The sequence below is a fragment of the Streptomyces durocortorensis genome (genome assembly GCF_031760065.1).
GTDB lineage: Bacteria > Actinomycetota > Actinomycetes > Streptomycetales > Streptomycetaceae > Streptomyces.
Window position 1 is genome coordinate 571,642 of sequence record NZ_CP134500.1, and the last position, 113,620, is coordinate 685,261.

The window sequence follows — 113,620 nt, forward strand, 5'->3', positions numbered from 1 at the left end:
TGCGGGGGACGTACTGGTGGTGATCGGGACCCGCGAGGGAATCGCCGCAGTGGAACAGCTCGTCCGGGGCTGAGCGGGTGCATATCTCGGTCGCCCTGCTGCTGGAGCTGGGCATCATCCTCACCTTCCTGAGTCTGCTCGGCACGCTGGCGCGACGCTTCGCGCTGTCCCCGGTCCCGCTGTATCTCCTGGCGGGCCTGGCGCTGGGCGAGGGAGGAATCGCCCCCGTCCCAGCAGCCGGCTCCTTCGTGGAGACCGGCGCGGGCATCGGCGTCGTTCTTCTACTGCTGGTGCTCGGTCTCGATTTCACCGTGCCGGAGTTCACGGTCAGCCTGCGTCGCCACCTGCCCTCGGCATGGGTCGACCTCGTACTGAACGCGACCCCCGGCGCGGTGGCGGGATGGTTGTTCGGGCTGGACGCAGGAGGCGTCCTCGCGCTCGCCGGCGTGACCTACATCTCCTCCTCGGGCATCATCGCCCGGCTCCTGGGCGACCTGCGGAGGATGAGCAACCGCGAGACCCCGGCAGTACTGTCCGTGCTGGTGCTGGAGGATTTCGCGATGGCCGCGTACCTTCCGCTGCTCGCCGTCGTGGCCGCCGGAGGCACATGGCAGCAGGCTCTGCTCGGGGTGCTGCTGGCCCTGGGCGCGGTGGCGGCCGCGCTCACCCTGTCCTACTGGTGGGGGCATCACCTTGGACGACTGCTGTCGCACCCCGACGCGGAGCAGCTGCTGCTGCGCGTCCTGGGCGTGACACTGGTGGTCGCGGCCCTCGCGGAGGCCGTCCACGTCTCGGCGGCGGTCGGCGCCTTCCTGGTCGGGCTCTCCCTCACGGGTGAAGCGGCCGACCGGGCGCGGAAGGTACTGAGTCCGCTGCGAGACCTGTTCGCCGCCGTGTTCTTTCTCGCCATCGGCCTGTCCATTCCACCGGACTCGCTGCTGCCGGTACTTCCGGTCGCCCTGCTCCTGGCCGTGGTCACCGCCGCGACCAAGGTGGCGTCCGGTTGGTACGCGGCGCGCCGCGAAGGAGTGGGACGCCGAGGACGGTTGCGGGCAGGAACCGCGCTCATCGCCCGGGGTGAGTTCTCCATCGTCATCATCGGCCTCATGGGCACCGGGCATGACCGGCTCGGCGCCCTGGTGGCCGCCTATGTCCTCCTGCTCGCCGTGGCCGGCCCCGTCATCACCCGCTTCACGGGACCGCGCCCCTCCGATGCGAGGCGCTCACCACGCCGCAGCACACCGGTGTCCTGATCCGCCAGACGGCACCACGCCCCCATGAGGTTGGCGTCCAGCCTCGAAGTACCACCGTATGAGCCTGCGACAGCACGCGGCCCAGGGCCGGGCGCCCGGCCCTTCGGAGCAGGCCACCGCAAAGCTGAATCCCGCGCTTCTCCCTCGTCCGGCGCTGCTCCTGGGGGCGCGCGGTACAACCCGGCAGTCCAGTGAGGCCGGACGGCTCCCCAACGGGGCCGATCGGCACATCGCTCATACCCCCTGCTGGGGGCAGTCTGAGTCAAGAGTCCTCGACATAGGCGCATGCGATTCCGACCGGCAGCATGCCAAGGCCGGACAGCCGTCGGAGGAAGAAGGGAACCGGCACGATGATCACCACCATGATGACCGCGGCCCTGCCGACCGCACACCGGAACCGGCTGATGCGCACGGCCCGGGAAGCCGTTTTCGAGCCGGGCGCCCGTCTGCTTGTGGAGGGCGAGCCCGCAGACCGGTTCTGGGTGATCCGGAGCGGCACGGTCGCCCTCGACTCGCAAGCCCTCGGGCAGTCGGCCCCGACCATCGATTCTCTGGGCCATGAGGAGCTTCTCGGATGGTCCTGGCACTTTCCGCCCTACCGGTGGCAGTTGGGCGCCCAGGCTTTGAGTCAGGTGCGCGCCTGGGAGTTCGACGCGGCTACAGTACGGGCCATGTGTGCCGCGGACGCGGAGTTCGGGCGCTCGATCGCCGTCTGGGTCGGCTCGGTGGTCGCATGCCGACTCCGGGCGACACGAGAGCGGCTGCTCAACCCGAACGCTCATCGCGGCGACGAAGCCGGAGCGTGAGCACGCCCTTCGCACGCCGCCGGACGTCCCGTGCCTCGCACAAGGCGAGCAGTGAGTGGTCCGCCGGTCGACCGGCGGACCACCTCGGTCCCGGTCGATGGAGCATCTCCTGCTGAACAACCACGCCCCTACAAGGCGTCGTTGCTCACGGCATGACTGCCGACACTCCCCAGGCTCCACCTGCGCGAGCGGACGTTCCGCCCGTACCGAACAAGAGCCGACCCCCGCCTTCAGCAAGGACCGTGCACCGCCCGGACATGCACGGCGCCCCGCCGGCAAGGGCTCAGCGGCACTTCCACCGGCCCCCCGAATGCGCGTCCGGGATGGCGCAGACGCCCCGCACGCCCAGCACTTCCACATCGGGGCCAAGGGCCAGCGCCCGCCGGCCTGCGCGGCCAGGCAGCACAACGGACAGCTCAGGCTCAACACGACCGACGGCCTGCCCCTCTACGGCAGGATCGGCGCCTCGCTCACGCCACCGGCGACACCGGGGCCGACCACTCGGTCCGCACGGCCGACCGCTTCCCCAAGGGCGCCTCGTACACCTGCCACCGCACCATCACGGTCAACGACGAAACCGCCAAGAGTCTGCGGAACGAAGACGCCGTCGTCGTGGGCCACCTGGACTCACGCTCCGGCCCCGCCGCCTTCTACGGCCTGGGCGCCCTGCGCAAGGGGTCCCGGATGATGATTCTCCGCCGGGACGGGACCACCGCTCACTTCGACGTCACCGCGATGAAGGTGTGGGCCAAGGACGACTTCCCCTCCCACCGCGCCTACGGCCCGGCCATGACCCCCACACTGACGTTGATCACCTGCGCTGACTGGGACAGCGACCGCCGCACCTACCGTTCCGACCTCGTGCTGACCGCAGAGCCCGCAACGTCGGCCGCTGACCGGACCGACCGCGGTCCTTGAGCGCCCCGGGGCACCGTCCAGCGACTCCCTCACAGCCCGGCAGTCCAGCTGTCCCGTCACCGCGGGCGCTCCGGTCGTCGCTGCACCCGTGTGTCGCGGGTGAACGGGGGCACGCCACCGCCTGGCAGAAGCCGATGCACTCTCCCCGCCGTCCCGCCTCGGAACCTCCCCCTCACTCCGATTCCGGCACGACCACGACAGGGCAGCCGGAGTGGTGCAGGACCGTGTGGGCGACCCGTCCCAGACGGGGCCCCAGGCGGCCGGGGCGTCGTCGGCCGACGACGAGGAGGCCGGCGTCTCGCGAGGCGGCCAGGAGGACCCTGTGGGCGGGGCCCTCCGCTGTGCGCCGCCGCAACCGAACCTCCACGGGAGCGTCGGCGAGAGCTTCCTCCAGCTCCTTGGCCGCCTCTTCCTCGTGCAGGCGCTCGGGACCACCCGTGAGCAGAGGGTGGTCGACCGTCTCGTGCATGGGGCACCGCCACGCCCGTACCGCCTCCAACGCGACACCGCGCCGCTTCGCCTCGGCGTAGGCGAAGCGCACGGCCGCTGTCGGCGCATCGGCCACTCCGACGACGATGTGGTCCCGGCCCCCGCCGACAGCGCGGTTGCTGTGGTTGCCGCGGATCACGATCACCGGGCAGTGCGCTTGTGCGGCCACGGTCAGGCTGACGGAGCCCAGGAGCAGATCGGCGAGACCGCTGCGTCCACGGGTGCCCACGACCACGGCGGACGCGTCGCGGCCTTCGCGCACGAGGGCGTGCTCAGGCTCCTCCAGCACGTTGGCGGTCGTCACGGGCAGCTCGGCATGATGGCGCAGCGCCCGCTTGGCCGCGGGCGCGAGGATGTCCTCCGCGGCGACACGCCGGGACGTGCTGCCCACCTCCGGCGCGAGTGCGGGCCCTTCGTAACGCTCCCACAGGGAGGCGTACACGATCCGCAGAGGCACCCGGCGCAGGGCGGCCTCGTCGGCCGCCCAGTCGACGGCCCGCAGGCTGGGCTCGGAGCCGTCGACGCCGACGATCAGAGGCAGGTTCATCGCTCTCAGCCTCCCGCGCCGAGGTCGAAGACGATGCGGGCCTTGACCTTGCCGTGCAGCACCTCGTCGATCGATTCGTTCACGGCGGTGAGCGGTCGGGTCTCCTGGATGACCTTCGTCCGGCCGTCCGCGTGGAGCTGGAATACCTCAGCGAGGTCCTGGCGGGTTCCGACGATGGAGCCGATCACCGAGGTGCCGTTGAGCACGGTGTCGAAGATGGGCACCTGGATGGTGCCGTGCGCGGGCAGGGCCACCATGACGAGCTTCCCACCGCGCCGCAGACCCGAGTTCACGGCTTCGAACGCGGCCGGGCTGACCGCGAGGGCGAGGGCTGCGTGGGCGCCGCCGTGCCGCTTCAGCTCCGCCCCGACGTCCTGGGTACGGGCGTCGATGAGGATGTCGGCGCCCAGTTCCCGGGCGAGTTCGAGCTTCTCGTCGGTGACGTCGATGGCGGCGACGGTGGCGCCGGCGATCTTCGCGTACTGAACCGCCAGATGGCCGAGACCGCCCACGCCGGAGATGGCGACGAGCTGTGCGGGCCGGACGCCTGCGACCTTCAGGGCCTTGTAGGTGGTGACGCCCGCGCAGGTCAGCGGGGCGGCGTCGATGGCGCTGACGCCCTCGGGCACCAGCTGGGCGAAGTCGGCCCAGGCCAGCATCTTCTCGGCGTATCCGCCGTCGCAGCCGTAACCGGTGTTGACCTGGCTCTCGCACAGCGTCTCCCAGCCCGACAGGCAGTGCTCGCAGCGCCCGCACGCGCGGCCGAGCCACGGCACGGCGACCCGTTGGCCGACGGCGAGATGAGTGACTCCCTCGCCGAGCTTCTCGACGAGGCCGACACCTTCGTGGCCGGGCACGAACGGCGGGGTGGGTTTGACGGGCCAGTCACCGTGCGCGGCGTGAATGTCGGTGTGGCACAGCCCGGACGCTTCGACGCGGACGCGGACCTGTCCGGGACCGGGCTCGGGGTCGGAGCGCTCCTCGATGACGAGGGGCTGACCGAATTCCCGTACGACCGCTGCCTTCATGATGTCCTCGTTCTCTTGTGTACGGATGTTCGTCAGTCGTGTGCGACGACGGCGACGGGCGCGGTGGAGTGGTGGAGCACCGCGTGGGTGACGGCACCGATGTGGGTGCCGAAGGGGTTACGGCGTACGCGGCGGCCTACTACGACGAGGGAGGCGTCACGGGAGGCGTCGATCAGGAGCGCGGCGGCGCTGCCCGGGCGGGACACCTCGACGACCTCGACGTCCGGGTACTTCTGCCTCCACGGACGCAGGGTCTCGGCGAGTGCGTCGGCCCTCTGGCGGGAGAACTCCTCGTGGTGTTCGAAACCCGGCCCGACGGTGTACACGGCGTAGGGCCACGAGTCCCAGGCCCGGACCGCGTACAAGGCGGCCCCGCGACGCTTCGCCTCCTCGAAGGCGAAGGCGATGACGGCGTCGTCGGGGCTGTCGAGGCCGAGGACGACGGGGCGGAAAGCGGTGGCGGCGGACGGAATGCCGGCGGGGTCCATGACGTGCTCGTCGGCGGCCTGTTCCCCGGCGCGCACCAGGACCACGGGCACCTGGGTCCGGGCGATCACGGCCTGTCCGACGGAGCCCACGAGGAATCCGCCGAGCCCGCTCAGCGCCCGGGACCCCAGGACCAGCAGCTCAGCGTCGCGGGCGGCTTCCACGAGAACCTCGGCCGGCGTCCCGCTACGCTGCTCGGTACCCACCTCGACCCCCGGGTGGCGCAGCCTGAGCCCTTCGGCGGCCTCGCGCGGAACCCGCTCGGTCCAGTGCTGGTGGGTCTCTGCTCCCAGGAGCGGGGCCTGGGCCATCGGTTCCGGCACCGGCATCCACACGTGCATCAGCCGTACCGGCAGGTCACGCAGCTTCGCCTCGCGCGCCGCCCATTCCGCAGCGGCTCCGCTCTCGGCCGATCCGTCGAGTCCTACGGTGATCGTGCGGGCCATGATGCTCTCCTCCGGTCTGGGATGTTCTGGTTCCAGCGTCGCTGTTCGGCCGGACATCGGGGCAGGGGCCGCTGGTCCCCCGCAGGGGCCGACCGGCCCCATCGGCGCCGGTGTGCGGCGGCCCGAGGCGCCGGGTTGCTCAGCCGCAGTCATCCGTTGCTTCGGAAGGGGCCGGAAGCGGACGGCCGCAACCGCGCCGGGCCGAGCGGCACCGGACGGGTACCGCTCGGGCCCGGTGCCAGCCAGCGGTCCGCCCAGGCCGCTCCGGCCGGCGCGGGAGAGAAGGCATCTCACGCGCCTTCGTCCGCGCGGTGAGGAAATACGGGCGCGGTCCTATTTGCGGTCCTATTTGGGGGGACAGTCGTGAGGCACGACCGCCACGGGGGCTGTGGCGTGGTGCAGAACGGCGTGGGTGACCGGGCCGAGCCGTCGCAGGCCCGCCTCGTGGCTGCGCCGCCCGACGACCACGAGGCCGGCATCGGCGCTGTTGGACAGCAGGACCTCGGAGGCAGAGCCGATCTCGAACTGCTCGACGACCTCGACCTGCGGATACTTGTCCCGCCATGGCTTGAGGGCCTCGGCCAGGACCTCCCTGTTGATCTGCTCCAGACCGTTCGCCTCGTCGACCAGATACAACGAACCCGGACCCCAGGCGAGGGCCGGCGGGACGCTCCAGGCGTGTACGGCACGCAGGGTCCCTCCTCGTTCGGCCGCGGCTGAGAAAGCGAACTCCAGGACCGCGTCACCGGTCTGCCCGGGTTCCACGCCGACCACCACCTCCGGAGCCTGCTGGGGCGTGCCGGAATGCGGCTTTCCGACCATGACGACCGGCCCGGCCGCATGGCGCAGCACCTTCATCGAGACGGAACCGATCAGGTAGCCGGTCAGGGTGCCGTAACCGCGCGACCCCAGTACCAGCATGTCGGCGCGTGCGGCTTCGGCCAGGAGGGCGGGCACCGGGTCGTCGACGATCAGCTCCGTCGTGACGTCCAAGGACGGGTGCTCCCTGGCAACGCGGGCCCGGGCCTCGTCGAGCATGTTTCGCACCCAGCGCTCCTCGGCCGCCCGGTCTCCGACGTACGCCACGTCGGTGGGGCGCCAGACCCAGGCGTGCACCAGTCGCAGGGCCGATCGCCGGCGCTCCGCCTCCTGGGCCGCCCAGTCCGCCGCCACAGCAGCGTGGTCGGTCCCGTCCAGTCCTACGGTGATGATGCCGGACATGTTGCCTCCTGATGCTGCCGCTGAAGGGGGAAGACTCCAGCGAATGCGATGACGTGATGGTGTGAGCCTCACACGGGGCCGGCACCCGGCACTGGGGCCGATCGTCCCTGGTGTGGGCCTGAGTGGCCCTGATCGCGCTGTGCGACGGGGCCTCCAACCGGTCTCAGGCCGCGGCGGACGGCGCGACCTCCGGAAGGGCCGCAACGGGGAACCGATGTGTCGTGGAAGCGGAGACGGCGGTCTCTCAGCGCGCGTGGAGCCGACCGTACGCGCTCACAGGTGGGGGACCACTGCCACCGGGGCCGCGGCGTGGTGCAGCACCGCGTGCGTGACCGGCCCGACGTGCGTGACGAACGGTGCGCGGCGTATGCGCCGCCCCACCACCAGCAAGGAGGCGTTGGAGGAGGCGTCCACGAGGTGGTGAGCGGCCCTGCCGACGACACACTGTTCCGTGACCTCGACCTGCGGGAACGCGCCGCGCCACGGCCGCAGTACGTCCGTGAGCGCGCTCGCTTCGCGCAGTCCCCGGGCGACACGATGGCCGGGGTCGGCGGCTGCGGGGTCGTGGTCGAAGACGGCCGGGGCGGTCCAGCCGTGGACGACCCGCAGCCCGGCCGCGCGAGCGGTGGCGGCTTCGAAGGCGTAGGAGATCAACTCGTCACACGGCCGGGAGAGGTCGAGGCCGAGCACCACGTCGAGGTACTGGCTGGAGGCCGGGCCGCCACCGGCCCCGTCCTCGACCCGTCCGCCGGGCCGCACGACGACGACCGGGCGCTCGGCACGGGCGATGACGGGCGTGGACACCGATCCGGCCAGGAAGCCACCGAGGACACCGAGCCCTCGCGATCCCATCACCAGGACCTCCGCCTGCTCCGTCGCGGAGAGCAGCACCTCCGCGGGGCGCCCGATGACCTGATCGACGCTGACGTCGAGGTCGGGATGCCTTTCCCCCAGCCGATCGGCCGTCTCAGCAAGGACGTGCTCCGCCCCGTGGCGGGTCATGGTGGTTCCGTCGGATGCGGTGCCGATGCCCCCCGCCAGGGCGGGGCTGAAGAGCGGCGAACGGTCCTGCCGGGCATGGAGGAGGTGCAGGGGCAGACCGCGCAGGCGGGCCTCTCGGGCGGCCCACGCCGCTGCGGCGAGCGACTCGGCCGAGCCGTCCACAGCGGCGATGACGGTACGTCGGGACATGGTTCCTCCGAATACAGGGTGTGTCTGGTCGAGGAGCGGCGGCAGGACGAAGGCGAGGACAGCGCGACAGCCCGTGCGCGGTGCCTGGCGGCGGCGCGCCGGCCGTCGACCGCGAGATGTCCGGTCCCGCAAGGGGCGGCACGGTGGTGAGACGGTGCGCCTACAGGACCGGGGTGATCAGTCCGTAGTGGCCGTCGTAGCGGTGGTAGAGCACGCTGCCCCGGCCGGTGCCGGTGTCGTGGAAGAAGACGAAGGGCAGACCGGTCAGGCGCAGTCGCTGGACGGCCCCGTCCACATCGCTCTCGGGGACAGGAACCGTGCTGACGCTCAACGGTCCCTCGAAGTCCCGTTGTCGGCCGGTGGTCCCGAGCGACGCCATACGATGCCGGCCGCCGACAGCGTCCCGGTAGACCACGCTGTCGTGCCCTGAGGCCAGGTCGGTGAAGAGCCAGAAGTCGTGGTCCATGGCCTCCAGGTCGATCACGGCGTCCTGCGGTGTCTGCCGGGCCAGGCTGAACGCCTTGTGCCGGATGATGCGGCGCTCGTCGGCCGGAAGGTACTGGCGGTGCGGGCGGTGCTCATGACCCGAGCCCTCCCGCCACGTCCAGTCGTCCGGGCCGCCACCGCGCGATCCGCGCACCCTGTACCGACGTGCCCGGGCGATGCGCGCGGTCAGGCGTTCCTGCAGGAGATCGACGGCCTCGAACATGGTGGTCGCGGCGACATGGGCTCGCACGGGCCTGCCGTTGACGTCCACCACCGCCTGAGCCGTAGCCGGACGGGCCGCCGAAGCATGGGTGGCTTGCGTGAGCTTCACGCGGGCCGACAGGACCGGTTCGCTCACATGGCTGATCACCACGAGCACCTTCCTCCGGGCGTAGGCGTCCGCCTCGTCCGGCACCCTTCCTCGGTTGCGCACCTGGACGTCGACTTCTTCGCTGGTCCTGAGACCACTCATGGCAACTCCTCCTCGGTCTCCCTCATCCTGGCTCCCGCCGCTCCTTCCCGGCAGAGCCGACGGGTCCGCGCCGAGGCGCCACCCGTACCCGTAAGAGGCCCGTGCCCAAGGACCTCCGGACTGCCGGTGAGGGCCCTTCGGCCCACAGCCACCCGCGTCGCTCGGAGGGTCGGGAAGGGCGATCGGCGCGGCGCGGACCGCGCCGATCGGCGGCAGGGAGCCCGGGTCGTGGACGGCTCGTACGGACCAGGCTCGCGAACAACCGGTGCCCCAGGCAGAGATCAGAAGAGGCCGGTCGGGCCGACCGTCCCTGCTCTGCCGGAGAACGCCCTCACGTGCCGTACTCGGGCTACGTAGACGCGGCAGGCCACCTCACACCGTCACCGCGGCCGGTCGTTCGCGGCGCCGCGCGGCACGCTCGTGCCGTTGCCGAACCGGCGATCGTCGAAGCGGTGAGCAGGCCGGAACACGGCGATGCCGCCGGAGACACTCCGTAGACCGTGCTCCAGCACCATGCGGATCACCGATTCGTGGATCTCCGCGTCCGGTGCAGGAAGACCTGCGGCGTGTCGTGCCGGGCGACGATGCCGGACCGGCGCGGACAAGAGCCCGGTGGCCGTCGTGGCAGCAGGCGTGTCCGCGCGTCAGGCGTGAGCGACGACGGCGACCGGCGCGATGGCATGGTGCATGACCGCGTGGGCGACGGCACCGATGTGCGCGCCGAAAGGGCTGCGGCGCACGCGCCGACCCACGACGACGAGGGAGGCGTCGCGGGAGGCGTCGATCAGAAGGCCGGCGGGACTGCCGAGCCGAGAGACCTCGGCCACCTCCACATCCGGATACTTCTCCCGCCACGGCAGCAGCACTTCGGTGAGTGCCATGGCCTGCTCCCGGATGATGTCCTCGCGGAGGTCCACCCAGGCGGCCAGGCTGTACGCGTAGGAGGACGGGAGGTTCCAGCCCGTGGCGACGGTCAGCGTGGCATCGCGACATCTCGCCTCCTCGAACGCGAAAGTGATCATCGTGTCGTCGGGGCTGTCGGTGTCCAGGCCCAGGACCACAGGCCGCGAACCGGTAGCGGTGGACGGAAGACCGGCGGAGTCCTCGACGTGCTCGTCGGCGGTCCGTTCCCCGGCGCGCACCAGCACCACGGGCACCTCGGCCCGGGCGACCACCGACTGGCCGACCGACCCGACCAGGAAGCCCGCGAGGCCACTCAGGGCGCGGGAACCCAGTACCAGCAGTTCCGTGTCGTACGTGGCGTCGAGCAGAACCTCGGCCGGAACTCCTGTCCGCTGCTCGGTGGTCACCTCTACGCCAGGGTGACGCAGCTTCAGTTCCTGCGCGGCTTCCCGGGGAATCCGCTCGGTCCAGTGCTGATGTGTCTCGGTGCCGAGAGGCGGAGCCTCGGCCATGGCCTCCGGCACCGGCTGCCACACGTGCAGCAGCCGTACCCGCTGCTTCCGCAGCGCCGCTTCGCGGGCAGCCCACTCAGCTGCTGCCCGGCTCTCGGGCGAGCCGTCGAGTCCTACAGTGATCGAGCGGGCCATAGCCCACCTCCTGTGTCATTCGGTCTGTTCTCAGCGTGTCTTGCGGGGGCTGCACGGGGGCCGGGGCCGCTGGTTCCGGAAGAGAGCCGACAGCCCCTGTCGACGGGCTGGTGGGGCGGGCCCTTCGGCGGACCCGCCCCACCAGCCGTGTTCAGCGCAACCACCCGTGGTCACGGACGACCGGGAGCCTGGCCCACAGCCTGCCCAGACCGAACACGTCGCCGGCCGAGAGAGCCGCCAGAGCGATCAGCATCACCGCGTAGACCAGGTGATAGTCGGCGAACGGGTTCGTCGACATGCTCGCCGACCCGTCCGACAGGTGCTGCGCGGGCGGCCACTCAGCCACCCACATCAACGCCATCATCAGCGTTCCCGCGAGCGCCGTCAGACGCAGCGCCACCCCCACCGTCAGAGCCAGCCCGACCCCGAGCAGGCCCAGCATGAAGAGCCAGTCCGCCCAGGCCGCACCGGCCCATGCGTGGAACGTCGACTCCATCGGGCCGACGGCGACATGCCCGAGGAAGCCCGCGGTGGGCGAAACCCCGTCGATCCAGCCCTTGCTTGAGGCCGTCGCGTAACCGAGGCCGAACGTCTTGTCGAGGAAGGCCCACAGGAAGACGAAGCCCATCAGCACACGCGCCGGGGCGAGCACGTAAGCCTGCGCGGTACGCGTGCCGGCACCCGCCGACACGTCCGCCTCCGGTCCGGTAGCGGCCTGATTCCCGCGCAACGACGGCAGGTGGAAAGGTGAGCGGCGGTGAGTGGGCTGGTGCACGGCCATGACGGTGGTCCCTTCAGCACTGTCCGAGTGGTTTCCGACATCGCTCACTCTTCCGGCCCGCGCCACCGCGCACCCGACGCCGAAGGTCCGCAGTCCAGGGCTGAACGGCCCCTAAATGAAGGGGCGTTCAGGGCGGTTGAGCGAACAGGCCGGACCAGTCCCGCAAGGTCCGCGCGCACGCGCGGCCACGGGCCGGGGTCGGGCAGGCTTCATCCCGGGCTCCGCCGACTCGGACCTGTACACAACGGAGTGGAGTATCGAGGAGCCCCGCCACGCTCGACGTCTCGCCACGGGAGTGACCGGTCGGAGCTGCCGGGTCCTGCCGCCCCTGCACCACGTCTGCCCTGGCGTTCAGGCCGCCCTCGTGAAGGGGCGCACGATGCCCCTACCGGGACCGCCGGGGACCGACCGGCACCGCGTGCCACACAGGAAGGGGAGATCCGCGACGGAACGGACGCCGACCGGGCCGCCGAGAAGAGGGGCCGAAGGACCGCTCAGCAGCTGAGCCGCGCTTCACGAGCCCGGACGGGCACCCTCCGCCGTGCCCGAGGGCTGTTCCAGGGGAGCGTGCCACACGAGCCGTGCCCCCTTTCCTTCCGGGCTCTGCAGCTCCATGTCGCCGCCGAGCGTCCGCGCGCGTTCCGCCATGTTGGCCAAGCCGCTGCGGCGGCCTCCGGCCGGGATGCCGACGCCGTTGTCCGTGACCGTCAGGCGGACCTGCTTGCCGTCGGTGTCCAGCACCACGTCGGCGCGGTCGGCGCGGGCGTGCCGGGCGACATTGGTCAGGGCCTCGGTGAGGACGGCCATGACGTGGTCGGCGGTCTTACCGGGCACGTGCGTGTCGAGCAGGCCCTCCATACGGACGCTGGGGGCGAAGCCCAGAAGAGGAGCTGCCTCACCGATCGCGCGCACCGCGCGGGAGCGCAGGCCGGGCGCCGTGCCGTCGTCGCGGGAACGCAGGCCGAAGATCGTCGACCTGATGATCTTGATGGTTTCGTCGAGGTCGTCCACCGCCCGCAGGATGCGCTCGGAAGCCACGTCGTCCTGGACGCGCCGCCCGGCGCTCTGCAGCGTCATGCCGGTGGCGAAGAGCCGCTGGATGGCCAGGTCGTGCAGGTCGCGTGCGATCCGGTCGCGGTCCTCCAACAGCGTGATCTGCTCGGCGTCCTGACGGCGTTCCGCCAGCTCCATCGCGACGGCGGCCTGCGCGGCGAAGACCTGGAGAGACTCGGTCTCCTTGCCGGTGAACTCCCGGCCGCCCGACTGCCGGGCCAGCAGAACCACTCCCTGGGCCTCGTCGCGCGAGCCGATCGGCACAGCGACGGCCGGTCCGAGCCCGTCGGAGCGCGGCGGGCCGACCGAGAGCGGGGAGTCACGTGAAACGTCCGCGGTGCTGACAGGAGCCCGGTGAACGAACGCCTGCCCGACGAGAGTGCCTTCCACCGGCAGGACGACCCCCCGCCATACGTCGGCCTCCTGGCCTATTGCGAGTTCCACGGCGAGTGTGTCCGTCCCGCTCACCGGCATCGCCACCACGCTCAGGGCCGAAGCGGTGATCTCCCTCGCCCGGTCCGCGATCAGCGGCAGCACCCCGCCCTGGTCGGCACCGGACATCAACGTGTGGGTGATCTCCGCGTTCGCCTCCAGCCAGCGTTCCCGCAGCCGGGACTCCTCGTAGAGGCGAGCGTTGTCGATCGCCACACCTGCCGCCACGGCCAGCGTGGCGAGCACCGACTCGTCGTCCTCGTCGAACTGCTGCCCGCCGCGCTTCTCCGTCAGGTACAGGTTGCCGAAGACGTGGTCGCGCACCCGGATGGGGACACCGAGGAAGGTGTTCATCGGCGGATGGTGGGCCGGAAAGCCGTAGGAGGACGGGTGCTCGGAGAGCTTGGGCAGACGCAACGGCTCCGGGTGGCGGATGAGCTCGCCCAGGATGCCGTGGCCTTCCGGGTAGGGTCCGATCCTCGCGATCTGTTCCTCGTCCACACCCACCGTGTGGAAAGCCGACAGCCGTTTGCCGTCCGGGCCGATCACCCCGAGCGCGGCGTACTCGGCGTCGACGAGGGCCGCCGCGGCCTCCACGATACTGCGCAGCGCCTGCTCCAGGTCCAGCTCACGGCCGACCGACAGCACGGCCTCCAGCAGGCTGTGAACCCGGTCCCGGGTCCCGCGCGCCGCGTCCAGCCGGGCCTGCAGCTCCTCCAGCAACTCGTCCAGTCGCAGTTGCGGCAGTCGCACCCGTGCCTCACGGGCTCCCTCGGCGTTCTCCACCCGCTACTCCTCCAACGCCGCACCGCCTGGCCACCGTCCCGTGCACCACCACAGTATCGGCTCGAACAGGAGCAGGACGAGGGACCGTCTCAGCCGTGCGGGCCCGACCGCCGGGCCTTCGCCTTCAGCGCCCGTCGGGTCGCATACGGTCGCGGGCCTGGGTGGCGATGACCGCGGCCTGGACGCGGCGCTCCACGCCGAGCTTGGCAAGCAGGCGGGAGATGTGGTTCTTCACCGTCTTCTCCGCGAGGTACAGCCGCTGCCCGATCTGCCGGTTGGTCAGCCCTTCACCGATCAGGTCGAGGATCTCGCACTCGCGGTCGGTCAGGCCCGGCAGCATCTCCGGCTCCTCGGCCGGCTGTCCGCCGCGCAGCCGTGCCATGAGCTTGGTCGTGGCGCTCGCGTCCAGCAGCGACTGCCCACGGGCCACCGTCCGCACGGCCGTGACCAGGTCCGATCCCTGGATCTGCTTCAGGACGTACCCGGCGGCTCCCGCCATGATCGAGTCCAGCAGTGCTTCCTCGTCGTCGAAGGAGGTCAGCATCAGACAGGCCAGGTCCGGCATCGTCGAGCGCAGTTCACGGCAGACGGTCACCCCGTCGCCGTCGGGCAGACGCACGTCGAGGACGGCCACGTCGGGCCGCAGGGCGGGGACCCGCACCAATGCCTGCTCCGCCGTCGCCGCTTCCCCGATGACCGTGATGCCCGGTTCGTCCTCCAGTAGGTCGTGCACCCCTCGCCGTACCACCTCGTGGTCGTCCAGGAGGAACACCCTGATCGGGCTGCCCGTGCTGCCGTCCTGCTCGCTGTGCGCCATCGACCGCTCCTCGTGTGCCTCGTCCCGTGCTGGCATCCTCATCCTGCAGGACGGCCCAGGACCAGGGCCGGTCGGCCCCACTTTCGCCCGCGTCAATGGGCCGCGAGCCCGTGCTCGCGGAACTGACCCCGTACCCGGTCCACCAGCGCCGGGTCGGGAATCGGCGTTCCGCGCAGAGGAAAAGGGACGCCCAGTGCGTCGTACTTGGTGGTGCCGAGCTTGTGGAACGGCAGGACGTCGACCCGCTCCACGCAGCCCAGACCGGAGAGGAACGCGGCAAGCCCGTCGACGGCGGATGCGTCGTCGGTCCAGCCGGGCACCAGGACGTACCTGATCCACACACGCTTGCCCAGCCGATCGAGGCGGTTCACGAAGCTGAGGGTGGGGGCGAGTGCGCCGCCGGTCAGCTTCTTGTAGGTGGTGGTGTCGAACGACTTGACGTCGAGGAGCACCAGGTCGGTGTCGGCGAGGAGCTCGTCCGGGGCCCGGGCCCCCAGGAGTCCGGAGGTGTCGAGGGCCGTGTGCAGACCGGCCTCCTTGCAGCGGCGCAGGAGCGTCCCGGTAAAGGCCGGCTGGAGCAGGGGTTCACCGCCGGTGACGGTGAACCCGCCCCCGGCCGTGGTGATGAAGCCCCGGTACGTGCCGATCTCCGCCATCACCTCGTCGACGGTGGCCTCCCGTCCGTCGCGCATGTGCCAGGTGTCGGGATTGGCGCAGTAGAGGCAGCGCAGCGGGCAGCCGCTCACGAAGAGCACGAACCGGGTCCCGGGACCGTCCACGCCGGTGGACAGGTCCCAGGAGTGGATCCGGCCTGTCGTCCTGGTGCTCACCGTGCTCCGTGGAAGGTGCGGCTGATCACGTCGAGCTGCTGCTCGCGGGTCAGACGGACGAAGTTCACCGCGTAGCCGGAGACCCTGATGGTCAGCTCGGGGTACTTCTCCGGGTGCTCCATGGCGTCCTCCAGCACGGCCCGGCTCAGCACGTTGACGTTCATGTGGAAGCCGCCCGCGGATACGTAGGCGTCGAGGATGCCGACCAGGTGACCGGCGCGTTCCCCGGGGACGTGCCCCAGTCCCTCCGGGGTGATCGTGGTGGTCAGGGAGATGCCGTCCCGTGCGGCGTCGTAGGGCAGTTTGGCCACCGAGAGGGCGGAGGCGGCCACGCCGTGCTTGTCGCGGCCGTTCATCGGGTTGGCGCCGGGAGCGAAGGGTTGTCCGGCGCGCCGGCCGTCAGGGGTGTTACCGGTGTGCTTGCCGTACACGACGTTGGAGGTGATGGTCAGCACGGACTGGGTGTGCTCCGCGTCGCGGTAGGCGGGGTGCTCACGCACCTTCGCCATGAACGACTCCACCAGGTCGACGGCGATGCCGTCGGCACGGTCGTCGTTGTTGCCGTACACCGGGAACTCCCCCTCGGTCCGGAAGTCCACGGCCAGCCCCGTCCGGTCGCGGAAGACCTTGACACGCGCGTGCTTGACAGCGGACAGGCTGTCCACGGCGACGGACAGGCCGGCGATGCCGCAGGCCATGAAGCGGTGGACGGGGTAGTCGTGCAGCGCCATCTCGATGCGCTCGTAGGCGTACTTGTCGTGCATGTAATGGATGACGTTGAGCGCGTCGACGTACGTCTGCGCGAGCCAGTCCAGCACGCGGTCGTACGCGGCCGACAGCTCGTCGTAGTCGAGGTACTCACCGGTCAGGGGCGGCATCGCGGGGGCGATCTGATCTCCGGTCATCTCGTCCTGGCCGCCGTTGACGGCGTACAGCAGTGCCTTGGCGAGGTTGACGCGGGCTCCGAAGAACTGCATCTGCCTGCCCACCGCCATGGCGGAGACGCAGCAGGCGATCGCGGTGTCGTCGCCGGTGCGTGTCCGCATCAGGTCGTCCGACTCGTACTGGACGGCGCTGGTGTCGATGGACACCTGGGCGCAGAACTTCTTGAAGCCGTCCGGAAGTCGCGAGGACCACAGCACGGTCAGATTCGGTTCCGGGGCGGGGCCGAGGTTGTACAGGGTCTGCAGGAAGCGGAAGGAGGTGCGGGTGACCAGCGGGCGGCCGTCGGCACCGATGCCGCCGATGGACTCCGTCACCCAGGTCGGGTCGCCGGAGAACAGCGCGTCGTACTCGGGGGTGCGCAGGAAGCGGACGATGCGGAGCTTGATGACGAAGTCGTCGATCAGTTCCTGGGCACGCGTCTCGTCGAGGAGTCCGCCGTCCAGATCGCGCTGCAGGTAGACGTCCAGGAAGGTGGAGGTCCGGCCGAGCGACATCGCAGCGCCGTTCTGCTCCTTCACAGCGGCCAGGTAGCCGAGGTAGAGCCACTGCACGGCCTCGTGCGCGGTAGCCGCGGGACGGCTGACGTCACAGCCGTACGTCGCGGCCATCGCCGTCAGCTCGCCCAGCGCCCGGGCCTGTTCGGCCAGTTCCTCCCGGTCGCGGATGACGTCCGCGGTGGACGGCCTGCCGTCGAGGCCGGCGCGTTCGGCGCGCTTGGCCTCGATGAGCCGGTCGGTGCCGTAGAGGGCGACGCGCCGGTAGTCGCCGATGATCCGGCCGCGACCGTAGGCGTCCGGGAGTCCGGTGATGATGCCGACCCTGCGGGCGGCGCGCATCGCCGGGGTGTAGGCGTCGAACACGCCGGCGTTGTGGGTCTTGCGGTACGTGTCGAACACCCGCGTCACGAACGGGTCGGGCTCGTAGCCGTACGCCTTCAGCCCGTTCTCCACCATGCGCAGGCCGCCGTTGGGCATGATCGCCCGCTTCAGCGGCGCGTCGGTCTGCAGGCCGACGATCAGCTCACGGTCACGGTCGATCCAGCCGGGGGCGTGCGAGGTGATGGTGGAGGGGGTGGTGGTGTCCACGTCGAGGATGCCCTTGCGCCGCTCCTCGGGGAACAGCGCGCTGACCGTCTCCCATACCGCCCGCGTGCGGCCCGTGGCACCGGTCAGGAAGGAAGCGTCGCCCTCGTAGGGCGTGTAGTTGGCCTGGATGAAGTCACGCACGTCGATACGCGCACGCCACCCGTTCCCTGTGAACTGTCGCCAGGCGTCGGCGGTCCGGGGGGCGGCTGTCACCGTCGCGGTCATCGCAGGTCCTCTCGTCGGACGGTCTCGTCACTGCCGATACTCGTCGTGCGGGCAGGCGGCGAGGAGTGCCGGTCAGGGCACCGACGGATCCCGTGCGGCCCCGACCGGCGGGACCTTCGGCCTCCCACGGACAGATGCCTCGGCGCGTCGGTCGGTGGAAGTCTTCGCTCCGGAGCCGAATGGGCTTCCAGCGCCTGTGCCCCCGCATCGCCCGCCACCGGCGTGTTCGGCCGGGGGCCGTGGACGTCGCGCGTCGGCGGCAGCCGCTGTTCCGATGGCCCAGAGCCACGCGCTCTCGTGAGGTGGACACCGGAGTGGGCCCGCAGGGTGCGGAGCGGCCATGGCGGTGATGTGCTGTGTCCACCGGTCCGCTCACTGGGTACCCGGTAAGTGGAGGCCGCGTTCCGGTCCGAGAGAGGAGGAGGCGTGGCATTGCGACATGTCGATGAGGAAACAGTGGTCGCCTTGGTGGCCGCGGCCACGGCGGCGCCCTCCATGCACAACGCGCAGCCGTGGCGCTTCCGCTTCCTGACCGGCGAGAGCCTCCTGCTGCTGTACGCCGATGACGAGCGGGCCATGCCGCGCTCCGATCCCGGTGACCGGGCGCTGCACATCGGCTGTGGGGCTGCGCTGTTCAATCTGCGTGTCGCCGCCGCGCACGCGGGCCTCGCCCCGGACGTCCGGCTGCTGCCCGAGCCGCAGGACCCACTGCTGCTCGCCGCCGTCCATCTGGCCGAGCAGGCCGGGCGCGAGCGGGACGATGCCCTGGCGCGGCTGCACCCGGGGATCCGGCAGCGGCACACCAGCCGTCACCCCTTCGCGGAGACGGACATTCCCGAAGAGGTACGGAGCATGCTGCAGGACGCCGCCGCGCGCGAGTCCGCAGCTCTGCACTTCCCCGCTCCCTGGCACGCCGAGACGGTGCTCGACCTGGTTCGCGACGCGGAGAGCCGGGACGCCATGGACCCCGGTGCCCGCGAGGACCTCATCCGCTGGACGCGGCTCGGTCCGGAAGCGGACACGGCCGTCGACGGCGTCCCCGAGTACGCCTTCGGGCCCCGCAAACGGGACGGCAGAGCCCCCGTACGGGACTTCGCCGGACGTCGGCCGGTGGCCGACCGTGGCAGCACCACCTTCGAGTTCGCCCCGCACCTGGCCTTGCTGAGCACCTCCGGTGACGGCCCTGAGGACTGGTTGCACGCCGGGCAGGCACTGGAACGGGTACTGCTGGAGGCCACCCTGGCCGAGCTGGCGACCTCTCTGACCTCCCACGCGCTGGAGACCGCGGAGCTGCGGCTGCTGGTACGCGACCCGGGATCGGGCTTGGGGCAAGTGCAGATGGTGCTGCGTATCGGCTACGGCCCGAGAGGCCCGGCCACTCCTCGCCGACCGGTGAAGGACGTTCTGCACATCATGTGACCGGGCCTCGCTGGCATGTGAGGTCTTCCGCGCATCAGGCGCCCGCGGACGTCACGGCCAACCGGGCGAGGACGCACGGCCCGTTCCGGACGAGGGGCCGCAGGGTCTCCGCGCTCGCGCGACCCGGCCGGCGGGTCCGTCGCGCGACTCCAGTACGCCCCCGAGCCGGTTGGCCCCACAGGGAAGGCCGATCGGCCCGTCTGGCCCGGCACCAGGACCGCCAGGATGGTGAGCACAGTTCCCCTGCACACCACCTTGTCGAGGAGACCCATGCTTTCGCCCGATTCGGCCGCCGTCGTCCGCGCAACCCTGCCCGCCGTCGGCGGGGCTCTGGACGAGATCACGGCTCGGTTCTACGGCACCATGTTCGCCGAGCAGCCCGAACTGCTGGACGGGCTGTTCAACCGCGGCAACCAGGCCAGCGGTGGTCAGCGCCGTGCTCTCGCCGGTTCCATCGCCGCCTTCGCGCAGGCGCTGCTCGCCGATCCCGAGACCAGGCCGGACGCGCTGCTTTCCCGGATCGCCCACAAGCATGCCGCGCTCGGTGTGACCGAGGACCAGTACACGATCGTCCACAAGTACCTCTTCCATGCCATCGCGGAGGTGCTCGGCGAAGCGGTCACGCCGCAGGTGGCCGCCGCTTGGGACGAGGTGTACTGGCTCATGGCCGGCGCCCTGATCGCCCAGGAGGCCCGTCTCCATCAGGAGGCGCAGATCGACCCCCGTCACCCCTGGCGGCGGTGGACGGTGGTGGAACGGCGCGAGGAGACCCCCGACGTGGTCTCCTTCCTGCTGCGCCCGGCCGACGAGGATCCCGTGCCGCCCGCCCGCGCCGGCCAGTACGTCAGCGTCAGGGTGCGGATGCCCGACGGCATACACCAGGTGCGCCAGTACAGCCTGTCGGGCGCCCCCGGCGACCAGCTGCGCCGGGTCACCGTGAAACGGGTGGCGAGCCTGTCCGACGCGCCCGAGGGCGAGGTGTCCAACCAGTTGCACCGCACCGTCGAGGCCGGTGACGAACTCACCCTGTCCGCTCCGTTCGGCGATGTGGTCCTCGACGACGCAGACAACCCTCTGCTGCTGATCTCGGCCGGTATCGGCTGCACCCCGATGGTCGGCATGCTCGAACACCTCGCGGCGACCGGAGCCACCCGCCCGGTCACGGTGCTGCACGCCGATCGCTCTCCGGCAGACCATGCCTTGCTCCCGGACATCCACCGCCTGGTCGGCAGCCTGCCCGCCGCCCGGGCAGAGTTCTGGTACGAGCAGAACGCCGCTGCCGAGCCCGGCGCCCACTCCGGTCTGATGGATCTCAAAGGGCTGAACCTGTCCGCCGACACCGATGTCTACCTTTGCGGCTCACTGCCCTTCATGCGGGCCGTCAGGGCACAGCTGATCCAGTCGGGCGTCCCGGCGCGCCACATCCGCTACGAGGTCTTCGGCCCCGACCTGTGGCTGGCCCACACGGAAGCCTGAGCGCAGGCGGCGCGGGGGCCGTGGGGCCGACGATCTGATCAGCGACGGAGGCTGTACGAGCTACTGCTGCCCGCCGCGGACGATCCCGACCTGCTCGCCTCGTGCACCTGGCCGCGGGCGGCGAGGACGGGCCCCCGGCCTTGCGGCCACTGTACGAGGCCGTCGAATGGCGTCACAGCAGCCGGATGCCCTTCACCGGCCGCCCCGTGCCTGAAGCGATCGTGACGGGAGATGATCACTGCGGCGCACACGCAGGGCGCACGTCTTGAGGTCCCCGACATCGTAAGGACCAGGCGTCTGCTGCGGTTGACCCAGACGGGCGAGGTCCGCAACGCATCCCACCCCGGCCGCACTGCGGAGGCACACCGCTGGCTCACCGTCCCAGGAACCGACTCCGGGTACGGCATCCCCGTCACCGCGGTGGGAGCCCTGGACGCGTCCGGCCGGATACCGATGCGGGACTTCACCGGTCAGCTACCCGTGCCGCACCTTCCCGCCCTGCACTTCGAACGCCACGCGCAGGTAGCACTGTTGTGGACGGCCCGGGACCGGCACAAGGACTGGCTGAGGGCGGGCCAAGCGCTGCAACACGTGCTGCTCACGGCGACCTCGTACGGGCTACGCACCTCCATGCCGCACCAGGCGATGGAATGGAAGGATCTGCGGGCGGCGGTGAACGGTTCGCAGCAGCGGTGCCCGCGGTTGCTGATCCGGTTCGGGTACGAGCCCGAGGGCAGCCGCACCCCGCGCGCGGCCGCGTACGCCGCAACGCCCGGGAAGGCAGCCTCCGGTAGGAGGGCCGCCCCGCCCGGTTGACCGTGTCCGGTCAGCTATGCAGACCGGACAGGCATGCGGAAACGCCCGCGGCTTCCGCCTCAGCCGGCGGTGCGCGTATCTGCGATCTCGCGTCCCGTGACCAACTCGGAGTCGATGCGCACGAAGACACCGTCGCGTACGGGCATCCAGGAATGCGGGCCGGACTGCGAGAGCCGTTCGTGCTCGGCGGGCTCGGCCACCACGCCGGCCCGACCGGTGACGACCACGCTCCAGCCCGACCGGGTCGCCGCGCTGAACTCGTCCGCCTCGAAAGCGACCACGGCACCATCAATGGCCTGCACGAGGTCGGAGACCGCCGAGGTGTACAGCAGAACGGAGTCGTCCTCGTCCAGGAAGAAGTTGACCGGGAGGACCGCGGGCAGCGCCTGCCGGGTGTACACGACCCGGCCGAGCGGCACTTCGGCCAGCAGACGAAGGCATTCCAGCCGGTCGAGAATGCGGATGGCGTCGTTCTCGAGCATCCCGCCATTCTCCGCGTCGCGGTGTGACACCGGGTAGGGCCGGTCGGCCCCTTCTGCGGATCCCGGCAGCGGACGGCCGCATCCGCCGCTCCGACCGAGTCCTGTGGGCAATCCGGGGCGCGGGCCTGGCTGATGCTGGCCCTGGTCACCGTCGGCTTCGCCGTCAACCTCTGGGCCTTGGCGCTGCTCAGCCCGCTCGGCCCTCGGTTCAAGAACAGGCTCGACCTGTCATCGTTCGAGCAGTCGCTGCTGGTGGCGGTGCCGGTCGCCGTCGGTTCTCCGGGCCGGATCCCGGTCGGCGCACTGACCTTGTGGGCGCCCCGCGGGTCCGGGCGCTCGGCGAGATCGTCGCCGAGCGCCTCCTTGCCGGTGCCGCCTCCAGGCGGATACCCGACACTCAGCCGCTTCTCCCCACGGCCGGACTGGAATGCGTCTCCCGCTCGCCGTTCCGGGCGCCGAAGGCACGCCCGGAAGCCGGGCGTGCCGCCCCGGAGGGGACCGAGGGGAGCGGACACCAGCCGGGGCGCGGGGCTCATCGGCCCTGTGGCCAGGGCCGGGTCGCCCTCCCCACCGGGACCGGCCGCCCCTGGTACGTGACTGCGGAGCACGGCAGTCTTGACCTGTGGCGGCACGGTCACGGGCAGCTGAGCACCGGATCGCCCGGCACCTCGGTGCCCGTGAGACCTTCGCCCCCATGCGAGCGCGCCGCGACCGCTGCCGAACGGAGTCACCACGGCGGCACCTGTCTGACGAACGCGCGGTCCCCGTGGCGGGACGGCTTGCAGAAACGGGTGTCACGCGGCGCCTGCCAGGTGTGGCGGGGCGCCGGAGTCTGACATCGGTTCCGGCTCTCTTCGCCCATGCTCGTGAAGGAGGATTGATGGTGGCCCCTCGCACTGTCGGTGAGGTCATGACACGGGACGTCGTGCAGGTCGGCCCGACGACACCGTTCAAGGAGGTCGTGCGACTGCTCGACCACCACCGGATCAGCGGACTGCCGGTGGTCGACACCGACGACAAGGTCCTCGGTGTCCTCTCCGGAAGCGACCTGGTACGCGCCCAGGCGTACCGGGAAGGCTCCGCCCCGCCCCTGGCCGTGAACGCACAGGACATGATGTCCAGCCCGGCCATCACCGTGCACCCGGAGCAGTCCGTACCTGACGCCGCCCGGCTCATGGAGCGCCGCGGTGTCCAGCGGCTGCCCGTGGTGGACGAGGCCGACCGCCTGATCGGCATCGCCACCCGCCGCGACCTTCTCCGGGTCTTCCTGCGTGCGGACGAGGACATCCGCCGAGAGGTGGCCGAGGAGATCATCGGAGCCACAGAGGCGCTGCCGTCCGACGCGGTCCTCGTCTCTGTTAGCGACGGTGTCATCACTCTCGAGGGCCGGGTGGAACTGCGTTCCCGGGTACCGGAGATCGTTTACGCCGCCTGGCGCCTCGAAGGTGTGGTCGGCGTGGTGAACGGTCTGGGCTTCCGCGTCGACGACTGTGCGGAACCGGCCGGCCCCGCTCGCGTCGGGAGCGGATGAGCCAGCGGCGAACGGCCTCGCGCGGCGGCTCGGGCTACCTGGGCCGACGGTCCCTACCGAGGCGGGCCGGACGGCGTCGACGAAGGCCCTCCGGGGTCCTCCCGCAGCAGTCGGCACCAAAGGACAGTGAGGGCTAAGAGCGGGGCGGTTCACCGTCGCACTGCTTCTGGCCGGCACCGCCGTACACCACGGCGGCCCCTGACAACGGAGGCACACCACCATGACCCTGCAGGACGTACGGACCGAGGACCGCGCCAGGACCGACGCCCCGTCCGATGCCGAGGTCGCCGTGGACCTTCTGGTCGCGGCCGGTCTCAAGGCACTCGCCGACTACGAGAGCCTCACCCAGGAACAGGTCGACCACATCGTCAAGAAGGCGTCGGTCGCAGCCCTGGACCAGCACACCGCGCTGGCCCGTCTGGCGGTCGAGGAGACGGGACGCGGGGTCTTCGAGGACAAGGCCGCCAAGAACATGTTCGCCTGCGAGCACGTCACGCACAGCATGGGCCACATGAAGACCGTCGGAGTCATCGGCCGGGACGACATCGAGAACATGGTCGAGATCGCCGAACCGGTGGGCGTGGTGGCCGCGGTCACCCCTGTCACCAACCCGACCTCGACCACGATTTTCAAGGCACTGATGGCGCTGAAGACCCGTAACCCGGTGATCTTCGCGTTCCACCCCTCCGCCCAGCGGTGCAGCGCCGAAGCGGCCCGCGTCGTACGGGACGCGGCCATCGCCGCCGGTGCACCGGAGCACTGCGTGCAGTGGATCGAGGCCCCCTCCGTCGAGGCGACCAACACGCTGATGCGGCATCCCGGGGTCTCCCTGGTCCTCGCCACCGGCGGCAATGCCATGGTCAAGGCCGCCTACTCGGCCGGCAAGCCCGCACTCGGCGTCGGCGCCGGCAACGTCCCCGCATACGTCCACCGCAGCGCCAAGCTGCGCAGGGCCGTCAACGACCTGGTGCTGTCCAAGTCGTTCGACAACGGCATGATCTGCGCCTCCGAACAGGCCGTCATCCTGGACACGGCGATCTACGACGCGGCACTCGCCGAGTTCCGCACCCTGCACGCCCATCTGGCCACCCCGCAGGAGAAGGCGAAGCTGGAGACCTTTCTGTTCCCGGCCACCGGTAGTTCGGGGGGCGGCTGCGAGCCCAAGGTCAACGCCGCCGCTGTCGGCCAGAGCCCCGCGTGGATCGCCGAGCGGGCCGGGTTCTCGGTCCCGGAGAACACCTCGGTCATCCTCGTCCAAGCCGAACGCGTCGGCCCCGAAGAGCCGTTGACCCGCGAGAAGCTCTGCCCGGTGCTCGCCGTGCTGCGGGCCGAGGACGAACGTCACGGCTTCGGCCTGGCCGCCGACATGGTCGCCTTCCACGGTCAGGGCCACAGCGCCGTCATCCACACGGAAGACGCGGCCGTGGCGGAGGCGTACGGCATGCGGATGAAGACCGCACGGATCATCGTCAACTCCCCCTCTTCCCAGGGCGCGATCGGCGGCATCTACAACGGCTTGCTGCCCTCACTCACCTTGGGCTGCGGCTCCTGGGGCAGCACCTCGGTCTCCAACAACGTCTCCGCCGTCCAGCTGCTGAACGTCAAGCGAGTCTCCACCCGCCGCAACAACCTCCAGTGGTTCAAGGTCCCACCGAAGGTCTACTTCGAACCGCAGGCCATCCGCTACCTGACCTCCATGCCCGACGTCCACCGCGTCACCATCGTCACCGACGCCACCATGACCCGCCTCGGGTTCGTCGACCGCATCAGCCGCGTACTGCAGCAGCGCCGGGAACCGGTCACCCTCCAGATCATCGACAACGTCCAGCCCGAACCCAGCATCGACTCCGTCCAGCACGGCGCCGGCCTCATGCGGGACTTCCGCCCTGACACGATCATCGCGCTCGGCGGCGGCTCCCCCATGGACGCCGCCAAGGTCATGTGGCTGCTGTACGAGCAGCCCGGAATCGACTTCGCCGACATGCGACAGAAGTTCTCCGACATCCGCAAGCGCGCCTTCCGCTTCCCCACCCTGGGCAAGCTCGCCAGCCTGGTCTGCGTGCCCACCACCTCCGGCACCGGAGCCGAGGTCACTCCCTTCGCCGTCATCTCCGACCCCGCCACCGGCAAGAAGTACCCCCTGGCCGACTACGCGCTCACGCCCAGCGTGGCCATCATCGATCCCCTCCTCACCACCGTCCTGCCCCCGGCCCTCGCTGCCGACAGCGGCTTCGACGCCCTCACGCACGCCGTCGAGGCGTACGTGTCGGTCTACGCCGACGACTTCACCGACGGTCTCGCGCTGCACGCCATCCGCCTGGTCTTCGACCACCTGGAGGCAGCGGTCACCGACCGCGAGGGCGCCCCGGAAGCACGGGAGAAGATGCACAACGCCGGCACCATCGCCGGTATGGCCTTCGGCAACGCCTTTCTCGGCATCGTCCACGCCATGTCCCACACCCTCGGCGCGACCTTCCACATCGCGCACGGGCGCACCAACGCCGTACTGCTCCCCCACGTCATCCGCTACAACGGCACCATCCCGACGAAGCCGACCGGCTGGCCCAAGTACGAGGACTACCGCGCTCCCGAACGGTTCCAGGACATAGCCCGCGCCTTGGGCCTGCCCGCCACCACCCCGGCCGAGGGCGTGGAGTCCCTCGCCGCTGCCGTCGAGCGCCTGCGCGACGCCGTCGGCATCGAGCCGACGTTCAAGACGCTGGGGGTCGACGAACGAGCTTTCCTGGACGCGCTGCCGCAGCAGGCCCTCAACGCCTACGAGGACCAGTGCGCACCGGCCAACCCCCGCACGCCGATGCTGGACGACATGCGGGAGCTGATGCGCACGGCCTACTACGGCTGAACACGGGGCGGTCATCTCCGCGCGGAAGCAGCTGCCAGGGTTCCTCCGTGGGACAACGGCGACCGCCGGAGGCGGGCCGCGTGCGCTCCTCTGGTCCGGGCGCGCTCCGAGCCGGCCCAGGGCCTGCAGCGGGAGATCCGCACACGGCGCCTGGCCGGCCCTTCCGCGCGCCGGCCGTCGGGGCCGGCTCGGTCGGCCGTACCGGGATCATCAAGCCCAAGGGGGCCACCGGCCCGCTGCCGGTCGTCATCTACATCCACGGCGCCGGCTGGGTCTTCTACGACGAGAAGACGCACGACTTCGCGTCGCTCTGGTCGAGCAGTTCAAGGGAACTCGGGTACATCGCGGAAATGAGAGGAACTCACCACCAAACTCCGTCAAGTCAATCGCCAAGGTACTCGATCGCCCCCTCCACCGGCCATGTCATCAGAAGGTCGCCGCGTAAGCGGGAGCGAACACCGTTACAGGTCAGCGCGCGTACGCATCCGCTCCAAACCCTTCCTGGCTCCTGGGTCTCCGCGCGGGAGCGAGGGGCAGGCCGGCTGCCCGGTCCTCCTCGGCGCACAGGCCGACCGCACGGGCGGGCAGGCCACTGCTAGCGTGGCGAAGCGTGGATGACAGCGTGTACGTGGGCAACGCGGGCAAGGACGCGGCTCTGGACCGAGGGTGGCTACTCGGACACTTCAAGGACGTGGACGATCCGCGCCACAGCCAAGCTGTGGAGATCAAGTGGGGTGTCCACCCCCGCGGCGACGAGCGAGCACAGTGGGTCGAGGACGAGAGACGGACAGCCCTCCTGGTCCTCGTCAGTGGGCGCTTCCGGGTCGATTTCCCCGGCCACAGCGTTCTTCTGGAAGAGCAAGGTGACTACGTCGTGTGGGGACGGGATATCGGTCACTCGTGGTTCGCAGAGGAAGAGTCGGTGCTGCTGACCGTTCGCTGGCCGTCAGTGCCCGGATACGCCGTGCCGGAAGGGAAGCGGGGCCCGCTGCCGAACTAGGGCTTGTCGTCGAACTGCCGTCGCCCGGGGCGTTCCTCCCTGTGCAGCCCGTGCGGGCGACGCACGCCTCAAGCCCTGCCCGCGAGCACCGGGCAGCGGTCGCTACCGTCGCCGTTCCTCAGGAACGTGATCGAGTCGGCGGGGAACGTGTACGCGAAGTTGTCCGAGATCCCGGTCAGGGCTTCGCGGGGGGGGCGACGGGAGTCGCTGTCTCACCGTTCTCGGCGGACGGGCCGGCCGCCAGGGTCGTCACCGCCGCCCGGGAGGCCACCCTCGTTCCGGGGAGCGTCTCCTCGTCTCCGGCACCGCGTTCGACCTCCGCCGGCCACCCAGGCTCTCCGAGGCACTGGCCCGCGCCGAGCGTCGGCCCATGGCAGCGGGCATGGGGTACGACCACGACTTCGTACTGCCCCCGGACGGCGACGGCACGCTGCGCCGGGCAGCCGTCCTCCATGCGCCGGCCAGGGGCCGGTGCGTGGAGGTGTTCACCACCGAGCCCGGCCTGCACGTCTACACGGCCGGACAGTTCGGCGGAACCGTCGTCGGCAAAGGCGGAGCGCCCTACCGGGCGGGTGCCGGCATCGCGTTGGAGACCCAGCACTTCCCCGACGCCCCGAACCGACCCCGCGGCCCGTCCACGGTGCTCCGGACCGGCGACGAGTACCGGTCGATGACGGTCCTACGTTTCGGTGTCCGCGACTGACCGCGCAGGCACATGCCGTGGTGGCTGTGCCCGCCGGTCGACCATCGGCGGGGAGAGCCACCACGGGTGGAGTCAGACGCCCGCTCTGCGCCTGTTCCACACGTCGAATCCGACCGCCGCGAGCAGCACGAGGCCCTTGATGACCTGCTGCCAGTCGGTGCCCACCCCGACCAGGTTCATGCCGTTGTTGAGCACGCCGAGGACCAGGCCGCCGATGATGGCGCCGGCCACGGTCCCCACGCCACCGCTCATCGAAGCCCCGCCGATGAACGCGGCGGCGATGGCCTCCAGTTCGAAGTTCACGCCCGCCTTGGGCGAGGCCGCGTTGAAGCGGGCCGCGAACACGAGCCCGGCGAGCGCCGCGAGCATTCCCATGTTGAGGAACACCGCGAAGGTCACCTTCTTGTCCTTGACCCCGGACAGCTTCGCAGCGGGCAGGTTTCCGCCCACCGCGTACACGTGGCGGCCGATCACCGCGTTGCGCATCACGTAGCCGAAGCCGACCAGCAGGACAGCCAGGATCAGGAGTACGACAGGAGCGCCCTTGTAGCTGGCGAGCAACAGGGTCGTGACCAGTACGGCGGCGACCAGTGCCGTCACCTTCAGTGCGAAGAGGCCGGTGGGGAGCGACTCCAGTGCGAACTCCCGCCGGCGTCGACGGTCTCGCACCTCCTGGAAGACGACGAAGGCGATCAGTCCCAAGCCGAGGAGGAGAGTCAGGTTGTGGTAGTTGGTCGGCGGCCCCGCTTCCGGCAGGAAACCGTTGGCGACCTTTTGCAGCCCCTCCGGGAACGGGCCGAGTGTCTGGCCCTGGAGGAAGATCTCCGTAAGACCCCGGAACAGAAGCATGCCGGCGAGCGTCACGATGAACGACGGTATGCCCACGTACGCGATGAAGAACCCTTGGAGCGCGCCCGCGACGGCCCCCAGCAGGAGGGCGAGGATCACCGCGACGGGCCAGGAGATGTGGTGCTCGACCATGAGCACGGCCCCCACGCCACCTACCAGGGCCATCAGCGAGCCCACTGACAGGTCGATGTGCCCGGAGATGATGACCATCATCATGCCGATGGCCAGGATGAGGATGTAGCTGTTCTGCAGCACCAGGTTGGAAACGTTGCGCGGCAGCAGGAGGTCTCCTCCCGTCCACACCTGGAACAGAAGCACGATCAGGCCGAGCGCCAGGAGCATTCCGTACTGGCGCATGTTCCGCCGGACGCCGTCCAGGAGCACACGAGCCACCTGCGCCCCGGCGGGCCGGGCAGCGCCGTCCCCCGGGGGCGCCGGAGCGGTCGCCTTCGTGGTGGCGGGGGTGCTCATTCCTGATGTCCTTCGCTGGGGGTGGCGGTGCCTGCGCCGACTGCCGACGGTGTGGGGATGTCCTGCGTCATGTGCCGCATCAGTACTTCCTGGGTGGCGTCCTCGCGGGCGACTTCGCCGGTCAACCGGCCGGCCGCCATGGTGTAGACCCGGTCGCACATGCCGAGCAGTTCGGGCAGCTCGGAGGAGATGAGGAGGATGGCCTTGCCCTCGGCGGCGAGACGGTCGATCACGGTGTAGATCTCGAACTTGGCCCCCACGTCGACGCCGCGTGTGGGCTCGTCGAGGATGAGTACATCGGGTCCGGCAAGGATCCACTTGCTCAGAACGACCTTCTGCTGGTTGCCGCCGGAAAGCCGGCCGACCGGTTCGAGGACGTTCGGAGCCTTGATGCCCATGGTCCGCCGGTACCGTTCGGCGACTCTGCGCTCCTCGTGGGCGTCGACGATGCCCCGTCGGGCGAGCGTGCGGAAGGACGCGAGCGAGATGTTCCGGCTCACGGAGTCCTCCAGGTTGAGGCCGTAGCGCTTGCGGTCCTCGGTGACGTACGCGATGCCGTTGGCAACCGCTTCGGGAACCGTGCGGGTGCGCACCGCTCGGCCGTCCTTGAGAACGGTCCCCTGCTCGTAGCGGCCGTAGGAGCGGCCGAAGACGCTCATCGCGAGTTCCGTCCGGCCGGCGCCCATGAGCCCCGCGACGCCGACGATCTCGCCGCGGCGGGCCTGGAGCGAGACCCGGTCGACGACCTTGCGGCTGTGGTCCAGGGGGTGGCGTACGGTCCAGTCCCGGATCTCCAGGACCGGGTTGACGTCCGCCGGGCCCTTGTACGGGGTGCGGTCGGGAAATCGGCTGTCCAGGTTCCGCCCCACCATGCCTCGGATGATGCGGTCCTCGGTGGTGGCCGGGTCCCTGACGTCCAAGGTCTCGATGGAGTGTCCGTCGCGCAGGATGGTCACGGTGTCGGCGATCTGCGCGATCTCGTTGAGCTTGTGCGAAATGATGATGGAAGTAATGCCCTGGTCCTTCAGTTCCCGCATCAGCCGCAACAGTTTCGCGCTGTCCTCGTCGTTGAGGGCGGCGGTGGGTTCGTCGAGGATCAGCAGCCGGACGTTCTTCGCCAGCGCCTTCGCGATCTCCACAAGCTGCTGCTTGCCGACGCCGATGTCGGCCACCCGGGTCTCGGGGTGCTCGTCGAGGCCGACGCGCCGCAGCAGCTCGGCGGCACGCCGCAGTACTTCGCGCCAGTCGATGACGCCTCGCCGCGACGGCTCGTTGCCGAGGAAGATGTTCTCGGCGATGGACAGGTAGGGAACGAGTGCGAGTTCCTGATGGATGATGACGATGCCGTGCCGCTCACTGGCCCTGATGTCCTTGAAGCGGCACGGTTCGCCGTCGAAAAGAACCTCGCCCTCGTAGGTCCCGTGCGGATGCACGCCGGACAGGACCTTCATCAGCGTCGACTTGCCCGCGCCGTTCTCTCCGCACAGGGCGTGAACCTCGCCGCGCTTCACGGACAGGGTCACGTCCGACAGAGCTCTGACGCCGGGGAAGGTCTTGACGATGGCCCGCATCTCCAGCACGGGGCGGGCCGCAGGCCTGTGCGAGGACGAGGGCGAGGAGAATGCGGCGGAGCTCAACGGAGATCCTCGGCCTTGATGTAGCCGGAGTCGACCAGAACCTTCCGGTAGTTCGCCTTGTCGACGCTGACCGGGTCGAGCAGGTAGGCCGGAACCACCTTCTTGCCGTTGTCGTAGGTGCTGTCGTCATTGACCTCGGGCTTCTTGCCGTCGAGGACGGCGGTCACCATGTTCGCGGCGACCTTCGCCAGTGCGCGGGTGTCCTTGTAGACGGTCTGGGTCTGCTGATTCGCGATGATCGACTTCACGGACGCGACCTCGGCGTCCTGGCCGGTGACGATCGGCAACGGCTTGGCCGGACTTCCGTAGTCGTCGGATTTCAGGGCGGACAGGATGCCGATCGAGATGCCGTCGTAAGGGGACAGCACAGCGTCGATCCGGGCCGTGGAATAGGAGGAGGTCAACAGGTCGTCCATGCGCTTCTGCGCCGTTCCTCCGTCCCAGCGCAGCGTGGTGACCTGGGCGAGACGGGTCTGCTGGGAGCGTACGACAAGCTGCTTCCTGTCGAGATAGGGCTTCAGCACCTCCATGGCGCCGTTGAAGAAGTACTTGGTGTTGTTGTCGTCGTTGGAGCCGGCGAACAGCTCGATGTTGAAGGGGCCCTTCTTCGAACCGTCCTTCAGGCCCAGCTTCTCCACGATGTAGGTGGCTTGGAGCTTGCCGACCTCCTCGTTGTCGAAGGAGGCGTAGTAGGCGACATGCGGGGATCCCAGAATGAGCCGGTCGTAGGAGATCACCGGGATGCGGGCGTCCGCCGCCTGCTGGAGAACATTGGACAGCGCCTCACCGTTGATGGCCGCCACGACCAAGGCGTCGACACCTTGAGTAATCATGTTCTCGATCTGGGCCACCTGCTGGTCGGGGTCGTCCTCCCCGTACTGCAGGTTGGTGAGATAGCCGCTCTTCTTCAGGCCCGCGGTCATGTTGGCGCCGTCCGCGATCCACCTTTCGGAGGACTTGGTGGGCATGGAGATCCCAATGGTGAGGTCCTTCCCGTCCTTCGACTCCTGACTTCCTCCCTCGCTGTTCTGCCCGCAGGCCGTGAGGAGCAGGGCGCAGCCGGTGGTCGCGGCCAGGAGGAGGGATGCGGCTCGGAAGTTCGTCATGGGCGTTACCTGGCAATCTCGTCGTTGAGGGTGCTTCTGTCCCGAAGGGCTTCGGCGGCAGCACGTGTCCTCGCACCGCCGGGGCGTCGTCGCGGAGGCGGTCGGGGTTCGACAGCCTCGGTCGAGCTGATTGTTAGCGCTCGCATCACTGCAGTACAAGAGGAACTAGGCTTTTTCTCGCGGCGATGCACGCCCGTCGGCGCGAAGAACGGGGCAAAAGCAGGGCATCCCGCAGAGGCCGCCCACCGACACCACAGGCAGCCTGCCGCTGGACGGCGCCTCCAGCGCAGCACATTCCACTCTCGACACGCTTCAACCGATCGCGCGGCGGCGACATGCGGGGCGCAGAGCTCCGGCAGCCCCGCCGAGCCACCACGGCTCAGACAGCAGCGGGGCGACCGGGCGGCCCACGGGAGGCCCCGTGAAGAGGACTGCGGCCTTCGACGCCCGTCCGCACCAGCGGCGCGAACTCACGAACCCACCGCACGGGTTACATTCCCGGCACCCCGATGGACAGTCGCTCGGCGGTAAAGGGGCTCGGGTCTCCCGCAGCAGCCTCCTCCGCGACCATCGCGGAGGCCACCCTGGACCGACCCCTCCCGGAGTCTTCCCCGACGAGTGACGTCCACCGGCGACGAACGACCTTCGTCCGCACGGCCCGGGAAGACGCTGCCGTCTCCGCCACGGAAGCCGGGCACCCCTCCCCCACCCTGCGGTTCTCGCGACGCAGCCGCGGCTGCCGACCTCCGGTGTCGGCGTGCCCCTCTCCCCCGCCGACCACAGACGGACGATGGCCGGGTCGACATCGGATCAACACCGCGGGGGGAGGGGGAGGTGGGCACGGGGCGACTCTCGGGGCGCAGCTCATCGGCACCGACGGGATGGACGCACCCAACACCATGACCTCGGCAGGGCGAGCGCCACACGAACGCCATCCTCCGGTCGGCACGACAGGCTTCCGTAAACTCCCTCCCCCCCCAGGGCAAGAACGCGAAGAGCCGTTCGCCAAGCCGCCGACACGCACCCGATCGTGCCGACCGTCCCCGACCGACCGGTCCCGGTACGCGTTCGGCATCGCATCACCCGAGCACCGGTGTGACTCCGAAGGTCACCCGAGCGCGTAGGACTATTGCCGCATCCAGTTGTGAGCGTTAACGCTCATGGGCGCTGGGGGGGTGCCGATCGTCTTCTGCACGGGCAGCCGGTGAACTCGGCGCCGGCCTTCGCCACACTCCACCGCGTAGGCGCCCCGCGGCGGAACCGTGATCCGCCTCTCCCATGTGAGGGAGAGGCGGATCACCCTACGGTTCGGGTCACAGCCGCTGGGCTAGCCGGTGGTAGGCCTGGTTCCAGCGCAGACGGTCCGCGAAGTCATGGGCCGTCGTGGTGTCGTCGATCATCACCAGCTCAGTACCGGCCATCTGCGCGAAGTCACGCAGCACGTCCGACCCCACCGCGGTGAGGACCGTGTGGTGCGGGCCGCCGGCCATCAGCCAGCACTCGGCCGCTGTGGACAGCGAGGGCCGAGGCTCCCACACCGCCCGAGCCACCGGCAGGCACGGCAGCGGCTCATCCGGCAACACAACATCAATGTCGTTGGCCACGAGCCGGAAACGGTCGCCCATGTCGGCCAGACCGATCACCGTGGCGGGGCCGGCGGCGGCGTCGAACACCAGGCGCACGGGGTCCTCACGCCCTCCGATCGACAGGGGGTGGATCTCACAGGACGGCTGGGCGTCAGCGATCGAGGGACACACCTCCAGCATGTGCGCACCGAGGGTCCTGGGCGTGCCGGGCCCGAAGTGGTACGTGTAATCCTCCATGAACGAAGCCCGCGGGCCCATGGCCTTCGCGGCGGCGAGCAGTGCGGAGGTCTTCCAGTCGCCCTCGCCGCCGAAGCCGTAACCGTCGGCCATGAGGCGCTGGACGGCCAGGCCGGGCAGCTGCCGCAGTCCGCCGAGGTCCTCGAAGTTGGTGGTGAAGGCGCCGAAGTCGCCCCGGACGAGGAAGCGACGCAGGCCGGCCTCGATGGCGGCCGCGTAGCGCAGTGAGGAGTGACGATCGCCGTTTCGCATCAACTCCGGTGCGAGATTGTAGAGTTCGGAGTACTCGTCGACGAGATCGTCGATCTCGCCGACGGTCACGGCGTCGACGAGTTCAACAAGATCGTTGACGCCGTAGGTGTTGACGCTGACGCCGAACCGGAGCTCCGCCTCCACCTTGTCGCCCTCGGTCACGGCAACGTCGCGCATGTTGTCGCCGAAGCGCGCCAGGCGGAGATTGCGCATGCGGTGGAAGCCGATGGCCGCCCGGCCCCAGTCATCGACCCGCCTGACCACCACCGGATCGGATACATGACCCACCACGGTCTTGCGGGCCACCCCGATGCGGGTCTGTATGTAGCCGAACTCACGGTCGCCGTGGGCGGCCTGGTTGAGGTTCATGAAGTCCATGTCGATGGACGACCACGGCAGTTCCCGGTTGAGCTGGGTGTGCAGGTGCAGCAGTGGCTTGCGCAACGCGTCGAGCCCGGAGATCCACATCTTCGCGGGAGAGAAGGTGTGCATCCACGCGATCACCCCGACACAGGCCGGGTCGGTGTTGGCGGCCTCCAGTGTCCGCCTGATGGCGGAGGCCTCGGTCAGCACCGGCTTTCCCACGATGTCGGCGCCGATCCGTCCGGAAGCGGCCAGCATCTCCTGGATCCTGGCCGACTGCTCCGCGACCTGGTTCAGGGTCTCGGCACCGTACAGATGCTGACTTCCCGTCAGGAACCAGATCTGCGGCTGGGTTGTGGTGTTCATCGGTCTTCCCCTCGTGGGATCACTGGCCGTAGACGTTCTGGTAGCGCTCGTAGAGCCGGTCCACGGCGGCCGCGTCGATGGCGTCCGGGGTACCTAGCTGGTGGGCGAAATGGACGGTGCGGGCCACGTCCTCGACCATGACGGCCGCCTTCACGGCCGAACGCGCGTCGCGGCCGACGGTGAAGGGGCCGTGGCTGCGCATGAGGACGGCGGGCGAGCGGCTGTCACGGAGCGTGTCCACGATGCCGCGTCCGATGGAGTCGTCGCCGATGAGCGCGAAGGGGCCGACCGGGATCTCGCCGCCGAACTCGTCGGCGATCATGGTCAGGACACACGGGATGGGTTCGCCACGCGCGGCCCAGGCGGTGGCGTAGGGCGAGTGCGTGTGAACCACGCCGCCGACCTCGGGCATGTGCCGGTAGACGTAGGCGTGGGCGGCGGTGTCCGAGGACGGCGCCAGCTCGCCTTCCACCAGGTTGCCGTGCAGGTCGGTCACGACCATGGTGTCCGGGCTCAGGTCGTCGTAGGACACGCCGGAGGGCTTGATGACCATGAGATCCTCCCCCGGAACGCGGGCCGAGACGTTTCCGGCGGTCCAGATCACCAGCCCGTATCGCGTCAGTTCGCGGTGCAGGTCAGCGACGATCTGCCGGAGGTGCTTCACGCTGTCGACGGCGCCCATCATTTCTCCTTCGGTTCGATGGCGGAGCGGCGCATGGCCCGCAGTCTGCGCATGACGTCACTGCCGCCCCGGCCGAAGTGGTCGTGCAGGGCGACGTACTCGGCGAAGAGCCGGTCGTAGGCGGCGGCTTCCTCGGGGCGAGGCCGGTAGACGGCTCGGTCGACCGAGCCCATGGCGGCAGCGGCAGCTCGGACATCGCGGTGCGCGCCCGCGGCCACCGCCGCATGGAGCGCCGACCCGAGGGCCGGCCCCTGGGCGGAGCGGATGATCGACAGCGGCATGCCGAGGACGTCGGAGTAGAGCTGCATCAGGAACGGGTTGCGCACCAGGCCGCCGGCGATGATGAGTTCGTTGACGGGTACGCCCGCGATGGTGAAGGTCTCCACGATCGTGCGCGTGCCGAACGCGGTGGCCTCGAGCAGAGCACGGTAGACGTCCTCGGGCCGGGTGGAGAGGGTCTGCCCCAGAACCATTCCCGACAGCTCGTGGTCGACCAGCACCGAGCGATTGCCGCTGTGCCAGTCGAGGGCGATCAGACCGTGCTCACCGACCTTCTGGTTCGCGGCCAGTTCGGTGAGCAGTTCATGGACGGACAGGCCGCGTTCCCGAGCCTGTACGTGGTAGCCCTCGGGGACCTGGTGGTCGACGTACCAGGCGAAGATGTCCCCCACACCGCTCTGCCCGGCCTCGTAACCCCACAGCCCGCCGACGATGCCGCCGTCGACCACGCCGCACATGCCGGGGACCTCGCGCAAGGTGTCGCCGTTGAGGACGTGGCAGGTGGATGTGCCCATGATCGCGACCAGCTGACCGGGCTCCACGGCCCCGGCCGCCGGGGCGGTGACATGTGCGTCGACGTTTCCGACGGCGACCGCGATGCCCTCCGGCAGCCCGGTCCAGGCCGCGGCCTCGGCGCTCAGACCGCCGGCCCGGTCGCCGAGCCGACCGATGGGCTGATCCAGCTTCTCCGTCACGAAGTCGGCGAAGGCGGGGTTCAGTTCGGCGAGGAAGTCCGCGGCGGGGTACTCGCCGTCCTGGCGGATCCCCTTGTAACCGGCACTACAGGCATTGCGCACGTACGCCCCGGTGAGCCGCCAGACGATCCAGTCGGCGGCCTCCACCCACCGGTCCATGGCGGCGTACACCTCGGGCGCCTCCTCCAGCATCTGCAGCGCCTTGGCGAACTCCCACTCCGAGGAGATCAGTCCTCCGTACCGCGGCAGCCACTTCTCCCCGCGCGCCCGCGCCAGGGCATTGATCCGGTCGGCCTGCGGCTGGGCGGCGTGGTGGCGCCAGAGCTTGACGTACGCGTGCGGATTCCCGGCGAGTTCAGGCAGGTCGCACAGCGGGGTTCCGTCCCCGGTGGTCGGCACCATCGTGCAGGCGGTGAAGTCGGTCCCGATCCCGATCACACGAGCTGGATCGACCCCGGCGTCCGCGATCGCGGTCGGTACGGCGATCCGCAGAACGTCGAGATAGTCCTCGGGAACCTGCAACGCCCAGTCAGCCGGCAAGCTGAGGCCCGTCGCGGGCAGGGACCGGTCGATGACGCCGTGACGGTAGGCATGGACACCAGTGCCCAGCTCGGCACCGTCCCGGACCCGCACCACCACGGCGCGTCCGGACAGCGTGCCGTAGTCGACACCGACTACGAGGGAGTCAGGTTCGTCGGCCATGAAGCCACCTTTGATCGTTCGCCGAAGGACACTCGAAGTGTTATCGCTAACAATCTGACCGTCAAGACATCTACTGACAGGAAAGTCTCAGCATGTGAGCGTGCTCAGGTAGGGCTCAGGTACGGATGCGGGGGATCGGCCGAGGGCGTGGCTCAGCCGCGCGGAACCGCGACGCTCTCCCGCGGAATGAGCGTGGGGTTGAGTGTGCGCAGCGAAGGCCCCGACTCTCCCTCGATCCGGGCCAGCAGAAGACCGAGGGTCTCGGTGGCCACCCCGTCGAAGTCCGGACGCACCGTGGTCAACGGGGGCGAGAAGAACTCGGCCTCGGGCACGTCGTCGAAGCCGACGATGCTCACGTCACCCGGGACGCAACGACCCCGCTCGGCCATCGCACGGATGGCACCGAGGGCCAGATGGTCGTTGGCCGCGAACACCGCGGTCACATCCGGCATGCGGGCCAGCATCTGACCCGCGCGGTAGCCGGAGGACGCGCTCCAGTCCGCGGAACTGACGGGTGGGATCTCCGCACCGGCCTCCCGCAGAGCACGCTGCCATCCGCGCACCCGGCCCGCGGCGTCGAACCAGTCCGGCGGACCCGAGATGTGCCACACGGTCTGGTGCCCCGCGTCCAGCAGGTGCCGGGTGGCGGCGAAGGCTCCCGCCTCCTGGTCGACCGTGACCAGCGCTCCGCCCCGGTCGGGGTCCCCGTCGACGGCCACGAGCGGGACATCGGCCGGAATCTCCGCCAGCGCCTCGTCGGCGGACGCGGTGGGAGCGATGACCACAATGCCGGCGACCCGCTGGTCGCGGTGGTGTTCCACCGCCGCGGCGATGGAGGAGCGGTCAAGGACGCGCACCCGTCGCACGCTCACCGCGAAGCCCTGGGCCGCGGCGGCCAGCTCGAAGGCGGCCAGCATCGAGGTGGGCCCGTACAGGGTCGAGTTCTGCGCCACCACGCCGATCTGCTGGGACCGGCCGGTCACCAGGGTGCGCGCGGCGCGGTTGGGCCGGTATCCCAGCTCAGTGATCGCGGCACGCACTCTCAGCCGCGTCTGCTCCCGGACGTTGGGGTGCCCGTTGAGGACGCGGGAGACCGTCTGGTGGGAGACCCCGGCAAGCCGCGCCACATCCGTCATCGCCGGTTCGCGTACCCGGGCAGCCGCCGAGGCGTCCTCCACCTGTATCTCCTGACTCCGCCGTTTCCGCCTGCCCGACACCTGTGAGGGACCACGCAGGGACGCGCCACCTTGAACCTTAACCAGGCTGGGGGCCGACAGCCAGCGCCCCCTCCCCGCGTCCGCCGGAATCCGGATGCGAGGCGCTCCGAGCCTTTTGACCCTCAGGAGCGCTGAACAATGAGCGTTAACATACACCACCTCCCCAATCCATCTCAGGCGCGGAAGATCGCGGTGTTCGAGGGGTTGACGGGGCATATGTGAGCGCTCACTCTGATGCACCAGTGACTGCGGTCACACAAAGCTCGCCACCCTGAGTGGGCACAGTTGAGCACGGAGGAAGCAGTGTTGAAGAAGATCGCCACAGGCGTCAGCGTTCTGCTGCTCGCCACACTGACGGCGTGTGGCTCGGGCAGCACCTCGGGCAAGGACGGTGAAAGCGGCGCGGACGGCAAGATCACCATGGGCTTCGCGCAGGTCGGCGCTGAGAGCGGCTGGCGTACGGCCAACACCAAGTCCGTCCAGCAGTCCGCGAAGACCGCGGGCGTCGAGCTGAAGTTCTCCGACGCTCAGCAGAAGCAGGAGAACCAGATCAAGGCCATCCGCTCCTACATCCAGCAGAAGGTCGATGTGATCGCCTTCAGCCCGGTGGTGGAGACCGGCTGGGACGCGGTGCTACTGGAGGCCAAGCGGGCCCGCATCCCCGTGATCCTGACCGACCGCGCGGTCGACTCCGACGACGACACCCTGTACGAGACGTTCCTCGGCTCCGACTTCGTCGAGGAGGGCGAGAAGGCGGGCGAGTGGCTCGTCGAGAACACCAAAGGCCCCGTCAACGTGGTGGAACTGCAGGGCACCACCGGCGCCGCGCCCGCCATCGACCGCAAGAAGGGCTTCGAGGAGAAGATCGCCGTACGCCCCGACATCAAGATCAGGGCTTCCCAGAGCGGTGACTTCACCCGCTCCGGCGGCAAGCAGGTCATGGAGGCCTTCCTGCGCTCCAACCCCGACGTCGACGTCGTCTACGCCCACAACGACGACATGGGCCTGGGTGCCATCGAAGCCATCAAGGCCGCCGGCAAGAAGCCCGGCCAGGACATCAAGATCATCACTGTTGACGCCGTCAAGGACGGTATGCAGGCGTTGGCCGACGGGGAGATCAACTACATCGTCGAATGCAATCCGCTCCTCGGCGACCAGCTCATGGACCTCGCCAAGAAGGTCGTGGACGGCGAGAAGGTCCCCAAGCGGGTGGTCACCGAGGAGACCACCTTCACGCCCGAGCAGGCGAAGAAGGCCCTGCCCGACCGGCAGTACTGATCCAGGAGCGCCGGTTCCTGCCTTCGCGCACCTCGTGGCGGTGGCAGGGACCGTACCCACGACGAAAGCATGGGTCATGACCGATTCCTCAGCGCTCACCGGCGCCCCGGTGGTCGAGATGCGCGACATCAGCGTCGAGTTCCCCGGCGTCAAGGCTCTCTCGGGCGTCGACTTCCGCCTGCTCCCCGGTGAAGTACACGCTCTGATGGGCGAGAACGGGGCAGGCAAGTCCACCCTCATCAAGGCACTCACCGGCGTACACCCTCCGACAACAGGCGTCATCCACCTGCATGGCGAACCGGTCGCCTTCAACACGCCCGGTCAAGCTCAGGAAGCCGGGATCAGCACCGTTTACCAGGAGGTCAATCTCCTGCCCAACCTCTCGGTGGCGGAGAACATCCTGCTGGGCCGCGAGCCACGCCGACTGGGACACATCGACGGACGGACCATGCGTGCGCGGGCGAGGGAACTGCTCACCCGCGTCGGCCTGTCCATCGACCCCGCCTCTCGTCTGAGCTCCCACCCGATCGCTGTGCAGCAACTCGTGGCGATCGCAAGGGCACTCGTCGTGGACGCACGCGTCCTGGTTCTGGACGAGCCCACCTCCAGCCTTGACGCCGACGAGGTCGCCGAGCTCTTCCGCATCGTGCGCGTGCTGCGCGACGACGGAGTCGCCATCCTGTTCGTCTCCCACTTCCTCGACCAGGTCTACGAGATCGCCGACCGCATGACCGTCCTGCGAAACGGCTCACTCGTCGGCGAATACCTGCCTTCCGAGATGAACCACATCGAACTCGTCGCAGCGATGCTCGGGCGCGAACTGGGAGTGCTGGAGGAGGTGCAACGGCGCTCGGAGGCTCGGGCTCCCGGTACCGCGCCGCTGCTCAGCGCCGTCGCCCTGGGCCGCACCGGAGCGATCGCACCCGTCGACCTGGAGATCCATGCCGGGGAGGTCGTCGGTCTGGCCGGTCTGCTCGGCTCGGGCCGCACGGAACTGGCTCGTGTGCTCTTCGGCGCGGACCGCGCGCATACCGGAACTCTCACGATCAACGGCAGTGAACGCCGCCCCCGCGGCCCCCGGGCGATGATCGCCCAGGGCGTGGCTTTCTGCTCCGAAGACCGCAAGGCCGAGGGAGTCTTCGCCGATCTCAGTGTCCGCGACAACCTCGTGCTCGCCCTGCAGGCCGCCCGGGGGTGGGCACGCCCCATCCCGCGCCGCGCCTCCGACGCTCTGGTGAAGGACTACATAGCGAAGCTGGACATCCGCCCTGCCGACCCCGGCGCCATCATGAGCACCCTTTCCGGCGGAAACCAGCAGAAGGTGCTGCTCGCACGCTGGCTGGTCACCCGGCCCCGGCTGCTCATCCTCGACGAACCCACCCGGGGCATCGACGTCGGCGCCAAGGCGCACATCCAGAAGGTCGTGGCCGATCTCGCGGCGGAGGGAATGGCGGTGCTGTTCATCTCCGCCGAACTGGAGGAAGTGGTACGCGTGTCCGACCGGGTCGTCGTCCTGCGCGATCGCCACAAAGTGGCCGAACTGACCGGGCGGGACGTCTCGGTGGACAAGATCATGTCTGTTATCGCCGCTCCGGGCGACAACGACACCGCGGCGGTGGCCTCATGACGCGCTCGCGGCTGCTGTGGCCGCTCGTCGCCCTCGCCGCGCTGGTCGTCCTCAACATCGCCTTCGAGCCCTCCTTCGTGGAACTCCGGATCCAGGACGGGCACCTCTTCGGCAGCCTCGTCGACATTCTCCGCAACGGAGCGCCGACGCTCCTGATCGCCGTCGGCATGACCCTGGTCATCGCCACCCGCGGCATCGATCTGTCCGTGGGAGCCGTCGCCGCCATCGCCGGCGCGATCGCCTGCACCTCCATATCCGGCGGCGGGGACGCGGCGACCGCGGTCCTGCTGGCTCTGAGCGTGTGCATCCTGCTCGGGCTGTGGAACGGCTTCCTGGTCTCCGTCCTCGGAATCCAGCCGATCATCGCCACCCTGGTTCTGATGACGGCGGGTCGTGGTGGCGCCATGCTGCTCACCGAGGGCCAGATCATCACCGTCAAGGATCCGCTGTACCGGCAGATCGGCTCAGGCTTCCTCATCCTGCCGATCGCGATCCTGATCAGCCTCGCCGTCCTGACGGCAGTCGCCCTCATCACCCGCCGAACAGCTTTGGGCATGCTTATCGAAGCCGTGGGGATCAATCCCACGGCAGGCGAGCTCGCGGGCGTACGCTCACGCACGATCATCTGGACGGTCTACGTCTTCGCCGGCCTGTGCGCGGGTGTCGCGGGCCTGATGATCAGTTCCAACGTGAACGCCGCCGACGCCAACAGCGCCGGTCTGTGGATCGAGATGGACGCCATCCTCGCTGTCGTCATCGGAGGCACCTCGCTGGCCGGGGGCCGGTACTCCCTCGCCGGGACCATGGTGGGCGCGCTGGTGATCCAGACGCTGACCACCACCGTCTACACCATCGGCGTCCCGACCAACGTCACTCTGGTCTTCAAGGCCGTCGTGGTGATCGCCGTCTGCCTGCTCCAGTCTCCCCGCACGACGAAGACGCTCCGCGCCCGCCGCAAGACCGCAGCTCCTACGCCCCGCTCCCAGGAGGTGGCCGCCGGATGAGCGCCTTGGCTCTTTCCTCCGCACGCTTTCCCCAGCGTTTCCTGCCCGTGGTCGCCACCTTCGCGGTGTTCACGGTCACCTTCGGGGCCGGGTCGGTCCGCTACGAGAACTTCGCGTCGGGGCAGGTGGTCGCGAACCTGTTCGTCGACAACTCCTTCCTCATCGTCCTCGCGGTGGGCATGACCTTCGTCATCCTGACCGGCGGCATCGATCTCTCGGTCGGCGCGGTCGCCGCCCTCTCGACCATGATCGCCGCGGCCACCCTCAACGCGGGCTGGCCTCCGCTGCTCTCGATCATCACTGTCCTCGGATCGGGCGCCACCCTGGGCCTGCTCATGGGCCTGGTCATCCACCACTTCGAAGTCCAGCCCTTCATCGTCACCCTTGCAGGCATGTTCCTGGCCCGCGGGCTGTGCTTCCTCATCAGTGTCGAATCGGTCTCCATCACCGAACCCTCCTTCCGCGAGTTCGCGGGCGGGGCCATCACGTTGCCGGGTGACATCACCCTGACCTACAGCGTCGTGATCGCTCTGGCCGTGGTCCTGGCCGCCCTGTACGTCCTGCACCTGACGCGCTTCGGCCGGACCGTGTACGCGGTGGGCGGCAGTGAGTCCTCGGCCCGCCTGATGGGCCTGGCCACCAGCCGGGCCAAGGTCGGCGTCTATGTGGTGAGCGGCTTCTGCGCCGCGCTGGGCGGCCTGCTCTTCAGCCTCTACATGCTCTCCGGCTATGGTCTGCACGCCGTCGGCATGGAACTCGACGTCATCGCCGCTGTCGTCATCGGAGGAACCCTCCTGGCAGGCGGGACCGGATACCTGGTGGGTTCAGTGGTGGGGGTGCTGGTCCTCGGCACCGTGCAGTCGTTGATCTCCTTCGAGGGCACCCTCAGTTCCTGGTGGACGAAGATCGTCATCGGCGCTCTCCTGCTCGCCTTCATCGTGCTCCAGCGTCTGATCGTCCGCCGGCAGGCCTGAGCGTCACCAACGATGGCCGTGGGCCCAGAGGAGCGACTGGTGGCAGCACCCGGCCCGGTCGGCGGAAGACTCCTTCCCCCAGAACCGGCGCGGCGGCCCAAGGCCGAAGAGAGCGACCGCCGCTCCTCGTCCCGGCGCCGAGGTGCTACAGGGTGCCCCGTCCGCTCGGGCCCTCCGCGCGGTTCGCCTGCTCCAGACATCGACGAAGCTCCGGCGGACGGGCCTGTGCCGAGAACACCCCCGTCCCCGCGCGTTCAGACGTGCGACGTGCGGCTGGACGGATCGGTCGAGGGCGGGCGAGCACGTACGCGAAGCTCCCGGCGGCAGAAGGCTCAACCACGCCTGACGGTCCCGAGTCCGCGGCTACCTCGCCGCCTCGCTCGACTCGGCCGGGGCTTCGGCGACGCCCGGCATGTCCCGCCCGTGAACGCGTCGATCTCTCGACGGGCCACACGCGTCATGAGGATGTAGCCGCTCACCAAGTGCAGGGTGCGGGGCGAGGTGATCCGCCGCCCCCACCTGACCAGGAAGGCGAAGTGTGCGGAGTCGACCCGCAGCAGGTCGGGTTGGCGGATCTCCAGCTCGTCGAGGGCTTCGACGAGCTGCCATTCGGGCGTGGCGTCAGGTCGTGGGCCACGGACGGCACCACGGTTCTGTCCGTGAGCATCCGGTCCTCAAGGGTCGAGAGTCCTGTCGCACATTCCACGTCCGAGCAGCTCGGTGGGCGAACCGGCCTGACTTGGGCCTGCTGCCGGGACACCAGAGACCGTCGAAGCGACGGTTGACCGCGAGGGCCGTCGCCCGCCGACGCGCCGGGTCGTACGAGAGCTGGGCGCTGTTGAGACGGTCGCCGGACGTCCCGGAGCTCTGGAACCGCATGACGTGAGGCGAGTTGAGGGTGCGCCCCGGGGCCAGCGCCCCCGCGGGGAAGTTGCGCCGGTAGTCCGCCTTCGACCTCGGCAGAGTCCGCAGCAGGTCGTCCGCGTTCTGGATGTCGCCCGGGCAGAGGCCGTTGTCCTCCATGTGTTGACGAAGAGGGGCCGCATTTTCGAGGCCGTCCCTGCCGGTGCGCGCGGCGAGCTGGGGCACGACGTCGGCCACGCGGCGGCGGATCGCCGCGACCGCTTCGGCATCCGAGGCCGCCCGCGCGATCGCCGGTCCGCCAGGGACAGCGGAAGGCCGTGGGAGACGTTCGCCTACACCACCCGCAGGAACGCCATGGTGGTACCGCGCGTCCTTCTCCCGATTCGCCGGAGCGTACGGCGAATCGGCGGCCACGCCCAGGACGATCTTGATCGGCTTGATCAGCCCAGGAAGCTCAACCGCACTTGACGGTCGGCATTGTCCTTGTTGGTGTCCACCAGACACACCGACTGCCACGTCCCCAGCTCCAGCCGCCCCCCGATCACCGGCAGGGTGGCGTGGGGCGGGACGAGGGCGGGGAGTACGTGATCTCGGCCGTGGCCCGGGCTGCCGTGGCGGTGTTGCCAGCGGTCGTCCGCCGGGAGCAGGTGGTGGAGGGCGGACAGGAGGTCGTCGTCGCTGCCCGCGCCCGTCTCCAGGACGGCGATGCCCGCGGTGGCGTGGGGGACGAAGATGTTCAGCAGGCCGTCCCGACCGGCTGACGAACGGGTGAGAAAGGCCTCACAGTCCCTGGTCAGGTCCGTGACGGTCTCGGCCGTACCCGTGGTGATGTTCAGGACGGTGGTGGTGAAGGAATCGGACATGCCTCCATCTTCTCTCCCCCGAGCGAGATGACGCGTCCACGCTCCGAGACACCATTCCGTGTCCCAACCGGATGGCTGCGTTCAGCGCCATGTTCCGATCGGCTCGCTCGCCTCGCGCGGTCACATCGACCTGCCGCCGGAGGCGTCCGCCACGTGCTGCCACGGCTGCTGACGTTCTCTCAGCGCCCTTCGCGCATTCTCTGACCGAGTCTGCCGCCCGCTTCGCCTCCACGGCCGTGCCTTCCGCCTTGCGCGCCGTTGTGAGCTGCTTCTTCCTGCCGGTCTCCCGATCCGTTCGGTTCGGCGGGGCTCCTGCTGCCCGGACCTCCGGGCCAATGCGCAGCGGTCGCCGTGAGGCGCGGACGGGCACCGAGCCGTGTCACCGTCCTCGATCGCCGCCTCCGTAGGCCCTCCCTTGAAGCCTCCATGGCCGTCAGTCACGCACCATCCGGCCTGTCCGCCGCTCCCAACAAGGCCCCAGCACCCGAAAGCCCTGCGCCACCCGGTCTGGAGCCGATCGTCCCGGCATCCGAACGCCGAGCGTGGCTGCGGTCCGTGCCCCGGTGGGTGCGGCGCACCGTCCCCCGGGACAAGGGCAGGTCCATCGCCGTCGCGCAGAGCACTTCGGCCCGCTTCCGGCCGGTCGCCTCGCTCGACAAGGCGGGGATCGGGATCAAGGACGTGAAGCTGAACCACCTCCAGCACGCCGCCGCGCGCGCCGCGTGCAGCCGGTGCAAGGTCGACGCCTGGGCGATCTGGGACCCGTACACCTCGCGGATCCTGGGTACGGCGGACGCCCGGGGTGCTGACGACCGGCGAGGGCGTCGTCAACGGGCTCGGCTTCCGGGCCACTTCGCCCGCATCGCTCAAGGACCGCAAGGAGGCGCGGGCCATCGGTGGCCTGCTCGTCCGGCTGGAGCGGGCCCAGAAGTGGGTCTTCGAGCACCCGGAGGAGCGGGCGATGGCCGTACCCTCGTCGACCGGCCCGCCTACACCGACGGCGGCCTCAAGCGCGACCGGCTCACCCCGGTGAGCGGAGTGCGCGCCCCGGACATCGACTATCTGGACCAGATCGCCGAGGCCGCCGAACAGCTGGGCCTCGCGGCCGTGTTGACGCCCGCCGGCACCTGGTGCGAGGACGCCTGGCCGACCACGGTGGCGCTCGCGCAGCACACCGAGCGGCTGAAGTTCCTGGTGACCTTCCGGCCCGGGGCCATCTCACCCGTGCCCCCCCACAGATGGCCGCCACCTATCGGCGGATCACCCGGGGGCGACTGCTGCTCAACGTGGTGACCGGGGCGGCTCGACCGAGCAGCGGCGGTTCGGGGGCCGTCTCGACCACGACCGGCGTTGCGCGCGCACCACGGAGTTCCTGTCGGTGGTGCGGGGCGCGTGGAGCGGGCAGCCGTACGACTTCGACGGCGAGCACTACCGGGTGCAGGGCGGGCTGACCACACTGCCGCCGGATCCGCTGCCGGAGACCTTCTTCGGCGGTTCTTCGGCGGCCGCGGGGCCGGTGACCGCCGCGCACGCGGATGTCCATCCGCCCTGTGGCGAGCCGCCCGCCGCCGCGAAGAAGAAGATCGCATGGATTCGCGGACTGGCCGAGGAGCAGAGGTGTGCGGCAGCCCACCGTTTCGCGGGACTCCTCGCGCGAAATGGTGTGGGCCACCACCGACCGGCACGCCCGCGCTGGCGCGAAGGTGGCTGCTGTCGACCGTTCCGGCGTCGCCGCTGCTCGGCGGGGCCAGTGGCGGCTCCGAGGGGCTGTCGCCGGTTCCGGGCAGGGCGGCGCTGCTGGTCGCTGGAGGGCGTTGAGTTCCGCGGCGATGCGGGGGCGGCGGGCCTCACGAGGGTGCTGGTCGGGCGCTCGGGAAGATCCCGGGCGCCCGGCGAGTTAGTAGAAGCGTGAACAATTATGGGGTGCGCGAGCTGGACGTGGTCGTGATCGGCGCGGGTCAGGCGGGGCTGTCCGCCGCCTTTCATCTGCGCCGTGCCGGGCTGGAGCCGGACGACGGCTTCGTCGTGCTGGACCACGCGCCCCGGCCGGGGGGCGCATGGCAGTTCCGCTGGCCCTCACTGACGTACGGCAAGGTCCATGGGATGCACGCGCTGCCGGGCATGGAACTGACCGGCGCGGACCCCGACCGGCCCTCGTCGGAGGTGATCGGCGCGTACTTCGCCGCGTACGAGGAGCGCTTCGGTCTGCGGGTGCACCGGCCGGTCGAGGTGAGCGCCGTACGGGAGGGGCCCGGCGGGCGGTTGCTCGTGGAGACGTCCGAGGGGACGTACGCCCCGCGGGCCCTGATCAACGCGACCGGCACCTGGGACCGTCCGTTCTGGCCGCGCTACCCGGGCCAGGAGACCTTCCGGGGGCGGCAGTTGCACACGGTGAACTATCCGGGGCCGGAGGAGTTCGCGGGGCAGCGGGTCCTGGTGGTCGGGGGCGGCGCGTCCGGTACGCAGCATCTGATGGAGATCGCCGGGCACGCGGCCGCCACCTTCTGGGTGACCCGCAGCGAACCGGTCTTCCGCGAGGGGCCGTTCACCGAGGAGTGGGGGCGGTCGGCCGTGGCGATGGTGGAGGAGCGGGTACGCAACGGGCTACCGCCGCGCAGTGTCGTCAGCGTGACCGGGCTCCCCGTCACCGACGCGGTACGGCGCGCCCGTGAGCAGGGGGTGCTGGACCGGCTGCCGATGTTCGACCGGATCACCCCGTCCGGGGCGGAGTGGGACGACGGCCGGAGCGTCGAGGCGGACGTGATCCTGTGGGCCACCGGGTTCCGGCCCGCAGTCGACCATCTGGCGCCGCTGCGGCTGCGCGAGCCGGGCGGCGGTATCCGGGCCGAGGACACCCGTGCGGTACGCGACCGGCGCGTCCACCTGGTCGGGTACGGGCCGTCCGCCAGCACCATCGGCGCCAATCGCGCGGGGCGCACCGCCGTCCGGTCGGTCATGCGGCTGCTGGAGGAGGCCGGCCGCCGGCGGAATGCGGAGAGGGCCGGGGCGGTGGCTCCCTGACGGTCGCCGCCGTCAGCTCGTCGTGGCGGCCCGGCGGTTGGCGTTGAATTCCGCCACGTTCTTGAGCTGCTCGTCATAGCTGTCGGTGAACCGGGTGTCCCCGGGCCCGACCGTGACGAAATACAGCCAGGGGCCGGGGGTGGGACTGATGGCCGCCTTCAGGGCCTCCTCCCCCGGGTTGCCGATGGGCGTCGGCGGCAACCCCTTGCGCTCGTAGCTGTTGTACGGGCTGTCGATGCGGGTGTCGTCGGCGCTGGTGTCCAGCGTGGAGCGCTTCAGGGCGTAGTTGAGGGTGGAGTCCATCTGCAAGGGCATGTCCCTGAGCAGCCGGTTGTAGACGACCCGGGCCACCTTGCCCATGTCGGATGCGGTGTCGGCCTCGGCCTGGACGATGCTGGCGATCGTGACCGTGTCGTAGACGGAGACGTTGTTGCGCTGGGATCCGGCGGTGACCTGGTCCGCCGCGAAGTGCTTGCGGGCGGTGTCCGCCATGTAGCGCAGCAGCCCGGCGGGGGTGGTCGTGGCGTCGAGTGGATACGTAGCCGGGAAGAGGTACCCCTCGGGGTTGCCCTCGGCCTGGTCGGGGAGAGCCAGGTCGACCGTCGACGCGGCCTTCCTCGTGCTGCCGGGCTTCAGGTCGAGCGCCTGGTCGACGGCTTCGTACACCTGGGAGGCGCGACGGCCCTCGGGGATCATCAGGGTGCTCGGCCGCCGCGTCTCCTGCTGCTTCCCCTTGTCCGGTCCGATGAGGGACAGCGGGATCAGGACGGCGGCCGACACGACGAGCAGGGCCCCGAGGACGAGGACCACCCTTCCTCGGCGCGTCGGGCGGAGTCTGCGGCGGGGGCGGGGGCGGGCGTCCGGGGACTCGTTCACCATGCGGGCACGTTAACCCGGGGTGTGGGCTGCGTCCGGTAGCCCGACCACGGCGTCGGCTCGGGCGACACGAACGCCGTACGGCACAGCCAGAACAAACGAGCACCAGAACACACGAACAAGGGATCGGATGTTCGCTGGAACGCGTGATCGTCAGGGGATTCGTTGCTCTTCACTCGTCCGGGGCGCAATGATTGCAGAGCGCAGTCAACGGGCTGCAGACCGCTACTGCGCAGTCCCACCGATGCACCACGTCCAAGGAGAAAGACCAGATGAACTTCCTGACCAACCTGCTGGCCGGCGTCGTCCACTTCGTGGGTTGGCTCGTCTGACCATAGCTCCGCCCGGCGCCGTCGCTCCCCGTCCCACGGGAGCGGCGGCGCCGCTGCGTCACCGGCGGCCGGAGCCCCCGTGGAGCCGCCTACGGTGCGGGCGGTCCGGCGAAGGGCGGCAGCGCGGTGAACTCGGGCGCCACCGTCACGACCTGCGCGAGCACGTCGAGCGTCCGGCGGACCCGGGTGAGCGGGTGGTCGGGGAACTCCGCGTCCCACTGGGCGTGGTCCGCCGCGTGGAAGGGCAGGCCGCCTGCGCGGTGAAGTGGGTGAGGCGGTGCCGCAGGGACGGGCCGTCTTCGAGCGCGGCGGGCAGGTCCGGCGGCAGGTCGAAGTAGTGCAGCGACAGCACATCGCCGTGGTCGTTCAGCCAGGTGTCCGTGTCCACTGTGCGGTAGCCGGGAAGTTCCACCCCGAGGAGAGCTCTCATGCGCGGCGATCATGCCGTACTCGCGCCGCGCCGGTCACCTCAGGGGCCGCTGGGGCGCGGCGGTGTTCAGGTGACCTGTATCGGAGCCCGGTGGGCGTCGCGGCGGATCAGTTCCGCGTAGCGGCCGTCCCGCTCCAGCAGCTCCTCGTGCGTGCCCCGCTCGGCGACCCGGCCGCCGTCCAGCACCACGATCTGGTCCGCGTCGCGGACGGTGGAGAGGCGGTGCGCGATGGTGAGGGTGGTGCGTCCGGCGGACAAAGCCTCGATGGCTTCCTGCACGGCGTGTTCCGTACGGGTGTCGAGCGCGCTGGTCGCCTCGTCGAGGATCAGCACCGGCGGGTCGCGCAGGATGGTGCGGGCGATGGCCAGGCGCTGCTTCTCGCCGCCCGAGAACCGGTATCCGCGCTCACCGACCAGGGTGTCGTAGCCGTCGGGCAGGGAGGCGATGTGGTCGTGGATCTGTGCGGCGCGGGCGGCGGCCACGAGCTCCTCGTCGGTGGCGTCCGGCTTGGCGAAGCGCAGGTTGTCGGCGACGGAGGCGTGGAAGAGATACGTCTCCTGGGAGACGACGCCGACCGCCCGGGCGAGGGTGTCGAAGTCCAGGTCGCGGACGTCGACCCCGTCGAGCGTGACCCGGCCGCCGGTGACGTCGTACAGCCGGGGCACCAGATAGCTCAGGGTGGACTTGCCGGAGCCGGTGGAGCCGACGACCGCGAGGCTGCCGCCCGCGGGGACCGTCACGCCGATACCGGTGAGGGTGGGGCCGTTCTTCGCGTCGTAGCTGAAGTCGACGTCCTCGAAGGCGATCTCGCCGTGGATCTTCTCCAGGCGGACGGGGTTCTCCGGTTCGGTGATGTCGACCGTGAGGTCGAGATACTCGAAGATCCGCTGGAAGAGGGCGAGGGAGGTCTGCATCTGCACGCCGGTGGAGAGCAGGCTGACCGCCGGGCGGAACAGCCCCTGCTGGAGCGTGACGAAGGCGACGAGCGTGCCGAGGGAGACGGCGGTGGCGCCGGACTGGAGGGTGAGGCCTGCCGCCCAGTAGATGACGGCGGGCATGGCGGCCATCACGATGCCGATCGTGGACATCCGCCAGCGTCCGGCCAGATTGGCGCGCACTTCGAGGTCGACCAGGCGCTCGGACTCCTCGGCGAAGCCCTGGGTGAGGGAGTCGGAGCGACCCATGGTGCGGCCGAGGAGGATGCCGCTGACCGAGAGGGACTCGGTGACCGTGGCGGCCATCGCCGCCATCTGTTTCTGGCGCTGGGTGGTGATCTTCTTGCGCTCCCGGCCGACGCGGCGGCTGATCGCGACGAAGACGGGCAGCAGGAGCAGCGAGACGACGGTGAGCCGCCAGTCGAGCGCGAGCATGGCGACGACGGTCGCGATGACGGCCGTGAGGTTGGAGACCAGCGAGGTCGCCGTGGAGGTGACCGTCGCCTGCATGCCGCCGATGTCGTTGGCGATGCGGGACTGGACCTCGCCCGTGCGCGTGCGGGTGAAGAAGGCGAGCGGCATCCGCTGGAGCTGGGTGTAGACGGCGGTGCGCAGATCGTGCATGACGCGCTGGCCGACCGTGGTGGAGATCAGGGTCTGCAGAACGCCGAAGACGCCGTTCATCACGGCGGTGAGGATCATGCCGAGCGCCAGCAGGGTCAGCAGCCCCGTGCGCCCCTGCGGGATGGCGGTGTCCAGGATCTCGCGCAGCAGGAACGGGGAGGCGACCGACACCAGGGAGGAGGCGCCGACCAGTAGGCCGACCACGGCGAGACGGCCGCGGTAGGGACGGAAGAGGCGGAGGATGCGGCGCAGCTCGGCGGGCGGCCGGTCGGGAGCCTCGGGCGGGGGCGTCCATGTGGGTTCGTCGGGTTTCATGGGCTCCTTCGTCGGGCGTGAGGCGTGGCCGGGCAGACCGGCCCTCGCACGTGGAGAGCCTAGCTCATTGTTACCTATACTCACAATGAACAAGGTCCTGATATTGTTCCCGTATGGACGCCCCAGATTCCCCCGGTTCCGCCGACGCCTCTCCCGGCTCCTCCGGCGGCCGCCCCGACCTGCCCGGCTCTCACGACACCGACGGCATGCTCGCCGAGCAGCTGCTGCGGCTGACCCGTCGGCTGCACCGCATCCAGAGCCGCCAGCTGGAGCCGATCGGGATCACTCCGGCCCAGTTCCGGCTGCTGCGGACGGTCGCGCAGTACGACGCGGCCCCCCGGATGGCGGATCTGGCCCAGCGCCTGGACGTCGTCCCGCGTGCCGTGACGACGCTGGTCGACGCCCTGGAGGCGAGCGGCCGGGTGCGCCGGGCCCCGGATCCCGACAGCCGCCGGGTGGTCCGCGTCGAAATCACGGACGAGGGGCGCGCCACCCTGCGGTCCCTGCGCAGCGCGCGCCGGGCGGCCGCGGAGGAGATCCTGGCTCCACTGACCGCCGATCAGCGCGAGGTGCTCGGCGGACTGCTGTCCGCCCTGGTCGACGGCATGCCGTCGCGCCCCTGCTGAGCGGAGCTGCGGCCACCGGGGCCGGACCGTACGCCGAGCACCTCGCCGCGCCGCCGAGGGGATTGCCGCCATGCCGCTGCTGGAGCCCGACCCCGAAGCCCTCCGCCCCGGTACGGCACGCGAACCCGCCGTCGACCGGGTCACCGCCCGGAGCGCGACCGGCACCCCCGACCCTCTCCGCACCGAGCTGACCGCCCTGCTCGGCGCGGACAAGGTGCTCTGGCAGGTGTCCGACCTCGTGCGGTACGCCTCCGACGCCAGCCCCTACCGCTTCCTCCCCCGGGTCGTACTGGTCCCCGAGGACCTCGACGACGTCTCCGCGATCCTCTCGTACGCCCACGGCAAGGGCCGCGACGTCGTGTTCCGGGCCGCGGGCACCAGCCTCAACGGCCAGGCGCAGGGCGAGGACATCCTCGTCGACGTACGCCGCCACTGGACCGGCGTCGAGGTGCTGGACGACGGGGCGCGGGCCCGGATCCGGCCGGGTACGACCGTCATGCGGGCCAATGCCGCGCTCGCCCGGTACGGCAGGCTGCTGGCCCCGACCCGGCGAGCGCCATCGCCTGCACCCTCGGCGGGGCCGTCGCCAACAACGCCTCGGGCATGACCGCGGGCACCACCCGCAACTCCTACCGCACGCTCGCCTCGCTCACCTTCGTCCTCCCGAGCGGCACCGTCGTCGACACCGGCGACCCGGCCGCCGACGAGGAGCTGGCCCGCGCCGAGCCGGAGCTGTGCGCGGGGCTCCTGGCGCTCAAGGCGGAGATCGAGGCGGACGAGGAACTGACCGCCCGTATCCGCGCCAAGTGCACGATCAAGAACACCAACGGCTATCGCCTGGACGCCTTTCTCGACGGGGCGACGCCGGTACAGATCCTGCGCGGGCTGATGATCGGCTCCGAGGGAACGTTCGGCTTCATCTCCGAGGTCGTCTTCGACACCCTGCCCCTGGACCGGCGGATGTCCAGCGCCCTGCTGTTCTTCCCCTCGCTCACCGCCGCCGCGGCCGCCGTGCCCCGGTTCAACGAGGCCGGGGCCATCGCCGTCGAGCTGATGGACGGCAACACCCTGCGCGCCTCGGTCAGCGTGCCGGGCGTTCCGGCGGACTGGGCGGCGCTGCCCCGGGGGGACGACCGCGCTGCTCGTGGAGTTCCGGGCGGCCGACGAGGCGGGGCAGGAGACGTTCGAGCGGGCGGCGGACGCGGTGGTCTCCGGGCTGGACCTGGTCGCCCCGGCCGCGTCCGTGACCAACGCGTTCACCCGGGACGCCGCCGCGATCGCCGGGTACTGGACGGCCCGCAAGGCGTTCGTCGCGGCGGTCGGCGGGTCCCGGCCCGCGGGCACCACCCTGATCACGGAGGACTTCGCGGTGCCGCCCGCCCGGCTGGCCGACGCCTGCGAAGCGCTGCTGGAGCTCCAGTCGCGCCACGGGTTCGACGCCGCCGTCGCCGGTCATGCCGCGCACGGCAATCTGCACTTCCTGCTGGCCTTCGACGCGGCGGAACCGGGCGACGTCGAGCGGTACGACGCGTTCATGCAGGAGTTCTGCGCCCTCGTCGTGGACCGGTTCGACGGGTCGCTCAAGGCGGAGCACGCCACCGGACGCAACATCGCCCCGTTCCTGGAGCGGGAGTGGGGCCCGCGCGCCACGGAGCTGATGTGGCGCACCAAGCGGCTCATCGACCCGGCGGGGTGCTCGCCCCGCGGATCGTGCTGGACCGGGACCCGACGGCCCATCTGCGGGGGCTGAAAACCGTTCCGCAGGTGGAGGCGGTGGCCGACCCGTGCATCGAGTGCGGGTTCTGCGAACCCACCTGTCCCAGCCAGGATCTGACGACCACTCCGCGCCAGCGGACCGTGCTGCGGCGAGAGATGATGCGACAGGCCGACGGCTCACCGGTGGAGGCGGGTCTGCTGGCCGCCTACGGGTACGACGCCGTGGACACCTGCGCCGGGGACTCCACCTGCAGGCTCGCCTGCCCAAGGGGTACGACGCGGGCAACGAGGTCATGGCGAACCGCATCGTGGAGGCCGCCTGGGGCTGGACGGCGGGTGGGGCCCTGCCGCTGGTCGTGGACGCCTCCTCCTGCACGCTCGGTATCGCCGAGGAGGTGGTGCCCCATCTCAGCGAGGACAACCGGGAGCTCCACCAGGAGCTGACCGTCGTGGACTCGCTGGTGTGGGCGGCAGATGAGCTGCTGCCGGAGCTGAGGGTCGTCGAGCGGACCGGCTCGGCCGTCGTGCATCCGACCTGCTCGATGCGGCACCTGGACGATGTGGCGCAGTTGCGCGCGCTGGCCGCGGCCTGTGCCGACGAGGTCGTGGTCCCGGACGACGCGCGGTGCTGCGCGTTCGCGGGCGACCGGGGCATGCTGCACAAGGAGTTGACGGATTCGGCGACGGCGAAGGAGGCCACCGAGGTCGGCGGCCGCCCGTACGACGTCTATCTGTCGGCGAACCGGATGTGCGAGATCGGGATGGAACGGGCCACCGGACACCCCTACCGCTCGGCCCTGGTGGAGCTGGAGCGCGCCACCCGGCCGCCCTCCCGATGAGCGTCTGAAAGGGCGCACAACTGAGCGTTCCGAGGCCCCGATTGGTTGCACCAGTCGGGGCTTTCGCGTGCTGTGAGAAAAGTCCAAGGTTTGGGGACGAGAGTCCAAATACCTCCCTTGCGCATCATCAGCCTCACCCTCCAGGGTCCTTACCGAGACCCGCTTCCGCACGCGCAGTTCCACGGGGAGCGGCAGCTCTCGCGCACCGTCTGAACCCCCAACCCCACCTGGAGGCTCGATGAACGACGACGCCCGGCCCGCACCGGAACCGCAGGCCCTCCCCCCGCACAGCGGTGCGGCCGACGAGGCGAACCGGCAGGACCCCAGCCGCCGTTCGGTGCTGTGGACCACGGCGGGCGTGGCAGGCGCCGGACTCGGTCTCGGCGCTCTGGGCGCGGGCACCGCGTCGGCCGCCGATGCGGTCACCCCGGAGGCGGTCGCCGCCGCCCCCGCCCGGCAGGGCCGCACCATGGCGGGGGTGCCCTTCGAGCGGCGGTCGGTGATCCGGGTCGGCATCATCGGCCTCGGCAACCGCGGGAACAGCATGATCGACCTCTTCCTCGCCGTCCCGGGCGTCCGGGTGGTGGCGGTGTGCGACCCGGTCCGGGAGAAGGCGGAGAAAGCCGCCGCCAAGGTGACGTCCGCCGGTCAGCCGGCCCCGGCCGTCTACACCAAGGACGAGCACGACTACGAGAACCTCTGTCGGCGCGGGGACATCGACTTCGTCTATGTCGTGACGCCCTGGGAGCTGCACTTCCCCATGGCGAAGGCGGCGATGCTGAACGGGAAGCACGTCGGCGTCGAGTGCCCGATCGCGATGAGCCTGGGCGAACTGTGGCAGCTCGTGGACCTCTCCGAGCGCACCCGGCGGCACTGCATGCAGTTGGAGAACTGCTGTTACGGCAAGAACGAGACGCGGGTGCTCCGGATGGCGCACGCGGGTCTCTTCGGCGATCTGCTGCACGGCGCGGGCGCCTACAACCACGATCTGCGCGAGCTGATGTTCGACCCCGACTACTACGAGGGTCCGTGGCGGCGGCTGTGGCACACCCGGCTGCTTGGCGACCTCTACCCGAATCACGGGTTCGGGCCGGTCGCCAACTACATGGACCTCAACCGGGGCGACCGGGCCGTGAGCATCACCAGCATCGGCACGCCCGCGCTGGGGCTCGCGGAGTACCGCAAGGAGCACATGCCGCCGGGCGACCCGAGCTGGAAGGAGTCGTACATCGGGGCCGACCGGACGATCAGCCTCGTGCAGACCGCCAAGGGCCGGGTGATCCGCCTGGAGCACGACGTGTCGACGCCTCACCCGTACTCGCGGATCAACAGCCTCGGCGGTACGCGGGGCGTGTTCGAGGACTACCCGTCGCGGATCTATCTGGAGCCCACGAACACGAACCACCGGTGGGACGACTTCACGAAGTACGCCGAGTGGGACCACTGGCTGTGGAAGGAGCACGCCAATCCGCCGGGCGGCCACGGCGGCATGGACTACATCATGGTGTTCCGGCTGATGCAGTGCATGCGGCTCGGCCTGGTACCCGACTTCGACGTGTACGACGCGGCCCTCTGGACGGCCCCCGTGCCGCTGAGCCATCTGTCCGTCAAGGCCAAGGGCGTACCACTGCCGATACCGGACTTCACCCGGGGCGAGTGGAAGCGGGCCCGGTCCGGAGTGGACTCCGAGAAGCCCGCGGAGTAGCACCACGGGGTCCCGGGCCGACCGGGCACGGGACCCCGCAGGGCGGCGGAGCCAGTGCGGGCGGGACAGCGGGAGCGGGCGGGAAAACCGGTTGCCCCGGAACGGGACGAACAGGGAGCCTTGCACGTCACCTCGTAGCGAGATCCACGGGGGGATCTCCGTTGTCCATGGAGATCCCCGCTGTCCATGGGGGTCTCCGTTCTCCATGGGGTCTCCGTTTTCACCAGCCCCGTTCACAAGCCCTGGGACGTCATGCAGATTCGCGACCTTCCGTATTCGGATCCCGGCGACCCCGATGTCCGTTCGGGCCCCCGATTCCTGTTCTGGCTCGGGCGCAATCAGCTCGCGGGCCAGCTGAAGTCCCTCTCCTGGGGGCTGCTCCACCAGCTGGGCATCGCCGGTCTTCCGGTCACCGTGGGCCTCGCCGTCCAGGCCGTCATCGACCGCTCCGGCGGACGCCTCGCACTGGCCGGCGGTCTGATCCTGGCCCTCGGCGTCATGATCGCCGTCGGCGACACCATGCTCCACCGCACCGCCGTGACCAACTGGATCACCGCGGCCGCCCGGGTCCAGCAGTTGCTGGCCCGGAAGACCGCCGAGCTGGGCGCGGCGCTGACGCGCCGGGTCGCGGCCGGTGAGGTCGTCGCCGTCTCGACGGGTGACGTGGAGAAGATCGGCTGGTTCGTCGAGGCGCTCTCCCGCTTCGCGGCGGCCGCCACCGCCCTCGTGCTGATCTGCGTCGGCCTGGTCGTCTATCTCCCCTCCCTCGGCGTGCTGGTGGCGATCGCCATGCCGGTGCTCGCCCTGGCCGTCCTGCCACTGCTGCCCCGCGCCACCCGGCGCGCGGACGAACAGCGCGAGAAGGCCGGAAAGGCCACCGAGCTGGCCTCGGACACGGTCGCCGGGCTGCGGGTGCTGCGCGGCATCGGCGGCGAGGAGCTGTTCCTCGGCCGCTACCGCCGCGCCTCCCAGGAGGTCCGCAGGGCGGCGGTGCGCAGCGCGAGGATGTGGGCGCTGATCTCGGCGGTACAGGTGCTGCTGCCGGGCATCCTGCTGATCTCGCTGGTCTGGTACGGGGCGACGCTCGCCCGGGACGGCCGGGTCGACGTCGGCCAGCTGGTCACGGTCTACAGCGCGGCCACTCTGATGCTGTTCCCGCTGCGCCACTTCGAGGAGATCGCCATGGCGTACTCCTTCTCGCGGCCGTCCGCCCAGCGCGCGGTGCGGGTGCTGTCGCTGCACCGCAGCTCCCGGGACGTCACCGTCGAGGGCGTCACACCGTCCGGCGATCTCTACGACCCGGCGACCGGGCTGATGGCCCCCCAGGGGCAGTTCACGGCCGTGGTCTGCGGCGACCCGGACGAGGCGGGACGGCTGGCCGAACGGCTCGGCGGACACGCGCAGAGCGGCGAAGAGGACGGCGCGGACGGGAAGGAGGGGAGGCCGTCGGCGGAGGTTCCGTCGGTACTGCTCGGCGCGGTCGCCCTGGACGAGATCCCGCTGGACGCCGCCCGGGCCGCGGTGCTGGTCCAGGACAAGGACCCGGTGCTGCTGTCCGGCACGCTCCAGGAGCTGCTGGACATCCCGTCCTCGGGCGTGGTCACCGCGGAGGCGGCGTTGGAGGCGGCCCAGTGCGGGGATGTGCTGAGTGCCCTGGCGCAGGCCTCCCCCGACAATGAGGGGGACCCCATGCGGACCCGGATCACCGAACGAGGCCGGTCCCTGTCCGGCGGTCAGCGCCAGCGGCTCGCGCTGGCCCGGTCGCTGGTCACCGACCCGGAGGCGCTGGTGCTGGACGAGCCGACCTCCGCGGTCGACTCGCACACCGAAGCACGGGTCGCCGCCGGGATCGCGAAGCTGCGCCGGGGCCGTACGACGGTCGCGTTCGCCTCGTCCCCGCTGCTGCTGGACGCCGCCGACCGGGTGGTCCTCGTCCACGAGGGCACCGTGGTCGCCGTCGGGGTCCACCGCGAACTGCTGCGCACCGAACCGCGCTACCGGGCGGTCGTCACCCGCGAGACCGACGAGGAGGCCGCCGCGTCGAGCGCCCTGAACGACATCGAAGCGGTCCCCGCCATGAAGAGCATCCAGGAAGTCGAGGAAAAGGCATGATCGGCGTCGCACCCCCGGCGTACGACCCCGCCGCCCCGGAGTCGGCCACCACGCTGCCCGTGGGCACGCCGACGACCGTACGGAACTACGTACGGAGTCTGCTGCGGCGGCACCGCAGGGCGTTCGCCGTCCTGGTAGGGGTCAACGCGGTGGCGGTGATCGCTTCGATCACCGGGCCGTATCTGCTGGGCGGACTGGTGGAGGACCTGTCCAGCGGGGTCACCGACCTGCATCTGGAGCGCACGGTCGCGGTCTTCGCGCTCGCGCTGGTGATCCAGACCCTGTTCACCCGCAGCATGCGGCTGCGCGGGGCGATGCTGGGCGAGGAGATGCTCGCGGACCTGCGCGAGGACTTCCTCGTACGGTCCGTGGGGCTGCCGCCGGGCGTCCTGGAGCGGGCCGGGACCGGCGATCTGCTGTCCCGGATCACCACGGACATCGACCGGCTGGCGAACGCGATGCGGGAGGCCGTGCCGCAGCTGGCGATCGGTGTCGTGTGGGCCGGGCTGCTGCTCGGCGCGATGGCCGTGACCGCTCCCCCGCTGGCGCTGGCCGTGCTGGTCGCGCTGCCGGTGCTGATCGTCGGCTGCCGCTGGTACTTCCGCCGGGCCCCCTCGGCGTACCGCTCGGAGGCCGCCGGTTACGCGGCCGTCGCCGCGATGCTCGCGGAGACCGTGGACGCCGGGCGGACCGTGGAGGCGCACCGCCTCGGCGGCCGCCGGGTGGCCATGTCGGACCGGCGGATCGAGCAGTGGACGGCGTGGGAAAGGTACACACTCTTCCTGCGCTCGGTCCTGTTCCCCGTCATCAACGCGACGTACGTGACGATCCTCGGCGCGGTTCTGCTGCTCGGCGGCTGGTTCGTGCTGGAGGGGTGGATCACGGTCGGGCAGTTGACGACGGGGGCGTTGCTGGCCCAGATGATGGTCGACCCGATCGGGCTGATCCTGCGCTGGTACGACGAGCTCCAGGTGGCCCAGGTATCGCTGGCCCGGCTGGTCGGCGTTCGGGAGATCGAGCCGGACGCGGGTGAGGCCGAGATCGGCCCGGACGGCCGGAAGGTGCGGGCGGACGACGTCCGCTTCGGGTACCGGGAGGGCGTCGACGTCCTGCACAAGGTGTCGCTCGACGTGGCTCCGGGCACCCGGCTCGCCCTGGTCGGGCCCTCGGGCGCGGGAAAGTCGACGCTGGGCCGGCTGCTGGCCGGGGTCTACGCCCCGCGCACCGGCGAGGTGACACTCGGCGGGGCGGAGCTGTCGCGGATGACGGCGGAGCGGGTCCGCGAGCATGTGGCCCTGGTCAACCAGGAACACCACGTCTTCGTCGGCTCGCTCCGGGACAATCTGCGCCTGGCCCGCGACGGGGCAAAGGACGCGGAGCTGTGGGCCTCGCTGGCCGCGGTCGACGCGGACGGGTGGGCGAGGGCCCTGGACGAGGGGCTGGAGACCGAGGTCGGTTCGGGCGGTTTCGCGCTGACCCCGGCGCAGGCCCAGCAGATCGCGCTGGCCCGTCTCGTGCTGGCCGATCCGCACACGCTGGTGCTGGACGAGGCGACGTCCCTGCTGGACCCGCGGGCGGCCCGCCATCTGGAGCGTTCACTCGCCCGGGTCCTGGAGGGCCGCACGGTGATCGCGATCGCGCACCGGCTGCACACCGCGCACGACGCGGATGTGATCGCGGTGGTGGAGGACGGCCGGATCAGCGAGCTGGGCAGCCACGACGAACTGGTCGCGGCGGACGGCGCGTACGCGTCGCTGTGGCGGTCCTGGCACGGGTGATCCGGCGGGCCCGCCGCATCACCGGACCGTTCGGGTGCGGTGCGGCTGGAGGAGCTGGTCGACGGGCGCGTAGTCGTCGGTGAGGACCTGGGCGCCCCCGGTCCAGGAGGCGACGGTGTCACCGGTGGCGATCCGCCAGCCGGTCTCCCGGGTGTCCAGGGCCTCCTGGATCTCGGGGGCGTCCAGCGGCCGGTCGGAGGCGACCATCACGAGGTTGCCGCCCTCGACGCTCGCGGTCGGGTCCAGGCCGATGTCCGCGGGCCTGCCGACGAGGGCGACGTGCTCGAAGACGGAGGCGAGGGTCGCGGCCTCGGCACGGGCGAAGGCCAGCTCGCCGTGGTCGATGAGGTTGGCGACGTACAGCCCGTCGTCCTTGAGTACCCGGTGCACGTCCCCGAGCGCCTCGGAGGTCGTGAGGTGCCAGGGCACGCTGACGCCGCCGAAGGCGTCACCGACGACGAGGTCGCGGCTGTCGGTCTCCAGCCGCCTCAGGCCCAGCCTGCCGTCCTCCACCCGCACGTCGATCCCGGTGGACGCGCCCAGCCGAAGCTGTTGGCGGTCGATGCGGACGACCCCGCCGTCGATCTCGGAGACGAGGCTGCGGGTCCCGGGGCGCGTGGCCGCGAGGTAGCGGGGGAAGGTGAGGCCGCCGCCGCCGAGGTGGTGGGCGGCGAGCGGCGCGCTCCCGGGAAAGGTGGTGTCGACGACCGCCGCGAGGGCCCGGATGTACCCGAACCGGAGGTACGTGGGGTCCTCGACGTCGACGTAGGAGTGGCGCAGGCCGTCCAGGACCAGGGTGCGGCCGCTCTCCCGGCCGGGATCCGCGACGACCCGGGCGCAGTGGTAGCGGGTCTCCGCGTCGCAGCCGCCGGGAGCGAACGCGGTGGCGAGGGAGCCGGCCACGACGGTGGCCAGTGCCACGGCCGAGGCCCGCCGCCAGCGGCGGGCCCGCCAGCCAACCAGGGCGGCGCCGATCACCAGCAGGGCCCCGAGGCCGATGAGGATGGCACTGACCGGCAGCCGCGAGACCAGGACGAATCCGGTGAGGACGGTACCGACGATGGCGCCGAAGGTGCCCACCCCCGACAGCCGTCCCACGACCGTCCCGGTCTCGGCGAGGCTGGTGAGGCGCAGCTTGGTCACCAGCGGTGTCACGGCGGAGAGCAGGGCGCCGGGCACCAGGAGGGTCACCGCCGCGACCAGCAGGAGCAGCGGCGGTGCCCACTCCGCGGTTGTGCGCAGCAGCAGGGGGGTGAGCGCGACGACAACGCCCGACACCCCCAGGGCGGGGCCGATGAGCCGGTGCGGGTCGACCTGGTCGGCGACGCGCCCGCCCAGCCAGGAGCCGAGGGCGATCGCGGTGAGGGCGATGCCGATGACCAGGGTGCTGGTCTCCAGCGTGAGACCGAGATACGGGGCCAGCAGCCGCAGCGCGACGATCTCGACCACGAGGACCGCGGCGGACGTGCCGAACACGAGGCCCGCGGCGGCGCGGGGGCCCAGGCCTCGGTCGCGGGGCGGGGAGTCGGCCACGGGCGGGGAGGGCGGTGGGGTCACGGCAGCATCCTCGCATGCGGCCGACCGGCCCATTCCCGCCTCAACGGGCAACGTGCGCGGGCGAATCCGCCCGGCGCACCGGCCTCCGGGGCCGGTCCGCCCCCGGCGGGCGGACCCCGTTTCACCCCTGCCAGGAGGCGGATGCCTGGACGTCCGGTGAGGATGAGGGTGAATCACCCGGCATACGGGGCAGGCGAGCGCAGAACCACGCAAGCCCGAGAAGGGACGCAGACCGTGGCACCACCCAGGATTCTCGTTGTCGGCGCCGGTTTCGCAGGCGTCGAGTGCGTACGCCGCCTGGAGCGCAGGCTGGCTCCGGGCGAGGCTCGGATCACGCTCGTCACACCGTTCTCCTACCAGCTGTATCTGCCGCTGCTCCCCCAGGTGGCCTCCGGTGTGCTCACGCCCCAGTCCGTCGCGGTGTCGCTGCGCCGCAGCCGCCGCCACCGGACGAGGATCGTGCCGGGCGGGGCGATCGGTGTGGACACGAAGGCGAAGGTCTGCGTGATCCGGAAGATCACGGGCGAGATCGTGAACGAGCCGTACGACTCCATCGTGCTGGCGGCGGGCAGCGTCACCCGGACCTTCGACATCCCCGGGCTGCTGGACCACGCCCGGGGCATGAAGACGCTGGCCGAGGCCGCGTACGTCCGTGACCACGTCATCGCTCAGCTCGACCTGGCGGACGCCAGCCAGGACGAGGCCGAGCGGGCCTCCCGGCTCCAGTTCGTGGTGGTCGGCGGCGGGTACGCGGGCACGGAGACGGCCGCCTGCCTCCAGCGGCTCACCACGAACGCGATCCGGCACTACCCCCGGCTGGACCCCCGGCTGATCAAGTGGCACCTCATCGACATCGCGCCCAAGCTGATGCCGGAGCTGGGCGACAAGCTGGGGCAGGCCGCCCTGGAGGTGCTGCGCAGGCGGAACATCGAGGTGTCGCTCGGGGTCTCCGTCGCCAAGGCCGCGGCGGAGGAGGTCACGTTCACCGACGGCCGGGTGCTGCCCTGCCGGACGTTGATCTGGACCGCCGGAGTGGCCGCGAGCCCGCTGATCGCCACGCTCGGCGCGGAGACGGTACGCGGTCGGCTCGCCGTGACGCCGCAGCTGAAACTGCCCGGCGCGGACGGGGTGTTCTCGCTCGGCGACGCGGCCGCGGTGCCCGACCTGGCGAAGGGCGACGGGGCGGTCTGCCCGCCGACCGCGCAGCACGCGATGCGCCAGGGCCGGGTGATGGCGGACAACCTGATCGCCTCGCTGCGCGGTCTGCCGCCGAAGGACTACGTCCACAAGGACCTGGGGCTCGTCGTCGACCTGGGCGGCCGGGACGCGGTGTCCAAACCGCTGGGCATCGAGCTGCACGGGACGGCCGCGCAGGCGGTGGCACGGGGCTACCACTGGTCGGCGCTGCGGACGAACGTCGCCAAGACCCGGGTCCTGACGAACTGGCTGCTGAACGCGGTCGCCGGCGACGACTTCGTACGGACGGGGTTCCAGTCCCGAAAACCGGCGACGCTGCGGGACTTCGAGTACACCGACGCCTATCTGACACCCGAGCAGGTCAAGGCGCACATCGAGTCGACGGTCATCCAGCACTGACCGCCACCGCCCGAGGGAGCCCCGCCGTCTCCGCGGGGCTCGCTCACCGCTGCCTGGAGAGGACCGTTTCCACGCTGTCCGCCTGCTGGGCGGTCTTGTCGTCGCGGTAGCGCAGGACGCGGGCGAAGCGGAGGGTGACCCCGGCGGGATAGCGGGTGGAGCGCTGGAGCCCGTCGTAGGCGATCTCCACGACGAGTTCCGGGCGTACGGTCACCACGTGTCCGTCGTCAGCGGTCGCCAGCTCGCCCAGCTTCTCGGTCTGCCATGCCAGCAGGGCGTCGGTGAGCCCCTTGAAGGTCTTGCCGAGCATCGCGAACGTACCGTCGGCGCGGCGGGCGCCCAGGTGCAGGTTGGACAGCTTCCCGGTCCGTCGGCCGTGCCCCCATTCGGCGGCCAGCACCACCAGGTCCAGCGTGTGCACGGGCTTCACCTTGAGCCAGGCCGCACCCCGGCGGCCCGCGCTGTAGGCGGCGGCCAGGTCCTTGATCACGACGCCCTCGTGGCCGCGCTCCAGGGTGTCGGCGAGGAACGCCTCAGCGGCTACGCGGGCCGCCGGGTCCGCCGGGTCGGCGACGAGGGTGCGCCGGACCCGGAGGTGCTCGGGGACCAGGCGCTCCAGGGCGGCATGGCGTTCGGTGAGGGGCAGGTCGAGCAGGGCCGCGTCGTCGACCGACAGTGCGTCGAAGAAGACGGGCACGACGGGCACGTGCGCCGCCGCACCGGCCACGTCCCGTCGTGAGCCCACCCGCGCGGCGGTCTCCTGGAACGCCCGGGGCCTGCCGTCGTCCCCCAGGGCGATCACCTCGCCGTCGAGGATGAAGCGGTCCGCCGGGAGCGCGGCGACGACGGCGGTCAGCTCGGGCAGCCGGTCGGTGATGTCGTCGAGGGTCCGGGTGTAGGCGCGGACGCGGTCGCCGTCGCGGTGGACCTGCACCCGGATGCCGTCGAGCTTCTCCTCCACCGCGCAGGGGCCCAGCTTGTCGACGGCCTCGCCGACCGAGGCGGCCGTGTGCGCGAGCATCGGCTGTACGGGCCTTCCCACGGTGAGCCGGAACGCGGCGAGCGCTCCGGGGCCGTCCGCGAGGAGGACCCGCGCGACCTCCTGGAGCGCCCCGGCGAGCATCACGGCGCGCCGGACCTCGGCGGGCGGGGCTTCGGCGGCGCGGGCCAGGGCGTCGGCGGCAACGGCGTCCAGGGCCCCCTGGCGTACCTCGCCGGTGAGCAGGGCCCGCAGGAAGCGCTGCTCGTCCTCGGTGGCGGCGGCGAACAAGGCACGCAGGTGCTCCCGGCGCAGGGCCTGGGAGCCGGTGCCGGAGACGGCCGCTAGGGCGGTCAGCCGCGCGTCGACCCCGGTGACGGTGAGGGTGGGTGCGGCAGCGGGCGGTACGGGGTCGCCGAGGGTGCGCCAGCCGACCCCGATCCGGCCCTGGGGCAGCCGTCCGGCGAGGTACGGGATGACGACGGGCACGTCGTCGGGTGCGGCGTCCCGGAAGAGACCGGCCAGGAGCGCCACCTTCCGGGACCGGGCGGATGTGGCGGCGACCTCCAGGGACACCCGGGCGAGCTCGGCGAGCAGCATGCGGCCATGGTGCTACGGGCCGGGGCACGCCGCCCGCCGAGGAGGCTCCCTCGGCGAAGAGGCACCGGGCGCGCCGCCCGACCGCAGCGTGCCCTGTGCGTCATATGAAGTTGAGGGCCGCCGCCGCTCCCACTCCCCCGAGGACCATGAAGGCGGGCATCAGCACCTTCATCTCCACCCAGCTGCCTGCCCGGAAGCGCATGGCCTTCGGCGGGCCGATCGGGTACCAGCGCTTGCGGCCGACCGGGATGGGCCACAGGATCGGGCAGCCGGAGACGGTGAGCGCGTCGCCGATGTCGTGGACGAGCGCGCCCAGCACGATGGGCAGGCCGAGCCACAGGTACTCCTGGCCGGGGGCGTCGAAGAGCCAGTCGGCCCCGTGGCCCGGCTGGTCCAGGACTCCGGCGAGAATCCAGGCGCTGGTGGCGCCGAGCAGCCAGACCAGGATGTCGCTGGAGACCCGTGCGGCCCGCCAGAGCAGGCCCTCGACCGCGAGCACCAGGTGGACGAAGAGGACGCCGAGGACGGCCCAGCGGCCGCCGAAGACGGCGGCGGCGGAGCAGCCCGCGCCGATGAGGACGGCCCAGAGCCAGGTGTGGGTCAGGGTGCGGTGGCCGCCGGTGCGGCGGGGGTCGGCCTTGCTCCTCGTGGCCTTGTAGACGGCGAACGAGAGCTTGTCGACGATCTCGCAGAGGGCCTTGGAGACAGGTCCGAAGGCGCGCGAGATGGTCGCGGACTTGTGGTCGAGGTCGGGGGCCAGTGCGGCGCCCGCGCAGATCAGCGCCCCGACGACCAGGACCGGCCAGGGCATCGTGTGGCCCGCGGCGGCGGCCGCCGCACCCACCCCCAGCCAGGCCGCTGCCCCTGACAGAGAGTGTGCCGGTCCCATCATGGTCTGTTCCGCCCCCAGTGCGTCGTGCGCCCATCACCGGTGCGGCGCGGGCTGGTTGAGTCCGCAGCGTATCGCCCATGATCTTGGTGCCGTCGGCCGGTTCCCTCATCCGCGCGGAAGACAGGCAAGATGGGGGCGTGACCCTCATCGACCAGTTGCCGCAGACCGCCGACCCGGACGCCCTCTTCGAGGCCTTCTCGTCATGGACCGAGAGCCAGGGCATCACGCTTTATCCGGCTCAGGAGGAGGCGCTGATCGAGGTGGTCTCCGGGGCGAACGTGATCCTTTCCACCCCGACCGGCTCGGGCAAGAGCCTGGTGGCGGCGGCCGCGCACTTCACCGCGCTGGCCCAGGACAAGGTGACCTTCTACACCGCGCCGATCAAGGCGCTGGTGTCGGAGAAGTTCTTCGACCTGTGCAAGCTCTTCGGCACCGAGAACGTCGGGATGCTCACCGGCGACGCCTCGGTCAACGCGGACGCCCCGGTGATCTGCTGCACGGCCGAGGTGCTGGCCTCCATCGCGCTGCGCGACGGGAAGTACGCCGACATCGGCCAGGTCGTGATGGACGAGTTCCACTTCTACGCCGAGCCGGACCGGGGCTGGGCGTGGCAGATTCCGCTGCTGGAGCTGCCGCAGGCCCAGTTCGTGCTGATGTCGGCGACGCTCGGTGACGTCTCGATGTTCGAGAAGGACCTGACCCGGCGCACCGGCCGCCCCACCTCGGTGGTGCGCTCGGCGACCCGCCCGGTGCCGCTGAGCTACGAGTACCGCTTCACGCCGATCACCGAGACGCTGACCGAGCTGCTGGACACCCGGCAGTCGCCGGTCTACATCGTGCACTTCACGCAGGCGGCGGCCGTGGAGCGGGCGCAGTCCCTGATGAGCATCAACATGTGCACGAAGGAGGAGAAGGAGAGGATCGCCGACCTGATCGGCAGCTTCCGCTTCACCACCAAGTTCGGCCAGAACCTCTCCCGTTACGTACGCCACGGCATCGGTGTGCACCACGCGGGCATGCTGCCCAAGTACCGCCGCCTGGTGGAGAAGCTGGCCCAGGCGGGCCTGCTGAAGGTGATCTGCGGTACGGACACGCTCGGCGTCGGCGTCAACGTGCCCATCCGTACGGTGCTGTTCACGGCGCTCACCAAGTACGACGGCACCCGGGTGCGGACCCTGCGCGCACGGGAGTTCCACCAGATCGCGGGCCGCGCCGGGCGGGCCGGCTTCGATACGGCCGGCTTCGTCGTGGCGCAGGCCCCCGAGCACGTCATCGAGAACGAGAAGGCCGTCAAGAAGGCGGGCGACGACCCGAAGAAGAAGCGCAAGGTGGTCCGCAAGAAGGCCCCGGAGGGCTTCGTCGCCTGGTCGGAGACCACCTTCGACAAGCTGATCCAGTCCGAGCCCGAGCCGCTGAACTCCCGTTTCCGGGTGACGCACACGATGCTGCTCGCGGTCATCGCCCGTCCGGGCAACGCCTTCGAGGCGATGCGGCATCTGCTGGAGGACAACCACGAGCCGCGCCGGGCGCAGCTGCGGCACATCCGGCGGGCCATCGCCATCTACCGCTCGCTGCTGGACGGCGGGGTGGTGGAGCAGCTGGAGACCCCGGACGCCGAGGGGCGGATCGTGCGGCTGACGGTCGACCTCCAGCAGGACTTCGCGCTGAACCAGCCGCTCTCCACGTTCGCGCTGGCGGCGTTCGACCTGCTGGACGCCGAATCCCCTTCGTACGCACTGGACATGGTCTCGGTCGTCGAGTCGACGCTGGACGATCCCCGGCAGATCCTGGCCGCCCAGCAGAACAAGGCGCGCGGCGAGGCCGTGGGGCAGATGAAGGCGGACGGGGTCGAGTACGAGGAGCGGATGGAGCGGCTCCAGGACGTCACGTACCCCAAGCCGCTGAGCGAGCTGCTGTGGCACGCCTACGACGTGTACCGCACGAGCCACCCGTGGGTGAACGACCACCCGGTGTCGCCGAAGTCGGTGATCCGCGACATGTTCGAGCGCGCCATGACCTTCACGGAGTTCACCTCGCACTACGAGCTGGCCCGGACCGAGGGCATCGTGCTGCGGTATCTGGCGAGCGCGTACAAGGCGCTGGAGCACACGATCCCGGACGACGTGAAGTCGGAGGACCTCCAGGACCTGATCTCCTGGCTCGGTGAGATGGTGCGCCAGGTGGACTCCAGTCTGCTGGACGAGTGGGAGCAGCTGGCCAACCCCGAGGTGGAGACCGCCGAGCAGGCCCAGGAGAAGGCGGACGAGGTCAAGCCGGTCACGGCCAACCCGCGCGCTTTCCGGGTGCTGGTGCGCAACGCGATGTTCCGCCGGGTGGAGCTGGCCGCGCTGGACCGCGTCCGGGACCTGGGCGAGCTGGACGGCGACGCCGGGTGGGACGAGGACGCCTGGGGCGAGGCGATGGACGCGTACTGGGACGCGCACGAGGATCTCGGGACCGGTCCGGACGCGCGCGGCCCGAAGCTGCTGAAGATCGAGGAGGACCCGGCGCACGGACTGTGGCGGGTCTGGCAGGCGTTCGCCGACCCGGCGGGCGACCACGACTGGGGCATCAAGGCCGAGGTGGACCTGGCCGCGTCCGACGAGGAGGGCCGGGCGGTCGTCCGGGTGACCGAGGTCGGCCAGCTGTGAGCGGATCCCTGACGCGGAAGTGGAGAGGTACGGCATGACGAATCCGGCCGAGCGCCTGGTCGACCTGCTCGACCTGGAGCGGATCGAGGTCAACATCTTCCGCGGCCGCAGCCCGGAGGAGTCCCTGCAACGGGTCTTCGGCGGGCAGGTCGCGGGCCAGGCGCTGGTGGCGGCGGGCCGGACGACCGACGGGGAGCGGCCGGTGCACTCGCTGCACGCCTATTTCCTGCGGCCGGGCCGCCCCGGGGTGCCGATCGTCTACCAGGTGGAGCGGGTGCGGGACGGCCGGTCCTTCACCACCCGGCGGGTGACGGCCGTGCAGGAGGGCCGGACGATCTTCAACCTGACGGCGTCCTTCCACCGCCCCGAGGAGGCGGGGTTCGAACACCAGCTGCCGCCCGCCCGGACCGTCCCGGACCCGGAGGAGCTGCCGACGGTCGCCGACGAGGTGCGCGAGCACCTGGGGACGCTGCCGGAGGCGCTGGAGCGGATGGCCCGGCGCCAGCCCTTCGACATCCGTTACGTCGACCGGCTGCGCTGGACGAGCGAGGAGATCAAGGACGCCGATCCGCGCAGTGCGGTGTGGATGCGTGCGGTGGGCCCGCTGGGCGACGACCCGCTGGTGCACACGTGCGCGCTGACGTACGCGAGCGACATGACGCTGCTGGACGCGGTGCGCATCCCGGTGGAGCCGCTGTGGGGCCCGCGCGGCTTCGACATGGCGTCCCTGGACCACGCCATGTGGTTTCACCGGCCGTTCCGGGCGGACGAGTGGTTCCTGTACGACCAGGAGTCGCCGATCGCGACGGGCGGACGCGGCCTGGCGCGCGGCCGGATCTACGACCGTTCGGGGCAGCTGCTGGTGTCGGTGGTGCAGGAAGGGCTGTTCCGGCGGCTGGAGGGCAGGTAGAGCGTCTTAGGTGCCCGGCAGCGGGTCCTGGTCGACCTCGTGGCGGCGGGTGCGGATGTCGGGCGGTGCGGGGTGCAGCTTGGCGTCGCAGGACGGCCCGAGGCCGGCCCGCCGGGAGTCGGCCCCGGTGAGGGGGCGGCCGCAGAGCCGGCAGCGGACGAGGCGGCGCCCTTCGGGTGTCCCGTCGTCGGCCGCCGCGCCCGGTGGGACGGGCCGTCCGACGGCTCCGGCGGCCCCGGGCAGCGGTTCGGGGAAGGCATCGGGAGTATCCACCCCCCGATCTTGCCAGTACGGCTCCGTGACCGCCCGCGGGGGCGTCCGGGCTCAGGTGCGGTCCCGCTGCCGGTCGAGTGCCTCGTCCAGGGTGCGGGCAGCCATGATGAGCGAGAGATGGGTGAACGCCTGGGGAAAGTTGCCCAGTTGTTCGCCGCTGGGGCCGATCTCCTCGGCGAACAGGCCCACGTGGTTGGCGTAGGTGAGCATCTTCTCGAAGGTGTAGCGCGCCTGGCGCAGCCGCCCGGCGCGAGCGGCCGCGTCGACGTAGAGGAAGGTGCAGAGGCTGAACGTCCCCTCCGAGCCGCGCAGCCCGTCCGGTGAAGCCGCCGGGTCGTAGCGGTAGACGAGGCTGTCCGAGACCAGGGCGCGGTCCATGGCGTCCAGGGTGGACAGCCAGCCCGGGTCCCGGGGGGCGAGGAAGCCCACGCGCGGCATCAGCAGCAGGGACGCGTCGAGCACGTCGCTCCCGTAACTCTGGACGTAGGCCTGGAGGTTCTCGCTCCAGCCCCGCTCCACCACCTGTTCCAGTACGGCGTCCCGTGCCCCGGTCCACCGGGCCGTGTCGGCGGGGCGGCTGAACTGCCCGGCGAGTTTGAGGCCCCGGTCGAAGGCGGCCCAGCACATCACCCGGCTGTAGGTGAAGTCCTTGCGTCCGCCGCGGGTCTCCCAGATGCCTTCGTCGGGGCGGTCCCAGGAGTCCGCGAGCCAGTCCAGGGTGCGGGAGAGGATCTTCCATCCCCGGTAGCCCGCCTGGATGCCGACCTCCCGGCCCTCGGACAGCGCGTAGAGGGCTTCGCCGTAGATGTCGAGCTGGAGCTGGTCGTCGGCGGCGTTGCCGAGGCGGACCGGACGGGAGCCCCGGTAGCCCTCCAGATGTCCGAGGGCCTGCTCCGGTTCCAGGGGCTGCCCGTCGACCCGGTACATGATCCGCAGGGGCTCTCCCCCGGCGCCCTCCCGGTCCCGCAGACGGTCGCCGAGCCAGTGGGTGAACGCGGTCGCCTCGTCGACGAAGCCCAGGTCCAGCAGGGCCCGCACCGACAGGGAGCCGTCCCGCACCCAGGTGTACCGGTAGTCCCAGTTGCGTTCCCCGCCCACCTGTTCGGGCAGTCCCATGGTCGCCGCGGCGACGGGTGCGCCGCTGGGTTCGTACGTGAGCAGCTTCAGGGTGATCGCGGAGCGGTTGACCATGTCGAGCCAGCGGCCGTGGTAGCGGGATCCGCGCACCCACGTCTGCCAGAAGTCGACGACGTCCCAGAGCTGGTCGGTGATCCCCTCGGTGGTGAGGTGCGGCGGCTCGGGGCCGTCGGGGTCGCAGAGGGTGAGTACGGCCCCCGACGATTCCCCGGCGTTCAGGGTGACACCGCCGACGGCATCCTGGCCGTCGCGGGTGAGGGGGAAACCCGTCCGGAGATGGGCCGTGATGCCCGGCGCCCGGAAGGCCGCCGCGTCTCCCGTCGGTCCCAGGTCCGTTTCGTGGGCGGCGCGGCCGTAGTCGAACCGGGGCCGGCACTCCAGGCCGAAGCGCACGGTGCCGCGTACCGAGCGCACGGTGCGGACGAGGGTGTGCCGGTCGGTCGGCCCGCCGGAGCGGATCGGGGTCATCCAGTCGAGGACCTCTCCGACGCCGTCGGGTGCCAGGAACCGGGTGACGACGACCGCGGTGTCGGGGTAGTAGAGCTGCTTGCACGTGTGCGTGCCGCCTTCGGGGGCCAGCCGGAAGTAGCCGCCGCGGTCGTGGTCGAGCAGTGCGGCGAAGACGCTGGGCGCGTCGAATCTCGGGGCGGTGAGCCAGTCGACGACTCCCCGCGAGGAGATCAGTGCGGCCGTCTGGAGGTCGCCCACGAGTCCGTGGTCGGCGATCGGGGGATACCGGTCCATGCGCCTTGCCTCCCGGTCGAATCGGGCCCCCGTCCCCTCACTATCCGGCACTCCCGCCCCGGGTGCGCGGCACACGTCCGTGCCGTGCGCCCGGGGCGGTTGTCCGGTTTGCCGAACGGAGCCGGGGCCGCGTTACTGGAGTGAGCTCCGAGCCGCCTGCCGGGCGGAGCTCCGTCCGACAGAGCAGGGAGCCGCGGAGGTACCGGGATGGACATGATCCACATCCGGGCGGTGAGCCCGCCGGATCTGACCGACGAGGTCGTCGGCCGGCTCTCCGGGGACCCCTGCGTACTCAATCTCATCGTCCAGCGCGACGCCGCGCGCAATCCGGACGGCGACTCCATCGCCTGCGACGTGCTGACGGGGGCGGCGAACGACGTGCTGCACCGGCTGCGCGCCGTCCAGCTCGACCAGCGGGGCTCCCTGGTCATCGAGCCGGTCGACATGGCGTTCTCCGGCAGGGCCACCGAAGGAGGGCGGCGCGAGCTGGGGCCGCTGAGCCGGGCGCCGGTCTGGGAGCAGGTCGAGGCACGCATCAGGTCCGGGGGGCGCTACCCGCCGAGCTTCTACCTCTACCTGGTCGTCGCCGGCATGATCGGTTCGGTCGGCATCGTCACCAACTCGCAGATCCTGATCGTGGCGGCGATGGTCGTCGGGCCCGAGTACGGCGCCATCGTCAGCGTGGCGCTGGGGATCGACCGGCGCCACCCGGCCATGGTCCGCAGCGGGCTGGCCGCCCTGAGCGCGGGCTTTCTCCTCACGATGGTCGTCACCTTCCTCTTCGCCCTGCTCATCCGCGGTTTCGGGTTGCAGTCGGAGGCCTTCGACCTGGGGCTGCGCCCCGTCTCCAACCTCATCAACACGCCGAACTTCTTCTCCGTCGCCGTCGCCACCCTGGCCGGGATCGTCGGGATCGTGTCGCTCACCCAGGCCAGGACGAGCGCCCTGCTCGGGGTGTTCATCTCCGTGACGACGATCCCGGCCGCCGCGGACATCTCCGTCTCCATCGCGTTCACCAGCTGGTCCGATGTGCGGGGCTCGGCCATCCAGCTCGTGGTGAACATCCTGGTGCTGATCGTGGTGGGCACGGCCACACTCAAGGCCCAGCGGGCGATCTGGCGGGAGGTCGGCCTCCGGCGCGACCGTGACCGCCGGCTCGCCGAAGAGGCGTGACGCACTACGGAAGGGGCACTCCATGGACCGGGAAGCCGCGGCGGCGCTGCGCGCCGCACCGCACGCGACACCAGCCGAACGGGCAGCGCTGGGCAGGGCCGCGCGCCGGAGGGCTCCCCGGTCGAGCCATGCGGAGTTCACAGCGTCGCCGCGCCGCCCCGACCCGCTGACCGTCCTCGAAGCGCAGTCCGCGGACCGGGTTCCCGAGCTGGTCCCGATCCGCTACGGCCGCATGGCCGAGTCCCCGTTCCGCTTCTACCGGGGCGCGGCCGCCCTGATGGCGGCCGACCTGGCGGGCACCCCGGACTCGGGGATCCGGGCGCAGCTGTGCGGTGACGCCCACCTGCTGAACTTCCGGCTGCTGGCCTCGCCCGAGCGGAATCTGCTCTTCGACATCAACGACTTCGACGAGACTCTGCCGGGCCCCTGGGAGTGGGACGTGAAAAGGCTGGCGGCCAGCCTGGTCATCGCGGCGCGGGCCAACGGCTTCACGGACCGGGAGCGGTCCGGGATCGTACGGGCGGCGGTCCGCTCGTACCGGGAGGCGATGGCCCGGTTCGCCGGGATGCGCAATCTTGACGTGTGGTACGCGAGGACCAACGCCGAACGGCTGCGTACGGTGGCCGCGGAGCAGTTGAGCGGACGGGGCCGCCGGAACGTGGACCGGGCTCTGGGCAAGGCCCGCTCCAGGGACAGCCTGCAAGCCTTCGGCAAGCTCGCCGAGGTGGTCGAGGGGCGGCTGCGGATCGCGGCGGACCCGCCGTTGGTGGTGCCGCTCACCGATCTGATGCCCGGCGTGGAACGTGAGGAGGCGCACCGGGCGTTCGGCGCCATGGTGGCGGGCTACGCCCACAGCCTGGCGTCCGACCGGCGCAGTCTGCTGGAGGACTTCGCACTGGTGGACGTGGCCCGCAAGGTCGTCGGCGTGGGCAGCGTCGGGACCCGGTGCTGGATCATCCTGCTGCTCGGCCGGGACAGCGGGGACCCGCTCCTACTCCAGGCCAAGGAAGCCGGTCCCTCGGTGCTGGCCGAGCACACCGGGGCGAGCCGGTACGAGAATCAGGGTGAGCGGGTCGTCGCGGGCCAACGGCTGATGCAGGCCTCCAGCGACATCTTCCTCGGCTGGGAGCGGGCCGACGGCCTGGACGGCCGGAACCGGGACTTCTACGTGCGCCAGTTGCGCGACTGGAAGGGCATCGCCGAACCGGAGTCGATGGTGCCGAAGGGGATGCGCGTGTTCGGCGAGGTGTGCGGGGCCACCCTGGCCCGCGCCCACGCCCGGTCCGGGGACCGGATCGCCATCGCCGCCTATCTGGGGCGCAAGGATGCCTTCGACCGGGCGCTCGCCACGTTCGCGGAGTCGTACGCGGACCGCAACGAACTCGATCACCGGGCGCTGGTCGACGCGGTGGCCTCGGGGCGGCTGCCGACGGACGGCCCGGCCGGGCACACGGGCGGCGCCGCGAACGGTCCGCCGGGGCCGGGTGGCTGACCTTCCGCACCGGAGGGCCGTGTTCCGGCGGCGGGGAGGCGCCCGGTCCGCCGGTGCGTGGTATTCCGGCGTGGACCCGTGGGGGCACCCTCCCGGGGCCGCCACCCCTCCCCGGGGTCGTCACGTCGAGGAGTCGAGATCATGCCGGCCACGCCTCCGGGCAAACCCTTCACCGCATCGGAGGACCCCTACGCGCTGGTCCGCACACGCAGGTACGCGGGGCTGCTGGTGATGGCGGCGCTGCTCGGAGTGCCCGTCTCCGCGGTCGCGTTCGGCTTCCTCGCCCTGGTCTCGGAGCTCCAGTCGCTGACGTACACGGAGCTGCCGAGGGCGATGGGCTTCGAGGAGACGCCGTCGTGGTGGCCCGTCCCGCTGCTCGGCGCCGCGGGTCTCCTGGTCGGGCTCACCGTCCGCCGGCTGCCGGGCCGGGGCGGGCACCGGCCGGCGGAGGGGCTGGTGTCCACCGGAGCCCCGGCCCCGGCGGACCTGCCCGGCATCGCTCTCGCGGCGCTGCTCTCCCTGGGCGTGGGTGCCGTGCTCGGCCCGGAGGCGCCCCTGATCGCGCTGGGCGGCGGGCTGGCCGTCTGGGCGGCGGGCCGCGTCAAGCGGGACCTGGCGCCGGAGGGGCGGGCCCTGGTCGGGGCCTCGGGGAGTTTCGCCGCGGTGAGCGCCCTGCTGGGTTCACCGCTGCTGGGCGCGTTCCTGCTGATGGAGGTGTCGGGGCTGGCCGGGCCGATGCTGGGCGTGGTCCTGGTGCCCGGGCTGCTCTCCGCGGGGATCGGCGCGCTGATCTTCACGGGGCTGGGTTCCTGGACGGGTCTGGGCACCTACTCCCTGTCCTTGGGGGAGGTTCCGCCGGCGGCGGCCCCCGGCTTCGCCGGGTTCGGGTGGGCGCTGGTTCTCGGTGTCGCGGCCGCCTTCGCCGGTGCGGGCATCCGCCGGCTGTCACTGGCTCTGCAGGAACGTGTGGAGCGGCGGACGGTGGTGGCCACGGCGGTGATGGGGCTGGTCATCGGCGGGCTCGCGCTGGTGTACGCCGAGACGTCGGGCAAGGCCGCGTCCGAGGTGCTGTACTCGGGCGAACACGACCTGGGCCATCTCCTGTCCGGGAGCGCGGAGTACTCGGTCGGCGCGCTGGTGCTGCTCATCGTCTGCAAGTCGCTCGCCTACTGCGCCTCGTTGAGCTGTTTCCGGGGCGGCCCCGTCTTCCCCGCGATGTTCGTGGGGGCGGCGGCCGGCATCGCGCTGTCCCATCTGCCGGGGCTTCATCTCACGGCGGGGTTCGCGATGGGTATCGGAGCCATGTGCGTGGCGATGCTGCGGCTGCCGATGACCTCGGTGCTCCTGGCGACGCTCCTGCTGGGCAGGGAGGGGCTCACCGTGATGCCCCTGGTGATCGTGGCGGTGGTGGTGGCGTACGTGGTCACGCTCCGGCTGACGCCCGCGCCGGTGGACAGGGCAGGGCCGAAGGCGGTGTGATCGTCCCCGTGGGTTTCCGCCCGGCTCCTGCTCCTTCGTGAAAGGTCCCTCCCCATGACCGAGATCGTCCACGTGACCGCCCCCGAACTGGTCACGTACGCCGACGAGATGGCCGAGCTGCTGGTGGAGACCGTCGAGGAGGGGTCCTCGGTCGGTTTCCTGGCTCCGCTGGACCGGGAGGCGGCCGCCGTCTGGTGGCGGGAGCGCGCCGGGGCGGTGTCGGCCGGGCAGGTCGGCATCTGGATCGCCCGGGAGGGCGCGCGGGTGTCGGGGACGATCGCGTTGGTCCGCGCGCCGCTGCCGAACGCCCGCCACCGCGCGGAGGTCGCCAAGCTGATGGTCCGCCCCTCCGCCCGGGGCCAGGGACTCGGCCGGGCGCTGCTGGACGCCGTGGAGGCGTACGCCACCTCCGAGGGCATCACGCTGCTGATCCTGGACACGGAGTCCGGCAGCCTGGCCGAGCAGGTCTACTGCAAGGCGGGCTGGACGAAGGTCGGCTCCGTGCCGGGATACGCGGCTGATCCCGCGGGCAGCCTCAAGCCGACCACCTTCTACTACAAGGAGCTCGCCGCCCCGTGAGCGGCGGGCGGCACAATGGGCACCACCACGCACAGACCAGGGAGAGCTTCATGACGCTGCACGACATTCCGCTGCGCACCCTCGCGGGCGAGCCGACCACGCTGGGCGCGTACAGCGGACGGACCGTCCTGCTGGTGAACGTGGCCTCCAAGTGCGGGCTCACCCCGCAGTACGAGGGCCTGGAGCGGTTGCAGCAGACCTACGGGGACCGGGGGCTGACCGTGCTCGGCGTGCCCTGCAACCAGTTCGCCGGGCAGGAGCCGGGCAGCCCGGAGGAGATCCGGACCTTCTGCTCGACGACCTACGGGGTCAGCTTCCCGCTGCTGGAGAAGATCGAGGTCAACGGTGCGGACCGGCACCCGCTGTACGCGGAGCTGACGAAGGTGGCGGACGCGGACGGGGAGGCCGGGGACATCCAGTGGAACTTCGAGAAGTTCGTGATCTCGCCGGCCGGTGAGCCGGTGGCCCGCATCCGCCCGCGCACCGAGCCGGAGGCGACGGAGGTCGTGGCGGCGATCGAGGCGCAGCTGTCCTCCTGAGCAGGGGGAGGGGGGCCGTCCGGGACGTGTTCCCGGGCGGCCCCCTTCCTGCTGTCCGCTAGCGGATCGGCATGCCCGACAGGGTGCGGGCGATCACCAGGCGCTGGATCTCGCTGGTGCCCTCGAAGATGGTGTAGATCGCCGCGTCGCGGTGCATGCGCTCGACCGGGTACTCCCGGGTGAAGCCGTTGCCGCCGAGGATCTGGATCGCCTGTGCGGTGACGTCCCGGGCGGTCTCGCTCGCGTAGAGCTTCGACATGGAGCCCTCGGCCGCGGTGAACGGCTTGCCGGTGGTGGCCATCCAGGACGCGCGCCAGACCAGCATCCGGGCGGCGTCGATGCGGGTGCGCATGTCGGCGAGCTGGAAGGCGATGCCCTGGTTGTCGATGATCGGGCGGCCGAACTGGCTGCGGGTCTTCGCATAGTCGAGGGCGACCTCGTACGCGGCGCGGGCGGTGCCGACGGCCATCGCGCCGACGGCCGGGCGGGAGGCCTCGAAGGTGGCCATCGCCGCGTTCTTCACCCGCTCGCCGCCCGCCTTGGCGCGCTCCCGGGCGCGGGCGAGGCGTTCGTCGAGCTTGTCCTTGCCGCCGAGGAGGCAGTGGCCGGGGACGCGGACGTCCTCCAGGACCACTTCGGCGGTGTGGGAGGCCCGGATGCCGTGCTTCTTGAACTTCTGGCCCTGGGAGAGGCCGGGGGTGTCCGGCGGCACGATGAAGGAGGCGTGGCCCTTGGAGCCGAGGTCGGGATCGACGACGGCGACGACCACGTGGACGCCCGCTATGCCGCCGTTGGTCGCCCAGGTCTTGGTCCCGTTGAGGACCCACTCGTCCTTGGCCTCGTCGTAGACGGCGCGCGTCCGCATGGAGGCGACGTCGGAGCCGGCGTCGGGCTCGGAGGAGCAGAAGGCGGCGACCTTCACGTCGTTGGCGTCGCCGTACATCTGCGGGATCCAGGTGCCGATCTGTTCCTCGGTGCCGTTGGCGAGGACGCCCACGGCCGCCAGGCCCGTACCGACGATGGACAGGGCGATGCCCGCGTCGCCCCAGAACAGCTCTTCCATAGCCATGGGGATGCCGAGCCCCGTAGGGTCGAAGAACTGCTGGGCGTAGAAGTCGAGGGAGTAGATGCCGACCTTGGCCGCTTCCTGGATGACGGGCCAGGGCGTTTCCTCACGCTCGTCCCACTCCGAGGCGGCGGGGCGGATGACATCCGCCGCGAAGCCGTGGAGCCAGTCGCGGACCTGCTTCTGGTCGTCATTGAGGTCAAGCGTGAACTCGGCCATGTTTCCCCTCCAGGCACTGCGGCAAAAGCATGCGTTACTTGCGGTAACCCCAGTGTGTTACTGGCAAGTAGCAACTGTCAACGCCCCAGTGCCGATCAACTGCCCACGCGGCGGAGTGTTACGTTGCGCAGGCGTGCAGGAGCGGTGCGACGGCACCGCGCGGCAGGGGTGGGAGAGACGACATGGAGACCGCACGAGGCGCGGAGCGACAGCGGACCGCGGCGGAGCGCCGACGCCGCGAGTTGCTCGAAGCCGCGGACCGGGTGGTGCTCAGGGACGGCCCGCAGGCCTCGATGAACGCGATCGCCGCCGAGGCCGGGATCACCAAACCGATCCTCTACCGCCACTTCGGGGACAAGGGCGGGCTCTACCGCGCGCTGGCCAAGCGCCACACCGACGCGCTCCTCAGCGCCCTGCGGGCGGCCCTGGACGCCCCCTCGGAGCGCCGCGCACGGGTGGAGTCCACGCTCGACACCTATCTCGCCGCGATCGAGGCCCGCCCCCAGGTCTACCGCTTCCTGATGCATCCCTCCGAGAACGCCGTCGACGCAACCGCCTCCGTCGACACCGGCTCCTCGCCCGAGCAGGGCTTCGACGTCGGCCGCCACTCCGCCCCGCTGCTGCGCCGCCTCGGCGAGGAGCTGGGCCAGGTGATCGTCGAGCGGGTGGACCTCGGGCCCGACAGCGAGCAGATGGCACGCATCTGGGGGCACGGCATCGTGGGCATGATGCACGCGGCGGGCGACTGGTGGCTCGCCGACCGGCCCTGCTCCCGCGAGCGGCTGGTGCGCAGCCTCGCCGACCTGCTGTGGGGGCGGCTCGCGGAGGTGGGCGACCGCGACATCCCGGGCGGCCCGGGGTTCTGAGAGTCGGGGGCTCAGCCGTTTCGGGCCCAGGGCGCACGCCGTGCCGCGCGCAGCGCCCGGGTCCGCCGCAGCCCGGTCAGCCGGTCCGTGTAGACAGTGCCCTCCAGGTGGTCGCACTCGTGCTGGAGGCACCGGGCGAACCACCCCGTGCCCGCGATCCGCACCGGCTCGCCCGTCATCGTCAGGCCCTCCACGACCGCGTGGTCGAAGCGTTCCGTGCCCGCTTCCAGCCCCGGAAGTGACAGACAGCCCTCCGGTCCGCGTACGGTGAGTCCGTCCGCCTCGACCAGTTCGGGATTGACCACATGTCCCAGATGGCGGACATCGTCGTCGTCCGGGCAGTCGTAGACGAACACTCTGAGCGGGATGCCGATCTGGTTGGCGGCGAGCCCGACACCCTGTGCGGCGTACATCGTGGCGAACATGTCCTCGACCAGCTTCGCGAGCGACGGACCGAACTCCGTGACGTCCTCGCAGGGCCGGTGGAGCAACGGGTCGCCGAGCAGACTCATCTCTCGGACGAGACCGGAGCTGCCGGGGATCGGGCGGTTTCGCATGGCGGCAAGCGTACGTTCCGCCGGGCCCGGAAGTTCCCGTGGTGCCGCGGTGCGGTCGCCGCGCCGGACATCGATAGGCTGGGCGCGGACCGATGCAAGGAGGATCTAGGACGATGGCAGGCAACACGGAGCCGTTGTCGCCGCGGGCCAAGCTGGCCGTGACGGCGGGCAAGGCCGCGGCGGCGGTGTCACGCGCCGCGGGGCGGGGCAGCGGATCGGTGATCGGCGGCCGGGTGGCGCTCAAACTCGACCCCGACCTGCTGGGGCGGCTGGCGCAGCACCTGGACGTGATCCTCGTGTCGGCGACGAACGGCAAGACGACCACCACCCGACTGATCGCCGAGGCGCTGCGGGCCGCGGGGCCCGTCGTCTCGAACGCGCTCGGCGCGAACATGCCCGCGGGCATCACCTCCGCGCTGGCCGGCGGCTCGGACGCGAAGTTCGGCGTGATCGAGGTCGACGAGAAGTATCTGGCCGGTGTCGCGCGCGACACCACCCCCAAGGCGATCGCCCTGCTCAACCTCTCGCGCGACCAGCTGGACCGCGCGGCCGAGACCCGGATGATGGCCGAGCACTGGCGCGAGGGCCTGTCCGGCTCGAAGGCCGTGATCATCGCGAACGCGGACGACCCGCTGGTCGTCTGGGCGGCTTCCTCCTCGGCCAACGTGGTGTGGGTGGCGGCCGGTCAGGCGTGGAAGGACGACGCCTGGTCCTGCCCGTCCTGCGGCGGTGTGATGCAGCGCCCCGGCGACGACTGGTTCTGCGGGCAGTGCGGCTTTCGGCGCCCCGCCCCGAGCTGGGCGCTCAACGGCGACTACGTCCTGGACCCGCACGGTTCGGCCTGGCCGATCCACCTCCAGCTGCCCGGCCGCGCCAACAAGGCGAACGCCGCAAGTTCGGCCGCCGTCGCCGCCGTCTTCGGGGTGCCGCCGCAGGTCGCCCTGGAGCGGATGTACCAGGTGCAGGCGGTCGCCGGACGGTACGACGTCGTCACCTTCCAGAACCGTGAGCTGCGCCTGCTGCTGGCGAAGAACCCGGCGGGCTGGCTGGAGACGTTCTCGCTGATCGACCCGCCGCCGACACCGGTGATCCTCTCGGTGAACGCCCGTGGCGCGGACGGCACGGACACCTCCTGGCTGTGGGACGTGGACTACACCCAGCTGGCCGGTCACCCGATCTTCGTGCTCGGAGACCGCAAGCTGGACCTCGCGGTCCGCCTGGAAGTCGCCGGTCTCGACTTCCGGGTCTGCGAGAACCTCGACGAGGCTGTGCAGTACGCCCCGCCCGGACGTATCGAGGTCATCGCCAACTACACCGCCTTCCAGGATCTGCGCCGTCGTGTCGGCAACTGACCCCGGCCCCGGCCACCTCCGGAGAGGACGAAGCATGAGCAACAACGGTCTGCGTCTGGTCTGGGTCTACCCCGACCTCCTCAGCACCTACGGCGACCAGGGCAACGCACTGGTCGTGGAGCGGCGGGCCCGGCAGCGCGGCCTGGACGTGCAGCGCGTCGACGTGCGCAGCGACCAGCCGGTGCCGACGTCCGGCGACGTCTACCTGATCGGCGGCGGTGAGGACCGGCCGCAGCGCCTCGCGGCCGAGCGGCTGCGCCGCGACGGCGGGCTGAGCCGGGCCGCGGCCAACGGCGCGATCATCTTCTCGGTCTGCGCGGGCTACCAGATCCTCGGGCACGAGTTCATCAACGACCTCGGTGAGCGCGAGCCGGGCCTCGGTCTGCTCGACGTGGTCTCGACCCGCGGCGAGGGTGCGCGGTGTGTCGGCGACGTGCTGGCGGACATCGACCCGCAGCTCGGCCTGGAGCCGCTGACCGGGTTCGAGAACCACCAGGGCGTCACCCATCTCGGCCCGACGGCACGGCCGTTCGCCCGGGTGCGGTTCGGCCGGGGCAACGGCACCGGGGACGGCACGGAGGGCGCGTACAACGACACGGTCTTCGGGACGTACATGCACGGTCCCGTGCTGGCCCGCAACCCGCAGATCGCCGATCACCTGCTGAAGCTCGCCCTCGACGTGAACGCGCTGCCGCCCACGGACGACCGGTGGTACGAGGCGCTGCGCGCCGAGCGGATCGCCGCCGCGACACAGCCCGCCTGATGAGGCGTTTTCCGCTCGGTTGAGCGGAGTCCAGCAGGCGGACGTCCGGTTCGGTCCCGCCACCCCGCGCCGGTAGGGTGGCGGGGATCCAACCGGACGACGTGGTCCGGTCGTCGACCCACGTTGCAAAGGTTTTCGGGCCATGCGCATTGGCGTACTCACCTCCGGCGGCGACTGCCCCGGCCTCAACGCCGTCATCCGTTCCGTCGTGCACCGCGCGGTGGTGGACCACGGCGACGAGGTCATCGGCTTCCACGACGGCTGGAAGGGCCTGCTGGAGGCCGACTACCGCAAGCTCGACCTCGACGCTGTGGGCGGGATCCTGGCCCGCGGCGGCACGATCCTCGGTTCCTCCCGCGTCCAGCCCGCGCATCTGCGCGACGGGGTGGAGCGGGCCCGCGGCCATGTCGCGGACCTCGGCCTGGACGCGATCATCCCGATCGGCGGCGAAGGCACCCTCAAGGCCGCCAACCTGCTCTCCGAGGCCGGGCTGCCCATCGTCGGGGTCCCCAAGACCATCGACAACGACATCGCCTCCACCGACGTCACCTTCGGCTTCGACACCGCCGTCGGTGTCGCCACCGAGGCGCTGGACCGGCTGAAGACCACGGCCGAGTCGCACCAGCGGGTGCTGATCGTCGAGGTCATGGGCCGGCACACCGGCTGGATCGCCCTGCACTCCGGGATGGCCGCCGGTGCCCACGCCATCGTGGTGCCCGAGCGCCCCTTCGACATCGACGAGCTGACCGAGCTGGTCGGCAAGCGCTTCTCGGCGGGCAAGAAGTTCGCCATCGTGGTGGTCGCCGAGGGCGCCAAGCCGCGTGCGGGCTCCATGCAGTTCGAGCAGGGCACCAAGGACATCTACGGCCACGAGCGGTTCGCCGGGGTGGCCACCCAGCTCGCCGGGGAGCTGGAGCAGCGGCTCGGCAAGGAGGCCCGCCCGGTCATCCTCGGCCACGTCCAGCGCGGCGGCACCCCCACCGCGTACGACCGGGTCCTGGCGACCCGGTTCGGCTGGCACGCGGTGGAGGCGGCGCACCGGGGCGAGTTCGGGATGCTGACCGCGCTGCGCGGCACCGACATCACCATGGTCCCGCTGGCCGAAGCGGTACAGACGCTCAAGACGGTCCCCGCCGAGCGGTACGCCGAGGCGGAGTGCGTCCTGTAGCCACCCGCTCTCCGAGAACTGCCCCCGGCCGCAACCGCGGCCGGGGGCAGTTCTACGCTGTACCGGACAACCGGCACGAAACGGGGATGTGTCCCCATCGGGAGTGAACAGATGGATCACAGCGGGCACGGCATGAACATGGATCTGCCGCCGTTCACGCTGGGACGGGGGCTGGAGCTCTCCCTGGAACCGTTCTTCCTGACCGGCTGCCTCCTCGCCCTCGCCCTGTACGGGTACGGCGTGGTGCGGCTGCGTCGGCGCGGGGACGGCTGGCCGGTGAGCCGGATCGTGTTCTTCGTCGTGGGCGTGCTGAGCATCGCACTGGTGATGTGCACCAAGCTCAACGACTACGGCATGGTCATGTTCAGCGTGCACATGGTGCAGCACATGGTGATCAGCATGCTGTCGCCGATCCTGCTGCTCCTGGGCGCTCCGGTGACGCTGGCTCTGCGGGCACTGCCGCCGGCGGGCCGGGGGCGGACCGGGCCGCGCGAACTGCTCCTGAAGCTGCTGCACAGCCGCTACATCAAGATCGTCACGCATCCCGCGTTCACGATCCCGATCTTCATCGCCAGCCTCTACGCGCTGTACTTCACGCCGATCTTCGACTTCCTGATGGGCTCCAAGCCCGGCCACATCGGGATGATGGTGCACTTCCTCGCCGTCGGCCTGGTCTTCTTCTGGCCGATCATGGGCGTCGACCCGGGCCCGCACCGCCCCGGCTATGTCATGCGGATGCTGGAGCTGTTCGCCGGGATGCCGTTCCACGCGTTCTTCGGGATCGCGCTGATGATGGCGACGACGCCGATGGTGAAGACGTACGAGAATCCGCCCGCCTCGCTGGGCATCGACGCCCTGAGCGACCAGAACTGGGCGGGCGGCATCGCCTGGGCGTTCAGCGAGATCCCGTCCGTGCTGGTCCTGATCGCGCTCGTCTACCAGTGGTACCACTCCGAGCAGCGCGCCGCCCGGCGCTCGGACCGGGCCGCCGACCGCGACGGCGACCAGGAGCTGGAGGCGTACAACGCCTATCTGGCGTCATTGCAGGCCCGCGGACGGTAGCGCCCGGGGCGCATCCGGGGTGACCATGGGGACAACGGCCGCGCGGCCGACGAGGAGCGTGCGCGCATGTCCGGATCGACGAAAACCATGGGATACATGACCGTCGGGGCGCTGGTCACGGTGACCGCGTACACGGTGGCGCTGGGAAGCAGTGGCTGGCTGTGGTTCGGCTGGGTGGTGCTGGGTCTGTGCACCCTCGGCATGCTGGCCACCCAGGACGTCTGACCGTGCGCTGCGGGCGGGCGCCGGGGCCCCTACGCAGCCCTGACGCCGGCCCGGCAGAGCGAGGTGGACGCACAAGGTGTTCTACTACATCCTCAAATATGTCGTGCTGGGGCCGGTCCTGCGGCTGCTTTTCCGGCCTCGCATCGAGGGCCTGGGGAACATTCCGGAGGAGGGCGCGGCGATCGTCGCGGGCAACCACCTCTCCTTCTCCGACCACTTCCTCATGCCCGCCATCATCAAGCGCCGCATCACCTTCCTGGCGAAGGCCGAGTACTTCACGGGCCCGGGGCTCAAGGGACGGCTGACCGCCGCGTTCTTCCGCAGCGCGGGCCAGATCCCGGTGGACCGGTCCGGGAAGGACGCGGGGCAGGCCGCCATCCGCGAGGGGCTCGGGGTGCTGGACAGGGGCGAGCTGCTGGGGATCTACCCGGAGGGCACCCGCTCGCACGACGGGCGGCTCTACAAGGGCAAGGTCGGCGTGGCGGTGATGGCGATCACGGCGGGGGTGCCGGTGATCCCCTGCGCCATGGTGGGCACCTTCGAGATCCAGCCGCCCGGCCGGGTCGTACCGAAGATCAAGCGGGTCGCGATCCGCTTCGGCGAACCGCTGGACTTCTCCCGCTACGCGGGCATGGAGAACCAGAAGGCCGCGATCCGGGCCGTCACGGACGAGATCATGTACGCGATCCTCGAACTGTCGGGCCAGGAGTACGTCGACCAGTACGCGGCGAAGGTGAAGGCGGCCGAGCAGGCGGCCGAGCCGCCGCGGAAGTTCCCCGGACTGCGACGCTGACGGCGGATTCGCCCTCAGCGGAGCGCTCTGGCCCGGACGCGGGACAGCCCTTAGCGTCGGGCGCATGAGCCAGGGACACGCATGGGTGCTGGGAGCGACGGGTCAGATCGGGCGGGCCGCGGTGCGGGCGCTGACCGCGGACGGCTGGGAGGTCACCGCGGCCTCGCGGGGCGGCGGCCGGGACGGGCGGTGGGACGACGGGGTCCGGGCGGTCGCGCTCGACCGGGACGAGGAGGGGGCCCTCGGCAGAGCCCTGGGCGACGGCTGTGACGTGCTGGTGAACATGGTGGCGTTCGACGGCGCGCATGCCCGGCAGCTGACCGGGCTGGCCGGACGGATCGGCTCGGCGGTCGTGATCTCCAGCGGCGCGGTGTACGAGGACGACCGGGGCCGCAATTTCGACACCCAGGCCGAGCCGGACGGCTTCCCCCGCTACCCGGTGCCGCTGCCGGAGACTCAGCGCACGGTGGCACCGGGGGACGCCTCGTACGGTACCCGGAAGGTGCTGCTGGAGCGGGAACTGCTGGCTGCGGGCGACGCCCTGCCGGTGACCCTGCTGCGGGCGGGCGCGATCCACGGCCCGTACTGCCGGACGCCTCGCGAGCTGTATCTGGTGAAGCGGCTGCTCGACGGCCGGAAGCGGCGGGTGCTGGCCTACGGCGGGGAGAGCCGCTTCCACCCGGTCCATGTCTCCAACGCGGCGGAGCTGATCCGGCTGGCCGCCCGGCGACCGGGCTCACGGGTCCTGAACGCGGGCGACCCAGAGGCCCCCACGGTGGCGCAGATCGCGTCGGCCGTCGACGACGTGCTCGGCCGGGAGACGGAGACGGTGCTGATCGACGGCGCGCCGCCCGAGGGCACCGTGGGCGACAGCCCCTGGAGCATCCCGTATCCCGTGGTGTACGACATGACGGCCGCCGAGAAGGAGCTCGGGTACCGGCCGGTGACGGGATATGCCGAGTCGCTGCCGGAGACGGTGGAGTGGCTCGCCGGTGAGCTGGCTGGGCGGGACTGGCGGGAGGCGTTCCCGAAGATGCTCAGGAACTACGGCGAGGGTCTCTTCGACTACGCGGCGGAGGACGCCTGGCTGGAGGCGTACGCCCGGGACCGCCGCTGAACGGGACCCGGGCGGCCCTCCCTCACTCCGGGCAGGCCTTCAGCTCGTGCATCGCGTCGTCCAGGATGGAGCGCAGCAGTCGGGCGTCGGCGGCCACGGCGGTCACCAGGACGGCGGGGCCGGCGAGCGGGGTGAGGGCGGCGGTGGGCCCGAGGAGGCGCGCGGGCGGCGGCGCCTCCCCGAACGCCGGGTCGACCAGGAGCAGTTGGCCCACGGCCCGGTGGCCGCCGAGCACGGCGGGGCCGTCCCAGCCACCGGGCGCCCCGGGTCCGTAGGCCAGTTGCTGGTCGAGGAGGGGGCGGCCCGCGCGGTGGACGGTGAGCCGGGTGGTGAGGGCCCCGGTGGGTTCGCCGTGGCGGCCCAGGACCTGCTCCTCGCGCAGCAGCAGGCGACCGGTGGCGGCGAGTTCGACCCGGGTGGCCTGGTAGAGGTCGCTGCCGTGGGCGGAGACCAGCTGTTCGGGGAGCCAGCGCAGGACGGCCCCCTCCCCCACGTGCAGCTCCACGGTGTACGTGGCGGGCTCGCCGTCCGCGAGCGGCCCCGGCAGCGCGACGGTGGCCGCCGCCGAGTCGACCGTGAGCCGGGCGCCGTCGGCGGCCTCCGCCCGGACGGCGAGGCGGTCGCCGCCCAGCGGGGCGCTCATCGCGCCGACGACGGTGACCCGGGCGTACGCGGGGTGCGGCGAGCGGGTGCGGCGCAGGGCGAGCGGCCCGTCGCTCTCCAGGACGGGCAGGACGGTGGACCCCCGTCCGTCGGGCTCGGCGCGGAGCCGGGCCGTGGCGCGGACGCTCATGCGGTCCAGGCGGCGAGCTGCGCGCGCACCCAGTCCGCGACCGGCCCGACGCCTTCGGTGGAGGTCAACGAGGTGAAGGCGACAGGGAGTTCGCCGCGCTGCTGCTTGGCGTCCAGGGCCATCCGTTCCAGGTCGGAGCCGACGTACGGGGCGAGGTCGGTCTTGTTGACGACGAGGAGGTCGGCGGTGGTGACGCCGGGGCCGCCCTTGCGCGGGATGTCGTCGCCGCCCGCGACGTCGATGACGAAGATCTGGGCGTCGACGAGGCCCTTGGAGAAGGTGGCGGTGAGGTTGTCCCCGCCGGACTCGACGAGGATCAGGTCGAGCGGGCCGACAGCGTCCTCCAGGTCCTCGACGGCTTCGAGGTTGGCGGAGATGTCGTCGCGGATCGCGGTGTGCGGGCAGGCCCCGGTCTCGACGGCCTGGATGCGCTCGGGCGGCAGGACGGCGTTGCGGAGGAGGAAGGCGGCGTCCTCGCGGGTGTAGATGTCGTTGGTGACGACGGCGATGGAGAGCCGGTCGCGCAGTTCCCGGCAGAGGGCGGCGACGGTGGCCGTCTTGCCGGAGCCGACGGGCCCGCCGAGGCCGATGCGCAGGGCACGCCGGGTTCCGTCGGGGCGGCTGGCGTCGGCGCTGACAGCGGCGGGGCCGTCGTGGGTGTGTCCGAGGTGCATGAGGACTCCTGTGTGCGGGCTACGAGGCGAACAGGCGGACCGGCCAGGCGGCGTGCGCCTCGGCGGTGATGTCGAGGAGCGGGGCCGAGGCGGCGGGCAGGGCGCTGATGCCCCGGCGGGCGGCCTCGGCGGCCCGTTCGGCGATCCGGTCCAGGTCGGGGGCGAGGCGGGCGAGTACGGCGGTGGCGTGGAAGGGGTCGAGGGAGAGGAGCCGGACGACGGCGGTGGCGGGGCCGCTGACGGTCTCGTACGCGACGCAGTGCGCGGCGTCCTCGGGGCCCAGGCCCGCCGCCCGCGCGGTGAGCCCGAGGACGACGGGCTGGTGGGCACCGCGCGGCCGGGCCCCGGCCAGGGCGTCGAGTTCGGCACTGGGCCAGGTGGCGCGGGCGGCCCGCATCATCTGTCGGCCCAGCTTCCGGGCGGTGGTCCGCAGGGCGGGCGAGGGCGTACGGGCGTCGGCGGCCTCGTCAAGGGCGAGCGGGTCGATGCCGTGGGCGGCCGCCGCGGCGAGGGCGGCGGAGGTGAGCCCGGTCGTGTGAAGACGGCCCCGGCAGAAGGCGGCGAGGGAGTCGGCGTCGCGGACGCGCCCCTGGGCGACGGCCGGTTCGGCGCCACCGGAGTGGGCGTGGCCGCCGGCGGGGAACCGGCCGTCGGCGAGGACGAGGAGGGCTGCGCGTGACATGGATGGCCGTCCGGCTCAGAAGAGGAAGTAGCGCTGGGCCATGGGCAGTTCCGACGCGGGTGCGGGTTCGACCGGCTCCCCGTCGATGGTGACGGCGAAGCTGTCGGGGTCGACGTGGACGTCGGTGAGGGCGTCGTTCTCCCGCATGTCCGCCTTGGTGACCCCCCGGGTGCTGGTGATCGGCACGAACCGCTTGTTCAGGGCGAGCCGCTCGGGCAGACCGTCCTCGATGGCGGCCGTGGAGACGAAGTTGAAGGAGCCCTGGGCTGCCGCCCGGCCCAGCGCGCCGAACATCGGCCGGGGCATGACCGGCTGGGGTGTCGGGATGGAGGCGTTGGCGTCGCCCATCTGCGCGTACGCGATCTGCCCGCCCTTGATGACGGTCTGCGGCTTGACGCCGAAGAACGCCGGGTCCCACAGCACGAGGTCGGCGAGCTTGCCGGTCTCGACCGAGCCGATCTCGTGGTCCATGCCCTGTGCGACCGCCGGATTGATGGTGTATTTGGCGACATAGCGACGGACCCGGCGATTGTCGGCCCGGCCGTCCCCGGGCAGGGCTCCACGCTGCTTCTTCATGACGTGGGCGGTCTGCCAGGTCCGCAGGATCACCTCGCCGATCCGGCCCATCGCCTGCGAGTCGGAGGAGATGATGGAGATCGCGCCGAGGTCGTGGAGGATGTCCTCGGCCGCGATGGTGGAGGGCCGGATGCGGGACTCCGCGAACGCCAGGTCCTCGGGGACGGCCGGGTTGAGGTGATGGCAGACCATCAGCATGTCGAGGTGTTCCTCGATGGTGTTGACGGTGTGCGGCCGGGTCGGGTTGGTCGAGCTCGGCAGGACGTACGGCTCGGAGACAACGGTGATGATGTCGGGCGCGTGCCCGCCGCCCGCACCCTCGGTGTGGTAAGCGTGGATGGTGCGCCCGGCGACGGCGGCGAGGGTGTCGGCGACGAACCCGGCCTCGTTGAGGGTGTCGGTGTGGATGGCGAGCTGGGCGCCCGTCTCCTCGCAGACGTTCAGACAGGCGTCGATCACGGCGGGCGTCGCACCCCAGTCCTCGTGGATCTTGAAGCCGAGGGCGCCGCCGCGCAGTTGGGAGTGCATGGCGTCCCGGGACATGGTGTTGCCCTTGCCGAGCAGACCGATGTTGACGGGAAAGGTCTCCAACGCCTCGAACATCCGGGCGAGGTGCCAGGGGCCCGGGGTGATGGTGGTGGCCTTGGTGCCTTCGGCGGGGCCGGTGCCGCCGCCGACCAGAGTGGTGATGCCGCTGGAGAGCGCCTGGTCGATCAGGGTCGGCGAGATGAAGTGGACGTGGGCGTCCACCGCTCCGGCCGTGAGCAGCTTCCCGTTGCCCGCGATGATCTCGGTCTCCGGGCCGATCACCAGGTCGGGGTGGACCCCGTCCATGGTGTCCGGGTTCCCGGCCTTGCCGATGCCGGTGACGCGGCCGTCGCGGATGCCGATGTCGGCCTTGACGATGCCCCAGTGGTCGATGACGACGGCCCCGGTGATGACGGTGTCGGGTGCGCCCTCGGCCCGGGTGGTGCGGGCCTGGCCCATGGACTCGCGGATCACCTTGCCGCCGCCGAACACCGCCTCGTCGCCCGCGTGTCCGGGGCCGCCGGAGCGGTCCTCCTCGACCTCGACGAACAGATCGGTGTCGGCCAGGCGGATGCGGTCTCCGGTCGTGGGCCCGAACAGGTCGGCGTACACGGCTCTGCTGAGGTCAGGCATCGAGGGCACCTCCGGTGGCACCGCGCAGGCCGGGGACGACGCGGCGGCCGGTGAGGGGGACGAGTTCGACGTCGGCGGGGATGCCGGGTTCGAAGCGGACGGCCGTACCGGCGGCGATGTTCAACCGCAGCCCGTGGGCGGCCGCGCGGTCGAAGGCTAGCCCGGGGTTGGCCTCGGCGAAGTGGTAGTGGGAGCCGACCTGGACGGGGCGGTCGGCGGCGTTGAGGACGGTGAGCCGGGTGACTGTCCGGCCCTCGTTGAGGGGGATGTCCCCGTCCCCGTACTGGATCTCTCCGGGAATCATCGGCGCAGCCCGTCAGACGATCGGGGCGTGGACGGTGACGAGCTTGGTGCCGTCCGGGAAGGTGGCCTCGACCTGGACGTCGTGGAGCATCTCGGGGATGCCGTCCATGACCTCGTCCCGGGTGAGGAGCTTGCGGCCGGAGGCCATGAGTTCGGTGACGGTGCGGCCGTCCCGGGCGCCTTCGAGCAGATGGGCGGTGATCAGGGCGACGGCCTCGGGGTGGTTGAGCCGCAGCCCGCGTGCCCGGCGCTTCTCGGCCACGTCCGCGGCCACATGGATGAGCAGACGTTCCTGCTCGTGCGGGGTCAGTTGCACGCTTCCACCTCATCGTCTTCCGCCCGGTTCCTGGCTCCGGACGCAGCGGGACCCTAACCCCGCCCGGCAGTTCGCCGACCGGGGAAACGGGTCCTCGCGACCAGGTATTGCACGTTAGGGCGGAAGTTTTTCCGTTGCGTTAACTGACCTTTTGCGGAGCCGTGGGCATCGGCCGAGGCCACCGCGCGCCCTTCGGCCGGGGTGCGGGTCGTATACGGACCCGGCGTCGCCACCCGTGGGGCCCCGCGCGGCGGCCCGGGTGTCAGAGGTCGCGGTCGTCGTGGCCGCGGTGCTCGGCGGCGATGCCGAAGCGGCGGCGTTCGCCCTGAGCTGAGGCGGCGGAGCCGATCGAGGAGACCGAACTGATCACCTGCTCCTCGGCGGCGGTCTCCTCGGCTTCGAGTCGTTGCAGGTCAGCGGCGGACACCAGCGCCACCAGCGGCTTCCCGTGCCGGGTCACGACGACGCGTTCACCGCCGTAGACGACGCGGTTGATCAGTTCGGCGAGCTCCGCCCGTGCTTGCGTCACCGGAATCTCATAGGCCATAGTCCCCATCATAACCTTCTGTACGTCCTGTACATTTTTTACTGAGCCGCGTATGCAGGCAGCGCACCCAGGAGAGAGGCACCGCCATGATCCGCCCCGCCGCCCGATATGTACTGCCCGAGTTCACCGAGCGCACCGCGACCGGCAGCCGGACGATGGACCCGTACTCCAAGCTGCTGTCCGAGCGGATCGTGTTCCTCGGGACCCCGATCGACGACACCGCGGCGAGTGATCTGATCGCCCAGTTCATGTATCTGGAGCACGCCGAACCCGACCGGCCGCTGTCGCTCTACATCAACTCCCCCGGCGGCTCGTTCGGGGCCATGGCGGCGGTCTACGACACGATGCAGTACCTGACCTGCGAGGTGGAGACCTTCTGCCTGGGGCAGGCCGGCTCCTACGCCGCCGCCCTGCTGGGGGCCGGGGCACCGGGCCGCCGACATGCCCTGCCCGGCGCGCGGGTAGTCATTCAGCAACCCGCACTGGAGGAACCGATGCGGGGCCAGCCGTCCGATCTGGAGATCCACGCACGCGAACTGGTGCGCACCCGCGAGATGTTCGCGGCCATGCTGGTCCGGCACACGGGCCGGACCGCCGAGCAGGTCACCGCCGACATCGAGCGCGACACCATCCTCGACGCGCAGGCCGCCCGCGCCTACGGGCTGGTCGACCACGTCGTGGAGAACCGCTGAACCGTTCCCTCTCCCCAGCCTGCCGCACGACGCGAGGTGAACCGCCCATGCCCCCACCGGAGTTCCCGCCCCTGCCCGCGCTGACCCGCGCGGAGGCGGAGTTCGTCGACTGCTATCTGGCCGTACTCGACCAGGTGGGCCGGATCAACCCGGCGCGCGGCAGCGACACCTACAGCGCGTTGCGGGCCGCCCAGGCCCTGGCCTCCGGGGCGGCGGCCCTGCGCGACTCCCTGGCCCTGATGCACGAACGCGGCGAGTCGCGGATCCACGCGGCCACCCTGGCGCGGGCCCTGCGCATCCTGGACGGGGAGCGCAGGGCGGGCCGGGTCGGCATGCCGCCTCCCGCCAACTGACCGGCTCCGCGCGCCGGGAGCGCATTACGGGAGCGGACCGGTCGCGGAGCCGCACGACACGCCCGGCCCGGCGATCAGTTCTCCTCGCTCGTTCGGCTTAGGCGATCACCCTCACGAGGGATGACTCAACTTGCGTTCGGCGCGCGGACCGTGCTCGAAATGTTCGCTTTCGTTGCTGGTGCGAGGCGGGGCGCCCGCCGTGTCGACAGCGGCGGATCTTCCCTGTCCACTCGTATGGATCAGTGGTGAGGAGACTCACACATCACCGTTTCAGCGCGGAAATCCGGCGACGAGTAGGCCAAGATCCCTGGGACGACAAGCCCCCGCCGCCGCGGCGGGGCGGTCCGGGCGGACGCCGAGTCCTGCCGCCGCCCGGATGACTGGTCGACAGAAGTGGATCGGCAGGAGTGGAGGACCCGAGCACAACGGGCCGACCGGGAGACCGGGAAGCCCTCGGGGTGAAGCCGCATCACGGCCGGGCAACTTCGCCAGCCCGAACCCGACAGGTCACCCTTCACAGGCGGCTGACGAAGGGTTGCGCATGACTGCGCAGGTTCATGTCCCGTCTCTGTTCGCCCGGGTCGGAACGGCCTCGGCACTCACCTTCGCCGTGACATCCGCGATGCTGGCGCCCGGTCTGGTGAACGATGCCGAGGCCGCCACCCACTCGACGAAGGCGCTGAAGGTCGCCGCGTCGAAGAAGGGGGCTCCCTACAAGTACGGGGCGGCCGGTCCGAGCCGCTTCGACTGCTCGGGGCTGACGCTCTACTCGTTCAAGAAGGCCGGGAAGAAGCTTCCGCGTACGGCACAGCAGCAGTACAACAAGACCCGGCATATCCCGAAGTCGCAGCGCAAACGCGGCGACCTCGTCTTCTTCCATTCGGGGCGCGGCGTCTACCACGTGGGCATCTACGCCGGGTCGGGGAAGATCTGGCACTCCCCCAAATCGGGGGACGTGGTGCGACTGGCGAAGATCTGGTCCAAGAGCGTCTGGTACGGACGGGTCCGCTGACCCGTCGACCGGACGCTCTCTTTCCGTGCGGGAGCGACGCTCTCCTCAGCGCAGGAGCGGGCCGGTCACCAGCACGAGCCCCAGACCGGTGAGCGCCACACCGCTGCCGCCCTCGATAGCGCGGGCGGTACGCGGTCGGCGCAGCCACCGGCCCAGCCGGTCCACGAGCAGCGCCACGGCCGGGAACCAGATCAGCGCCAGCGCCACCACGACGGCCGCCAGCAGCAGGGTCCTGGGCATCGGCGGCTGCCCGTGCGGGACGAACTGCGGCAGCAGGCTGAGGAAGAGGACCGGGGCCTTCGGGTTGAGGGCGTTGGTCAGGAAGCCCTGGCGCAGCGCCCGCCCGGACTCCCTTGGCGCGGCCCGGCCGGGCGCGTCGTCCGGCGTTGCGCCGGGGTCCTCGCGGCGTCGGCGGTGGAACGCGTACAGGGCGCCGAGCCCGAGGTGGAGGACATACGCGCCGCCGAGCAGTTGGACGGTGCGGAAGAGCACGGGCATCGTCACCAGCACCGCGGCGAGCCCGGCGACCGCGAGCGCGGTGTGCACCAGAAGCCCGCCGGCGACGCCGAGGGCGGTGGCCAGTCCGGCGGTGCGCGAGGCCAGTGCGTTGCGTACGACGACGGTGAAGTCGGCACCGGGCAGCGCGACCATCCCGGCGGCGACCCCCGTGAAGGCGATCAGCTGTGCGTCCATGAGGTCCAGCCTGGACCGCCTGAGCCTTTAGCGTGTACTTGCAATCTTCTGGGTCTGCCTAAAGGAACGCTTCATGTACGACGCGACACGGCTCGCGGCGCTCGTCGCGGTCGCGGAGGCCGGATCGATCACGAAGGCGGCCGCCCGCCTGGGCTACACCGCGCCCGCGCTCTCCCAGCAGCTGGCCAAGCTGGAGCGGGAGGCGGGGGCGGCGCTGCTGGTGCGCCACCATCGCGGGGCGCGGCTGACGGCGGCGGGCGAGCTGCTGGCGGTACGGGCCCGGCGGGTGCTGGACGAGCTGGACCAGGCGCGCCACGAGCTGGCGCAGCTGGCCGGGCTCTCCGGGGGCAGGCTGCGGGTGGGGACGTTCACGACGGCCGGGGTCCATCTGCTGCCGCCGGTTCTGAGCGCGTTCCGGCGGGCCCATCCGGATGTCGAGCTGGCCGTCACGGACTACGAACCGCCCGGCGGGATCGCCGCGGTGGTCGCGGGTGACGTCGATCTCGCCCTGACCCACACCTACGAGCCGTCGGGCTCGGGCCCGCCGCCGGTGGGGATCGTCGTCGAGCCCCTGCTGGTCGAGGAGCTGGTCCTGGTGACCTCGGTCGGCCACCGGCTCGCCGAGGGCACCGGGCGGCTCGCGGTCACCGAGCTGGCCGGGCGGCCGTTGATCAGCAGCGCGCCCACGCATCCGCCTCGGCGCGGGGTGGAGAACGCGCTCGCCGAGGCCGGCGCGACCCCGGCGGTGGTCTGCGAGTCCCCCGGGTACGCCCTGGTGTGCGCGCTGGTCAGCGCGGGGCTCGGCGTGGCGGTGGTGCCGGAGATGGTCGCGTCGATGTCGTCGGCCCCGCTGTCGGTGCGGCGGCTGGAGCCCGCGTCGTTCCGCCGGACCATTTCGGTCGTACACCACGGCAAGCGGGCGACGGCCGCCGCCGCGACGCTGCTCGCCCTGCTGCGGGGCGGGTTCGGGCGCGGAAGCGGCGGGTCAGGGGCGGGCTGACCGCCGCCCGCCCGCGTCCCCGCCCCCGTACGACCGACGTGCTCAGCCCGCGAGGCCTTGGACCTGGACCGCCCACGGCAGCGCGACCAGGACCGTCTTTCCGCCCTCGGCGGTCGGGGTGACCTGGAGGCGGCCACCGCACTCCTTGGCCAGCGCCCGGATGATGACCATGCCGCGGCCGTTGTCCTGCCGTACGGCGGCGGGCAGCCGCTGGGGCCAGCGGGGGTGACTGTCCGTCACGCCGAGGCGCAGTTCCTCGTCGCGTTCGAGGCGCAGGTCCACGGTGAAGGTGGGCGACTGGCCGAACGTGTGCTGGACGGCGTTGGTCGCCAGCTCCGAGATGATCAGCCGGACGGTGTCGGCGAACTCGGTGTCATCGGGCAGACCCCAGTCGGCGAGGGTGCTGGCGACATATCTGCGGGCCGAGGAGACCGAGGCCGGATCGCTCGGCAGAGTGACGGTTGCTTCCTGATGGTCTGCCATGGCGACGCCGTCCCTTTCCCGCCCCGGTCGGCCGTGGCCGCCCGGGATTGTGCTTCGCGCCAGATTGCCACTGATGAAGCTCTCTGTAACGGTGTTCGGCCAGGATATGCAGATATCTGTCGCTCGAAGCGGTGAATTCGGGACCCGTACGGCGTGGCCGGGCACCGCGGCGCTGCGCGGGTCAGCCGACCGGGGCGAAGGCCTCCTGGGGAGCGGTGGCGGCGATCGTGGCCACCGCGGCTGTGATCTGCTCCTCCGTCAGGTCGGCCCGGGCGGTGAGCCGCAGCCGGGAGATGCCGTCCGGGACCGACGGCGGGCGGAAGCAGCCCACGGCGATTCCGGCCGTGCGGCAGTCGGCCGCCCAGCGCACCGCCGCGTCCGCCGACGGCGCCCGTACGGAGACGACGGCCGCGTCGGGGCGGGCGGCGGTCAGCCCTGCGGCGGTGAGCCTCGCGTGCAGGGCCGTCGCGACGCCCCTGGCGCTGGCCGCGCGGTCGGGCTCCCGGCGCAGCACCCCGAGGGCGCCGAGCGCGCCGCCCGCCGCCGCCGGTGCGAGGCCGGTGTCGAAGATGAACGTCCGGGCGGTGTTGACCAGGTGCTCCACGACCCGGGCCGGTCCGAGGACCGCGCCGCCCTGGCTGCCCAGGGACTTGGAGAGGGTGAGCGTGGCGACGACTCCCTCATCGCCCGCCAGGTCCACGGCGGCGAGCGCGCCTCGGCCGCCTTCGCCGAGGACGCCGAGGCCGTGGGCGTCATCCACGATCAGGGCGGCGTTCGCGGAGCGGCACACGTCGGCGAGTCCGGGCAGCGGGGCGGCGTCGCCGTCGACGGAGAAGACCGAGTCGGTGACGACGAGCGCCCGGCCCTCGTGCCCGCGGAGCGTCTTGGCGACGGCGTCCGGGTCGGCGTGCGGGGCGACGGCGGTCTCGGCACGGGAGAGGCGGCAGCCGTCCACGATGGAAGCGTGGTTGCCCGCGTCGGACACGATGAGCGAGCCGCGCCCGGACAGCGCGGTCAGCGCGGCGAGGTTGGCGGCATACCCGGAGGAGAGCACGAGGGCGGCCTCGAAACCGCAGAAGGCGGCGAGCTCCCGTTCGAGTTCGGCGTGCAGCTCGGTGGAGCCGGTCACCAGCCGGGACCCCGTCGCGCCCGCGCCCCAGCGGCGGGCGGCACCGGCCGCGGCGGCGGTGACCTCCGGGTGCCGGGTCAGGCCGAGGTAGTCGTTGCTCGCGAGGTCCAGCAGCTCCGGCTCGGCACCGCGTGGACGCAGGGTCCGTACGAGTCCGGCGTCGGCCCGGCGGCGGGCCTCGTCGTCGATCCAGTCGAACGGGGCGAAGGGCATGGGAGGTCCCTAGGAGTAGGCGGGCCCTTTGTAGGCAGCCAACAGACCCTAACCGGGTGCGCAGCAGGTCAGGGTGTGGCAATACACACACCCTCGCCGGGCTCTCCTGTCTGGTTCCTCCTTGGCTGGAGGCGGTGCCGTAAGCCAGGATCATCTTCCATGGACCTGCTGAACACGCTGGTGGACAAGGGGCTGCGGCGCGAACTGCCGACCCGCGAAGAAGCGCTCGCCGTACTGGCGACCTCCGACGACGAGCTGCTCGATGTGGTGGCCGCCGCCGGGAAGGTGCGCCGTCAGTGGTTCGGGCGACGCGTCAAGCTGAACTATCTGGTCAATCTGAAGTCGGGGCTCTGTCCCGAGGACTGCTCCTACTGCTCGCAGCGGCTCGGTTCGAAGGCCGGGATCCTCAAGTACACCTGGCTCAAGCCGGACGAGGCGTCCAAGGCCGCGGCCGCCGGGGTCGCGGGGGGAGCCAAGCGGGTCTGTCTGGTGGCGAGCGGCCGCGGCCCCACCGACCGGGACGTGGACCGGGTCACCAAGACCATCGAGGCCATCAAGGACCAGAACGAAGGCATCGAGGTCTGCGCCTGTCTCGGTCTGCTCTCCGACGGACAGGCCGACCGGCTGCGTTCGGCGGGCGCCGACGCGTACAACCACAACCTCAACACGTCCGAGGAGACGTACGGGGCGATCACCACCACCCACACCTACGCCGACCGGGTGGAGACCGTGCAGCAGGCCCAGGCCGCCGGGCTCTCCGCCTGTTCCGGGCTGATCGCGGGGATGGGCGAGAGCGACAAGGACCTGGTCGACGTGGTGTTCGCGCTGCGCGCGCTGGACCCGGACTCGGTGCCGGTGAACTTCCTGATCCCGTTCGAGGGAACCCCGCTCGCCAAGGAGTGGAACCTCACCCCGCAGCGCTGCCTGCGCATTCTGGCGATGGTCCGGTTCGTCTGCCCCGATGTCGAGGTCCGGCTGGCGGGCGGCCGTGAGGTGCATCTGCGCTCGATGCAGCCGCTGGCCCTGCACCTGGTCAACTCGATCTTCCTGGGCGACTATCTGACCAGCGAGGGCCAGGCCGGTCAGACCGACCTGGACATGATCGCGGACGCCGGGTTCGAGGTGGAGGGCGCGGGCACCACGACCCTGCCCCGTCACCGCGCGGACACGCCGGTCGGCGGTTGCGGTACGCCGGCGGAGGCCCCGGGCTGCGGAACGCAGGAGTCCGCCGGGTGCGGTTCGCACGGTGGCGGCGGCTGCGGCCCCTGCGGCGGTCACGGTTCCGAGGCGGCGGCTCCCGTCGCGGCCGCCGAGGGCGAGCCAGTGCCGGCCGAGGTACCGGTCACGCGTACGGACGCGGGCGGCGCGGCGCGGACGGACCTGGTGGCCGTGCGACGGCGCGGTGCGGGGACGGATCTCGCCCCCAATGCTTGAGCCGCACGCCTCCGCGCTCCCCCTGTCCGCCGCACCGAAGCCGTATGCCCCCGATGAGCTGCGGGCGCTGGACCGCGCGCACGTCTGGCACCCGTACGGTCCGATGCCGGGCCGCCAGGAGCCGCTGATCGTGGAGTCGGCCTCCGGGGTACGGCTCCGGCTCGCCGAACCCGTCGAGGGGCAGCGCGAGTTGGTGGACGGCATGTCGTCCTGGTGGTCGGCGGTGCACGGCTACAACCATCCCGTCCTCAACGAGGCCGCGCGCGGCCAGCTGGACCGGATGAGCCATGTGATGTTCGGCGGGCTCACCCATGAGCCCGCCGTCCGGCTGGCCACCCGGCTGGTGGAGATCACCCCCGAGCCGCTCCAGCACGTCTTCCTCGCCGACTCGGGGTCCGTATCGGTCGAGGTCGCCGTCAAGATGTGCCTCCAGTACTGGCGTTCGGCCGGGCGCCCGGCGAAGAGGCGGCTGCTGACCTGGCGCGGCGGCTACCACGGCGACACCTGGCAGCCGATGTCGGTGTGCGACCCGGAGGGCGGGATGCACGAGCTGTGGTCGGGGTCGCTGCCCCGGCAGGTCTTCGCCGACGCCCCGCCGGACGGCTTCGACGCGGAGCCGGACCCCGCCTACGTGGCCCATCTGCGGGAGCTGATCGCGGATCACGCCGACGAACTGGCCGCGGTGATCGTGGAACCCGTGGTGCAGGGGGCCGGCGGGATGCGGTTCCACTCCCCCGCGTATCTGCGGGTGCTGCGGGAGGCGTGCGACGAGCTGGACGTCCTGCTGGTGTTCGACGAGATCGCGACCGGGTTCGGGCGGACGGGCCGGCTGTTCGCCGCCGGACACGCCGGGGTCTCCCCGGATGTCATGTGCGTCGGCAAGGCGCTGACCGGCGGCTATCTGACGATGGCAGCGACGCTGTGCACCTCCCGGGTGGCCGAGGGCATCTCGCGCGGCGAGGTCCCGGTGCTGGCACACGGCCCGACCTTCATGGGCAATCCGCTGGCCGCGTCGATCGCCTCGGCCTCGGTGGACCTGCTGCTCGGGCAGGACTGGGAGAGCGAGGTGGCGCGGATCGGCGCGGCGCTGCGCTCCGGTCTGGCGCCCGCGTCGGACATCCCCGGAGTCGTGGACGTACGCGTCCTGGGGGCGATCGGGGTCGTCCAACTCGACCACGAGGCGGACATGGCGGCGGCGACCCGGGCGGCCGTGCGCGAGGGGGTGTGGCTGCGGCCGTTCCGCGACCTCGTCTACACGATGCCGCCCTACGTCACGGGCGACGAGGACGTACAACGGATCTGCCGGGCCGTGTGCGCCGCGGCGCGGGAGGGCTGACGTGACCATCCTCGTGGTGTCCGGTACGGGCACGGAGATCGGCAAGACCGTGGTGACCGCCGCCGTGGCGGCCGCCGCGCGGGGCCGCCGGGTCGCGGTGCTCAAGCCCGCCCAGACCGGGCTCGCGCCCGGGGAGCCGGGCGACGCGGCCGAGGTGGCGCGGCTGGCGGGCAGTCATGTGACCGCGGTCGAACTGGCCCGGTTCCCCGAGCCCTTGGCCCCGGCCACGGCGGCCCGGCGGGCGGGGCTGGCACCCGTGCGGCCGTACGAGGTCGCCGAGGCGGCGGAGAAGCTGGCCACCGAGCACGATCTGGTGCTGGTGGAGGGCGCGGGCGGGCTGCTCGTACGGTTCGACGACGAGGGCGGCACCCTCGCGGACGCGGCCCGGTCGCTGTCCGCCCCGGTGCTGGTCGTGGCGCCCGCGGGGCTGGGCACGCTGAACGCCACCGCCCTGACCGCGGAGGCCCTGCGGAGCCGGGGGCTGAGCTGCCGGGGCGTGGTGATCGGCAGCATGCCCGAGCAGCCGGACCTGGCCTCCCGGTGCAATGTCGAGGACCTGCCGTTGGCGGCCGGTGCGCCGCTGCTGGGCGCGGTACCGGCCGGCGCGGGCGCGCTGCCGGGAGCCGAGTTCGCCGCGCGGGCGTCGCGCTGGCTGGCTCCGGAGCTCGGCGGGAGCTGGGCCCCGGCCCGGCACTGAGGCTTCCCGCGGGTCCTCCGGGGGCTAAGGGCCGTCCCGTCATCCCTTAGACGGAGGCATTACGGGGAAGAATCCTTGGGGAGCCGTACGTCCACTCCATCCGGAGGTCCGTCATGCAGCTGCGCAGCAGGAAGCTCCCCAGGGATGCCGTGCACCACCCGGTGTTCGCCCGCTTCTACGCACGGATGAGCGTGACCGCCGATCTGAAGGGCGGAGTCGCCGCGTACCGCGAGGAGCTGCTGGCGGGGCTCTCCGGCCGGGTCATCGAGATCGGTGCGGGGAACGGGCTGAACTTCGCCCACTACCCGGGCGCGGTGTCGGAGGTCGTGGCGCTGGAGCCGGAGCGTTCGCTGCGGCAGCTCGCCGTCCGCGCCGCGCTGCGCGCCGAGGTGCCGGTGGATGTGGTGCCGGGTGCGGCGGAGGCGCTTCCGGTGAAGAGCGAGGGTTTCGACGCGGCCGTGGCGTCGCTGGTCCTGTGCACCGTACGGGACCTGCCCCGGGCACTCCGCGAGATCAAGCGGGTGCTGCGCCCCGGAGGCGAACTGCGGTTCTTCGAGCACGGTCTGGCGCCGGGCCGGGCGCTGGCGACGGCCCAGCGCGCCGCGGACCGCACCGTGTGGCCCCTGCTCTTCGGCGGCTGTCACACGGCCCGGGACCCGCTGGCCGCGATCGAGGAGGCGGGGTTCGAGCTGGGGGCGTTCCGCAGGCTGCGGATTCCGGAGAAGGGCCTCCAGGTCCCCTCCTCCCCCTGCGTCCTGGGCGTGGCGCGCAAGCCGTTCACGCCGGAGTGACCGGTCCCGTACCCCATACCGCCGTCACAGGCTCATGCGCTCCACTGGCGCAGCTCCTCCGCGATGGCCCGCACGTCCGCCTTGCCCTGCTTCACCAGCAGCGCCAGATCGCGGACCTGCTCGGGCGAGGTGACGACCTTGAGCCCGGAGGCGATGAGATAGCCGTACGCGACGGCCGAGGCGAACATCGCGTTGGAGTGTTCGAGGGCGGGCACATGCAGCAGGAGTTGCAGCAGGGCGGCCGCCCGCACATGCGGGTCGCTGTAGACGGGGCTGCCGAAGATCTCCGCCTCGTGCCGCGCCACGGCGGCGACGAGGGCGCCCCAGTCCACGACCTGAGGGTCTCCGGGCGTCTTGTGCTCGGCCACCATGAGCAGCCAGGAAAGGTCGATCCGCAGGTTCAACGGGTGCCTTCGCGCTCCGGGCCGAACTCCTCGGCGAACACCGCTTCGTACTGCTTCATGAAGTCGGCGGCGGCCTCGACGAAGGTGTGTCCCACCTCGCCCGTGTCCTGCTGGACGAGTTCTTCTATGTAGCGGTTCACACTCATCCCCCTTTGCAGCGCGCGCTGTCGCGCGGCCTCGGCGGTGGCCTCTTCCACTCGAACGTTCAGCTGAGTCTTGGGCACGCGACCACGCTAGCGCGGTCGCGCTAGCACCGGCAAGGGGAAGGGCCGCGGGGCGAAGGGGCCCGTTCGCCGGACAGCGGTGCCCCTTCTTGGCGGGGTGGATGGCCCGCGCACACACCTCACCCCGGAGGAGTTCCATGACCAGGGCGTTCCGCTTCGGCGTCAATCTGATGCCCGCACCGACGGGGGCCGGTGACGAGCGCGCTGCCGGCGGGCGGAGCAGCTCGGTTACGACGTGATCCTGGTCCCGGACCATCCGGACACGCCCGAGCCGGCGGGAAGCCGAGGAGCCGTGGGGCGGCCGACGGGAGCGGGAGGCGGGCGCGGGTCGGCCGCATCGTGGAATCCGATCGACGCCGGGACGCGGCCAATGGTGGGATGACCGCCATGAACGATCTTTCGATACGGTCCGCGACCGCGGCCGACCTGGACGAGGTCCTCGCGTTCTGGAAGACGGCGGCCGAGGGCACCAGCATCAGTGACGACAGCGACGGGGTCGCCCGCCTGGTGGCACGGGATGCGGACGCGCTGATCCTCGCCGAGGTGGACGGGGTGCTGGTGGGCACGGTGATCGCGGGCTTCGACGGCTGGCGCTGCCATCTCTACCGGCTCGCGGTCCACCCCGGCCGGCGCCGCAGGGGCGTCGGCAGCGCCCTTCTCGCAGCGGCGGAGGAACGGTTCACCGCTCTGGGGGGTCGGCGCGCCGACGCCATGGTGCTCGACCGCAACGCCTCGGCCCACCACGCCTGGCGCGCCGGGGGCTACGGGCCCGAGCCGCAGTGGAGCCGCTGGGTGAAGCACCTGTCGGGCTGACACGAGGGCCCTCCCGCGCGCGGTCCACGCCACGCCGCACGCGCGGACGGACGCCCTCGCCTCGCCCCGGACGATCACTCCCATCACGCCGACGCCGCGCGATCCGCCGGTCTCTGCCTGATCATGGGACGGAGGTGAGCCGATGACCGAAGTGCTTCTGCTGTTCGTCGCTCTGCTGCTCTGTGTCGCCTGCGGTGCCTTCGTCGCGGCGGAGTTCTCCCTGACCACGGTGGAGCGGAGCGAGCTCGAACGGGCTGTCGAGCGGGGTGACCGGGGTGCGGCGAGCGCGCTGAAGGCCGTCCGCACTCTGACCTTTCAGCTCTCGGGCGCCCAGCTCGGCATCACCGTCACCAATCTGGTGATCGGCATGCTCGCCGAACCGTCGATCGCGAAGCTCATCCGCGGTCCGGTCGAGGCCGCGGGGCTGCCTCCGGCGGCCGCGTCCACACTGGCGCTCGTCATCGGCACCGCGCTGTCCACGGTGGTGCTGATGGTCATCGGCGAGCTGGTCCCGAAGAACTGGGCGATCTCCTCGCCGCTGGCCGTGGCCAAGGCGGTGGCCACACCGCAACGGGCGTTCACCGCCGTGTTCCGGCCCTTCATCAGCCACCTCAACAACACGGCCAACCGCATCGTGCGCCGCGCCGGCCTGGAGCCAACCGAGGAACTGGCCTCGGCCCGCAGCCCGCAGGAGCTCGTCGCCCTGGCCCGGCACTCCGCGAAGCAGGGGGCGCTGGAGGCGGACACCGCCGAGCTCTTCGTCCGCACCCTGAACCTGTCCGAGCTGACGGCGGAGAACGTGATGACACCGCGGGTCCAGGTCACCGCGCTGGACCTGCACGCCACGGCCGAGGACGTGGCCAACGCCACCCGGGCCACCGGCCTTTCCCGCTTCCCCGTCTACCGGGGCAGCCTGGACACCGTGGTCGGCGTGGCCCTCATCAAGGACGTCCTGGCGATCCCCGCCGACGAGCGGCCCCGCACCCGCGTATCGGAGCTGCTGCGTGAACCCCTGCTCGTACCGGAGACGCTGACCGTGGACCGGCTGCTGGACCGGCTGTCCGGAAAGCTCGCCATGGCCGTGGTGATCGACGAATACGGCGGGACGGCGGGCGTCGCGACGCTGGAGGACATCGTGGAGGAGGTCGTCGGCGAGGTCCGCGACGAACACGATCCGCACGAGACGCCCGACCTCGCGGCCGCCGGGGAGGACGCCGACGGCCGCACACTGTGGTCGGCCGACGGAGCCGCCCGCACCGATCAGCTCCGCACGATCGGACTGCGGGTGCCGGACGGGCCCTACGAGACCCTGGCCGGGCTGATCGCAGCCGAGCTCGGACGGATTCCCACGGTGGACGACACGCTGGAACTGGCGGGGTGGCGGATCGACGTGGTGGACGCCTCGGGCCGCCGGGCCGCACGGGCCCTGCTGCACGCGCCCCTGCCCGGGTCCGAGAGCCGGACGGAGGGTGCACGGTGATCGCGCTTCAGCTCTTCATCGGTGTGCTGATGGTGGTGGTCAACGCCTTCTTCGTGGGCGCCGAGTTCGCCCTGATCTCCGTACGCCGCAGCCAGATCGAGCCGGAGGCCGAAGCCGGCAACCGCAGGGCCCGCAGCGTCATCTGGGGCCTGGAGCACGTCTCCGCGCTGCTGGCCGCGGCGCAGCTCGGGATCACGCTCAGCACCCTGGTGCTGGGCATCGTGGCCGAGCCCGCCATCGCCCATCTGCTGGAACCGCTCTTCGACGCGGTGGGCGTGCCGCACGGTCTCGTCCACCCGCTGTCGTTCGTCATCGCGCTGAGCGTGGCGACCTATCTGCACATGCTGCTCGGCGAGATGGTGCCGAAGAACATCGCGCTGGCCGAACCCGCCCGCAGCGCTCTGCTGCTCGGCCCGCCGCTGGTCGCGATGGCCCGCGCCCTGCGCCCGGTGATCTTCACGGTCAACGCCTTCGCCAACGCCCTGCTCAAGCTCCTGCGGGTGGAGACGAAGGACGAGGTCTCGGCGACGTTCTCGGACGACGAGCTGGCCCGGATGGTGCAGGACGCGGGGAACGCCGGGCTGGTCGACGACCGTTCGGCCCAGCGGCTGCACCACGCGCTCGAACTGGGCCGCCGACCGGTACGCGATGTGGTCATGCCGGTCGACCGGGTGCTCTACGCCAGGGTCGGCACCACTCCGGAGGAGCTGGAGCGGCTCTCCTCCGAGTCCGGGTTCTCCCGCTTCCCCGTGATGGGCAGCGAGCAGCGCATCCTCGGCTACCTCCATGTGAAGGACGCCCTGGACGCCACGCCTCGCGACGTGCCCTTCCCGGTGACGGCGCTGCGGCCGATCGCCCGGGTCCGGGCCGCGACCCCGCTGGACGACGTGCTCACCGCGCTGCGGCGCAGCCGGACCCACCTGGCGGTCGTCCTGGACGAGGACGGCCGGCTGGCCGGCCTGGTCACGATGGAGGATGTGCTCCGCGAACTCGTCGGCAGAGCGCAGTCGCGCTAGGATCGCCGGGCCATGGAACTGAATGCCTCCTACACCAGTCTCGTCGCGGTCGGCGACTCGTTCACCGAGGGCATGTCCGACCTGCTGCCGGACGGCACCTACCGGGGCTGGGCCGATGTGCTCGCCTCCCGGCTGGCCGTCCGGTCCCCGGGGTTCCGGTACGCCAACCTCGCCGTACGCGGCAAGCTCATCGGCCAGATCGTGGACGAGCAGGTGAAGGCGGCGACCGCGCTCCAGGGGGATGTCGTCACGCTCGTGGGCGGGCTCAACGACACACTGCGGCCGAAGTGCGACATGGGCAGGGTCAAGGGACTGCTGGAGGAAGCCGTCGAGCGCCTGGCCCCGTCCTGCAAACACCTGGTGCTGATGCGCAGCCCCGGGCGCAACGGGCCCGTGCTGGAGCGTTTCCGTCCCCGTATGGAGGAGCTGTTCGCCCTGATCGACGGCCTGGCCGACCGGCACGGCGCCTCGGTGGTCGACCTCTACGGCGCACCCTCGCTCAGCGACCCCCGTGCGTGGGACGTGGACCGGCTGCACCTCACCGCCGACGGCCACCGGCGGGTAGCCGAGGCCGTGTGGCAGACGCTGGGGCTGCCGGCCGAGCTCGACTGGCGGGCCCCGGCCCCCGCGACCGCGCCGCCGCGCTGGGCGGCCCGGCGCACCGAGGACATCCGCTTCACCCGCCGGCATCTGGCCCCCTGGATCGGACGGCGGCTCACCGGCCGGTCCTCCGGTGACGGCCGGTCGGGCGCCCAGTTCGACGCGGCCACGGGCACCGCCTTCTGGGTCACCCCCGCGAACGCGGAGAACCCCGGCCCGGTGACGGGATGGCGCCGGGCCGACTCCGCCTGACCCTCCGGGCCGCGCCGTCGGGGCGGACGTTCGGGCAGGCGTTCGGGCGGGTCTTCGGGGCAGGCTCCGGGGGAGGCTTTCGGGCGGGTCTCCGGGGCGGGCTTTCGTAGCAAGCCACAAACCGGACCGCGGCGCTGGCCTGCACAAACCACCAGTAGAATCCGTTTACGTGACTGCTGTGTCTGCGAAGCCTCGCATCCCCAATGTCCTGGCCGGCCGCTACGCCTCCACGGAGCTGGCCGTCCTCTGGTCCCCCGAGCAGAAGGTGAAGCTGGAGCGTCAGCTGTGGCTGGCGGTGCTGCGCGCTCAGAAGGACCTCGGGATCGAGGTGCCGGATGCCGCGCTGGCCGATTACGAGCGTGTGCTCGACCAGGTCGACCTGGCGTCGATCGCCGAGCGCGAGAAGATCACCCGGCACGACGTGAAGGCCCGGATCGAGGAGTTCAACGCTCTCGCGGGTCATGAGCAGGTCCACAAGGGCATGACCTCCCGGGACCTGACGGAGAACGTCGAGCAGCTGCAGATCCGCCTCTCGCTGGAGCTGATGCGCGACCGCACCGTGGCGGTGCTGGCCCGGCTCGGCAAGCTCTCCGCGGAGTACCGCGAGCTCGTCATCGCCGGTCGCTCGCACAACGTCGCAGCCCAGGCGACGACGCTCGGCAAGCGTTTCGCGACCGCGGCCGACGAGCTGCTGGTGGCCTACGGCCGGCTGGAGGACCTGCTCTCCCGCTACCCGCTGCGCGGGATCAAGGGCCCGGTCGGCACGGCGCAGGACATGCTGGACCTGCTGGGCGGTGACGCGGACAAGCTCGCCGACCTGGAGCGGCGCGTCGCCGGGCACCTCGGCTTCGCCGAGGCCTTCACCTCGGTCGGCCAGGTCTACCCCCGTTCCCTCGACTACGACGTGGTGACCGCTCTGGTGCAGCTCGCCGCGGCGCCTTCGTCGGTGGCGAAGACCATCCGGCTGATGGCGGGCCACGAGCTGGTGACCGAGGGCTTCAAGCCCGGGCAGGTCGGCTCGTCCGCGATGCCACACAAGATGAACACGCGCTCCTGCGAGCGGGTGAACGGTCTGATGGTGATCCTGCGCGGCTATGCCTCGATGACGGGCGAGCTGGCGGGCGACCAGTGGAACGAGGGCGATGTGTCCTGTTCCGTGGTCCGCCGGGTGGCCCTCCCGGACGCCTTCTTCGCCTTCGACGGTCTGCTGGAGACCTTCCTCACGGTGCTGGACGAGTTCGGTGCGTTCCCCGCGGTCGTGGCGCGCGAGCTGGACCGCTACCTCCCGTTCCTGGCGACCACCAAGGTCCTCATGGGCGCTGTGCGGGCCGGAGTGGGCCGCGAGGTGGCCCACGAGGCGATCAAGGAGAACGCGGTCGCCTCCGCCCTCGCGATGCGCGAGCAGGGCGCCGAGCGCAACGAACTGCTCGACAAGCTCGCCGCCGACGAGCGCATCCCGCTGGACCGTGCCGAGCTGGACGCCCTGATGGCCGACAAGCTCTCGTTCACGGGTGCGGCGGGCGACCAGGTGACGGCGCTGGTGTCCCGCATCGAGGAGATCGCCAAGCAGCACCCCGAGGCCGCGGCCTACACCCCCGGCTCGATCCTCTGACCGGGACCGCCCGAACCGTATGACCCCCGAGGAACTCCGCGCCGCCCGCGACCGCATCGTGCCCGATGTGGTCGCGGGCGGTCTGCGCCTGCTGTTCTGCGGCATCAACCCGAGCCTCATGACCGCGGCGACGGGCCATCACTTCGCCCACCCCGGCAACCGGTTCTGGCCGGTCCTCCACCGCTCGGGCTTCACGCCCCGACAACTGCTGCCGTCCGAGCAGTCCGAACTCCTGGGCCTCGGGCTCGGGATCACCAACGTGGTCGCGAGAGCCACCGCCCGGGCCGACGAGCTCGGCGCGGAGGAGTTCCGGGAGGGCGGGGCGGCCCTGGCGAAGAAGGTCGAGCGCCTCGAACCGGCGTGGCTCGCCGTCGTCGGCATCACCGCCTACCGCACAGCCTTCAGGGAACCGCGAGCCCGCATCGGCCCCCAGGACCGCACCGTCGGCGGCGCCCGGGTGTGGGTCCTCCCCAACCCCAGCGGTCTCAACGCCCACTGGACGGTTCAGACCATGGCCGAGGAGTACGCCCGCCTCCACGAGGCCGAGCGAACCTCGTAGCAGCCGAGCGGCCCCGGGCGCGTCGGGCCCCGGGACTCGGACTCGGACCAGGGTGCGGTGGCGGGGCGCGTCAGGGAGGATCGATCACGGTCACCAGGACCGTCAGCTCGCAGCCGGGGCCGCCCTCCTCCAGCACCAGCCCCACCGCGACCCACCGGCCGGCGTTCCTCCAGAGCCGCAGATAGTCGCACCCGGCGACCGGCTCCACCCAGGGCTCGGGGATCACCTCGCCCGCCGTCATCCGCTCCTGCGCACTCCACACACTCACCAACTGCGGTTCGCCCCACCGTGATGCCAGCAGGGTGAGCAGTGCGTCGTGCTCGGCCAGGCACTGCGCCCGGTGCTCCGCACGAACGGACTCCTCATCGCCCCAGGGTTCCTCATCGGTGTGCAGGAATACCGTGTGGTAGCCGGGTCCGCTGACTCCCGAGACCGACGGGGTGCGCTCCGCGGGGAACTCCCGGGTGCACATCCCGTCGATGAGGCGGAGATGGTGTGCGGTCGTCATGGCGTCAGTAAACCGCTTCGCACTGACAATCACTTAACCTGCCCCCGGGTGCCGGTCCGGATGCGTCGCTCCCGGGTGACGCGGGTTGCGGCTCGGTACCGGCCTTCCGTCCTGTTCGCAGGGCCTGCGGCCAGCGAGTACGATCCGGCAGAACATGCGCACGAGCTGGAAGGACACACCGTGAGCCGGCTGACCGGTGGAGACCCGTCGCTGCTGCGGCGGATCAATTCCGCGGTGGTGCTGCACGCCCTGCGGGGGGCCGGTGCACCGACGCTGACGGACCTGACGCGGAGCACGGGTCTGTCCCGGCCGACGGTCGAAGGAGTCGTCGAGGGGCTGATCGAGGTCGGTCTCGTGGCCGAGGCACTGCCCGACGAGAGCGAGGCCCGGCGCCAGGGGCGGCCCGCGCGGAGGTTCCGCTTCCGCACCGAGGCGGGCCATCTCCTCGGTATCGAGATCGGGCCGCACCGGGTTTCGGTGCTGATCTCGGGGCTCGACGGGCGGGTCATCGGCGCGAGCTCCCGCTCGGTGTCGGAAACCGCCTCCGCCGACGACCGCCTCGACCAGGTCAGGGCGGTTGTCGCGGATGTGCTGCGGCGGACCGGCGTGGCCCGGAACAGCCTGCGTGCGGTCGGTGTGGGCAGCCCCGGGATCGTGGAGGCCGACGGGACCGTGCGGCTGGGTACGGCGTTGCCGGACTGGACGGGCCTCGCGCTCGGGGATCGGCTGCGCCGTTCGTTCCGCTGCCCCGTTCTCGTGGAGAACGACGCCAACGCCGCCGCGGTCGCCGAGCATTGGAAGGGTGCGGCTACCGAGTCCGACGACATCGTCTTCGTACTGGCGGGGCTGAGCCCCGGAGCGGGGTCCCTGATCGGCGGGCGGTTGCACCGGGGGTTCGGCGGGGCGGCCGGGGAGATCGGCGCTCTGCACCTGCTGGGCAGGGAGGTGACGCCGGAGCATCTGCTGTCCACGACGGACACACCGCTGGACCCGCTGGACGAGCGGGCGGTGGCGGTGGTGTTCGCCAAGGCCCGGGAGGGCGATGCGGGAGCTCAGGCGGCCGTCGAAAGGTTCCTTCAGCGGCTGGTGCACGATGTGGCGGCGCTGGTGCTGGCGCTCGATCCGGAGCTGGTCGTGGTCGGAGGCTGGGCGGCCGGGCTGGACGGGGTGCTGGACCCCCTGCGCGAGGAGCTGGCCCGCTACTGCCTGCGTCCGCCACGGGTGACTCTGTCGCTGCTCGGCGAGGCCGTGGTCGCGACGGGCGCGCTCCGGATCGCCCTGGACCACGTCGAGGAGCAGCTCTTCGCCGTGGAGGGCGCGGCTACGGGCCGCCGCTGAGCGCGGGACGGGGACGCGTGGGGGCGCTCCGGCCGGGCCTTCGCCGGTGTCGTGCCCGGGGCGTGTACGGCGCAGCCCGCTGATTCCGGAAGGGTGGGGGGCATCCGGAGGCAGCGGGCGCGGCAGCGGGCTGTCGTGACCTGGTGGGCCGGGCGTCATGGGGCTGGTGCGTCAGGCGGCCTGCACCTGGCGAGACCCGGCGTGCCGGGAGGGCGGACGCCTCACGAAGCCCGGCGCGGGTCAGCCCGGCTGGGGCTGACGTTTCGTGAGGCCCCGCGCCTCACGAGGCCTGGCGGTCCTGCTCTTCCTCGCTGATCTCCAGCGCCCCGGAGTCCCCGAAGGTGAGACGGCAGGTGTCCGCCCGGTAGGTGGCGACGGAGACGGCCGCCGTGCCGTCCGCGGTGAAGTAGCGGGTGGTGACGACCAGGACGGGTGCGCCGGGGAGCCGGTCGAGCTCCTTGGCGTCGTCCGCGCGCGCCGACCCGAGCTCGACGGAACGGTCCTGGCCCTCCAGACCGAGCCGGTGCAGCTCGCGCAGCACGCTGCGGGCGCGGACGGCTCCGGCCGGGGCGTCGATGGCGGACAGTTCGGGCACCGAGGAGGCGGGGATGTAGAGGAGCTCCGCCGCGACCGCCTGACCGTGGGTGGCACGGATGCGGCGCACCACGTGCACGGGCTCGGTGGAGTCCGTGCCCAGCATGGCGGCGACCGCCGCGGGGGCCCTGTCCATGGTGCAGTCGACCGGCTGCCAGGCCTCGCCGCCGACGCCGCCCGTCCATTCGCGGCGGCCAGTGGAGACGGCGACACCCACGCGCGGCGGGGCGACGGTCGTCCCGACGCCACGGCGGCGCTGGAGTCGGCCTTCGAGTTCGAGCTGTTCCAGGGCCTGCCGGAGCGTGGCGCGTGCGACACCGAACCGCGCCGCGAGGTCCCGCTCGTTGGGCAGGATCTCCCCCACCGCGAAGTCCGAGTCGAGTGCCTCACTGAGCACGGTCTTGAGGTGCCAGTACTTCGGCTCCTGTACCGATTCCAGCTGCGTGGTCCCCACCCTGTCCTCCGCAATCGCCCAGCGGATTTTCCGCGACGTTATTTATTAAAGGTTCCTGTCTTAAGTGGAGACCCTAGGGCGGTACACCCCCTTGGTCAAGACCAATCCTTATTCCGTGGCTGAACGAAACGGAACTCTGGCGCGGAGCGTTCACACGACGTTCGCGGCGCAGTGAGGCGCGCGCAGCGCAAAGCCCCGCCATCCTGCCGATGACGGGGCTCCGACCAGGCTCGCGGCGAACCCGCGGGGCGGGTGCCCCCGGGCGTCCGATGTCGTTTCCGGCCATTCGACGGACAGCGTGGAGAGCTTGTCCGGATTGCGAGTGATATAGGCGCATTGAATAGCACCTTCGCTGACATCGACCTGACACACCGTGTCGAGCTCTCCGCCGATGAGGAAAGCGGCAGCGGGTCCGCCGTTGATCTCCACGATGCGGATCTCGACGCCCGGACCCAGGTCCTGAGCGGCCGCGAGCAGGAACCGTCCGACCTTGCCGGCCGTCTCGATGATCCGCCTCGGTGCCTTCGCCCTGCCACCGCCGTCGCTGACGAGGCGGGCACCCGGGGCCAGCAGGGCGAGGAGCTGTTCGATACCGCCGCCGGACGCGGCGGCGAGGAGCCGCTCGGTGAGGTCGCGCCGCTCGGCCGGGTCGCCGTCGTATCGCGGTCTGCGCTCCCCCACACGCCCGCCGCCGCGCCGATTGCTGACCGGTGGGAATCGCCCGGCCCCTTGAACTGCAAGCTACTCAACGGTAATTGTTGTTGACGAGATGTCTATCCCCTCCGAGATGTCGACTCCAGCGCAGGGAGCAGCATGACCACCACGGTCTCCTTCACCGCCGACACGGCCAACGGCCCGCGTCGGGTATCGGTCGCCTACGAACGAACCGGCTCCGGCGAGCCGTTGCTGCTGCTCCACGGCATCGGCCACCACCTCCAGGCCTGGGATCCGGTGACGCGAATCCTGGCTGCCGAGCGGGAGGTCATCGCCGTGGACCTCCCCGGGTTCGGCACCTCGCCCGCCCTGCCGGACGGAGTCCCGTACGATCTCGCGACCGTCGGACCGGTCCTCGCGGCGCTCTGCGCCGAACTCGGACTGGACCGCCCCCATGTGGCCGGGAACTCCCTCGGGGGCCTGCTCGCGCTGGAGTTGGGGCGCACGGACCTGGTCCGCTCGGTGACCGCGCTGGCCCCGGCGGGATTCTGGACCGAGGCGGAGCGGCGTTACGCCTTCGGAACGCTGCGGGCGATGCGGCGCAGTGCGCTCGCGATGCCGGTGTCGTTGATCGAGCGGCTCTCGCGGAGCGCGGCCGGTCGCACGGCCCTGACCAGCACCATCTACGCCCGGCCTGCGCGGCGTTCACCGGAAGCCGTCGTCGCCGAGACGCTCGCCCTGCGGGGAGCGACCGGGTTTCACCAGACGCTGGAGGTCGGTCGGGGCACCTTCTTCGGCGATGATGTGAAGGGCATCCCCGTCACCGTCGCCTGGGGCACCCGGGACCGGATCCTGCTTCGCAGGCAGGGGGTCCGTGCCAAGCGGGTGATCCCCGACGCCCGGCTCGTCCGGCTGCCCGGCTGCGGACACGTCCCGATGAACGACGACCCCGCCCTGGTCGCGCGCGTCATCCTGGACACCAGCCGCTGAGCGGGCCCGCCGGGGCGTCGGCGGCCGCCCGGTGCGCGGAGTTCCGGCGGCCGTGCGATGCCCGATGACGCCGGACCCGTAGGCCACACCCGCGCCGACCAGGAGGCTACCCGCGCCCTGCGCGAGGCCGTACGTACCGGCTCCCACCAGAGGTGCGGTCAGTACGGCGGACACGGGGATCAGCCCGGAGAAGAGCGTGGCGCGTTCGGCTCCGATCGCGAACGTTCTCCGGGCGCGCCTGACGCTCCGGTGGACTTCCGGCCGGGCACCCCCGGTCTCCCGCTCTTCCCGCACAGCGCCCCGGCCGGGCACCCCCGACCGCTCGCTCTTCCCGCGCAGCGCGTGGAGTGCCGCCCAGCGGGCGGTGTTCGGCCGCCTGCCGCACCGGGCCCTCGGCTACCCCGACCCACGAGGGCTGCCGGAGCTGCGCGAGCCACTGGCCGCCCTGTCGACCCGGCGGCGCGGAGTGGTGACAGACCCGGGACGGCTGGTGGTCTGCTCAGGGGTGGCCCAGGCGACGAGCCTCCTGGGCTTCGTGCTCCGGGAGGCCGGGGCGGCCCCGGTCGGCGTGGAGGGCCCGGGCAGCCCGGAACACACCTCCCTGTTCGCGGCGACCGGCCTGGAGGCCGTCCGGCTGCCGCTCGATGACGAAGGGCTCGCCCTGACGCCCTTGCTGTGCTCCGGCGTGCGCGCAGTGGAGACCACGCCCGCGCACCTGTTCCCCACCGGAATCGGGTAGTTCACCCGGGGTTGGGGCCCCGGCCTCCGCCGGGCAGTAGGCATGGACGGAGACCGGCGCCGGTCCCGGGGCAGGCCTCGGCCTCCCGGGGGCGTGGTGCACCGCCCGTCCACCTTCCTGGAGGCGCTCCGATGCCCTACCGCCCGCGTATCCCCTCGCCCGGCCGCCGCGCCGTCCTGCGCGGCTCGCTGCTCGCCCCGGCAGCGGTGG

General features: G+C 71.2%; 99 protein-coding genes and 10 pseudogenes (2 of these 109 running past the window's edge). 61 read left to right on the plus strand and 48 right to left on the minus strand.

The genetic code is table 11. The features are described 5' to 3' along the window. From RI138_RS02350 to RI138_RS02365, 4 genes are all read left to right on the plus strand, one after another. Window positions 1–73, plus strand: partial view of a cation:proton antiporter regulatory subunit gene (locus RI138_RS02350; protein ID WP_311118560.1) — the end only. The gene continues 407 nt to the left of window position 1, outside the view; 73 of the gene's 480 nt are visible here — the last part of the coding sequence; its start codon lies beyond the left edge, outside the window; its stop codon occupies window positions 71–73. Between the two features lie 4 nt (window positions 74–77). Continuing rightward, window positions 78–1,253, plus strand: a complete 1,176-nt coding sequence (locus tag RI138_RS02355) for a cation:proton antiporter (RefSeq protein ID WP_096626806.1) — start codon at window positions 78–80, stop codon at window positions 1,251–1,253. Between the two features lie 350 nt (window positions 1,254–1,603). Next, entirely contained in the window at window positions 1,604–2,059 is a 456-nt protein-coding gene (locus RI138_RS02360; protein WP_096626805.1) for a cyclic nucleotide-binding domain-containing protein, read from the plus strand. A gap of 558 nt (window positions 2,060–2,617) precedes the next feature. Continuing rightward, a complete protein-coding gene (locus tag RI138_RS02365; protein WP_398864192.1) occupies window positions 2,618–2,977 on the plus strand; it encodes a sortase domain-containing protein in 360 nt (119 codons plus the stop codon). Window positions 2,978–3,149: 172 nt separating this feature from the next. On the opposite strand, the gene RI138_RS02370 is transcribed toward RI138_RS02365, so the two are convergent. The 13 genes from RI138_RS02370 to pflB form a co-directional block, all read right to left on the minus strand. Further along, on the minus strand, window positions 3,150–4,013 hold the full coding sequence (locus RI138_RS02370) for a universal stress protein (RefSeq protein WP_311118562.1): 864 nt from the start codon (window positions 4,011–4,013) through the stop codon (window positions 3,150–3,152). 5 nt (window positions 4,014–4,018) lie between these two features. Next, window positions 4,019–5,041 carry an alcohol dehydrogenase AdhP gene (gene adhP, locus RI138_RS02375; protein WP_311118563.1) on the minus strand — a complete coding sequence of 341 codons (1,023 nt, stop codon included), beginning with the start codon at window positions 5,039–5,041 and terminating at the stop codon, window positions 4,019–4,021. Window positions 5,042–5,073: 32 nt separating this feature from the next. Then, window positions 5,074–5,973, minus strand: coding sequence for a universal stress protein (locus RI138_RS02380; RefSeq protein ID WP_311118564.1), 900 nt, complete (start codon window positions 5,971–5,973; stop codon window positions 5,074–5,076). 345 nt (window positions 5,974–6,318) lie between these two features. Then, window positions 6,319–7,194, minus strand: coding sequence for a universal stress protein (locus RI138_RS02385; RefSeq protein WP_311118565.1), 876 nt, complete (start codon window positions 7,192–7,194; stop codon window positions 6,319–6,321). A gap of 273 nt (window positions 7,195–7,467) precedes the next feature. Next, window positions 7,468–8,385, minus strand: coding sequence for a universal stress protein (locus RI138_RS02390; protein ID WP_311118566.1), 918 nt, complete (start codon window positions 8,383–8,385; stop codon window positions 7,468–7,470). Window positions 8,386–8,545: 160 nt separating this feature from the next. Further along, complete coding sequence (locus RI138_RS02395; RefSeq protein ID WP_311118567.1) at window positions 8,546–9,343, minus strand: sigma 54 modulation/S30EA ribosomal C-terminal domain-containing protein; 798 nt, start codon at window positions 9,341–9,343, stop codon at window positions 8,546–8,548. A gap of 380 nt (window positions 9,344–9,723) precedes the next feature. Continuing rightward, complete coding sequence (locus tag RI138_RS02400; RefSeq protein ID WP_311118568.1) at window positions 9,724–9,867, minus strand: hypothetical protein; 144 nt, start codon at window positions 9,865–9,867, stop codon at window positions 9,724–9,726. A gap of 120 nt (window positions 9,868–9,987) precedes the next feature. Continuing rightward, entirely contained in the window at window positions 9,988–10,893 is a 906-nt protein-coding gene (locus tag RI138_RS02405; RefSeq protein WP_311118569.1) for a universal stress protein, read from the minus strand. 151 nt (window positions 10,894–11,044) lie between these two features. Continuing rightward, the gene (locus RI138_RS02410; protein WP_311118570.1) at window positions 11,045–11,674 is read right to left on the minus strand and encodes a DoxX family membrane protein; all 630 of its coding nucleotides are present in this window, start codon (window positions 11,672–11,674) and stop codon (window positions 11,045–11,047) included. Window positions 11,675–12,187: 513 nt separating this feature from the next. Next, window positions 12,188–13,945: a sensor histidine kinase gene (locus RI138_RS02415; RefSeq protein ID WP_311118571.1), complete on the minus strand. Its 1,758-nt coding sequence runs from the start codon at window positions 13,943–13,945 to the stop codon at window positions 12,188–12,190. Window positions 13,946–14,069: 124 nt separating this feature from the next. After that, complete coding sequence (locus tag RI138_RS02420; protein WP_311122791.1) at window positions 14,070–14,762, minus strand: response regulator transcription factor; 693 nt, start codon at window positions 14,760–14,762, stop codon at window positions 14,070–14,072. A 92-nt stretch (window positions 14,763–14,854) separates the two neighbouring features. Next, a complete protein-coding gene (gene pflA, locus RI138_RS02425) occupies window positions 14,855–15,592 on the minus strand; it encodes a pyruvate formate-lyase-activating protein (RefSeq protein WP_311118572.1) in 738 nt (245 codons plus the stop codon). Further along, entirely contained in the window at window positions 15,589–17,847 is a 2,259-nt protein-coding gene (gene pflB, locus RI138_RS02430; protein WP_311118573.1) for a formate C-acetyltransferase, read from the minus strand. The genes pflA and pflB overlap by 4 nt, the downstream gene beginning before the upstream one ends. Before the next feature lie 426 nt (window positions 17,848–18,273). Between pflB and RI138_RS02435 the strand changes: the two genes are divergently transcribed. The 3 genes from RI138_RS02435 (at window position 18,274) to RI138_RS02445 (ending at window position 21,558) form a co-directional block, all read left to right on the plus strand. Beyond that, window positions 18,274–19,266: an Acg family FMN-binding oxidoreductase gene (locus tag RI138_RS02435; RefSeq protein WP_311118574.1), complete on the plus strand. Its 993-nt coding sequence runs from the start codon at window positions 18,274–18,276 to the stop codon at window positions 19,264–19,266. Window positions 19,267–19,536: 270 nt separating this feature from the next. Beyond that, the gene (locus tag RI138_RS02440; protein WP_311118575.1) at window positions 19,537–20,742 is read left to right on the plus strand and encodes a globin domain-containing protein; all 1,206 of its coding nucleotides are present in this window, start codon (window positions 19,537–19,539) and stop codon (window positions 20,740–20,742) included. Window positions 20,743–20,973: 231 nt separating this feature from the next. After that, the gene (locus tag RI138_RS02445; RefSeq protein ID WP_311118576.1) at window positions 20,974–21,558 is read left to right on the plus strand and encodes a hypothetical protein; all 585 of its coding nucleotides are present in this window, start codon (window positions 20,974–20,976) and stop codon (window positions 21,556–21,558) included. A 59-nt stretch (window positions 21,559–21,617) separates the two neighbouring features. Here the strand turns inward: RI138_RS02445 and RI138_RS02450 are convergent, their stop codons facing one another. Beyond that, a complete protein-coding gene (locus RI138_RS02450; RefSeq protein WP_311118577.1) occupies window positions 21,618–22,040 on the minus strand; it encodes a pyridoxamine 5'-phosphate oxidase family protein in 423 nt (140 codons plus the stop codon). A 132-nt stretch (window positions 22,041–22,172) separates the two neighbouring features. Here RI138_RS02450 and RI138_RS02455 point away from each other — a divergent pair. The 5 genes and pseudogenes from RI138_RS02455 to RI138_RS02475 all read left to right on the plus strand — a co-directional run. After that, window positions 22,173–22,415 (plus strand): annotated as a pseudogene (locus RI138_RS02455) (MFS transporter); the annotation flags it as partial. 508 nt (window positions 22,416–22,923) lie between these two features. Beyond that, a complete protein-coding gene (locus tag RI138_RS02460) occupies window positions 22,924–23,571 on the plus strand; it encodes a CBS domain-containing protein (RefSeq protein WP_398864195.1) in 648 nt (215 codons plus the stop codon). Window positions 23,572–23,791: 220 nt separating this feature from the next. Then, complete coding sequence (gene adhE, locus RI138_RS02465; protein ID WP_311118579.1) at window positions 23,792–26,434, plus strand: bifunctional acetaldehyde-CoA/alcohol dehydrogenase; 2,643 nt, start codon at window positions 23,792–23,794, stop codon at window positions 26,432–26,434. Window positions 26,435–26,610: 176 nt separating this feature from the next. Then, window positions 26,611–26,733 (plus strand): annotated as a pseudogene (locus RI138_RS02470) (esterase); the annotation flags it as partial. A 311-nt stretch (window positions 26,734–27,044) separates the two neighbouring features. Next, window positions 27,045–27,434: a signal peptidase I gene (locus RI138_RS02475; RefSeq protein WP_096626786.1), complete on the plus strand. Its 390-nt coding sequence runs from the start codon at window positions 27,045–27,047 to the stop codon at window positions 27,432–27,434. A 68-nt stretch (window positions 27,435–27,502) separates the two neighbouring features. On the opposite strand, the pseudogene RI138_RS32530 reads toward RI138_RS02475, so the two are convergent. Beyond that, window positions 27,503–27,720 (minus strand): annotated as a pseudogene (locus RI138_RS32530) (hypothetical protein); the annotation flags it as partial. A gap of 15 nt (window positions 27,721–27,735) precedes the next feature. On the opposite strand from RI138_RS32530, the pseudogene RI138_RS02485 reads away from it, so the two are divergent. Beyond that, a pseudogene (locus RI138_RS02485) lies at window positions 27,736–28,137 on the plus strand (aldose epimerase family protein); the annotation flags it as partial. Window positions 28,138–28,209: 72 nt separating this feature from the next. Here RI138_RS02485 and mmsB read toward each other — a convergent pair. The 7 genes from mmsB to RI138_RS02520 all read right to left on the minus strand — a co-directional run bounded on the left by mmsB (window position 28,210) and on the right by RI138_RS02520 (window position 38,546). Then, window positions 28,210–29,457 carry a multiple monosaccharide ABC transporter permease gene (gene mmsB / locus RI138_RS02490; RefSeq protein ID WP_311118580.1) on the minus strand — a complete coding sequence of 416 codons (1,248 nt, stop codon included), beginning with the start codon at window positions 29,455–29,457 and terminating at the stop codon, window positions 28,210–28,212. Beyond that, window positions 29,454–31,028 (minus strand): multiple monosaccharide ABC transporter ATP-binding protein, encoded by a 1,575-nt coding sequence (mmsA, locus tag RI138_RS02495; RefSeq protein WP_311122792.1) that lies wholly within the window; start codon window positions 31,026–31,028, stop codon window positions 29,454–29,456. The genes mmsB and mmsA overlap by 4 nt, the downstream gene beginning before the upstream one ends. Window positions 31,029–31,090: 62 nt before the next feature. Further along, window positions 31,091–32,200, minus strand: a complete 1,110-nt coding sequence (chvE, locus tag RI138_RS02500; RefSeq protein ID WP_311118581.1) for a multiple monosaccharide ABC transporter substrate-binding protein — start codon at window positions 32,198–32,200, stop codon at window positions 31,091–31,093. A 1,313-nt stretch (window positions 32,201–33,513) separates the two neighbouring features. After that, window positions 33,514–35,004: an L-arabinose isomerase gene (araA, locus tag RI138_RS02505; protein WP_311118582.1), complete on the minus strand. Its 1,491-nt coding sequence runs from the start codon at window positions 35,002–35,004 to the stop codon at window positions 33,514–33,516. A gap of 19 nt (window positions 35,005–35,023) precedes the next feature. Continuing rightward, complete coding sequence (locus RI138_RS02510) at window positions 35,024–35,689, minus strand: L-ribulose-5-phosphate 4-epimerase (protein ID WP_311118583.1); 666 nt, start codon at window positions 35,687–35,689, stop codon at window positions 35,024–35,026. Then, a complete protein-coding gene (gene araB / locus RI138_RS02515; protein ID WP_311118584.1) occupies window positions 35,686–37,362 on the minus strand; it encodes a ribulokinase in 1,677 nt (558 codons plus the stop codon). Before araB ends, RI138_RS02510 begins: the two co-directional genes overlap by 4 nt. A 152-nt stretch (window positions 37,363–37,514) precedes the next feature. Continuing rightward, complete coding sequence (locus tag RI138_RS02520) at window positions 37,515–38,546, minus strand: substrate-binding domain-containing protein (protein ID WP_398864199.1); 1,032 nt, start codon at window positions 38,544–38,546, stop codon at window positions 37,515–37,517. Window positions 38,547–38,882: 336 nt separating this feature from the next. On the opposite strand from RI138_RS02520, the gene RI138_RS02525 reads away from it, so the two are divergent. From RI138_RS02525 to yjfF, 4 genes are all read left to right on the plus strand, one after another. After that, window positions 38,883–39,857 carry an ABC transporter substrate-binding protein gene (locus RI138_RS02525; protein WP_398862207.1) on the plus strand — a complete coding sequence of 325 codons (975 nt, stop codon included), beginning with the start codon at window positions 38,883–38,885 and terminating at the stop codon, window positions 39,855–39,857. Window positions 39,858–39,933: 76 nt separating this feature from the next. Further along, window positions 39,934–41,484 carry a sugar ABC transporter ATP-binding protein gene (locus tag RI138_RS02530; RefSeq protein WP_311118586.1) on the plus strand — a complete coding sequence of 517 codons (1,551 nt, stop codon included), beginning with the start codon at window positions 39,934–39,936 and terminating at the stop codon, window positions 41,482–41,484. Continuing rightward, the gene (locus RI138_RS02535) at window positions 41,481–42,488 is read left to right on the plus strand and encodes an ABC transporter permease (protein ID WP_311118587.1); all 1,008 of its coding nucleotides are present in this window, start codon (window positions 41,481–41,483) and stop codon (window positions 42,486–42,488) included. Before RI138_RS02530 ends, RI138_RS02535 begins: the two co-directional genes overlap by 4 nt. Next, on the plus strand, window positions 42,485–43,462 hold the full coding sequence (yjfF, locus tag RI138_RS02540; RefSeq protein ID WP_311118588.1) for a galactofuranose ABC transporter, permease protein YjfF: 978 nt from the start codon (window positions 42,485–42,487) through the stop codon (window positions 43,460–43,462). Before RI138_RS02535 ends, yjfF begins: the two co-directional genes overlap by 4 nt. A gap of 1,304 nt (window positions 43,463–44,766) precedes the next feature. On the opposite strand, the gene RI138_RS02545 is transcribed toward yjfF, so the two are convergent. Beyond that, window positions 44,767–45,189 (minus strand): secondary thiamine-phosphate synthase enzyme YjbQ, encoded by a 423-nt coding sequence (locus RI138_RS02545; RefSeq protein ID WP_311118589.1) that lies wholly within the window; start codon window positions 45,187–45,189, stop codon window positions 44,767–44,769. Between the two features lie 930 nt (window positions 45,190–46,119). Between RI138_RS02545 and RI138_RS02550 the strand changes: the two are divergent. Further along, a pseudogene (locus RI138_RS02550) lies at window positions 46,120–46,871 on the plus strand (LLM class flavin-dependent oxidoreductase); the annotation flags it as partial. Between the two features lie 241 nt (window positions 46,872–47,112). Continuing rightward, on the plus strand, window positions 47,113–48,210 hold the full coding sequence (locus RI138_RS02555) for an NAD(P)-binding domain-containing protein (protein WP_311118590.1): 1,098 nt from the start codon (window positions 47,113–47,115) through the stop codon (window positions 48,208–48,210). A gap of 12 nt (window positions 48,211–48,222) precedes the next feature. Here the strand turns inward: RI138_RS02555 and mltG are convergent, their stop codons facing one another. The 3 genes and pseudogenes from mltG to RI138_RS02570 all read right to left on the minus strand — a co-directional run bounded on the left by mltG (window position 48,223) and on the right by RI138_RS02570 (window position 51,723). Next, on the minus strand, window positions 48,223–49,089 hold the full coding sequence (gene mltG, locus RI138_RS02560) for an endolytic transglycosylase MltG (RefSeq protein ID WP_311118591.1): 867 nt from the start codon (window positions 49,087–49,089) through the stop codon (window positions 48,223–48,225). A 418-nt stretch (window positions 49,090–49,507) separates the two neighbouring features. Beyond that, window positions 49,508–49,848, minus strand: a pseudogene (locus tag RI138_RS02565) (hypothetical protein). A 66-nt stretch (window positions 49,849–49,914) separates the two neighbouring features. Beyond that, a complete protein-coding gene (locus RI138_RS02570) occupies window positions 49,915–51,723 on the minus strand; it encodes an ABC transporter ATP-binding protein (RefSeq protein ID WP_311118592.1) in 1,809 nt (602 codons plus the stop codon). 113 nt (window positions 51,724–51,836) lie between these two features. Between RI138_RS02570 and RI138_RS02575 the strand changes: the two genes are divergently transcribed. The 8 genes and pseudogenes from RI138_RS02575 (at window position 51,837) to RI138_RS02595 (ending at window position 60,499) form a co-directional block, all read left to right on the plus strand. Next, entirely contained in the window at window positions 51,837–52,349 is a 513-nt protein-coding gene (locus RI138_RS02575; RefSeq protein WP_311118593.1) for a MarR family winged helix-turn-helix transcriptional regulator, read from the plus strand. A gap of 70 nt (window positions 52,350–52,419) precedes the next feature. After that, window positions 52,420–53,390 (plus strand): annotated as a pseudogene (locus RI138_RS32340) (FAD-binding oxidoreductase); the annotation flags it as partial. A gap of 103 nt (window positions 53,391–53,493) precedes the next feature. Beyond that, window positions 53,494–54,099, plus strand: coding sequence for an FAD-linked oxidase C-terminal domain-containing protein (locus RI138_RS32345; RefSeq protein ID WP_398862212.1), 606 nt, complete (start codon window positions 53,494–53,496; stop codon window positions 54,097–54,099). Window positions 54,100–54,185: 86 nt separating this feature from the next. Next, window positions 54,186–54,278, plus strand: a pseudogene (locus tag RI138_RS32350) (hypothetical protein); the annotation flags it as partial. A gap of 80 nt (window positions 54,279–54,358) precedes the next feature. After that, window positions 54,359–54,904, plus strand: a complete 546-nt coding sequence (locus RI138_RS32355) for a hypothetical protein (protein WP_398862214.1) — start codon at window positions 54,359–54,361, stop codon at window positions 54,902–54,904. A gap of 238 nt (window positions 54,905–55,142) precedes the next feature. Further along, window positions 55,143–56,609, plus strand: a complete 1,467-nt coding sequence (locus RI138_RS02585) for a Gfo/Idh/MocA family protein (protein WP_311118594.1) — start codon at window positions 55,143–55,145, stop codon at window positions 56,607–56,609. A 252-nt stretch (window positions 56,610–56,861) separates the two neighbouring features. Then, window positions 56,862–58,721 (plus strand): ABC transporter ATP-binding protein, encoded by a 1,860-nt coding sequence (locus RI138_RS02590; RefSeq protein WP_311118595.1) that lies wholly within the window; start codon window positions 56,862–56,864, stop codon window positions 58,719–58,721. After that, window positions 58,718–60,499 (plus strand): ABC transporter ATP-binding protein, encoded by a 1,782-nt coding sequence (locus tag RI138_RS02595; RefSeq protein WP_311118596.1) that lies wholly within the window; start codon window positions 58,718–58,720, stop codon window positions 60,497–60,499. Before RI138_RS02590 ends, RI138_RS02595 begins: the two co-directional genes overlap by 4 nt. Before the next feature lie 18 nt (window positions 60,500–60,517). Here the strand turns inward: RI138_RS02595 and RI138_RS02600 are convergent, their stop codons facing one another. Further along, window positions 60,518–62,089, minus strand: coding sequence for a fused MFS/spermidine synthase (locus RI138_RS02600; RefSeq protein ID WP_398862217.1), 1,572 nt, complete (start codon window positions 62,087–62,089; stop codon window positions 60,518–60,520). A 201-nt stretch (window positions 62,090–62,290) separates the two neighbouring features. Between RI138_RS02600 and RI138_RS02605 the strand changes: the two genes are divergently transcribed. After that, window positions 62,291–63,652, plus strand: a complete 1,362-nt coding sequence (locus RI138_RS02605) for an NAD(P)/FAD-dependent oxidoreductase (protein WP_311118598.1) — start codon at window positions 62,291–62,293, stop codon at window positions 63,650–63,652. A gap of 43 nt (window positions 63,653–63,695) precedes the next feature. Here the strand turns inward: RI138_RS02605 and RI138_RS02610 are convergent, their stop codons facing one another. Both RI138_RS02610 and RI138_RS02615 read right to left on the minus strand, forming a co-directional pair. Further along, complete coding sequence (locus RI138_RS02610; protein ID WP_311118599.1) at window positions 63,696–65,231, minus strand: ATP-dependent DNA ligase; 1,536 nt, start codon at window positions 65,229–65,231, stop codon at window positions 63,696–63,698. Window positions 65,232–65,331: 100 nt separating this feature from the next. Continuing rightward, window positions 65,332–66,123 carry a metal-dependent hydrolase gene (locus RI138_RS02615; protein WP_096626760.1) on the minus strand — a complete coding sequence of 264 codons (792 nt, stop codon included), beginning with the start codon at window positions 66,121–66,123 and terminating at the stop codon, window positions 65,332–65,334. A gap of 77 nt (window positions 66,124–66,200) precedes the next feature. Here RI138_RS02615 and RI138_RS02620 point away from each other — a divergent pair, with 77 nt between their 5' ends. Both RI138_RS02620 and RI138_RS02625 read left to right on the plus strand, forming a co-directional pair. Then, window positions 66,201–68,774, plus strand: a complete 2,574-nt coding sequence (locus RI138_RS02620; protein WP_311118600.1) for a DEAD/DEAH box helicase — start codon at window positions 66,201–66,203, stop codon at window positions 68,772–68,774. 34 nt (window positions 68,775–68,808) lie between these two features. Continuing rightward, on the plus strand, window positions 68,809–69,684 hold the full coding sequence (locus RI138_RS02625; RefSeq protein ID WP_311118601.1) for an acyl-CoA thioesterase: 876 nt from the start codon (window positions 68,809–68,811) through the stop codon (window positions 69,682–69,684). A 6-nt stretch (window positions 69,685–69,690) separates the two neighbouring features. Here the strand turns inward: RI138_RS02625 and RI138_RS02630 are convergent, their stop codons facing one another. Both RI138_RS02630 and RI138_RS02635 read right to left on the minus strand, forming a co-directional pair. After that, window positions 69,691–69,957 (minus strand): DUF6011 domain-containing protein, encoded by a 267-nt coding sequence (locus RI138_RS02630; protein WP_311118602.1) that lies wholly within the window; start codon window positions 69,955–69,957, stop codon window positions 69,691–69,693. A gap of 51 nt (window positions 69,958–70,008) precedes the next feature. Then, window positions 70,009–71,838 (minus strand): glycoside hydrolase family 15 protein, encoded by a 1,830-nt coding sequence (locus tag RI138_RS02635; RefSeq protein WP_311118603.1) that lies wholly within the window; start codon window positions 71,836–71,838, stop codon window positions 70,009–70,011. Between the two features lie 207 nt (window positions 71,839–72,045). On the opposite strand from RI138_RS02635, the gene RI138_RS02640 reads away from it, so the two are divergent. The 5 genes from RI138_RS02640 (at window position 72,046) to RI138_RS02660 (ending at window position 77,100) form a co-directional block, all read left to right on the plus strand. Further along, window positions 72,046–73,011, plus strand: a complete 966-nt coding sequence (locus tag RI138_RS02640) for a DUF389 domain-containing protein (RefSeq protein WP_311118604.1) — start codon at window positions 72,046–72,048, stop codon at window positions 73,009–73,011. A 22-nt stretch (window positions 73,012–73,033) separates the two neighbouring features. Then, window positions 73,034–74,503 carry a DUF2252 domain-containing protein gene (locus RI138_RS02645; protein WP_311118605.1) on the plus strand — a complete coding sequence of 490 codons (1,470 nt, stop codon included), beginning with the start codon at window positions 73,034–73,036 and terminating at the stop codon, window positions 74,501–74,503. Window positions 74,504–74,644: 141 nt separating this feature from the next. Continuing rightward, window positions 74,645–75,982 carry a chloride channel protein gene (locus tag RI138_RS02650; protein WP_311118606.1) on the plus strand — a complete coding sequence of 446 codons (1,338 nt, stop codon included), beginning with the start codon at window positions 74,645–74,647 and terminating at the stop codon, window positions 75,980–75,982. 54 nt (window positions 75,983–76,036) lie between these two features. Then, window positions 76,037–76,561, plus strand: a complete 525-nt coding sequence (locus tag RI138_RS02655; RefSeq protein ID WP_311118607.1) for a GNAT family N-acetyltransferase — start codon at window positions 76,037–76,039, stop codon at window positions 76,559–76,561. A gap of 50 nt (window positions 76,562–76,611) precedes the next feature. Next, the gene (locus RI138_RS02660; RefSeq protein ID WP_311118608.1) at window positions 76,612–77,100 is read left to right on the plus strand and encodes a glutathione peroxidase; all 489 of its coding nucleotides are present in this window, start codon (window positions 76,612–76,614) and stop codon (window positions 77,098–77,100) included. Between the two features lie 58 nt (window positions 77,101–77,158). Here the strand turns inward: RI138_RS02660 and RI138_RS02665 are convergent, their stop codons facing one another. After that, window positions 77,159–78,385 carry an acyl-CoA dehydrogenase family protein gene (locus tag RI138_RS02665; protein WP_096626752.1) on the minus strand — a complete coding sequence of 409 codons (1,227 nt, stop codon included), beginning with the start codon at window positions 78,383–78,385 and terminating at the stop codon, window positions 77,159–77,161. 182 nt (window positions 78,386–78,567) lie between these two features. Between RI138_RS02665 and RI138_RS02670 the strand changes: the two genes are divergently transcribed. After that, window positions 78,568–79,251: a TetR family transcriptional regulator gene (locus tag RI138_RS02670; protein ID WP_311118609.1), complete on the plus strand. Its 684-nt coding sequence runs from the start codon at window positions 78,568–78,570 to the stop codon at window positions 79,249–79,251. Window positions 79,252–79,262: 11 nt separating this feature from the next. Here the strand turns inward: RI138_RS02670 and def are convergent, their stop codons facing one another. After that, the gene (gene def, locus RI138_RS02675) at window positions 79,263–79,808 is read right to left on the minus strand and encodes a peptide deformylase (protein ID WP_311118610.1); all 546 of its coding nucleotides are present in this window, start codon (window positions 79,806–79,808) and stop codon (window positions 79,263–79,265) included. A gap of 113 nt (window positions 79,809–79,921) precedes the next feature. Between def and RI138_RS02680 the strand changes: the two genes are divergently transcribed. The 7 genes from RI138_RS02680 (at window position 79,922) to RI138_RS02710 (ending at window position 86,288) form a co-directional block, all read left to right on the plus strand. Further along, on the plus strand, window positions 79,922–81,160 hold the full coding sequence (locus RI138_RS02680) for a MurT ligase domain-containing protein (RefSeq protein WP_311118611.1): 1,239 nt from the start codon (window positions 79,922–79,924) through the stop codon (window positions 81,158–81,160). Between the two features lie 34 nt (window positions 81,161–81,194). Beyond that, window positions 81,195–81,923, plus strand: a complete 729-nt coding sequence (locus tag RI138_RS02685) for a type 1 glutamine amidotransferase (protein ID WP_096626748.1) — start codon at window positions 81,195–81,197, stop codon at window positions 81,921–81,923. A 142-nt stretch (window positions 81,924–82,065) separates the two neighbouring features. Next, window positions 82,066–83,091 (plus strand): 6-phosphofructokinase, encoded by a 1,026-nt coding sequence (locus RI138_RS02690; RefSeq protein ID WP_096626747.1) that lies wholly within the window; start codon window positions 82,066–82,068, stop codon window positions 83,089–83,091. Window positions 83,092–83,202: 111 nt separating this feature from the next. After that, window positions 83,203–84,153 carry a cytochrome c oxidase assembly protein gene (locus RI138_RS02695; protein ID WP_096626746.1) on the plus strand — a complete coding sequence of 317 codons (951 nt, stop codon included), beginning with the start codon at window positions 83,203–83,205 and terminating at the stop codon, window positions 84,151–84,153. A 66-nt stretch (window positions 84,154–84,219) separates the two neighbouring features. After that, window positions 84,220–84,378 (plus strand): hypothetical protein, encoded by a 159-nt coding sequence (locus RI138_RS02700; RefSeq protein WP_311118612.1) that lies wholly within the window; start codon window positions 84,220–84,222, stop codon window positions 84,376–84,378. A 76-nt stretch (window positions 84,379–84,454) separates the two neighbouring features. Further along, a complete protein-coding gene (locus tag RI138_RS02705) occupies window positions 84,455–85,171 on the plus strand; it encodes a lysophospholipid acyltransferase family protein (protein ID WP_311118613.1) in 717 nt (238 codons plus the stop codon). Window positions 85,172–85,235: 64 nt separating this feature from the next. Further along, window positions 85,236–86,288, plus strand: a complete 1,053-nt coding sequence (locus RI138_RS02710; RefSeq protein WP_311118614.1) for an NAD-dependent epimerase/dehydratase family protein — start codon at window positions 85,236–85,238, stop codon at window positions 86,286–86,288. Between the two features lie 22 nt (window positions 86,289–86,310). Here RI138_RS02710 and RI138_RS02715 read toward each other — a convergent pair whose 3' ends face one another. The 7 genes from RI138_RS02715 to RI138_RS02745 all read right to left on the minus strand — a co-directional run bounded on the left by RI138_RS02715 (window position 86,311) and on the right by RI138_RS02745 (window position 91,340). After that, complete coding sequence (locus tag RI138_RS02715) at window positions 86,311–87,081, minus strand: urease accessory protein UreD (RefSeq protein ID WP_311118615.1); 771 nt, start codon at window positions 87,079–87,081, stop codon at window positions 86,311–86,313. After that, on the minus strand, window positions 87,078–87,755 hold the full coding sequence (gene ureG, locus RI138_RS02720) for an urease accessory protein UreG (RefSeq protein WP_311118616.1): 678 nt from the start codon (window positions 87,753–87,755) through the stop codon (window positions 87,078–87,080). The genes RI138_RS02715 and ureG overlap by 4 nt, the downstream gene beginning before the upstream one ends. A gap of 19 nt (window positions 87,756–87,774) precedes the next feature. Next, window positions 87,775–88,437: an urease accessory protein UreF gene (locus RI138_RS02725; protein WP_311118617.1), complete on the minus strand. Its 663-nt coding sequence runs from the start codon at window positions 88,435–88,437 to the stop codon at window positions 87,775–87,777. Between the two features lie 15 nt (window positions 88,438–88,452). Next, window positions 88,453–90,174 carry an urease subunit alpha gene (locus tag RI138_RS02730; protein ID WP_311118618.1) on the minus strand — a complete coding sequence of 574 codons (1,722 nt, stop codon included), beginning with the start codon at window positions 90,172–90,174 and terminating at the stop codon, window positions 88,453–88,455. After that, window positions 90,167–90,478, minus strand: coding sequence for an urease subunit beta (locus RI138_RS02735; protein WP_311118619.1), 312 nt, complete (start codon window positions 90,476–90,478; stop codon window positions 90,167–90,169). The genes RI138_RS02730 and RI138_RS02735 overlap by 8 nt, the downstream gene beginning before the upstream one ends. 12 nt (window positions 90,479–90,490) lie before the next feature. After that, entirely contained in the window at window positions 90,491–90,793 is a 303-nt protein-coding gene (locus RI138_RS02740) for an urease subunit gamma (RefSeq protein ID WP_311118620.1), read from the minus strand. 262 nt (window positions 90,794–91,055) lie between these two features. After that, window positions 91,056–91,340, minus strand: a complete 285-nt coding sequence (locus tag RI138_RS02745) for a type II toxin-antitoxin system Phd/YefM family antitoxin (RefSeq protein WP_311118621.1) — start codon at window positions 91,338–91,340, stop codon at window positions 91,056–91,058. Between the two features lie 86 nt (window positions 91,341–91,426). Here RI138_RS02745 and RI138_RS02750 point away from each other — a divergent pair, with 86 nt between their 5' ends. The 3 genes from RI138_RS02750 (at window position 91,427) to RI138_RS02760 (ending at window position 93,397) form a co-directional block, all read left to right on the plus strand. Then, complete coding sequence (locus RI138_RS02750; RefSeq protein ID WP_311118622.1) at window positions 91,427–92,032, plus strand: ATP-dependent Clp protease proteolytic subunit; 606 nt, start codon at window positions 91,427–91,429, stop codon at window positions 92,030–92,032. A gap of 47 nt (window positions 92,033–92,079) precedes the next feature. After that, entirely contained in the window at window positions 92,080–92,385 is a 306-nt protein-coding gene (locus RI138_RS02755; RefSeq protein WP_311118623.1) for a hypothetical protein, read from the plus strand. A 541-nt stretch (window positions 92,386–92,926) separates the two neighbouring features. Beyond that, window positions 92,927–93,397, plus strand: a complete 471-nt coding sequence (locus RI138_RS02760) for a C40 family peptidase (RefSeq protein ID WP_096626734.1) — start codon at window positions 92,927–92,929, stop codon at window positions 93,395–93,397. Window positions 93,398–93,442: 45 nt separating this feature from the next. Here the strand turns inward: RI138_RS02760 and RI138_RS02765 are convergent, their stop codons facing one another. Further along, entirely contained in the window at window positions 93,443–94,090 is a 648-nt protein-coding gene (locus RI138_RS02765) for a LysE family translocator (protein ID WP_311118624.1), read from the minus strand. 73 nt (window positions 94,091–94,163) lie between these two features. On the opposite strand from RI138_RS02765, the gene RI138_RS02770 reads away from it, so the two are divergent. After that, complete coding sequence (locus RI138_RS02770) at window positions 94,164–95,090, plus strand: LysR family transcriptional regulator (protein WP_311118625.1); 927 nt, start codon at window positions 94,164–94,166, stop codon at window positions 95,088–95,090. Between the two features lie 42 nt (window positions 95,091–95,132). On the opposite strand, the gene RI138_RS02775 is transcribed toward RI138_RS02770, so the two are convergent. Further along, window positions 95,133–95,573 (minus strand): ATP-binding protein, encoded by a 441-nt coding sequence (locus tag RI138_RS02775; protein ID WP_096626731.1) that lies wholly within the window; start codon window positions 95,571–95,573, stop codon window positions 95,133–95,135. Between the two features lie 181 nt (window positions 95,574–95,754). Then, complete coding sequence (locus tag RI138_RS02780; protein ID WP_311118626.1) at window positions 95,755–96,915, minus strand: 8-amino-7-oxononanoate synthase; 1,161 nt, start codon at window positions 96,913–96,915, stop codon at window positions 95,755–95,757. 159 nt (window positions 96,916–97,074) lie between these two features. Here RI138_RS02780 and bioB point away from each other — a divergent pair, with 159 nt between their 5' ends. The 4 genes from bioB (at window position 97,075) to RI138_RS02800 (ending at window position 101,173) form a co-directional block, all read left to right on the plus strand. Next, window positions 97,075–98,349, plus strand: coding sequence for a biotin synthase BioB (gene bioB / locus RI138_RS02785; RefSeq protein ID WP_311118627.1), 1,275 nt, complete (start codon window positions 97,075–97,077; stop codon window positions 98,347–98,349). Then, window positions 98,342–99,685 carry an adenosylmethionine--8-amino-7-oxononanoate transaminase gene (locus RI138_RS02790; protein ID WP_311118628.1) on the plus strand — a complete coding sequence of 448 codons (1,344 nt, stop codon included), beginning with the start codon at window positions 98,342–98,344 and terminating at the stop codon, window positions 99,683–99,685. Before bioB ends, RI138_RS02790 begins: the two co-directional genes overlap by 8 nt. A gap of 1 nt (window position 99,686) precedes the next feature. Beyond that, window positions 99,687–100,382 (plus strand): dethiobiotin synthase, encoded by a 696-nt coding sequence (gene bioD, locus RI138_RS02795; protein ID WP_311118629.1) that lies wholly within the window; start codon window positions 99,687–99,689, stop codon window positions 100,380–100,382. Window positions 100,383–100,495: 113 nt separating this feature from the next. After that, on the plus strand, window positions 100,496–101,173 hold the full coding sequence (locus RI138_RS02800) for a class I SAM-dependent methyltransferase (RefSeq protein ID WP_096631340.1): 678 nt from the start codon (window positions 100,496–100,498) through the stop codon (window positions 101,171–101,173). A 32-nt stretch (window positions 101,174–101,205) separates the two neighbouring features. Here the strand turns inward: RI138_RS02800 and RI138_RS02805 are convergent, their stop codons facing one another. Beyond that, window positions 101,206–101,577 (minus strand): fic family toxin-antitoxin system, toxin component, encoded by a 372-nt coding sequence (locus RI138_RS02805; RefSeq protein WP_096631341.1) that lies wholly within the window; start codon window positions 101,575–101,577, stop codon window positions 101,206–101,208. Next, window positions 101,574–101,801 (minus strand): antitoxin, encoded by a 228-nt coding sequence (locus RI138_RS02810; protein ID WP_096631343.1) that lies wholly within the window; start codon window positions 101,799–101,801, stop codon window positions 101,574–101,576. Before RI138_RS02810 ends, RI138_RS02805 begins: the two co-directional genes overlap by 4 nt. Window positions 101,802–102,179: 378 nt before the next feature. Here RI138_RS02810 and RI138_RS02820 point away from each other — a divergent pair, with 378 nt between their 5' ends. The 6 genes from RI138_RS02820 (at window position 102,180) to mug (ending at window position 108,133) form a co-directional block, all read left to right on the plus strand. Then, window positions 102,180–102,614 (plus strand): GNAT family N-acetyltransferase, encoded by a 435-nt coding sequence (locus tag RI138_RS02820; protein ID WP_311118630.1) that lies wholly within the window; start codon window positions 102,180–102,182, stop codon window positions 102,612–102,614. A gap of 142 nt (window positions 102,615–102,756) precedes the next feature. Next, window positions 102,757–104,094, plus strand: coding sequence for a hemolysin family protein (locus RI138_RS02825; protein WP_096631346.1), 1,338 nt, complete (start codon window positions 102,757–102,759; stop codon window positions 104,092–104,094). Further along, on the plus strand, window positions 104,091–105,110 hold the full coding sequence (locus RI138_RS02830; RefSeq protein WP_096631348.1) for a hemolysin family protein: 1,020 nt from the start codon (window positions 104,091–104,093) through the stop codon (window positions 105,108–105,110). Before RI138_RS02825 ends, RI138_RS02830 begins: the two co-directional genes overlap by 4 nt. A 12-nt stretch (window positions 105,111–105,122) precedes the next feature. Then, window positions 105,123–105,962 carry an SGNH/GDSL hydrolase family protein gene (locus RI138_RS02835; RefSeq protein ID WP_311118631.1) on the plus strand — a complete coding sequence of 280 codons (840 nt, stop codon included), beginning with the start codon at window positions 105,123–105,125 and terminating at the stop codon, window positions 105,960–105,962. Between the two features lie 178 nt (window positions 105,963–106,140). After that, window positions 106,141–107,574, plus strand: a complete 1,434-nt coding sequence (purB, locus tag RI138_RS02840) for an adenylosuccinate lyase (protein ID WP_096631352.1) — start codon at window positions 106,141–106,143, stop codon at window positions 107,572–107,574. Between the two features lie 19 nt (window positions 107,575–107,593). Then, on the plus strand, window positions 107,594–108,133 hold the full coding sequence (gene mug, locus RI138_RS02845) for a G/U mismatch-specific DNA glycosylase (RefSeq protein ID WP_311118632.1): 540 nt from the start codon (window positions 107,594–107,596) through the stop codon (window positions 108,131–108,133). Window positions 108,134–108,203: 70 nt separating this feature from the next. Here the strand turns inward: mug and RI138_RS02850 are convergent, their stop codons facing one another. Beyond that, on the minus strand, window positions 108,204–108,641 hold the full coding sequence (locus RI138_RS02850) for a hypothetical protein (protein WP_311118633.1): 438 nt from the start codon (window positions 108,639–108,641) through the stop codon (window positions 108,204–108,206). A gap of 180 nt (window positions 108,642–108,821) precedes the next feature. On the opposite strand from RI138_RS02850, the gene RI138_RS02855 reads away from it, so the two are divergent. Continuing rightward, entirely contained in the window at window positions 108,822–109,979 is a 1,158-nt protein-coding gene (locus RI138_RS02855) for an ROK family transcriptional regulator (protein ID WP_311118634.1), read from the plus strand. A gap of 280 nt (window positions 109,980–110,259) precedes the next feature. On the opposite strand, the gene RI138_RS02860 is transcribed toward RI138_RS02855, so the two are convergent. Both RI138_RS02860 and RI138_RS02865 read right to left on the minus strand, forming a co-directional pair. After that, a complete protein-coding gene (locus RI138_RS02860; RefSeq protein ID WP_311118635.1) occupies window positions 110,260–111,027 on the minus strand; it encodes a GntR family transcriptional regulator in 768 nt (255 codons plus the stop codon). Between the two features lie 291 nt (window positions 111,028–111,318). Continuing rightward, a pseudogene (locus tag RI138_RS02865) lies at window positions 111,319–111,708 on the minus strand (RNA polymerase subunit sigma-24); the annotation flags it as partial. Between the two features lie 132 nt (window positions 111,709–111,840). Between RI138_RS02865 and RI138_RS02870 the strand changes: the two are divergent. The 3 genes and pseudogenes from RI138_RS02870 to RI138_RS02880 form a co-directional block, all read left to right on the plus strand. Continuing rightward, window positions 111,841–112,671, plus strand: coding sequence for an alpha/beta fold hydrolase (locus RI138_RS02870; RefSeq protein WP_311118636.1), 831 nt, complete (start codon window positions 111,841–111,843; stop codon window positions 112,669–112,671). A 301-nt stretch (window positions 112,672–112,972) separates the two neighbouring features. Next, a pseudogene (locus RI138_RS02875) lies at window positions 112,973–113,407 on the plus strand (aminotransferase class I/II-fold pyridoxal phosphate-dependent enzyme); the annotation flags it as partial. Between the two features lie 134 nt (window positions 113,408–113,541). Then, on the plus strand, window positions 113,542–113,620 hold the start of the coding sequence (locus tag RI138_RS02880) for an alkaline phosphatase D family protein (protein ID WP_311118637.1). The gene runs 1,517 nt beyond the window's last position; the window shows 79 of its 1,596 coding nt (coding positions 1–79); it begins with the start codon at window positions 113,542–113,544; the stop codon falls past the right edge of the window.

Excerpts from the sequence above, each read along its gene's own strand:
- RI138_RS02850 (WP_311118633.1), bottom strand. The coding sequence starts at position 108,641 with ATGACGACCGCACACCATCTCCGCCTCATCGACGGGATGTGCACCCGG.
- mltG (WP_311118591.1), bottom strand. The coding sequence starts at position 49,089 with ATGGTGAACGAGTCCCCGGACGCCCGCCCCCGCCCCCGCCGCAGACTC.
- RI138_RS02395 (WP_311118567.1), bottom strand. The coding sequence starts at position 9,343 with ATGAGTGGTCTCAGGACCAGCGAAGAAGTCGACGTCCAGGTGCGCAAC.
- yjfF (WP_311118588.1), top strand. The coding sequence starts at position 42,485 with ATGAGCGCCTTGGCTCTTTCCTCCGCACGCTTTCCCCAGCGTTTCCTG.
- RI138_RS02380 (WP_311118564.1), bottom strand. The coding sequence starts at position 5,973 with ATGGCCCGCACGATCACCGTAGGACTCGACGGATCGGCCGAGAGCGGA.
- RI138_RS02790 (WP_311118628.1), top strand. The coding sequence starts at position 98,342 with ATGCTTGAGCCGCACGCCTCCGCGCTCCCCCTGTCCGCCGCACCGAAG.
- araB (WP_311118584.1), bottom strand. The coding sequence starts at position 37,362 with ATGGCCGACGAACCTGACTCCCTCGTAGTCGGTGTCGACTACGGCACG.
- RI138_RS02725 (WP_311118617.1), bottom strand. The coding sequence starts at position 88,437 with ATGTCACGCGCAGCCCTCCTCGTCCTCGCCGACGGCCGGTTCCCCGCC.
- RI138_RS02360 (WP_096626805.1), top strand. The coding sequence starts at position 1,604 with ATGATCACCACCATGATGACCGCGGCCCTGCCGACCGCACACCGGAAC.
- RI138_RS02670 (WP_311118609.1), top strand. The coding sequence starts at position 78,568 with ATGGAGACCGCACGAGGCGCGGAGCGACAGCGGACCGCGGCGGAGCGC.
- RI138_RS02870 (WP_311118636.1), top strand. The coding sequence starts at position 111,841 with ATGACCACCACGGTCTCCTTCACCGCCGACACGGCCAACGGCCCGCGT.
- RI138_RS02685 (WP_096626748.1), top strand. The coding sequence starts at position 81,195 with ATGAGCAACAACGGTCTGCGTCTGGTCTGGGTCTACCCCGACCTCCTC.
- RI138_RS02575 (WP_311118593.1), top strand. The coding sequence starts at position 51,837 with ATGGACGCCCCAGATTCCCCCGGTTCCGCCGACGCCTCTCCCGGCTCC.
- RI138_RS02625 (WP_311118601.1), top strand. The coding sequence starts at position 68,809 with ATGACGAATCCGGCCGAGCGCCTGGTCGACCTGCTCGACCTGGAGCGG.
- RI138_RS02635 (WP_311118603.1), bottom strand. The coding sequence starts at position 71,838 with ATGGACCGGTATCCCCCGATCGCCGACCACGGACTCGTGGGCGACCTC.
- mmsA (WP_311122792.1), bottom strand. The coding sequence starts at position 31,028 with ATGCGGGCCATCGTCAAGACCTTCCCCGGCGTCAGAGCTCTGTCGGAC.
- adhE (WP_311118579.1), top strand. The coding sequence starts at position 23,792 with ATGACCCTGCAGGACGTACGGACCGAGGACCGCGCCAGGACCGACGCC.
- RI138_RS02660 (WP_311118608.1), top strand. The coding sequence starts at position 76,612 with ATGACGCTGCACGACATTCCGCTGCGCACCCTCGCGGGCGAGCCGACC.
- RI138_RS02645 (WP_311118605.1), top strand. The coding sequence starts at position 73,034 with ATGGACCGGGAAGCCGCGGCGGCGCTGCGCGCCGCACCGCACGCGACA.
- RI138_RS02665 (WP_096626752.1), bottom strand. The coding sequence starts at position 78,385 with ATGGCCGAGTTCACGCTTGACCTCAATGACGACCAGAAGCAGGTCCGC.
- RI138_RS02710 (WP_311118614.1), top strand. The coding sequence starts at position 85,236 with ATGAGCCAGGGACACGCATGGGTGCTGGGAGCGACGGGTCAGATCGGG.
- RI138_RS02600 (WP_398862217.1), bottom strand. The coding sequence starts at position 62,089 with ATGGGCCGGTCGGCCGCATGCGAGGATGCTGCCGTGACCCCACCGCCC.
- RI138_RS02595 (WP_311118596.1), top strand. The coding sequence starts at position 58,718 with ATGATCGGCGTCGCACCCCCGGCGTACGACCCCGCCGCCCCGGAGTCG.
- RI138_RS02650 (WP_311118606.1), top strand. The coding sequence starts at position 74,645 with ATGCCGGCCACGCCTCCGGGCAAACCCTTCACCGCATCGGAGGACCCC.
- RI138_RS02800 (WP_096631340.1), top strand. The coding sequence starts at position 100,496 with ATGCAGCTGCGCAGCAGGAAGCTCCCCAGGGATGCCGTGCACCACCCG.
- RI138_RS02440 (WP_311118575.1), top strand. The coding sequence starts at position 19,537 with ATGCTTTCGCCCGATTCGGCCGCCGTCGTCCGCGCAACCCTGCCCGCC.
- RI138_RS02700 (WP_311118612.1), top strand. The coding sequence starts at position 84,220 with ATGTCCGGATCGACGAAAACCATGGGATACATGACCGTCGGGGCGCTG.
- RI138_RS02590 (WP_311118595.1), top strand. The coding sequence starts at position 56,862 with ATGCAGATTCGCGACCTTCCGTATTCGGATCCCGGCGACCCCGATGTC.
- RI138_RS02730 (WP_311118618.1), bottom strand. The coding sequence starts at position 90,174 with ATGCCTGACCTCAGCAGAGCCGTGTACGCCGACCTGTTCGGGCCCACG.
- RI138_RS02640 (WP_311118604.1), top strand. The coding sequence starts at position 72,046 with ATGGACATGATCCACATCCGGGCGGTGAGCCCGCCGGATCTGACCGAC.
- RI138_RS02545 (WP_311118589.1), bottom strand. The coding sequence starts at position 45,189 with ATGTCCGATTCCTTCACCACCACCGTCCTGAACATCACCACGGGTACG.
- RI138_RS02570 (WP_311118592.1), bottom strand. The coding sequence starts at position 51,723 with ATGAAACCCGACGAACCCACATGGACGCCCCCGCCCGAGGCTCCCGAC.
- RI138_RS02390 (WP_311118566.1), bottom strand. The coding sequence starts at position 8,385 with ATGTCCCGACGTACCGTCATCGCCGCTGTGGACGGCTCGGCCGAGTCG.
- RI138_RS02760 (WP_096626734.1), top strand. The coding sequence starts at position 92,927 with ATGACTGCGCAGGTTCATGTCCCGTCTCTGTTCGCCCGGGTCGGAACG.
- adhP (WP_311118563.1), bottom strand. The coding sequence starts at position 5,041 with ATGAAGGCAGCGGTCGTACGGGAATTCGGTCAGCCCCTCGTCATCGAG.
- RI138_RS02765 (WP_311118624.1), bottom strand. The coding sequence starts at position 94,090 with ATGGACGCACAGCTGATCGCCTTCACGGGGGTCGCCGCCGGGATGGTC.
- def (WP_311118610.1), bottom strand. The coding sequence starts at position 79,808 with ATGCGAAACCGCCCGATCCCCGGCAGCTCCGGTCTCGTCCGAGAGATG.
- RI138_RS02755 (WP_311118623.1), top strand. The coding sequence starts at position 92,080 with ATGCCCCCACCGGAGTTCCCGCCCCTGCCCGCGCTGACCCGCGCGGAG.
- RI138_RS02775 (WP_096626731.1), bottom strand. The coding sequence starts at position 95,573 with ATGGCAGACCATCAGGAAGCAACCGTCACTCTGCCGAGCGATCCGGCC.
- RI138_RS02835 (WP_311118631.1), top strand. The coding sequence starts at position 105,123 with ATGGAACTGAATGCCTCCTACACCAGTCTCGTCGCGGTCGGCGACTCG.
- RI138_RS02820 (WP_311118630.1), top strand. The coding sequence starts at position 102,180 with ATGACCGCCATGAACGATCTTTCGATACGGTCCGCGACCGCGGCCGAC.
- RI138_RS02780 (WP_311118626.1), bottom strand. The coding sequence starts at position 96,915 with ATGCCCTTCGCCCCGTTCGACTGGATCGACGACGAGGCCCGCCGCCGG.
- ureG (WP_311118616.1), bottom strand. The coding sequence starts at position 87,755 with ATGCACCTCGGACACACCCACGACGGCCCCGCCGCTGTCAGCGCCGAC.
- RI138_RS02420 (WP_311122791.1), bottom strand. The coding sequence starts at position 14,762 with ATGGCGCACAGCGAGCAGGACGGCAGCACGGGCAGCCCGATCAGGGTG.
- bioB (WP_311118627.1), top strand. The coding sequence starts at position 97,075 with ATGGACCTGCTGAACACGCTGGTGGACAAGGGGCTGCGGCGCGAACTG.
- pflB (WP_311118573.1), bottom strand. The coding sequence starts at position 17,847 with ATGACCGCGACGGTGACAGCCGCCCCCCGGACCGCCGACGCCTGGCGA.
- mmsB (WP_311118580.1), bottom strand. The coding sequence starts at position 29,457 with ATGAGCACCCCCGCCACCACGAAGGCGACCGCTCCGGCGCCCCCGGGG.
- RI138_RS02750 (WP_311118622.1), top strand. The coding sequence starts at position 91,427 with ATGATCCGCCCCGCCGCCCGATATGTACTGCCCGAGTTCACCGAGCGC.
- RI138_RS02445 (WP_311118576.1), top strand. The coding sequence starts at position 20,974 with ATGATCACTGCGGCGCACACGCAGGGCGCACGTCTTGAGGTCCCCGAC.
- RI138_RS02770 (WP_311118625.1), top strand. The coding sequence starts at position 94,164 with ATGTACGACGCGACACGGCTCGCGGCGCTCGTCGCGGTCGCGGAGGCC.
- araA (WP_311118582.1), bottom strand. The coding sequence starts at position 35,004 with ATGAACACCACAACCCAGCCGCAGATCTGGTTCCTGACGGGAAGTCAG.
- RI138_RS02735 (WP_311118619.1), bottom strand. The coding sequence starts at position 90,478 with ATGATTCCCGGAGAGATCCAGTACGGGGACGGGGACATCCCCCTCAAC.
- RI138_RS02715 (WP_311118615.1), bottom strand. The coding sequence starts at position 87,081 with ATGAGCGTCCGCGCCACGGCCCGGCTCCGCGCCGAGCCCGACGGACGG.
- RI138_RS02530 (WP_311118586.1), top strand. The coding sequence starts at position 39,934 with ATGACCGATTCCTCAGCGCTCACCGGCGCCCCGGTGGTCGAGATGCGC.
- RI138_RS02370 (WP_311118562.1), bottom strand. The coding sequence starts at position 4,013 with ATGAACCTGCCTCTGATCGTCGGCGTCGACGGCTCCGAGCCCAGCCTG.
- RI138_RS02405 (WP_311118569.1), bottom strand. The coding sequence starts at position 10,893 with ATGGCCCGCTCGATCACTGTAGGACTCGACGGCTCGCCCGAGAGCCGG.
- RI138_RS02410 (WP_311118570.1), bottom strand. The coding sequence starts at position 11,674 with ATGGCCGTGCACCAGCCCACTCACCGCCGCTCACCTTTCCACCTGCCG.
- RI138_RS02695 (WP_096626746.1), top strand. The coding sequence starts at position 83,203 with ATGGATCACAGCGGGCACGGCATGAACATGGATCTGCCGCCGTTCACG.
- RI138_RS32355 (WP_398862214.1), top strand. The coding sequence starts at position 54,359 with ATGGCGAACCGCATCGTGGAGGCCGCCTGGGGCTGGACGGCGGGTGGG.
- RI138_RS02690 (WP_096626747.1), top strand. The coding sequence starts at position 82,066 with ATGCGCATTGGCGTACTCACCTCCGGCGGCGACTGCCCCGGCCTCAAC.
- RI138_RS02610 (WP_311118599.1), bottom strand. The coding sequence starts at position 65,231 with ATGCTGCTCGCCGAGCTCGCCCGGGTGTCCCTGGAGGTCGCCGCCACA.
- RI138_RS02615 (WP_096626760.1), bottom strand. The coding sequence starts at position 66,123 with ATGATGGGACCGGCACACTCTCTGTCAGGGGCAGCGGCCTGGCTGGGG.
- RI138_RS02450 (WP_311118577.1), bottom strand. The coding sequence starts at position 22,040 with ATGCTCGAGAACGACGCCATCCGCATTCTCGACCGGCTGGAATGCCTT.
- RI138_RS02680 (WP_311118611.1), top strand. The coding sequence starts at position 79,922 with ATGGCAGGCAACACGGAGCCGTTGTCGCCGCGGGCCAAGCTGGCCGTG.
- RI138_RS02385 (WP_311118565.1), bottom strand. The coding sequence starts at position 7,194 with ATGTCCGGCATCATCACCGTAGGACTGGACGGGACCGACCACGCTGCT.
- mug (WP_311118632.1), top strand. The coding sequence starts at position 107,594 with ATGACCCCCGAGGAACTCCGCGCCGCCCGCGACCGCATCGTGCCCGAT.
- RI138_RS02620 (WP_311118600.1), top strand. The coding sequence starts at position 66,201 with ATGATCTTGGTGCCGTCGGCCGGTTCCCTCATCCGCGCGGAAGACAGG.
- RI138_RS02585 (WP_311118594.1), top strand. The coding sequence starts at position 55,143 with ATGAACGACGACGCCCGGCCCGCACCGGAACCGCAGGCCCTCCCCCCG.
- RI138_RS02535 (WP_311118587.1), top strand. The coding sequence starts at position 41,481 with ATGACGCGCTCGCGGCTGCTGTGGCCGCTCGTCGCCCTCGCCGCGCTG.
- RI138_RS02510 (WP_311118583.1), bottom strand. The coding sequence starts at position 35,689 with ATGATGGGCGCCGTCGACAGCGTGAAGCACCTCCGGCAGATCGTCGCT.
- RI138_RS02745 (WP_311118621.1), bottom strand. The coding sequence starts at position 91,340 with ATGGCCTATGAGATTCCGGTGACGCAAGCACGGGCGGAGCTCGCCGAA.
- RI138_RS02655 (WP_311118607.1), top strand. The coding sequence starts at position 76,037 with ATGACCGAGATCGTCCACGTGACCGCCCCCGAACTGGTCACGTACGCC.
- RI138_RS02825 (WP_096631346.1), top strand. The coding sequence starts at position 102,757 with ATGACCGAAGTGCTTCTGCTGTTCGTCGCTCTGCTGCTCTGTGTCGCC.
- chvE (WP_311118581.1), bottom strand. The coding sequence starts at position 32,200 with ATGACGAACTTCCGAGCCGCATCCCTCCTCCTGGCCGCGACCACCGGC.